Genomic DNA, 115,343 nt, shown 5'->3' with positions numbered 1-115,343 from the left:
TAATTAAATATATTTTTAATTATTATTAAAATTTAAAGGTATGTTTAAAAATGAAAAATCAAATAGAAATTATAGCTTATTATGAACCCAAATTACAAGATATAGGAATTATTTATAAAGGCTTAAAAACAAAGCTTAATTCCGCATTTGCAAATAGTTCGGAAATTAGTAATCCTAAAGAATTCTTCTGTTTATCTTTATTAATATGTTTTTATAAAACTGCACGTAAATATTTAAATCATTCTGATTTTAAAATAAAAATTTTGTGTCATAGTTGTATTGATGAAAAAGGATTTTATTTTGATATTAATTTAGTTTGCGGTATTAAAGATTTGTCAATCACTGAAACACAAGATATTATGAACTTTATTCATCAAAAATGTCCTATTTCGAGAATGTTAAATAATTATCAATATTTTCAAATTAAACCCACATTATATAAAGATTTTTAATAAAACTGAATTATTGTATTTATTATATTTTTATTAATTAAAATATTTTATAAAACAGATATTGTTTTTTAATTTTTTAGAAAGAACAAAATATGAATTTTGCTAAATCCCAATTACAAACTATAAAAGTGGCTAGTCCGATACAAGCTGTACTGAATACTTTAAATAAAGCTAAAGAAATTTATTTTTCTCAAGGAATAGATTTACATGTTATTAAAACAGATTGGACGGAAGAAAGTATTGATAAATTATCTGACGGCTCTATAGATGGATTAATTTATACTAATGTACATGTTTTTAAAGCTTATAATGAATTTTTAAAAAAACAAAATAAAGAATTATTTTCTTATATACAACCTTTTTATCATTCTAAATATGGTTTATATATAAATCGTAAAAATCAAAAACAATTAACTAATTTGGAAACAGTTAAAAAATATCAAAATTTAAAAGTATTATTGGCCGTGTCTTTTGCTTTTATTCAGCCGTGTGATATGTCTCGTTCACTTTTATTATTAAAAAATTTAGGATTAATCAACATTCCAGAACATATTATTAAAACTAAAAAATTAGCTATTAGTTTGGAAGATATTAGTAATCCATATAATTTACAATTTATTAAAACTTCGCAAATACCTTATCAATTCGAACAACCAGACAAATTCGATTTAATGGCTAATTGGCCAGCTTTTATGAAATATAATAAAGATTTTATTCGAATTGGTTCAAATATTTCTGATAATCAAGAGCCTCAAGATGAATTAGTAGAGTCATATGCTATAGCTTTAATTTCGCGCCAAAGCAATGAAAATAGTAAAGAAATTAAATTATTACAACAAATATTACAAAATCCAGAAGTTAAAAAATTTCATGCTAATCAAACAACTAATGGAGAAATTGATTATGTGATGATCTCTGATCCAGAAAAACTTAAAGACCGAATTGTACAAAATTGGTTATAAAGAAAATATAAAAATAGAAGAAGGTCCATTAAAAAAATGTTTAATTGTCAATCATGCAATTGCGAAACAAAATTAAAAAAAATTATCAAAATAGCTACTAATTTTCCATCTACTTTAGAAACTTTACAAAAAAATAAACATTTAATTAATCAAATTGGTTTTGAATTACAAATTTTCGATGAAAAACAATTAAAAGAAAAATATCAAGTCAATTGTAATGATGCTTTAAAAGAGGGGATTATTGATTTTAATATTGCTAATAATTTCCATACTATGAAAGCTTATAATAATTATTTTATTCCTGAACCTTTAGAACGTTTAGAAATGATTGAACCATTTTTTCATCCTAAATATGGTTTATATTCACACAAAAACAGTCCTTTAAAAATTAAAAATTTAGAAGATGTAAAAAAAATAAAAAATGCTCGAGTTCTTTTTGCTCCTTTTAATGATTTATTTACAGCGCCATGTGATTTATCGCGTTCACTATTGTTGTTAAGAAAATTAAATTTAATTAAAATTGATGAACAAATTATTCAAAAAAAAGGATATAATTTGTCTTTAGAAGATATTGAAAATATTTCAAATTTACAATTTATTAAAACAGATAATATTTTTAAAGTAGCTCAATTATTTGATGATTATAACAAATATGATTTAGCTATTAATTGTCCGGGATTAATGAGACAAAATAATAATTTTTTACGTTTAGGTTCTATTGGTTTAGGAATTAACGAAAACGAAGAACCTACAGATATTGTTTTTTCATCATATGCTATTATTTTGGCTGCTAAAAAAAATTACCAAAATAATCAAAATATTCAAGCAATGCAATGGTTTTTAAGAAATAAAGAAGTTCAACAAACTTTATTACAAACAGGTCATCCTAATTATGACTATATTATAGTTGGAAATCCAGAACAACTTAAATATGATATATTAAATAAATTTGATAAATAAAAAGATAGATTTCGATATGGTTAATCAATTTCGTGATTATTTTCCTATTTTTAAAAAAAATCCTAATTTAATTTATTTTGATTCGGCAGCAACTACTTTAAAGCCGAAAATGGTTATTGAAGAATTACAAAATTTTTATAATAACAACGGCATGAATATCCGTTCTTCTTCTACTTTAGCTATGCAGAGTAATTTTTTAATTGAACAAACTCGAAAAGATATATCGATATTTTTAAATTCTCATCCTGAAGAAATTATTTTCACTAAAGGCGCTACTGAATCTTTAAATATGGTTGCTCAAATGCTAAAGCATTTGGTTAATCCTGGTGATGAAATTATTACTTCCGAATTAGAACATCATTCCTGTTTATTACCTTGGATGCAAATAGCTAAAGAAAAGAAAGCTAAATTAATTTTTATTCCTTTAGATCAAAATTATAAAATTCAAGTAGATAATTTTTGTAAAGTTTTATCAGATAAAACAAAATTTGTAGTTTTAGGTCATATATCTAATACTTTTGGCGATGAAATACCTATTAAAGAAATTACTAAAATTGCTCATAAAAAAAATATTTTGGTCATTTTAGACGCAGCGCAATCAATAATACATTTATCGTTGGATGTCAAAGATTTAGGTATAGATTTTTTAGCTTTTTCAGCTCATAAAATGTATGGTCCTTTTGGTATTGGTATTTTATTTGGAAAACAAAAATTATTAGAAAAATTATCTTCGCCTAATATTGGCGGAGGTAATGTTTGCGAAGTTAATCATCATAATTTTATTTTCAACGAATTACCAAACAAATTTGAACCAGGAACATTAAATATTGGTGCTATTTTAGCTTTTCGAAAAACTTTGAATTTTATTAGAAAAATTGGGATACCTCGGATTCAAAAACATACTAATGATATTATTAATAAAATCAAAAGTTTTTTAAAATTAATGCCTCAAATTATAATTTTTAATCCTACGTCAACTAATATGATTTTATTTAATTTTAAAAAAATTCATGCTCATGATATAGAAAATTTTTTGAATCAAAATAATATCTTTGTGCGTACTGGTAAACATTGTGCTAATTTAATTATTCAAAAAATAAATCAAATTAGTACTATTAGAATTTCAGCTGGTATTTATAATAATGATCAAGATATCAATCGTTTAGTATCTATTTTAAATCAAATCAAAGATTTAAATAGCATTTTATAATGAAAAAAATATGAAAATAAATTCGAAATAAATTAATTTTCATATTTTTTATAAAAAGATAAATTTTTTCAAAAATCACGAAAATTAATATAATAAATAAAGGAAGAGGTAAACGCTAATTTATTTAAAAGATGAAGAGAAAAAAATTATGTTATATCATTTGAATAATCCTTACAATCAAGGTTTGTCTGATAATTCTAACTATTTATATTTTCGTTACCATAATAATTATTGTGGTGATGCGATCGAATTACAACTTTATATTATTGATTCTTATTTGCAAAATATTCGCCATAATACCCAAGCTTGTTCAATTTGTTGTATTTCAGCAAGTATTATGTCCATGACGGTTCAAAAACAAAACATTCAACAAGTATTAGTGAAAATTAAAAATTTTTTAGCTATGTTAAATCAGCGAAAATTTGATATTAATCAATTGAATAAAGAATTACAAATTTTTAAATTTTTTTGTGATAACCCAAGTAAAATCTCTTGTATCAGTTTACCTTGGAAAGCTCTTGAAAAAGCCATAGAATCTTGGAAAAACAAAAAATGTTTATAAAGTTAGTAATTTATCCGGTAATTAAGTAATTAATTTAAATTTCATTTAATTATAAATGATCAATTCAAATTCATAAAACTTTTATTTAAGATAAGAATTTAATAAAAAATAGAATAATTTATATCTATTAGAAATGTTAATTTAAAATTTTTAAAATTTTAATTATTTAAATTTAAAAATAAAAATAAAAATAAAACAAAAAATTAATTTATAATTTTAATAATATTAAAATTAAGATATAATATCTAAAAAATAATACGCATACAAATAATAATAAATTGAAAAAATAAAATCAAAAATCAATCTTTTTGATTAAAATAATTTAATTTACCAAAAATTTAATCAAAAATTAATTATTATGATTATCAGATAAATGATAAGGAATTTTAACAATTCCTGAAATAACTATATTAGATAATAAGAAAGGATGATCATTATTATAATCATAATTAATTTCGATACCATTAGGGGTTATTTCTTTTTTTAATCGAGCTGTGTTATCTAAATAAATGTATTCGAAAATATGTTTATTAGGCCATGTTTCTTTTATTAAACAGCCATTAAATTCATCAAATTCTTGAATATAACCGTGAGGAAAAATTATTTTAATAATATGATTAAGTGGATTATTATTTAAATATATAATTTCTGTATCTCGGGTAACTCCTTGGTTATCAGTAATTTTGGTAATTTGATAATTTTTAGTATCATCCATTTCAACTATAGAATTATCTGGTAACTTAATTTTGGTAATTGAATTATTTTCTAATTTTAAATTTGGTTCCGAAGAAGATGCTGTTATGATTATGTTATCTGTTGTTGTCATTTGGATCGGTAATAAATTATTATCATATTTTATAATAGTACCATTAGGTAAAATTTCTTTTTTCAATTTGTAAAAATAATTTTGATTTATTTTTTGCAATTGATATTCTCTAACTGATTTATCATTTAAAATATCTTGATGAATAAAGCATAAATAAAAACCGTAATATTCTCTTTGTTCACCGATTGGAAAAATAATTTTTTGTATTGTTCGGGTTTTGGGATTGTATTCACGAATATATTCATTAGAAATTTCTTGAATAATATCTTGGTTATAATTATAGTTTCTAGTTATACCATTTAAAAAAGTTTCCTGTATTTTATGATATTTATAAATTTTTTTTGTTTCGTCAGGAAAATTTTCTTGTAATAAGTATTTATCGAATTGATAATCTTTATTTGGTAAATTTATTTTTTTTTTCTTATTATTATAATCATAATAACTAATGATACCATCAGAATTAATTTTACAAAATAAACGTTTTTGTTGATCATATTCTTGAATAGTTCCATCTAGACAAATAATTTTTTTCACATTATCTAAATTATTTAAATCAATATCAATATCTTGAGTTTCATTAACACTATCAATATCATGATTATGATCTTTTTGAATATTTTTATTAGTTTTTTGCTTTAACAATTTACCTGTAATATAATCATATTTTTTAATATTACCTTGTTTATCAATAATTTTAATAATTTTAATAACGTGATCTCCATCGTTAATTGGTATTTTATGGGACATTTTAAAATCTAAATTATCTTTTAATATTGTTAATTTGTTGAAATTATTTTTTTTATTCAAATGAATATAATCGTATACATGAATAAAAACAAATATTAATAACAATATTAATAATAATAAATAAATAAATTTATTGTTTACTAATTTTGGCAGAATTAAAAAACCTTTCTTTTTGGTTAGATATTATTTTATAATGATTAAAAATATAAATTAAATTGATCATACATTGGAAATTATCTTTGGATAATTATAAATGTTATTACAAAAATTTTCAATTTTTCAATAATAATAATTTTATAATTTAAAATAAAAATTAATTTATCACTAATAATATTGTATTCAATATAATATTATTTGAAATATTTATTACCAATCTTTTTTTAATAAGGATAGATTATTTGCGTTTCTTTGACAGCTATCAAATGTTACAAACAGCCCCCGTCCAAACGGTACGAGCAAGTTTCCTAGCACACCATTAATTTTGCCTTGCGGTTCATTAGTTGGTTATTTATTTATTCTTATTGTTCTTATTTTTCTGATATCATGTATTTGTTGGTTGGTTATACTCCGATGATAAACTTTACACAATACTCTTTTTCTTTTATTTATCAATCTTTTGGCGATTCGCGTTGCGAATTGTCCCGATATGATGAATTTGCAGCGGGAACGTTCCGCTTTCAAACAGTCGGCGAGATTCTTACGAACATGGAATATGTATTTATTGATGAATTCTTCTCCCTTTACTAATGTTTCGTCGTGTTTTAGCTTTCCTTCTTTTAACAAATCATATTCATACCCATATTCTTTGGCTATTTTTATGATTCAGTATCAGTATTATTTTCCCTTTTTGAGAAATTCTGAGTGGTTTTCTTATTTAGATCGCTGTTGGTAAGATTTACTTTATTCAGAATTAATAATTTCGATGAGATGGAATGATTTGGAATTTATTTGTACTCATCTTCAGTTTTAATCCTGTTCCAAATATTGAATAATTGGTGAGTTTTATTTATTAGACTATATCAGTTTTTTATTTAATTCCAATAATGAAATAAAATTATTCGCATAAAAAATATCTTCTTCAAAGACTCGATATTATGATTAAGTCATCTACAGATATCTACTATCTTGATAGGATTTCATTTATTCCATATTAAATTTTCATTTAGAATTTCATTCATAAATCGAATGAGTTATTTTATTATTATCGATGTATTGTAAATAAAGATTTGTTAGGAGTTAAAAATAGTTATTACCCTTTGAGGACAAGTAGATAATGGTTTATAATTGATACCATGATATCTACCGTATAGTTTTGAAGATTTTTTCATTTTTGAAGTATTTCTTTCAAGATACCCCGATTAATGATTTCCAAATAACCTTTAATATTGATATTTTTTTAATTTTACTTCCTACCATAACCTATACTTTTAAGAACTACTTTCATTCGTTTTTGTTTCCTTTAAGAAAATATTCTTTATCGCTTGTGTTATTAATGAAAGAACAAAATATTTATGATTATTTGCCATAAATATAATAATATACGTAAATTAAATAATTTATAATTATAATAACATTGATATTATAACAAATCTCTAATTTAAAACGAATAATTCTAACTTATTTTATCTTTTATAAAAATAATTATTAAATTTAAAATATTTTTATTTATTTTATTAAAGATTCTATTTCTTCAATTTCTTTAGGAATTTTAGCAGATAAATTAATATTTCCTTTTCGTTTGACAACAATATTGTCTTCAATTCTAATCCCTAAATTTAAATGCTTAATATATAAACCTGGTTCAATAGCTATAATGCTATTTTCTCTGATAGGTTCTTCTGCATCTATATCTATTAGATCATGTATATCTAATCCTAAATGATGACTAATACTATGATAAAAATAATTTTCAATTTTTTCTTCAAATCCAAGTTTTTTCATACCTATAGATAGCATTTGCTTTCCATAATAATTTAAATCTTTCATACTATGTCCAGGTTTAACCCAATCAATTAATTCTTTATTAACGTTTAATACTAAATTATAAATTTGATACTGTATAGGTGTAAATTTATTTCTAATAGGAAAACAACGAGTAATATCCGAAGAATAATCATTAATTTTTACCCCTGCATCTATCAAACATAAATCGTTATTATTTAAATAAGAATGATTTTTATGATAATGCAAAATTAAAGCATTCTTTCCTGAAGCGACAATGGTTTCGAAAGCGTTTTGAGCTTTATTCATGCCTAAATAATAATGAAAATTAGCTGCTATTTCAAATTCATATTGACATTTATTTAAATTTTGAAACAAATACATTAAAGATCGATAATGTAGATCGATAGCATTTTTAATAGAGTTAATTTCTTCGTTATTTTTCTGTTGACGTAATTTTAATAAAATCTGAGAACTATTGGCTATTTCAATATTTGGCCAATAATTTAAACATTTATATAATTGTTGATAATTCCAAGAATATTTTAATTCTTTATAATGATTCGGAATATCAAAATAAATTTTGGGAGATAATAATTTTAATTCAGAAATTTTTTTATTAATCCAAAAATTAAAATCTTTTATTTCCAAAATATTAGTAAATGGAATTTCCGAAATATCGGTAATTTGTTCTTGATTTAATTGTTCATTGTTCCATAATTTATTCCTAGGATCAATATCAGGAATAAATAAAAAATTTTGTTTATTTAATAGTGTTTTTATAAAAACTAAAATAATATAAGGTTGTTTAATACCAGTTAAATAATAAAAATTTTTATTAACTTCGAAAGGAAATAATTGATCTCCGCTTTTATATTGGGGATTGCCAGAATAAAATAAAGCTATAGAATTATTAGTTATACAATCAAAAAAATTTTTGCGATTTTTAAAAAACATATATATAATACCTCTAAAAAAATATTTATTTAAAAAACAATTTTTATAAAATAAATAAAATCATCTTGATTTATCAGTTTATTCACTTATAATATTAAACTTTGAATTAATTTATTTATTTTAAGTAGTGATGAAATTTACTTGTGAATTATAAATTATAATATTATTATATTTAATATAATTTGATCTTTTTTAATTAAATTAAAAATATTTTAAAAAAACTTTTTTATTTTGGGATTAAAATTCTAAAATCAAAAAGCGAAAGGTAAAAATAATTAAAAAATGTTTAACATTCAATTGAATTTAAAAATTATTTTATATACATTTTTATTTATACTTCATTTAATTATAATTTGGTTTATTTATTGTTGTTTTACAAATCGTAATCAAAAAACATTGAATTATTATGATTATACTTATACAAAGATAAATAATAATCAATATCTTGAAAATCGTCAACTAGTTGCGAAAATAGCTTATTTAGGATTGGAACAATTTTTTTTAGGTTTAAAAGATAATACTTTTAAAGATACTTATCAGACATTTTTAAAAAGTGAAAAACCGCCATTAGATATGGAAATAATTATAGAAAAAATTTTAAATCAAAAATTAAATACTGCTTATCCTTTTTTGATACAAAGTACTATTGATTTTTTATCTAAAAAAATAAATAAAAGAATATCATTAATTATCGAGATAAAGAATTCTGATCAAACAACTTTTTCATACGATTTCAATTCTTTATTCGAAATAATAGATAGTTCTATTCTGAAATTGGAAATGAAAAATTTTAATAATGTACATTTTTATATTAAAGAATATAACGATACACCTGGAGATGGTTATTGTTTTTTCCATGCCCTTAAATATTTATTAGATGAAAATATACCTAATTGGTTAGATCTAATTGGCGAAGATTTAAAAAAAAGCCCTAGTAAAGTTAATATTAAAAATTACAAATAAAAAAATCCAAATTAATTAAAATTAATAATCTATTAAAGATAATAAACAATATGGTTTATTAAAAGAAATGGTGACAATATGAACAAAAAAAAAACAATTACAATATATTTATTGTAATATTATTGATTTGGTTCTTACTAATTTTAAGTTATTTTATCATATTTTTTTTTCCGATGACGCAAACATCTTTGAAAACGCCGCTTTTAAATATTTCTGATAATTTATCTAAAGAAAATCCTTCAATTTCTTTTAATTTAATTAATGCTATAAAAGATAAAACCTTTTATTATCATTTGTTTGGTAAATTTTCTTATTTATCGGGAACTTCTAAAGCCGCAATGGAAAAACAATTAAGAGACAATTTTTATTTTGAGCCGCAATCTAATGTTGAATATAATAAAAATACTGGAGTCATTAAAATTTTTAATATTAATAAAATATTAAATCATAATATTCTAATAGGAGAAACTTTTTTTTTATTAAATATAGGGTTTTGGAAAATGAGAGAGGTATGGACCTGTACTCTTCAAATTTATTTTATTGCATATAAAGATAATTATAGTAATAATTATCATTATAGAATAAAAGTTAAAAAAAGATGATATTGTTGTTAATAATTTTTTATTTTTATTATTAATAATTAAATTATTTATGATATACAATTAGATTAGTAAATTATAAGATATTTTATTAATTTTGAATCATTATATTTTAATATTAAAATTTTTGATTTTTTATAAAACTTTTTGTTCATTATAGAATTCATTATTCAATAGGAGAAATAATCTGAAAATGTATAATTCCAAAAAAATTTATAATCAAAATTCCAAAAATAATAATTTATTATTGATAAAAATTTTATTTATCATTATAATTTTTTTTATTTTTATTTTTAAAATATTAAATTTTTCTAATTTTCGATTATTAGGATATAATAATGTCAGACTTTTGAATAATTTTAAACAAGCTATTGAACCTCAAATGGCTAAAGCAAATATTATTATTACACATGATATGGGAGAAAGTTCTCAAGAATATGAAAGATTAACTAATTTTTTAAATACTAATAATTTTAATACTTTAAATTATGATTTAATAAATCATGGTCAAAATATACAAAATCCGGATAAAGCAGGAGATATCGAAGATTCTCAAATCTTTATAAATTATTTGCATAATATTGTAATGTTTTTAAAAAGGCAAAATAATTTGAAAATATTTTTATTAGGTCATTCACTAGGCAGCACAATTAATAATTGTTATGTTTATAAATTTCAAGATATAGATGGAGTTATTAATATTGCTACATCTTCAAAAATTTTGAATAAAACTCGAGAAATTTTAGAATCTAATAACATTAATTCAAATACTAAAATTATTATAATGAATAATTATGCTGAGTCCCAAAGATTAACTTTACAACAAGCAGAAATTACTAATAAAATTAATACTGTTACTACTCGTTTCATTTATCATACTATGTTTTTAATGATTACACAATTTCAAGAATATTTAATTAATTATGAATTTAATTATCCAAAACCTATTTTTTTATTGCATGGTCAACAAGATAAAATTATTCCTTTTGAACATAGTCAAGAATTATTTGAATTAATAAAAAGTCCTAATAAACATTTCAAATTATATTATCAAGGTAATCATAATTTATTAAATAATACATTTTATACTTTTGTCTATAAAGATATTTTGGAATGGTTAAGTTATCAAATATCTATATAATTTGAAAAAAAATATAATAAAAATATTAAATTTTCTTAGAATTATGCAATATTTTAGACTTATTATATCTTTCTAAGGCAAATATTATAAAAACGGTTATTCTTAAAATCTTTTAAAATTACTTTTAAATAATATTATCTGAAAAAAAGAGAATTCATAATTTATGACAATTTTTAATAATTAGCCATAAAAAATGAATTCTCTTAAATAATTATAAAAGTATTTTAGAAAGTTAATTTGAGATTATTTTTATATATATTTATTTAATTTTTCATTTTGCGTTTCATTAAAATTATTTTGTGTATTTTTATCTGGATCGAGTTGTCGCCAAGTTTTTCTAATTTCTTCAAGAGAATTATCATAATTCTCTTCGTTTTGTTGTTCACTTTCAATATTGATTTCGTTTCTGATTGTGAATAAAATAATAACAATTATTGTTAATAAAATAATGCGATTAATTAATTTAATAAACATTTAAATTTGCTCCTGAAAAAAATAATATTTTTTAAAAAAAACATTTATTCTAGTATACTAAAAATATCTTAAAAAAATTTAATATAAATTTGAAATTTATTTTTATATATGGAAATAATTATTTTTTCCAAAAATTAATTATAAAATATAATTTTTTTTATATTTTAATTTTGTTATAAAAAATATTTTATATGTGACTAAGATTATATATATCGCTCTTTAAAAGGTATTAGAGAAATAATTTTCAAAAATTTATTATATTTTTGTCAAAGCAAAAAAAGGAGAATTAAAAATATTTTATGATAATATCTAACTTTATCAAAACTATTATGGAACAAGATTTAAAACAAAATAAAATATCCGAAATTATTACTCGTTTTCCGCCAGAACCAAACGGTTTTTTACATTTAGGTCATGCTCGGGCAATTATCATTAATTTTGAATTAGCTAAATATTTTCAAGGAAAAACTTATTTAAGATATGATGATACTAACCCTATACGTGAAAAAGCTGTTTATATTGAAAATATAGAAAAAGACGTAAATTGGTTAGGGTATAAACCAGATAAAATTTTTTTTACTTCGGATTATTTTGAAATAATCTATCAAAAAGCTATTTTATTAATCAAAAAAAATAAAGCTTTTGTAGATGATTTAAATGCAGAAGAATTAAAACAAACAAGAGAACTTCAACAATGTTCTCCTTTTCGTGAACGTACTATTTCAGAGAATTTAGAATTATTTCATCAAATGGCTCAAGGTAAATTTAAAATAGGCCAAAAAGTGTTAAGAGCGAAAATTGATATGTCTAATCCTAATTTTAATTTACGTGATCCAGTTTTATATAGAATTTTAAATGCTAAAACTTTAAAACAAAAACACCATTATATTTATCCAACTTATGATTTTGCTCATCCCTTAGCTGATGCTATAGAAAAAATTACTCATTCTTTATGTTCTTTAGAATTTGAAGATCATCGTCCACTTTATGATTGGATCATCAAAGAAACTGAAATGATTAATATTCCAAAACAAATTGAATTTGGTAGATTAAATATTGTTGGCACATGTTTAAGCAAAAGAATTCTTAAATCTTTAGTAGATTATAATTTAGTAAGAGGTTGGGATGATCCGCGCATGCCTACTTTAATAGGATTGCGCAATCGCGGATTCACACCTTCGGCGATTAAGAATTTTATTTTAGAAGCAGGTCTTTCTAAAATAAATAGTAATATTGACAAAAGTATGTTAGATGCTTGTTTAAGAAGTGATTTACAATTAAAAACTAAAACTATTATTGCTATTATAAAACCTTTAAAAATAACGATTACTAATTATCCCGAAAATAAAATAGAATCTCGCGAAATTTCTTATTATAAAAATAGTGAAAAAACCAAAAGAAAAGTTTTTTTTTCACGTCAAATATATATAGAACGTAGCGATTTTCAAATAAATAAACCTAATCAAGATTTTAAAAGATTATTTTTATACGGAGAAGTTAGATTATTATATTTTTATTTTATTAAAGCATATAAAATAATAACGAATAATTTCGGAGAAATTACAGAAATTTTAGCTACCTACGATCCGATGACCAAAAGTGGTAGCGGTTTTAACCAACGAAAACCTAACGGCACTATTCATTTTTTAACTATAGAACAATCTTCAGAAGCAACTTTTAATTTCTATTATGATTTATTATTAAAAGATAATAATCAAGAGAATCATCAAAAGTCTAAAGAAATAAAATATTTATTTAATTTTAACTCTTGGGAACAATATAAAGGTTTTATAGAAAGCAATTTAGATTGTAAAAATAATTTAGAAAAATTCCAATTCATTAGACATGGTTTTTTTAATTTAGAATATCGAAAAAACCAAATAAGAAACTTTAATGAAATCGTAGCTTTAAAAAATAATAAAAAATATTAGATTTAATCGGAAATAATTAAACAAATACTATTATTTAAAAAAAAATCTCAGAATATTATGTGAACTTGATTAAAGTTTTTTTATATTCTGAGATATTATTTATTTGATAAGAATATTTCAATTAAGCAATAACACCAAATAATTATCTAGTTGGACTGAAAATTGAAATGTTCCACGCTAATATACCTGGCGCTTGGGTGACAAATTTATAAAACATTCCCCAATCATAACTCAATATTAATTCAGCTGCAGCTTCGAAGATGTATCGCGAACAAATAGATAAAAGTTGATTATTTAAAATTGCTTCTTTTAAATTAGGATTTGTTACTGAATAAGATTGATTTGCTTTTATTTTTGATTCTATAATATTTTTAAATGCTTGACTCATATCATTAAGTTCCTTAATATCTGAAGGATCTTCATAAAAACATTCGTTTACACCTGATAATTGGTCTAAAGCAGTAAAACAAGTTTGTTTTTCTAAATCTGGATCCGGTTCTCCGTTTAAATTAGACTTATTATTGTCCAAAATGTGTCGTAATAATTCTAATTTTTGTTGATCGCTAAGATTTAGAGTATCTTTATGAAATGAAGCTAACGATTTAGAAACTGATTCATCATTTTGCGAATGAGCTAATAAAACATTATTGTTACTAATAATAATATAATTTAATAAAAATAATAATGATAATATAATGCTAACTGGGAAAAATCTTAGTTTTTGAATTTTATTATTTTTCAAAATATTTTTATCCCCCTATAATATTTTTATTATTTAAATAAATCTATAGTAACAACATAGGTGATTACCAATATTATAACATATTTTATTTGTAATAATTTTAAAAATTATAAATTAAATTTTAACTTTTGTTGAAACTGATTTATTTTAATATTTACTAATTTAAATTTAATTATTTTTAATTTATTTTTATTTAATTATTTTTTAATTAAATTTAAATGGATAATTATTTTCATTATAGAAAAAGGTTTTATTACTTCTTTAACTTTAAAAAATGTAAATAATTAATTTAAATATTTAATATTATTAGTGCTTATTCCTTTTATCATTTGGTTAGAATTATTTTTAACATTTAAAAAATTTTTAGGAACATTAGTAGATATATATTTTTTTAAATTTCGAGGACTTTCGTTTGGGAACGAGGATTTAATTTTTTTAGATTTTGTAACTTTAACGTCAGACCTTACTGATAATATTAAGACTAAAATGGTAACAATTAAGACCAATATAATTATAATTTTATTTAAAAATGATATTTTAACGTATTCTTTTTTCATTTTATAATTTTCTCTATTAACTTCAATTAATTCTAATAAATAAATTTCATTTTAATGATAAGATTTGTATTTCTATCGCTTATTACAATTAATTCCCATAAGAACCTGTGCAAATCAGTTTTCTGACGCACATTTTTACACAATTCTAATAAATTACTAACTATTTTCACCTTGTAAATGTTGTTAATCTTCTCTTCTCTTGGTAAGGCGATTTAATAACTGCTTTGAGGATGCTCCAAGTTATTCTAAAATAAGAATCTCATAATTGATCTATATCAAAGTAACCTTTTAAGTCAATTTTGACAAGGTAATCAATTCCTTGAAATCTTTGTTTGACACGTTTGATAGCGTCATGACCAGATTTTTTGGTTCTAAATCCCATGCTCCATTCTGAAAAAATATTTTCAAAATAGGGAGTTAAGAGTTGTTCCAGGCATTTTTGTATTAGCCGATCTTTGATGGTCGGTAAGCCCAAGTGTTTGGTTTGCCCGTTATCCTTAGGAATAAGAATTATTTTAACCGGTTTTGGGTTGTAATCATTGTTTACGTATTCTTGATGGTATCTTTTTAGTTTTTCTAAAATTAATACCATTAATGTTTTCATTGTCAATTCCAGGAGTACCCGCGCACTTTGTTAGCGGCAATTTTATTAAAGGCTGTTAACGTGTTATAGAAATTATTCATTCCTTGTTGCAGCTCTCTTTTTAAAGAGTAACCTTTTGCTGAACGATGTTGAATTCTATTCAATGTTCGTGAAAGTTTAGTTTATATTGGAACAATTGTTGATATCATTTATCAACCTCTTTCTCGATGCCATTTTGAATAAATAGTAAATTACTTTCTTCTTTCGTCCTATAAGAGTGATTAACTCTCTTCTGGATAAGCCGATTAACTAAATTATTCCAAATTTAGGTTTACTCTTACAACTACTAAAAAGATTCTTTATCCTTGACCATCCGGACTTTCATTTCCAGATTAGTAAACTTAATTACTTAGTTTTAGGATTCTCCAAGTTACAATAAATTTCGACCTTAATTCCTTAGGGGAAGTATCCTCTTTAGGAGGCTGATTCCAGGTTTTTCTGATAAACTACTCAATACTCGTACCTCATATTAGTAGGATCTGGACTGTTCGTTTCAGCAACTTTCGAAACAGGTTTAGATATTACATCAATTTTCCTTCTTAGGCCATTTCAGGCTTCTCCATGGAATTATTTGGTGGCGTTATCTTCTTGACTAATTTGCTTTCGTCGCAACCCGCTTTTATGGTCTGCTGTAATCCGATATTATTTCGTTTGTCGAACCGACCATCTCCTTTCAGGGTTTATTGGCCCTGGTTATTGGTTAGATAGCACGAAATTTAGGAGTCTTTGGCGCCCCTCTTGTAAATATCATTTTTCATTGACATTTTAAAAAAAATTTTTTATATTTTGATTAAAAGCAATTATTATAATTCATTTCCAAAAGTTTTTAATGTGTAATTAATTTTTATTTATTTTTTTGAAAAATAATTTTTACATTAACCAAAAATATATTATATCAAAATTAATAATTTTAATTTTATTATTTTATTACATTTATAATCAAAATTAGCTTTTTTTTGAATAAAATAAACAAAAATCTAAAAAAATTAAACCTCAATTTAAACTAAATTAAAAAAATAAAATATTATTTTTTATTCAAAAATGATATATTTTATGGATTTTTGTGATTATTATAAAAAATCGATAAAAGTAACAAAAAAGTTTAAAATTAATTCATTTCTAGTAAAGACTATATATTAAACAAAAAGAAAATATTTCCGATGTTAATTTAAAAATAAATCTAGTTATTACCAAAAGTAGTTCTTTATCAATGTCCTGATTTATCGAAAATGATGTTACCTTGACTCAAAATTTAGTAAAAAACTTTAACCATGACGCAAATTTTAACACTTTTAAAAATTAAATTAATTAAATAGCATCAATTACACAATAAAAATAAAAATTTTATTTTTTAATTATTAAATCAAAAAAACGCCCTAAAAAAAGCATAATTATTATTTTTTTTAGGTTTTAAAAAATATTCATTATATTCATAACAAAAATACATAATCTTCACAAATTCTTTTTTTTAAATTTTTCAAATATTCTGCTACTATTTTTTCTTTGTCTTTAAAATTAAATCTATTTATGTGACTAAATGATTCAATATAACGACTTTGGTTATGAATTTTTTTACTATTTTCGTCGTTAATTTTATAATTTTTTTTTAGAATGATTGATGTGAAATTCTAAATGATAACAAGCAATGTTAAGCAAAATATCATAACCAGTATCAGAATTTGGTATTATAATAATCAAAAAATTATCATTAAATTTTGTTTTTGATTTTTTTTACCATTTTTTAAATTAATCCATTTATGAATGTTTTCTAAAGTTTCTTTAAATTTATTTTTTTAAAATCCATTTACTAACAAAACAATGGAAGCATAAAGAAAACGATGATTCATTCTATGTGATACTTGTTTATAAACAAATTCTAAATCTTCTTGATTATAATAATGTTTAGTTTCAATAATATAATCATAATCAACAAATACATCGACTTTACCATTACCTTTTATGGATTCTATTAGTTTTTTTACCTATGTTTTTAAAATTATCTACAATATAATAATTAATAAAATCTTCAGAAAATTTAATTTCGTAAAAAAACTTTTAAAAAATGACCATTACTTTTAAAATTTTTCATAATTTTATCTAATAATTGAATTATTTCGAAATATTTTTCTCTTTTTATCGACATAAATTTTTTAGATTAATCTTGTTTATTTTTAAAGAAATTGGATAAAATAGATGGTTTAATAATACATTATGTGTATAATTTATGAGGATCATAAGTTGTTTTCCATGGGAATTCGTTATGAGTCTTTTTTACTAAGTTGATCGGCATTTAGCTTACCAAAATCATCAAAAACTTGTTCTAAAATCTCTTGTTTTAAATTTTCAGCATAAACAAAAGAAATAATAGGACAATACGGCCACGCTTCGTTAGCATCTTGAAATATCTTGAAATAAAACCTTGTTGTATTTATCTAAATAATAATCTTGTGCATAATAAAGTAATTTTTGAATTTTGGTTTTATTTATTTTTTTATCTTTATTTATAAAAAAAACTGGGCAACGTTAAAAAAGTTGATTTTATTTTCTGAATTTACCATAATTAACTCTTTTTAAAACTACTTTAAATATTAGAAGTATAACATTTTTATTTTAAAATTACAATCTTTTTGTTTATATAATATTTCTTCTATATCTTCGGTAATATTTTTTGTTTTTTATTTTATTTTATGGATAAAATGATTTATTATATTTTTTCAGTTAAATTTTTATTATTGATTCTTTAAGATATTAATAATTATAAAGAGAATAGTAAAAATTTTATAAAATTATTAAAATTCCTTAAATAAGAAAATAAATAGAATAATATTAAAATTAATGGTATTCTAAAAAATAATATTGACCGTCTCTTTTTTATTATCTTTTTAAAATAAATATGAAGTTTTAAAATAAAATATTCTTTTAAATTATATTTAAATAAGATTTGTGAGTTTATAAAATCTATTTGTTTATCGCAACTTTCAAATATATACTCATATATTTTATCTAATATATCGATAAAATCAAATATATTAAATATTTTTTTTATTTTGTTGTTAATATTTACGTTATTATTATTTTTTCTTCTTTTTTTAAATTGTCAATAATATTATCAATCATTACAATAATGAAACCATTATTAAAATTGATTTGATTTTTATAGTTTTATATCTGAAAAAAAAGATTTATAAAATCAATTAATTGTTTTTTATTAAAGTGTACTACTCTTAAATAAACTTTTTGATAAAAATAAAAAAATTTTTTATTATTGCGATTAATCAAATTATTATTTACTTTTGATGTTTTTTGAAAATAAATTATTTTAGTTTTTAATTTATCTAATGTATTAATTTTCGATTTTATCCTGAATTTTAAAATTTTTAAAAATAAAAAAATTTACATACTTTATATATATTATTTCTTTATTTATATATATTATTTTTTTAATAATTTTATATACAAAAGAAAATAATAAAAATATAACTCTAAAAGTAATAATAATTAAAAATATACTTAACGTTAGTAAAAAAAGTGTGTGTACAATTAAACGAAATTTTAAAAAATAATATTAAATATTATACATAAAAACTCTTTTCTATATATACAAATTATATTTTTAAAATTGTAACACAAAAGATAAAAAAATCATAAAAAATCAAAAAAACTTTTTAAAAAGGTACAAAAAATGTTTCATTTTTTAATTTTTTGTTCAAAAAACAAAAAAGATTTAATATTATTTAAAAAAGAAGGAGGCAGTTAAATAATGTTTAAATTAAAAAAACAGTTCTTAGTCAATAAAGAAACAACAAATAAAACCAATATTTAACCAATATTTATGATATTGGAAAATATCTTTTATAAAATTGCCCTCAAAAATACGGTTCTGGAATTACCCAATTACAAAAATTATTATATTATGCCCAAGTTGAATTATTAATCGATTATCATCGACCTTTATTTGAAGAAGAAATCCAATCTTGGAATTTAGAACCTGTTATCCATACTGTTTAATTATTCAAAAAGAGAAATTGTCATAAAAGTACCATTTTTGTTGTGTAGGGATATATTTATATTCGGGATGTAGTTAGTATCAAAAAATAAAATAATTTGCCAAAAAGTTATCAGTCATTTAATAAAATATTTTTTTAAACAGAGATCTTTAAAGGTCTCTTTTTTATTTAATAAATTAACTTTTTAATTAGTTAATACGAATAGATCCTGTGCGTTTTAACAATGAAAATACCAATCCCATTATTTAGATATAATTAATCTATCACTATACACTTCATTAGTTCTTTTTTGTCTAATTTAATAATAATGCTTGTTTAAACAAGACGAAAAGATAATAATAATGTATAAATCATAATATTTTTCTTGAGTTAAAAGTTGTGTTAAATAATTTAATTGAACCAAAATATTTTAATATCTTTATTAAATTAAAAATATAAAAAATAAATACTATACTAAAAATGATATAATGTGTAATATAAGATAGTTTCTTTACAAACAGTTATGGAGGGTTATTTTTTGTTTATTGGTCGACAAAAAGAATTAAAAATTTTAAAAGAAAAAATAAATTCTAATCATTTTGAATTTGGTTTAATTTATGGACGCAGAAGAATAGGAAAAACTAGATTATTAAAAGAAATTAATAAACATTTTTCTTCTATATATTTTGTAGCCGACGAAACAGGTTTAGATATTAATTTGCAAAGATTAAGTCAAGAGATTTCCTTTTATTTTCAAGAACCTATTACTTTTAGTAATTACGAAAATCTTTTTATATATTTAGCTAAAAAAAGTCAAAATCAAAAAATTATTCTTATGATTGATGAATTTTCTTATTTATTAAAAAATAATACAGATATTTTATCTATTTTACAAAATATTATTGATAAATATTTACAAAACTCTAATATCAAATTAATTTTATCAGGTAGTCATATAGGAATTTTAGAAGATATATTTGCGTATCATAAACCTCTTTATGGTAGAAAAACTTTTCAAATTAAATTAAAAACTTTTGATTATGCAGAAGCTAATTTGTTTTATCCTCAAGCTAGTTTAGAAGATAAAATTATTTTTTATAGTATTTTTGGTGGATTACCTTTTTATCTTCAAAAAATAGATGATACCAAAAGTGTTAAAGATAATGTTATTAATTTAATTTTAGAAGATGGAGCTATTTTTGAAGATGAAATAAATTTTTTTTTAACTCAGGAAGTTCGTAATATTAAAAATTACAGTAGAATTTTAAATTCAATATCATTAGGAAACACTCAATTAAGTAATATTACTTCTAAAAGCGGCATTCAACACACTGGTACTACTTCGAAATACCTTGATATTTTACAAAATTTAGATATAGTAGGTAAAGAAATTTGTTTTGGTAAAAAAAACCAAAAAAAAACTCTTTATTTTATTAAAGATCAGTTTTTTCATTTTTCCTTTTATTTTTTAGAAAAAAATAAATCTCAAAAAATTATAATGAATAAAAATAATTTTTACGAAACTGTAATTCAAAAAGATTTAGATAAATATGTTTCTTTGGAATTTGAGAAAATTTGTCAATCATTTTTAATAAAAAAAAATAAAATGAACATCGAAGAAATAGGTCGTTATTGGGGAAACGAAAAAGAAATAAATAATCCCAAAAATAATGTTAATTTAGAAATAGATATTATTCTTAAAACCAATAAAAATGTATCTATTTTCGAATGTAAATGGTCTAATCAAAAAATAAATATGCCACAATTCAAACAATTAAATATCAAAAAAGAATATATAAAAAAAATATTTTCTTATCCAAATATTATTTTGGGTTTTTTTTCTAAAAAAGGATATCAACAAGAAATCATTCAAAACCAAAAAGATATTTTTTTATATAATTTAGAGGATTTATATTCTCTTTAAAATTATTCACTGATATTACTGTGTTTCAAAATACACCACCAAAGAATTTATTGTTCGTCAATTCTAAATACCAATAACTTAATTAAGTAATAAATATAATTACTTTATTTATTAATCAAAGATATTAAATGATATTTAACCAAAAAGTTAGATTTATTTTATTTTTTTAAAAATTTGAACTGTTCCGTTTTTTTAGACAACTTTTGATTTAAAAATTATGCTTGAAGACTAAAAAATAAGTTCATAATTTCCTATCTTTTCAAACCAAAGAAATATTTTATGAAATTAAAAAAAGTGTCTAAACTTTTTTTGATAATTCTTTTGTTTCAAAAGATATTTTTTTTATATTTTATCATCCTCACTATATAGTTAACTAAAAAAAGAGAAAAACCTGATAACAAAATGAAAAGAAAATGATATTTGCTATCAATTTAACTTTTTTCTTTAAAAAAAGCGCACTAAAGTAACCTTTTTCAGGTTAGCTTAGGCCGTTCAAAAATTAGCTGCGATTTTGCGCATATTGGATTGGCGTGGCATAGTTTAATTTCCTTAAAATCCACTGCGTATTCCAAAATTGGGGAAATTGATTAATTATTTTTTTCATGCTATTAGGAGATTTTTCTAATAAAAAAGGCTGTTGCTGTTGTAAAATCGTTTTCATTTGACCAAAAAAGTTTTCAATTACAGCATTATCGCGGGGGTTAGCTTTTCACGACATACTGATTAAAAACCCTTTTTTTCTTAAAGTTTGTTGGACTTTTTTGGTTTGATAAACTGTTCCTTGATCGGAATGCATGATATAAGGGGCTTTTAATTGGGGGAGTTTTTTAATTGTCTTTAAAACTAAATCTTGATTTTGTTGATTGGAAACATTTGAAGCGATTATTTGATTATTAAAAGCATCAATAATAAAAGAAAAATAAAGAAATCCTTGCTTTGTTTTAAAATAAGTAATATCTGTAAAAAGTTTTTGGAGCGGTTTAGTAGTCATAAAATCTTGATTGATTAAATTAGGAATAATTTGAAGATTATTTTTTAAATTACAATAAGTAAAATTTTTTTTCATTCTTAACCGACACCGAATGTCATTTTTTTTCATAATGGTAGAAACTTTTTTCTTACTAATTTTCTCGTTAAAAGTTTTTTGGTATAAATCGGTGATTTTGCGATGCCCATAAAAATATTGATAGTTTAAACATAAAGCTTTAATTCGTTTTTGTTGTAACAAATATTGTTCTTCTTTTTCCTTTAGTTTATTTTGGACTTTTAACCAATAATAATAAGTACTTCGGTTAATTTGGATGGTTTGTAAAATGGTGGTTAAATTGAGAGTTTGTTGGAATTGGTTAACCAAATAAAAAACCATCTTTTTATCAATTTTTTTAATTTTTTCCATCATTTTTTGTAATAATTCGATTTTTTGTTTTAATTTTTGCATCTTAAGACCAATTATCTTTACCAATTATTTTTAAATATATCCTCTATTATAACTCGGAAAGATTTTTTAAGTGCTTCAGTTTATTCATCTTTTGTTAATACAAAATAGCAATCCTTGGCGAGGTTATTAACTTAAAAATTAAAATTAAATCGATGATTTCAATAAATTAAAAACACAATTACCTTATATACATATCTCTAACAATCCTTGGCAAGGCTATTAAATTAAAAACAAAATTGTTGTTTCCAAAAGCAATTTTATGATATCGATAACAATAATGATTAAGAATGATGATGCGATAATATCAAATATCGAGTATCATTATCATTATCGATATAAAATATCAAGTATCATTCATTTGAGAAGCTAATGTTGAACTAGGTTATTTAAAGAGAGAAATTGTCATAAAAGTGTCAGTAAAGTTTCAGTGAAGTGTCAGTAAAGTGTCATTGAAGTGTCATAAAAATGTCATTTTTTGTTTTTAGGAAGGTATTTATATTTAGGATGTAACTTTTTCACTCGATAACCTTGTGGAGCTTTAGTCAAAAAAGATTGGATAAATTTTAAATCTTCTTGACGATAATAAATAATATTTAAACCTTTCTTTTTGTTGATTGTGATATTGGTAAAGATAATTTTCTATCTTTTGGACCTTATGGACAAAATGATCAGGATTTTAGAAACTTTGGCGCCACAGCGTGATTAAGTCGGGATCGTAATCGTTTAAAATTGCTTTGGCTGGTTTTAAATAAAAATAAAGAACCCCACTCCCTAAAAAAGTTTCATAATAAGTTTTAAATAATTCGGGTAAATGGGGAATGATTTGGGGTAAAAGTTTTTGTTTACAACCGATCCGATTAATTTTCATCTGGACGCCATAAATAACCTAAAAAGCAAAGATCGGCAAAGATGCTAATGGTCGCGTTAAATTTTAATCCTAATTCCAAATCAAAAAATAAGATCATCATATTACTCATAATGAAAAATAAATAAGAAATGGTTAATAAAATCGGATAACTTATTTTCACTTTTGGCTCGTTGATTAGTTATTTTTTTGGTTCCTTATTAATTGGTTATGGTTAAAAAGGTAAATGATCTTGTGATTTATTGTCTAAAGGTTTATGATCTAAAAAGATGACATTTTGAAGAATCACTTTCGTCGTGGTTCTTGTTTGGCCTTGGTGATTTTGATATTTTTGGATCGATAAACTCCCTTCAATATATACTTTAGAACCTTTATGTAAATATTGACTCATGTTTTCCGCTAATTTCCGAAAAGCGACACAAGGGATAAATTGGGCTTGTTCTTTGTGATTAACAGCTAATTGAAAATCAATTTTGGAGATTTGTTCGTGATGGCTATTAATATATTGTTTTTCTAAATCATGGCTCAAACGGCCGATTAATTGAACTTTGTTTAACATCATTTATGGCTCTTTCGATATATTTTTTTTAATTTTTTAATAGCGATGTTTTTAATATTTTCGATTTGTCTTAAAGTTAAATTGAGTTGTTCAGCGATTTCGGTATTGGTATAACAGCTTTGGTAATTTTCATGGATATTACCTAAAGGAATCCCAAAACTTAAATGAATAATTTGGAATTCGGTGGCACTCAATTTCTTTTTCATTTTTTTTAAAAAAAGTTCGTGATGCACTTGTTTTAACCAGTGTTGATGGGGATTAAGGTTATTTATGGAAGATGGCAAATAAACTTTTTCTTGTAAAGACAAATTATTTGATTTATGTTTTTTTTGAGGAATTGCAGGCGAATGACTTTTTCTAATTAGTTCGCTGATTTCAAATTTAATAACAGGAGTAGCATAGGTAATAAATTCAAAACCTAAATCTATGTAATTATCGAGGGCTTTCATTAAGCCTAAAATCCCTTCTTGTTCTAAATCGGCGCGGGTTAAACAACGCGGATAATATTTAAATTGATAAACTGGTTTTTTAACTAAAGGTAGACGAAGTTCAATTAATTGATCTCGTATTGCTAAATTCTTTTTATTTTTTAAAAATTCTTTAAATAATTCTTGTCTTAACATGCAATTCCTTTCTAAAAATATTTTTAGAAAAGACAGGAAATTATTTTTTTTAGTCTTAGAAATAAAAAAAAGACTAACTTAATAGTTAGTCTTCAAGAGTTTTTAAAAAATAAAAAGTGTCTAAAGTTTGGGAACACCTCACAACTACTTACGAACTTTATCAATTTTATCGTGAAGAAACCAAAATCCCTAATCCGCCTCAACCATTAACCCAACAAATAAAAAATCCTCTAACCCTTAACTTACCAACTAATATGAAAGACGGAGAAACAACGATAACTAATCATGATGAAGCGAAAGAAGCGATAAATCCAGCAGAAAAAACTCAAGAACAAACAAATCCAGAAGAAAGTGAAACTGGTAACTTGAACAATCTCTGATCAGGGTTCAGTTGATAAACCAACAACTGAACCTACCTTTCTTCCCCAAGAACAACTCCAACAAACACCACTCCTTGGCGAGGAATTCAAAGAAACTAAAAAAACAACTGAAACGCAATAATTAACTCCTGAAGAAACGATAAAAGCCAAAAACTTATTAGAAATTCAACTCCAACAAGAAAAAATTAATAGTTTAACTTTGGAAACTCAAAAAGCCAATTTAGAACACGATTTAACCCAAAAACAAGCCGAATTAGAAAACAACCAAAAACTATCGGAACAAGAAAAAGAAACTCTCCGACAAGAAATTAATCATCAAACTAACCAAATTCGTGCGAAAGAAAACGAAATCGCTTTAGAAAACGCCTCTGGTAAATAAACGATGTATTTACTTGAAGAAAACGCCGAACTCCGTCACGAAATTAATAAACTTAAAGAACAAATTAAAGACGACAAAAAATCCCATGAAGCCACTAAAGTAGAATTAAAAGGAAAAAATGATAGATTAATTGAAAAAACAAAAAATTTTAAAGAACTTGATGAAAAAATCAAAGTTCCAGAAAAAACCTATAGTAACACCATTCAACCTTTAAAAAAACTGTTTTCAAGAAGATATAAGACAAAGAGCTAAAAGTGTAAAAGAAAAAGTCGATAAAGTAACTTCTTGGTTTTCAAAATTGTTTTAATGAAAATTAAAAAAGAAAATATGTTAGAATGTTGGCATGTTATAAATTATCCAAAAGGAAATGATCATGTTTATTATTATTAAAAAATCATTAAATGGTTTTTTGATCATATTAGGATTATTATCATGTTTATTGATCGGTTTTTTGGTTTTAACCGAAATGAACATTATCAAATTACCCGAAACCAAAACAGAAATCCCTAGTATTAAAGAAACTAAATTTGAAAATGTAGAAGAATGGTATGATGATGATAAAAAATGTCTTATGATTAAAGCTAAATATACTTTTGATGGCTTTAATGGTATCGGTTATTATCAACAACAACTCGCTAACAAAGCAAATATCGGAGCTTTCGAATTCATGAAAATTCAAGATCGCCTCAAAACCCAAAAAGAACCTACTAACCTTGCTAACTACATTAAAGAAGGTTACCCTTTCGACCGCTGGAATAACCGCGGACTTGATTATAAAAGAACCTCAATTAATGGTTTTGAATTTTCTAGTTTCGATACAGCAGATGACAGTTATTTAGATATTTATATCGAAATCGAAAAACAATTCCATAAAGATTCATACGGTAACTGTTTAATTATTAAATATAATGGTCCGAAATACTTAATAGAAACCGACAAAGACTATTATCTTGGTGACGCTCATGTTTCTAATGCCGATTTTAATTTAACCGATTTCCATCTCCACTTCAATCCTGTTCGTAAAAATTTATCCCTTTATCAAGATAAACATAATCATGATAAAGCCCGAGAAGCCGCATATAATAAAAGAACCAGCGATGACTAGTGATAAAAAAAGAATAAAAATAAAAGGAGTTTTAATTAATGATTAAATTACAAAATCAATTTAAAATAATAGGTTTTTACTTATTTGTTTTATTAGGATTGTTATTAATAACTAATAATCATAAAATTATGGGAATGGGTAATAATAATTCATCAAATGAACTTAATGAATTAAACGAAAAATTAAATAAATTATTAGAAGAACAAGAACAAAATATAGCTAAAATTATAAATATTGAATATCATGAAGAAATAATGTTAGAATCTTTTAATAATAAAATTCGTTTAAATCATGAAGCTATTAATGAAGTTAAAGGACGTATTCATACTTTAACCGAAAGAAACATAATTGATGAACAAATGAATAATTTTATTGATAAACGTAACGATACAATTATTCGAATATTAAATTCTAACGGTAATGTTCAAATTCAAACTATTTTAGAACTTATACATCTAAATAGACAAGTTGGTTGTTTAAATAGAAGAGAACAAAGATTAAATAATTTTTTAAAAATTTATCAAAAAGATAACCAAAATAATGCATCTACTAGTTATTAATAATTAATAAAATTATCTAAAGAATAATTTAATAATAAACATTTACTATTTGAATTAAAAGATCCTTTTCAGGGTCTTTTTTTATTTAACAACACACAAACCCTCTGAAAGGAAATAAACCTATGTTCATTAATAAAATCTTACCAATTTTACCAAATAATCTCCTTTTATTTATCATTACCTTATTGTTTATATTCAGCTAGATAGTTTAGATAGGTTAAAACACCGAGATTATTAGCTAAACAAAAGTATTGGATAATTCCTCTAATAATTGTTTTATAGGTCCGAATTATTTCTAATTCGTCTCTATCCGCTAATGTTTTGTCGTGTTTCACCTTCCCTTTCTTTAACCAATTGTATTCGCGTCCATATTCCTTGGCTTTCGCTTGGGGAATTTGGATTTGAACTTTACCGTTTAAGGAATTCTTTGTGGTTTTCCTTATACGAGTTCTATTGGTTGGATTTACCTTTATCATGTAGAATAAAAATCTTATGCCTTTGTTAGCTTTCACAATTTTTGATTTGTCCTTACTAATGGTAAGTTTTAAATCTTGTTCTAGCCATTGCGTTACCAGATTCTTTATTCCTTCGGCTTTATCATACTCGCCTTTAACGCCAATGATAAAATCATCAGCGTAACGGATGTACTCAACTCTTGTCTTCGGGTTTAGGTTGATATACTTATCAACCACCAGTTTGTGGTGTTGGTTTTTACGCCATGCTTTCCCATATTCTGGGTTTCCTTTCTTAATTGGTTTTCCTTCTTTAATCAGTTCCTCCGTTTTCAGGTCCATGTAATGTAAATATACATTCGCCAACAAAGGGGAAATAATTCCTCCTTGAGGAGAACCTGATAAGGATTCGTATTTGATTCCATCTTTCATGAAGCCAGCCCTTAGCCATTTGTTAATGGTTGAGAGAGTTTTACTCTTTTTAATGAACCGATTTAAGGTTCTCATGAGAATTTCATGATTGATGGTATCAAAGTAACCTTTTAAGTCAATTTTGACAATGTAGTCAATCCCTTTAAATCTTTGTTTAACCCGCTTGATAGCGTCATGACAAGATTTTTTGGTTCTAAATCCAAAGTTCCATTCCGAAAAGATATTTTCAAAATAGGGAGCTAAGAGTTGTTCCAAGCATTTTTGTATCAACCGATCTTTGATGGTTGGTAATCCCAAGGGTCTAGTTCCTTTGTTATCACTAGGAATGAGAATTCTTTTAACTGGTTTCAGGTTATAACCATTATTAACGTACTCCTGATGGTATTTTTCTAGTCTCTCTAGATTAATTCCATTAATGGTTTCATTGTCAATACCTAGCGTGCCCGCTCCTTTGTTAGCAGCGATTCCGTTGAATGCTGTTAACGTGTTATAGAAATTATTCATTCCTTGTTGCAGCTCTTTTTTTAAATAGTAACCATTTGATGAACGATATTGAATTTTATCCAGTGTTCGCGAAAGTTTAGTTTCTAGTGAAACAGTTGTTGACATAGTATATCAACTCCTTCCTCGATGCCATTGAATAAATAGTAAATTACTTTCTTCTTTAGCCCTATAAGAGTCGTTAACTCTCTTCTTGGTAAGCCGATTAACTAAATTATTCCAAATTTAGGTTTATCCTTGCGATTAATAAAAAGATTCACAAATTAGTTTATTATATCTTTTTATGTATATTTCAATAGTTTTGCGTTTTTTTCTAATAATTTTTATTTATATTTAATTTTGATCAATTTTACTATGAATATTTTTTTGATTTTTTACGAAATATTTTGGTTAATTTCAGATTTTTTTCTTTTATTTGAATGTATTTTTGTTCTAATTTGAAAATTTCTTTTTGCATTCTCTAAATTTGAATTAGGTTTTTTTCTTAAATTATATTAAAATTTAAGTAATAAAAACGAAAGGGAATTTCATTAATATGTTTAAATTACAAAATAAATTAAAAATAATAATTATTTATTTGTTTATTTTTTTTGGATTATTTTTGATAAATAATAATCAAGTTATGGCTACAGAAAATAACAATTCATTAGATTTAATGACATCGGAACATTTGAGTATCATAAACGACAATATTTGGCATTTTTCGGTAAGAAAACAAAAATTATTTATATTGTCATCATCTTGTAAAGAACCGAAAACCAAATCTATATTAAATAAAAGATATTTTTGTTGCATAAATCTTATTAAAAATCTAGAAGAACAAAGAAATTTAATTATAAATAGAGGTTATTATAATAATCCAATTTTAATTCAATTAATAAATCAATTAATAAATGATTTTAATCAACAATTACTTCAATTAAATAGAAATTGCTAAAATAATAAATAATAAAAAAATTCAATTAAATAAATAAATTTATAAAATATTTTTAATAAATTTCTATTTATATCTTGTTGAAACTAATTTCTTTTTTAAAAAAATTCTTATCAAAGTTTAAAAAAACCCCCTTTAAGAGGTTTTTTATTTAATACACATTAATACTTAATATTTAGTATTATCGTATTATCATTTTTGATCATTATTAATTATCAATATCATAAAATTATTTTGTAATAACAATTTATTTTAATTTATGTTAATTATTAAATTAAATTTAATTTTTAAATTAATAGCCTTTCCGATGATTGCCATATGTGGTTTATTAAAAAATGAATAAACTGAAACACTTAAAAAATTTTTCCGGATTATAATGGTTAATATATTTAAAAATAATTGCTAAAAATAATTGGTCTTAAGATACAAAAATTAAAACAAAAATCAAATTATTACAAAAAAATAACGGAAAAACTTAAAAAAATTGATAAAAAAAATAGTTTTTCATTTAGTGAACCAATTTTAACAAAATCTTAATTTAATCACCATTTCAAAAACAATCGGAATTAACCAAAGTAATTATTATTGATTAAAATTCAAAAATAACCTCGAATAAAAAACAATACCTGTTACAATAAAAAAAATTAAATCTTCATGTTTCTATTATCAATATTTTTTTAGATATCATAAAATCAACAATTTATACCCGAAAACTTTTAACAAAAAGATTACTAAGAAAAAAGTTTATACCATTATGAAAAAAAATGATATTCGTTATCGGTTAAAAATTAAAAAAATTTTAATTACTATAATTTAAAAAATAATCTCCTAATTATTCTTAATTTCATCAATCAAGAATTTATGACTACCAAACCTTTTCAAAAAAACTCTTTACAGATATTGCTTATTTTAAAACTAATCAAGGTTTTCTTCTTATATTATCGATGCTTTTAACAACTAAATTATCACTTTTCATTTTTACCATAAATAAAATAAAGATTTAGTTTTAAAGACAATTAAAAAACTCTCTCCAATTAAAGCACCTTGTATCATGCAAACAGATCATGGAGCAGTTTATCAAACCCACAAAGTTCAACAAACTTTAAATAAAAAAGGTTTTTTTAATCAGTATGTCTCGAAAAACTAATCCCCGTGATAATGCCGTTATTGAAAACTTTTTAAACAAAATAAAAATGATCCTATAATAGTAACATTCTTTTTTTATGATAAAAATCTCCTGATAGAATAACAAAAATAATCAATCCATTTCCCCAATTTTGGAATATGCAATGGATTTAAAGCAATTAAACTATGCTACCCCAACTCAATATGTTTAAAATCTAAAATAAATTTTTAATTGTATTAACATAAAATAAGCTAAACTGAAGAAAAAAATATTTTTTGAAACAAAAGAATTATAAAAAAGTTTAGAGACTTTTTTTAAATAAAAAAAAATATTTCTTTGGTTTGAAAAGATATTAAATTATCAACTTATTTTTAGTCTTAAAGCACAATTTTTAAATCAAAAATTGTCTAAAAAAGGAAAATTTAATTTTTATTGATAATTTATCTATTTGTGATTTTAAAACTTTCAATTTTTTTGATTAATAATTGAATGAATAATATTTGAGAAGAATTTGTTGTTTTTGAATTCTGAATAAATTTGACCATCATAAACTCAATTATATTCCTGTTTATGCTTCGATATTAAAAATAACAAATATAAATAAAAATTAAATATTATATTTAGTTTTATTTTTTATTGAATTTAATTTTATATTTTTAAAAAAATTTCTAATTGAATAATATATCAATGGGTTTATTGATTTTTTTATTAATATTTAAAAATTTTCAACCAATAAGATTGGTTTTGTTTAAAGAATATTCTATTTTTTTAAAATTTAATCATTATCAATTTTTTTATATTTTAATTTAATTAAATTGATAACAACTTTAATCGGTTTATAATAATAAAAATAAATTTATAACCTTTATTTTAATAATATAAAATTTTATAAAATTTTAAATTACAATACATCTATATTATGTAATTTAAAATTAAAAATAATAAATGATAATTATGTGATATTAATTATTGTAATTTATTTTTTAATTTTAAAAATTATATTTTTATTTATTATTTTTTTATAAAGTTAATTTTACCTTAATTTGGATCAAAAATAAGTAAATGATTAATGCGTTGATGAGTTATTTTTATATGAAATTGACAAATATAATTATTTAACTAAATTTAGTTATTAATATCTAAATTTTTGATTTTTTATATAAAATTATTAATTTTAATATCTTATGAAAAACATATTATAACGGAATTATTTAAAATTTTAAAATTAATTTTTTTATTTTTTGGATTTGATAATTTATATTAAAAAATTTTAATTTTTTTCAACAATAATGGTATTTTATTTGATAAAATTTTATCGGAAATAAATTGTTTTTTCAAAAAAGGAGGTTAAAAATGAATTTTAATATTAAAAAAAACAAATTATTGAATATTTTTGTAATTTTTTGGATATTTTTATTTTGTGTATTGCACATGAATATGAAAAATAATCAAGTTTTTGCTATAAAATTTATACATCCGAACAGTATTTCGAAAATAGAAACAATAAGAAAAATAATCGTTTTGAAGTGGGCGCCAAAGATGCCTAAATTTCGCGCTATCTAACCAATAGCCAGGGCTGATAAACCCTGAAAGGAGATGGTCGGTCTAGCAAACGAAAGAATGTCAGATTACAGCAGACCATAAAAGCGAGTTGCGACGAAAGCAAATTAGTCAAGAAGATTCCGCCACCAAATAATTCCATGGAGAAGCCTGCAATGGCCTAAGAAGGAAAATTGAAGTAATTGACAAACCTGTTTCGAAAGTTGCTTAAACGGACAGTCCAGAGTCTACTAATACATAACTTCGGTATTGAGTAGTTTATCAGATAAAGAAAACCTGGAATCAACCTCCTATAGAGGATACTTCCCCTAAAGAATTAAGGTAGAAATTTAGAGTAACTTGGAGAATCCTAAAACTAAGTAATTAAGTTTACTAATCTGGAAATAAAAGTCCGGATGGTCAAGGATAAAGAATCTTTTTAGTAGTCGTAAGGGTAAACCTAAATTTGGAATAATTTAGTTAATCGGCTTACCGAGAAAAGAGTTAACTGCTCTTATAGGGCGAAAGAAGAAAGTAATTTACTATTTATTCAGTGGCATCAAGAAAGGGGTTGATATTATGTCAACAACAGTTTCACCAGAAACTAAACTTTCGCGAACACGGGATAAAATTCAATATTGTTCTATAAAAAATGTCTGAAACAACTCTAATTGACCTCTTAAAAGCGGAACGTTGTGAAAATTGCGACAAAACAACCCCACTGCAAATTCATCACATTGGGATGATTCGTAACGCGCATCGCCACAGGGTCAGGAATAAAAGAACAAAAGTATTGTGTCAAGATTGTCATCAGAAGATAACTAATCAACAAATAAACGATATTAGAAAACAAGAACAATAAGAATTAAATAGCTAATCAACCGTGAGGGAAAATTAGTTCTCGAGAGAGAGTGAATTAGGGAAAGCCGGATGCTTGGAAACTTGCTTGTCCGGTTTGGACGGGGGCTGATTGTAAATAAAACAGCAAAGATAAATCGCTGCATAAAACGCAATTAATCTATCCGTATTAAACGATGAGATTCAAAAACATGAATCAATAACCCTACAAAATATAAAAAATTTCCAAATAACTCAACAAAAAACTTTATTGAATTCAGAAAATTCAAAAATAAAAAAATATGATTTTCTAAATCATTTATTATCTATAAAAATAGAATAAAATAATATTATAAATAAAAATTTTTTATAAAAAAATATTTATTTCATCAAATTTAAAAATTTTTGAATCTTTTTTCTTAGTAATAATTATATTTTCGTAATATTTTTTTAAATTAAAAAATTTTTTGATAAATTAAAATCAAAAATAAAAGTTATGTTTATTTATCAATAATTTAATGTTTATTGTGTTTATTAAATATAAATTTTCCAAGTATAAAAAATATTAATTATATTGATTATATTATATTTGAAATTAAAATTTACTAATTAAGGCAAATAAATAATTAATTAAATATGAAAAAATAAATTTTATATAGTTTAAAATATTAATTAAAATTTATAAATTAATTAAAATTTTTCGAAAAAAAACAGATTGTTATAATTATCTTAATATTGTTGATAATGGCAATTATCATTAGTTTTTATAAAGAATGGATAATATTGGTAAAGAAACAATATTATCCATTTTTGCAGAAATAACATCTTAAATATTATGGAGAACCAAAAACAAAAATCTTATACTGCCTATTCTAACATTTTCTATTTAAGATGCCTTACTATAAATTTTCAATTAATCAAGAAAGATTTGATAAAATTAAAAATTTTTTTTGATCAAATACTAAGGTAATTATCCTAAAAAAAGAAATTTCAAAAACTTCAAAATTATTTCAAGATAAAAATAATTTAAAAAAAATTAGAAATTAAAAAATGATGAAATAAATATCAAAAAAAGAATAACTAAAACAAAAAATTCCAGTTATGCTCGTGCTTAAAAACGTTTCAAAATATGCTAAATTTTATCAACCGATTATCTAACAAATCATGATTAAATTAATTTTCATCATTATTTTCTTTAAACATTTCTTTCTGAAAGTTATATAATAAGGGTATATTCAAATTTCTAAATTTGATAATAATATTTATTATTATCAGAAAGGTTATGAAATTCGTGAATCAAAAAAAAGATATAAAAAAACATAATTCCATTATTAAATATAAAAAAAATTATGATGAATATCGATCTCAATTAATTTCTCTTTTACTTAAAACAGCAGTTTTAAAACCACAAAAAAGTTTATTAGACAAAGATAAAAAAGAATATCCAAATTCAATTCTTTCGGAACTAAATTCTCTTTATGAAATCGCCTCAGCTGAGGAATAAATAAAAGGAGTTATAAGTTAAAATGATGAAAATAAAAAATAAATTACATCTTTTACCATTTTTTTTAATTAGTTATTTAGGATTATTCTTCTTAATTAATATTAATCCAGTTACGGCAATGAATAATAACGATGATATATCTGAAAATAATTCAATTGTTGATAATCATATAGATGAATATAATGATTTTAAAAACTTATTATTAACCCAAGGTAGAATATCTAAACAATTGATTAATGCTCTTTTTAATCATAGTTCGATAACAGAAATTAATTTTTTATTGAATCAAATACAACAAGTACACCAACAAATAATAACTTATCAACAAAGACAACTAAATAATCAAGAACAAATGTTAAGAAATTTTGATAATATTATGACAAGAGTTCGATTAGAAAGAGAATATTTATTGTTAACACAAGAGATGATTTCGGCCATTAATAATACACCACTTTATGCTTCAGAAGAACAAATAAATATCTTAAGAAATATTCAAACAAGAATAGATCAAACTCAAAGACAAATAAATATTATTAGAAATCAAATACAAAATAACCAAAATCAACCAAACAATCCTAGAAGAAATTAAAAAATTAAAAATTAAAAATTAAATTTTTTTCATCACAAACCAAGACCCTTTTAAGGGTCTTTTTTTATTTAACAACAACACAACTTGGAAAGGAAAATAAAAACCTATGAAAAACCTATGTTTATTAATAAAATCTTACAAGTTTTACCGAATAATCTCCTCTTTTTTATCATCACCTTATTGTTATTATTTCCTACAATCACCATTTATTATGGCATTAAGTTCTATCTTTTAACCGTTAAAGTAAAGTTGCATTGAACCCCATATTTTGCGACAACTTTTAATAATATTAATAATCATCTCGATCGCTATTTAACCCAAAAATATCTTAGCTTTTCTCGTGAACCAAACTTTTTTGAACTGCGCTATTTGTAGAAAGTCAAATTTCCAATAAAAGTTTTACTCAAGACAAAAACCAAAATTATTTTACCTCCTCGCTTATTAGTTAACCAAAAAAATCAAAAAATCGTCTCTAAAATAAATTATTTTTTTCCTTTTAACTAATTTATTTGCCATAAGAATAGCTATCTCAAATAAAGGAAAAAGTTGTGCATGTTAATTCAAAAAAATTGAATTATTGCAAACAGTCATTCTTTATCAACACCCCAATTTATCAAAAATAATATTCCCTTTAGTCAAAGTTTACCGCCAAACTTTAACGATTACCAAGATTTTGAACCTTTTAAAAATCAAAAGGCATCTTTATTATTGGTAAAAAAGTCAAAAAATGCCCCCAAATAATCGGTTCATCAAATAGTAACGACTACACACTAAAAATAAATGTTTTCAAAAACATCTTACTGATCAACCTTGAACCAAAATTTATACTGATTTAATTTTTTTTAAGACTAAACAAGGATGCTTATGAGTTTAGATGGTTATCATCAACAAAAATTAACTGATTTACATCCTAATTTAAAATCAATTCCAACGACATCTAAAGAACTCCCTGAATGAAAATGTTATTTTATTGTGTTTTTTTAGATGAAAATATTAAAAACATAAACATTATGTTTTGCTTTTTTAATAATTTTAAATTGTTTTAAGCATTTTTTTAATTTCGTTTTGTTTTAGTTTATTAAATAAAAAAACTCCTGAGTAGGGGATTTTTTTTGATTTGTGATTAAAATTTAATTATTTTAAATTATTCTAGGATTATTTAGTTAATTTGGGTTATTGTTAATATTTCTACGAATATTTTGAAATTGAAGATTTATTCCATTTGATCGATTAATTAAAATTGTTATTTCTTCTTCTGAATTATTATTTACAATAGCATTATAAATTTCTTGTATTAAACTTGCTTCTTCTAATAATAAATCATGTAAGTTTTTATATACTCTTATAATTCTTGTTAATGTTTCTATTTTTTGTATATTATCATTGGCTCTTGCCATTACTTTATTATTATTTAGAAAAAATGAATCCTAAAAAAACTAACTAAAAATAATAGCCAATTATTTTTTTAATAACATTATATATTCCTCCTTTTTATTATTTATCAACTCAGGTAATTTCTTAAAGAAAACGGAGTCTCTTTAAGAAATCATTTTTATATTATTTTTTAAGTAATTTTCGTTAGTTAACATAGGAAATTACTTTCTAAATAAAAAAAGACCTTTTTAAGTTTTTTTCTTTTTAATTTTTTTTATTTTTCAATTAACAGTTCCATCAGGTTTAATGGTTTTAATTTTGCCATTATGGTAAGTAATAAAAATAACGATTACCATTTTAGCATTTTTTCTTAATAACTATTGAAATTTGGTAGCTTCTAGATATTTCATAATTTTTTTGATATTTGATAGAATGGGATCAATTCCGTTTAAGATTAACTTCCGAATGTCATGAGAATAATGAGTTAGATAATGTTGATATCCTTGCCTAATAGTTTGAAAAAAGTTAACGTTTTTTGTTCGATGAAATAACTTTGGTGATGAGGTTGGTTTTGTTTTCTTTTTAAACCGCTAATAGGATCGATATCAAGATAAATTAATAAATCAGGTTTTTTTAAGATAGTTTTATGATTAATCTGAAAAATCTTTTTTAACGGTAAAAGTTGTTTCTTTTCCTGGGAAAAAGGAAATAATTAGTAAGTATAAGTTGAAGGTAACCAGCGGTCAAAGATGATTAATCGATTGTTTTTTAATTGCGGAACTATTAATTCCACTTAGATTTGAATCATATTTGCTAGACTTAAATAAAAAAAGGGTGCGATAATTTACTGAATTAAAATTTAAAAATAAATCTCGTATTTCCTTGTCGTTTGTGCTACTGTCTAACCCCTTGATAAACTTTCGGAATAGGAAATAATTGGCAATCAAGTGCCTGAATCAGCGTCGTTTTGCCGCTGTCATCTTAAGACTTCGAAAACAATTAATTTCATCATGGTTTCTCTTTTAAAATTAATTGCCGGTAACAAAAAAGACATTCTTAATGAAGATCTAAAAAGCTTAATTATTTGATTTTAATTTTGATTTTTTACTTAATTTTTTTAATTGTTTTAAATAAGTCGTGTTTTCTAATTCTTCTACGCAGTTTTTCAAAAATTCTAAATAATTTTGACTATCTTCAATCATTTTCGATATAAATGCATTATCTGGATAAACGTCCACAACATAATATTTTTCTTCATTAAAATAAACTAAAAAGTAAGCTAATTTTGCTTTTGAACAAAAAAGTTGGCATTGAACTTGAGCCCAGTAGTTTTTCGGAATATTTTCCGGCTGGGGATCTTTTAAAAAACTATCCCAAGTATTTGAGACTTTTTGATCTTTATCCATAAAAGGGCATTTAATTTCTAAAACTGCTTTTTTTTCCTCATTATAACCATCTAAAGCGGCGAAAAGTTTAAATTCCTCATTGTAAAAACTGACTTTTTCAAAAGTTAAATCGTTTTTATCGTTAAAAAATTTGCGCGCGATCGGTTCCATTTTTTGCCCATGCAGAGTATATTGATTAGCCGTAAAATTCGTGCCAAAGAGTTTATCAACTACTAACTGTTTCATGGAACGATAAGAATCGTGTCCTGTAATGGAAGCAACTTCGGAAGCACTAACATGATAATCAGATTTTTCAGGAGAAGAAGCTTTTTTCTTTTTTTTGGTTTCTTGAGTGTTTTCTTCTAATGTTTTTTTAGAAGCAGAAGCTCTTTTCTTTTTTTTGGTTTCTTGAGTTTTTTCTGTTAATATGTCTACTTTTATTATAAACTCATTTCCGTTTTCTTCTGAATGATTTTTGAGAATTTTATCTTTTTCTTTTGATGAAATTATATTTTGGTCATGATTTTTCTTAGTTACAGCCATTACTTGATGAAAATTATTAATAATCAAAAAAATTCCTAAAAATATAAACAAAGATATATTTAAAAATAATTTGTGATTTTTTATTTTAAACATGTATATTTAATCTCCTTTGATTTTGATAATAAAAATAAAATATATTTTAAATTATTTAATTTCTTCTAGGATTGTTTTGTTTATTTTGATTTTTTTGTATTTGATTTTTAATTATATTATATTTGTCTTTGATTTCGATTTATTCTTCTTTAGATATTTCTTAAAATAGATAAAGTTTTTCTTTTTGGGTTGAATTGGAGATAGAAATTAATTTATTCAAAGTTGATATCAGAAACATGTGCGCATCCAAGATAGTATTCTTTGTTTTCTTATAATAAATATTTTTTCAGACTGTTATATTCCAAGATTAAACAGTTAACGCTTAAGCCTTCATGGAATTGTTTATCTTTTTAATTTTACATATTAATATAAATAACTGTCAATTTTTTTATCTAACAGAGAAAATTTAAAGACCATTAATTCTGTGTTTCTTCTAACGATTGAAAGAATAATGGTCTTTATATATGTTTGACGAGGTTAGAAAGTTCTTTTTGAGTTTCGAAGTATTCTTTGACTTTTATTAATTCAAAAGATTGGATGTTATCTTTGTTAGTGAGTTGTAGTTGATAATAGCCGATGCCATTAATTTCATCGAATTTTCGATTATCATCATACCATTATGCAACATTTTGAAAATATGTTTCTTTAAAAATAAGAATTTCTTCTTTTGGCTATTATGATAATTTAAAGATGTTAATTTCGGTTAAAATAAAAAAAACCATTAACAAATATAATAATAAACCTAATACGATCAAAAAAACTATTTAATTATTTTTTGTGTGATCTTCAACATTATTAATTACTTTCGGGAATTTATCACATATTCACATTCTAACATAAACTGAAGATGGATTAACTCAAAAATATATTAGATTTTCTCGTGAACCAAACTTTTTTGAACTGCGCCATTTGTAGAAAGTTAAATTTCCAATAAAAGTTTTACTCAAGACAAAAACCAAAATTATTTTACCTCCTCGCTTATTAACGAACCAAAAAAAGTTAACCAAAAAAATCAAAAAATCGTCTCTAAAATAAATTATTTTTTTACTTTTAACTAATTTATTTGCCATAAGAATAACTATCTTAAATAAAGTAATTAATTACTAAAAGAGTGGAGTTATTATATCAAAAGTATCATTATGATTGTGGTTATCACAAAATTACGGTTTTATATCGAGAATTTTATTTAATTTTTTTATCCGATACTTAGAAAGTTTTTTATTAACTTAAAAATTAAAGTTAATTTAATAATTTAAATGAAATTAAAAATTTAAATTGTTATTAAAAAGAAATTTTATTATATCAATAATTAATAATGATCATCTGATCATATCAAATATTCCTCCTTCGATAAGCTAATGTTGATCTAGATTATTTAAAAAGACAAATTTGTTATAAAATTGTTAGTAAATTGTTAGTTTTCTTTTTTATGAAATATTTATAAATCAGATGTAACTTTTTTCACTCGATAACCTTTTTTAGCTTTAGTCAAAACAGATTTGATAAATTTTAAGTCTTATTGACGATAAATAATAAATAATATTTAAACCTTTCTTATAGTTAGTTTTGATAGGCTTATTTATATTTATCTCGCTTATTAGTGTTTATAGGATTATAATTGTAAAGTGGTTAATTGATTAACAGCAATTTTGCCAATTAATGATTTGAACCCATTTGTCCTTTTATTTTGATAATTGATTTGGAAAAGCAGATAATTATTTTGAAGGGGGGCAAAATCCGTAAGTAATAGATTAGATAAATAATTTTATATTATAGAAAGTTTTTGAAAAAATGAAAACAAAATGGTTACATAATTTAAATAAACAACAATTAAAAGCTGTTTTATCTCAAGAAAAAGCTATTTATCTTCATTCAGGAGCAGGAACCGGAAAAACAACTACTTTAACAAATAGGATAATTTATTTATTAAATGAATTAAATATAAATCCAGCAAACATTTTAGCAATTACTTTTACAAATAATGCTGTTAAAGAAATGAAAGAAAGATTACAAGAAAAATTTACTCAAGATATTTTTAGTCATTTAACAATTTCTACTTTTCATTCTTTAGGTTTTAAAATTTTAAAAAAATATATTAATGAGCTAAATTTAGATTTTAATAATTTTTTTCATATTATCGATGAAAAAGAAGGAATTAAAATTATTAAAAATTCAATCAAAGAATTAGGATTAGATAAAAATAAATATAAATCAATTCAACTAAAAAAAATTTATTCTCGTTTTAAAAATGAGAAAATAAAAAAACAAATTTTAAATGAATTAGATGAAGTTATACAAAATGACAAATTGTTTACTGATTATAAAAAATCTAATCTAAATAATTATTCGTGTGAGGAAAAAAAAATTTTTTATTTATATGAACTTTTTTTAAAAAAAAGTAATTTTTTAGATTTTGATGATTTGATAATTTATACTTATCAATTATTAAAAAACAATTCTTCAGTTTCTTCTTTTTATAAAAAAAAATTTACTCATATTTTGATAGATGAATTTCAAGATATTGATTTGATTCAATATCAAATAATAAAAATAATAGGGAAAAATAATTTTATTTTTGCTGTTGGTGATCCAAATCAAAATATATATAGTTTCAGAGGTGCTGATATTTTATGTAATGAATTATTTTTACGAGATTTCAAATCTCAAATTATGTGTTTAGATTATAATTATCGTTCTACAAAAAATATTTTAGATAAAGCCAATCTTTTAATTAGTTATAATTATGATCAAAAAGGTAGTCATTTTCAAAATATTTTGAAAAATGATTTTTCTTATGGAAGAGAAGTTATTTATAATAAATTTAAAACTGAATATGAAGAATCTGAATTTATTTCTAATCAAATTAAAGAATTAGTATTTCAACAAAATTACAATTATTCAGACATAGCTATTTTATATAGAGTAAATAAACTATACAAAAGCATTCAGGATTCTTTTATTATAAAAAATATCCCTTATTTTATAAAAAATGATTTTTCTTTATATCAAAAAAAAGAAATTAAAGATTTTATATCTTATTTAAGATTACTTATTTTTCCTGGAAGTGATATTGATTTAAAAAGAGTAATTAACACTCCTCCTAGACAAATAGGGAAACAAACAATTAAAAAATTAGAAATAATTGCTAATGAAAAAAAGGTTTCTTTGTTTGAAGCTATGAATCATTTATCTGAAAAAGATAAAATAAAAAATAAAATTAATAATTTTCAAAATATATTTCAAAATCTTAAAAATTTGATTTCTAACGAAAAAAAATGTAGTTTAGATAATATTATTTTTTTAATTGATAAAGAAATTAAATATTCAGAAATATTATCCAAAAATAACAAAAAAATTGTTAATAATGATTCTAAAACACAAAATGATATTTTAGATAAATTAGATAATTTACAAAAAATTTTTATTTCAGAAAATAAAGAACAAAAAGAAGGAAATTTCTGGGAAAAAATAAATATTTTACTAAATAAAATAACTTTATTAGAAGATAATAACCATCAAAATAATAAAAATAAAGTTCTTATGTCTACTATTCATAAAGTAAAAGGGTTAGAATTTAAAGTTGTTTTTATTATAGGATTCGAAAGGGAATTTTTTATTCAAGATAAAAATACAAATTATATTAACAAAGAAGAAAGAAGAATCGCTTATGTAGCTATAACAAGAGCTAAAGAAATACTATATATTACAAGTTCTAATGTTAGAGTTTTAAATGGAAATAAAATATTTTTAAAACCTGTTGTTTTTTTAAGAGAAATGAAATTATTTTAATTAAATCATAATCTATTTATAAAAGTAGGAAAGAAAATAAAACATAATACCTTCGGAAAAGATCTTGTTGTTGCGGTGGAAAAAATTATTTTATCTATATCTTTTAGACAAAAATATGGCATTAAAAAAATGCTATTAATCATTTTTCTTTATTGGGCGCCAAAGAGGTCTAAATTTCGAGCTATTTAACCAATAGCCAGGGAAGATAAACCCTGAAAGGAGATGGTCGGTCCGGCAGACGAAAGGATGCCAGATTACAGCAGACCATAAAAGCGGACCATAAAAGCGGATTGCGAAGAAAGCAAATTAGTCAAGAGGATGCCGCCACCAAATAATTCCATGGATAAGCATGCAATGTCCTAAGAAGGAAAATTGATGTAATAAAAAAACCTGTTCCGGAAGTTGCTTAAACGGACAGTCCATAATCTACTAATACATAGATAAAGTATTGAGTAGTTTATCAAATAAAAGAAAACCTGGAATCAGTCTCCCAAAAAGGATACTTCCCCTAAAGAATTAAGGTCGAAATTTAGCGTAACTTGGAGAATCCTAAAACGAAGTAATTAAATTTACTAATCCGGAAATAAAAGCCCGGATGGTCAAGGATAAAGCATCTTCTGAGTAGTCGTAAGGGTGAACCTAAATTTGGAATAATTTAGTTGACTTACCGGGAAGAGAGTTAATGACTCTTATAGGGCGAAAGAAGAAAGTAATTTACTATTTATTCAATGGTATCAAGAAAGGAGTTGATATATTATGTCAACAACAGTTTCACCTGAAACTAAACTTTCGCGAACATTGAATAAAATTCAATATTGTTCATCAAATGGCCACTCCCTAAAAAGAGAGCTCCAACAAGGAATGAATAACCTTTACAACACGTTAACCGCATTCAATAGAATAGCAGCTAATAAAGGAGCGGGTACCCCCGGAATTAACAATGAAACCATTGATGGGATTAATCTAGAGAAACTAGAAAGATAACATCAGAAATATGTCAATAATGGTTACAACCCGAAACCAGTTAAAAGAATTCTTATTCCTAGTGATAAGAAAACTAGACCCTTGGGTTTACCTACCATCAAAGATCGGTTGATCCAAAAATGCCTGGAACAACTCTTAGCTCCTTATTTTGAAAACATCTTCTCAGAATGGAACTTTGGATTTAGAACCAAAAAATCTTGTCATGATGCTATTAAACCTGTCAAACAAAGATTTCAAAAAATTGATTACCTTTTCAAAATCGACCTAAAAGGCTACTTTGATACCATCAATCATGAGATTCTTATGCGAACTTTAAATCGGTTCATCAAAAAGAATAAAGTCCTCTCGACTATTAACAAATGGTTGAAAGCTGGATTCATGAAGGACGGAATCAAATATGAATCCTTATCTGGTTCTCCGCAAGGAGGAATTATTTCCCCTTTGTTGGCGAATGTGTATCTAAACTACATCGACCTGAAAATGGAGGAACTGATTAAAGAAGGGAGACCGATTAGGAAGAACAACCCAGAATATTGGAAAGCAAGGTTTAAAAACCAACATCACAGTCTGGGGATTGATAGTTCTATCAACATAAATCCAAAACCAAGAGTTGAGTACATCCGTTATGCTGATGATTTTATCATTGGTATTAAAGGCGAGTATGATAAATCTGAAAGGATTAAGAATCAAGTAACGCAATGGCTGGAACAAGATTTAAAGCTTACCATTAGCAAGAACAAATCCAAAATTGTCAAAGCCAGTAAAGGGACAAGATTCTTATCCTATATGATAAAAGTAAGACCAACCAATAAAACTCGGGTAAGGAAAACCCCAAAGAATTCCTTAAACGGCCAAGTTCAAATCCAAATTTCCAATCGAAAAGCTGAAGAATACGGATATGAATATAATTGGTTAAAAAAGGGGAAGGTGAAACGCGACGAAACATTAACAGAGAGAGACGAATTAGAAATAATCCGAACCTATCAAACAATTGTTAGAGAAATTATCCAATACTTCTGTTTAGCTAATAATCTAGGTTTTTTAACCCATCTAAACTATCTAGCAGAACATAGCTGTTTGAAGACACTGGCAAGGAAACGGAAAACGTCGATGGCCAGAGTTCGAAAAAAATATAAGAGAGGTTCAACTTGGGGTATTTCTTATCTTAATAAAGGAAAAAACCCAATACTAACCATGGGTCGTTTACTCTTGGGATAAAATTAAAAAAATGCGTAACTATAAAGGAAATCCTGATATTACCATTAATAGATTCATATTCCAAGGTCGTACGAGTTTAACTGACCGTTTGAAAGCGGAATATTATGAAAACTGTGACAAAACAACCCCAATCCAAATTCATCATATTGGGACGGTTCGTAACGCGCATCGCCACAGGGTCATGAATAAAAGAACTAAAGTATTGTGTCAAGATTGTCATCGAAGGGTAACCAATCAACAAATACATGATATTAGAGAAACAAGAACAAGAAGAATAAATAGCTAATCAGTCGTAAGACGAAATTAGTTCTCGCAAGAGAGTAAATTAGGGAAAGCCGGATGCTTGGAAACTTGCTTGTCCGGTTTGGACGGGGACTGATTGTAAATAAAACAGCAAAGATAAATCGCTGGATAAAACGCAATTAATCTATCCGTATTAAAGAATAGTTAAATAATATTTTTTAATTTGATATGGGTGCGATTAAACTTTTCCGTTTTTTTTAGATAATTTTTGATTTAAAAATGATAAAAAAATGGAACAGTTCATAAATTCCAAGCTTGGATTCCTTCTTTAAATGAAGATTTATGATGTTGGATTAATGATTCCACTTGAGCATAATATAATAATTTTTGTAATCGAGTAATTCCGGAACCGTATTTTTGAGGGCAATTTTCTAAAAGATATTTTCGATATCATAAATATTGGTTTTATTTGTTGTTTATTTATTGACTAAGAACTATTTCATTAATTTAAATATTATTTAATTACCTCCTCTTTTTTTAAATAATATTAAATCTTTTTTATTTTTGGAACAAAAAAATTAAAAAATGAAACATTTTTTGCCTTTTAAAAAGTTTTTTTGATTTTTAATTATTTTTTTTATCTTTTGTGTTACAATTTGAAAAATATAATTTGTATATATATAAATATATAGAAAGGAGTTTTTTATCTATAATATTCAATATTATTGGTTAAAATTGTATTAATTATACACACACTTTTTGCACTAACGTTAGTCATATGTTTAATTATTATTACTTTTATAGTTATATTTTTATTATTTTTTTTGTATATAAAATTATTAAAAAAAATAATATATACAAAGTATATAAATTTTTTATTTTTAAAATTTTTAAAATTCAGGATAAAATCGAAAATTAATACATTAGATAGATTAAAAACTAAAATAATTTATTTTCAAAAAATATCAAAATTAAATAATAATTATATTAATTACTATATTAATTACAATAATAAAAAAAAATTTTTGATATCTATCAAAAAGTTTATTTAAAAGCAGTATACTTGAATAAAAAAATTGATTTTATAAATATTTTTTCAAATAGAAAATTGCATCAATCAAATCAATTTTAATAGTATATTAGTAATGGTTTCATTATTGTAGTAATTGATAATATTATTGACAATTTAAAAAAGAAGAAAAAATAATAATAACGTAAATATTAAAAACAAAATAAAAAAAAATATCTAATATATTTGATTTTATCGATATATTAGATTCAATATATGAATATATATTTGAAAGTCTTGATAAACAAATAGATTTTATAAACTCAAAAATCTTATCTAAATATAATTTAAAAGAATATTTTATTTTAAAAATTTATATTTATTTTAAAAAGATAATAAAAAAAAGATGGTCAATATTATTTTTAGAATACCATTAATTTTAATATTATTTTATTTATTTTCGTCTTTAAGGAATTATAATAATTTTATCTTAAAGAATTGATAATAAAAATTTAACTGAAAAAAATATAATAAATTATTTTATCCGCAAAATAAAATAAAAAAAAATATAAACGAAGATATAGAAGAAATATTATATAAACAAAAAGATTGTAATTTTAAAATAAAAATGTTATACTTCTAGTATTTAAAGTAGTTCCAAAAAGAAGTTAATTATGGTAAATTCAGAAAATAAAATCAACGTTTTTTATGTTTCCTGGTTTTTTGTAAATAAAGATAAAAACATGAATAAAAAATAAAATTCAAAAATTACTTTATTATGCACAAGGTTATTATTTAGCCAAATATAAAAAGGTTTTATTTCAAAATGCCATCAAAAACGTGGACTTATGTTCCTGTTATTCCTTCTGTTTATGCCGAAATTTTAAAACAAGAATTTCAAAAACAATATTATTTTAATTTTAGTTCTCAAATGAATCATTTTCCTATTTCTGAAGAACCAAAAGCGACTTTAGAACAAGTTTTTGATGATTTTGGTAAGCTAAGTGCTGATTAACTTAGCAAAAAGATTCATAACGAATTTCCATGGAAAACAACTTATTATCTTCATAAATGATATACGCAATGTAAAGATAATTTTGATTCTAAATGTAATAAAATAATAAAATTAAAATTATTAAGTTTGATATAATATATTTTTAGTTAATATAAAAATTATTTTTCAAAAAATAAATAAAAATTAATTACATATTAAGAACTTTTGGAAATAAATTATAATAATTGCTTTTAATCAAAATATACAAGATTTTTTTGTAAAATGTCGATATTAAATAATATTTAAAAGAGTTTAATCGATAATTTAAAATATTTCTTTTTTTTAAAAAATTTGGAAAAATATATAAATAAATTAAAATAATTAATAATTCTTTTTGTATATTATAAAAATAATTGAATTTTTTATTAAGTTATATAGCTATTATTGTTTTTATACTCTTTTAAATCATCTCTTTAATTTAACTAAAATGACAAATAATTAAATTTAATTTAACAATAAAAAAAATAATATCGAATATAAATATAAAAATAAATTTTTAAAATTTTAAAAATAAAATTAATAAAAATAATTCGAATTAATATTTAAAATACAATTAAATTTGAGTTTCAAAGATTAATCGCGATAATATTAAGCACTTTATATAATATTGGAATATTTTTTGAAGTTTAAAATTATTAATTTTCGATAGTTATCTTTATATTATTTATATTTACTTAATTAATATAATATCGAATAATAAATAGATTTAGCTTTTTATAATGCAATCTTATCTTTTTTTATTTTTTTATTTAAATTTAAATATTTTTTATTTACTTTGTTAATTATAATTTTTTTGTCTAAAATGGTTAATTTGTTGTTGTATTTGATATTAAAGAATCCGCTAAAAATTTATTTTTAATTAAAGTTTGTTGTTTTTTTTATTTAAATTCATTTGTTATTTGATTGATTTTTTGGTTAATTTCTTTTCATTTTTTATCATTATGCGAAAATTACTCATTCAAATTATAATTCTTTATTCAGAATTCATTTAATTTATCATCGATTTTATAAATTTTATTTTGAAATTACAAATAAATTTTTTATTTAAAATTTAATAAATTTTGATTTTTAAAAATTTGATAATTTTCTTTTATCTCTTATATTTTTGTTTGTTAACACTTGTTTCAGATTTTTGTCGTATTTTTTTTAATTGATTTTTTGAATTATTGTATATTAAAACATTTTTGTTAAACATTAAAATTAATCATAATATTAAAATAAAAAATAAGAAATAATAATATTTTTTGAAATTTTTTATTTTCGCAATATTAATTTTTTTTAATTCTTTTGATTTAAATTAAATTTTTTGGTCTAATAATATAAAAACAATTTTTAATTCAATTTTTATGATTAATCCCTAAAAGTTGATTGATAATAAAAAAATTTTATTAATTTTTTTAATTTTTAAATTTAAAACAATATATTTTGGTTTTAATTAAAATTTTTTTAATTTCTTTTTTATTAAAATCAAAATAAATATAACCAAAAAAAGATTGATAATACTATAAAATAATTGTCAAAAATTATATAGTAATTGATTTATGAAGATAAATCATAAAATTTATTATAAATTGATTTTTTTTGGTTAACTTTCTTTATTTAATTCATAAAATATTATCAATTAAATGTATTATTAATTAATTTATTTAATTTAATGATTTTCACAATTATTAACTATTTTTTTCATATATTTTTTTGATAAAAAATATTAAAATTTTTCAAATTGTAAATTTTTTTTCATTATAAAAATATTTTCAATATTATTTAATTTTTTTTGAAATATATAAAATTAAATTTTAACATTTTGTTGCGATACTAAAAATTTATATTCATTAATTAATTTTAATTTAAAATTATTATTTGATTTTTATTTATTAATTCAATATGATCTTTATCTTTGTTTTTATAAAAAATATTAATTTAAATAAACAAATAAATTTGTTTTTTCAATAGATATATAACTGATATTTTAAATAAATTTTTGAAGATAAATTTTTTATCAAAAATATTATAAATATTATTTGCAAATATTATATAATTTATCGTTTTAAAATGAAGATCAAATAATCGCAATTAATATCAAAATTTTTTAAATCAATAATTATTTTATTATAGGTTAGGTGTTATAAAATGAAAAAAATAAAAAAAATAAAACATTATTTATATTTGATTAATTTTATTTATATAATAATTATCGCAATAATGTTAATAATCATTTATATTTTTTTAAACATAAAAATTCAAGTAACAATAACAAAAATAGAAAATGAATTTAAATCTTTAAACAATAAATTAAATAAAATTCAAGATAATCAATTTATTAAAAATGATAATGAAAAAACACAAATTCAAGATTTAATAACTTATGAAGATAATAATAAAATAGAAATAAAATATGTTATTAATGAAACGAATGATAACGATAAAACAAAATCATTATTATTGCCGTTATCAGATAATGAAAATAATTAAAAATAATGATATATAATTCAACAGCATTAAAATTGTAGGAGGGAGTTGATTTAAAGAGAATGATGAAAAATTTATTATTATACATATAAATTTATTTAAAAAATTATTAAATTTAAGGATTTAATGGATTTTATTTTCGTATTTAGTATAATATAAAATAAATTATAATAAAATTTATTATTATATTTTTGAGATATATATTTAAAAATTCCTTAATAATAAAAAAAATAGCTATTTATTTAAGATTGAAAAATAGCGGAAATGGAATTTTAAAATTAATGTTGTTAAAGAATAATAATATGCCCGAACAACAATTAATTCATGAATTAAAAAAATATGATAAACATCCGAGAACATCCGAATATATTACAAAATCGATATGTAGTTTGATTACTTTTAAATATTTATCATATCGATACGAGAAAAATCATTTATGTGAAAATTTTCAAGATAAGAATATTAATAGTAATTTTATTTTATCTGCAAATTTATTTTGGTCTTCTTTGATTAACCAATTAATAAATAAACAATTAACCGAATCGGAATTAATTGAAAATTTACATGAAGCTTTTTATAGTATCGATATTTCTAATAACACTAAATATCAATATTTATTTAAAGAAATAAATTTATATAAAAATAATATGATTTTATTAGATTCTGATTTTCTTTCGAATATAATGTTAATAATTCATCAAGTATCGATTAATAATTTAAATACATTATTTCAAAAAGTTATTTTAGAATATAAAAAACAAAGTCACAAGATGGCTTTAAATTTAGATTTTTTTAACCATTTAATACCTGAACTGATTAAATCAAAGTTACTAATAAATGCCAATATTTACGATATGACTTGTGATAACGATTTTGGATTAATATTAAATAAAATTGTTGATATATTAGAAATTCATCATAAACGATCTTTTAAAGGAAATATATACGGTGGTTGTATTATTTCAGACGATAATAATACTTTATTTACTCGTTATCATCCTATAGGTTTTGGTTTAGCTCGTATGAATTTATTATTAAAAAATCAAGAGTTACTTTGTGTTGATATTGAAAATAAAAAATTTTGTTTCCCAGAGTTAGATTTAATTATTTGCGACGGCAATATATTAATAAAATATTATGAAAATCATCATCAAGAATTGTTACATAACAAAAAAAGAAGAGAAATTTTTCAGAAAAATATTTATCCCATGATGTTGAATTCATTATCATCTATAGGAAAAATTATTATATTTGGTAATGAAAATATTTTAAACTCTTTAAATAAAGATTTCGAATATCATCAAAATATAATTAGGCTAAAATCCGGCAAACATTTAGATTTAATAATTAAATTATTAGAAAATGGTTTTTTAAATCGCTTTTTTAGTTCTTTATTGGGATCAAATGATTTTGAATATGATTATTTGCTTTTATTAAAAAAAAATAAAAATTTTTATGAAAAAGATATTTTTGGTATTAATTTAAATTTAACTAATCACACATTATCAAAGAATAATTATCTTAAAGATTCACCTTATTCTTCTTTAATTAAACAAATTATCTATAATTATTCTTTGCGCAAACCTAATGTTAATAATTCTAATTTTAAATATTCGTTTAATGAAATTTTAGAAAAATTTTATTATACATATCTTTTTAAAAATAATAATTTTATTGCATTTAATGATTTGATTTTATTTAATTCTACCAAATTTTCCGATAACTTTAAATATTGTTACAACCGTTCAAAAAGATGGTTAAAAATTATTATGGAATTATATTTTGTATATGCTTTTACAAAGATTATTTTGAAATTATTAAATAAATCTAATATTATAATTTCATTTATTAAAAGTTATTGGACTAATTTGATTTTAGGTGGTCCATTAATTATTTATTTATTTTCATCATTAACTACAATGTCTAAAAAAATGAAAAATTATTTAATCAAAATAATGGCAATTTCAAATTGGCAAATTTTATTATTCATAAATATGATTTTTTATCTTATATTAAATTGGGAATCTTATATTAAATAAAAATTAACTGAGAAATTAATATTTTCTTGGTTAATTTTATTATTTAACAATAAAAATTTTCTTTTTTTATTTTTTATAGAAATTAATTATTATCGAAGTGAGCTGTTCCCAAACTTTATTTTTCTTTAATATTTTATTAAGATTTAATTATTTGTAAAACTATAAAAAATCTACGAATTTGAAAAAATGATTTTTTTTGAAAAAAAATGGTTTGAGCTGCTTTACGTTTATAATTTTGATATTGCCAAGCATTATAAAAATGAATTTTTTCTAATTCATTTAACAATATTTGAGCTCCATTTTTTCCTACATCAATTTGTAATGGGTTAGTTGAATGATCCCAAATTTTACAATGCAACAAAAAATGTTCTAATAAATTACAATAAACTAAATTACATCCCATTTGATAACTAAAAGGAGCTTGTTGAGCAAATTCAGGATTAGATAACCCTTTCATTTCATTTTCTTTAATATGATGTATTTGTAAACCTTCTGAAGATCTCTTAATATATTCATTTATTTGAGTACATTTTCGATTCAAGAAATAATTTCCAGGTACTTCTCCATATTTATCTAATAAAATTTCAATTATTTGATTATATGTTAAAAGCATCATATAAGGAATACTAAATTCTATTTGATTGTTTTTATTTTTTTGGCAGTGTACTTGAATTAAAATATTTTCAATATCTTCCAAATGTTTTAAAATTATTTTTATTTTTTCAATAGAACATGATTTAAACTTGTTAGATAATACAAAATTATCGATTTTTTGTAATTCATAATAAATAGAAGGATAGCGAACTCGAATACTTTCATATATTTTGTTCATCAATGTATTGATATAATTTATTTTTTGTCTAATGTATTGAGAAAATTGTTGTAATTTTCTTTTGAAAAAAAACAAACGAAATATTAAGATTGAAATCGATATTATTGTAAAAATTATAACTAATAAAATAATTTTCATATTCTTTTTAATTAAAATATATTTTTTATCTTTTGATGTATTTTTTTAATATTGAAAGTAATCAATTTAGCCGGAATTAAAAATTTTTTTATAATGTAAATAATATATTTTTTATTCCTTTTTCTTAAAATTTATTTCATTAATAATTATTAAATTTTATATTTATGAAAAAATAAAATTTTATATAATTGAAATTAGCCAAAAAGATATATAATTGAAATTAGCCAAAAAGATATATATATGATCATCTTTATATGATCATCGTTATTGTTATTATAATTTGGACCAGCTCAAATGCAATTGTAACAAAAATTAACATCATAATCACGGAAAAAAAATAAAAATGTTTAAATCAAGTTACATAACATAATATAATTTTAATTCAAAGTTTAATAACCAAATTTTTAGAATATATCAAATTATTTTAAAAAAAAGTTTTTACTATTAAAAATAGTAGCAAAATCTATAATAAAATAATAGCTCTTAAACAAAAAAATAATAATCTATAGGATACGTTATCACCTATAAATTAATCCTATTTAAAACAATGATTCTTAAAATTAAATACATAATTATAATTTTTTTGAGAAAATATTTTAAAATAAAAATAGAAATAGAAAATTTTGTTATTTTTGCAATTAAATTATCATTCAAAATGACTAAAAATAAATTTAATATATCCGGATTCAAACAAAGTTAATAATCAAAAAAACTTGCCTTTTTATTGTTTTTCAGTTATTATAAAATTAATATTAAATTCAAAAAATTATTAAATATTTTATTTTTTAAATAAATTAATTGGCATCTATATATGATGCCTTTTTTAGTCAAAAAAAATCTTGAAAAAATAAATAGAATAAATAATTTAAAATTATTGCGTTTTTAGAAAATATTTAAATATGGTAATTAAATGAAATATGTCTTTAAAAATAACAAAAAATAAAATTAATTTTCTTTTGCTAACCAAAATTAATAATTTGCCGCAAAAATCTGGTTGTTATTTATTTAAAAATTGTTATAATAATATTATTTATATCGGGAAAGCGAAGAATTTATTTTCAAGAATTAAAAGTTATTTTTACTTAACAAATCATAATCCAAAAACTAATAATTTAATTCAAGAAATATGTGATGTAGAATATATTATTACTCATAACGAATTAGAAGCTTTTATATTAGAAGCTAATTTAATTAAAAAACATATACCAAAATACAATTTTAAATTATTAGATGATAAAAATTATGCTTATATTGAAATTACTAACGAAAAACATCCTCGTTTAAAAATTTCTTATTATAAAAAAGTTCCTGCTAAAACTAAATTATTTGGTCCTTATCCTTATAACAATAGTATGAAAGAAACAGTACGTTTATTGCATAAAATTTACCCCTTAAGACGTTGTCAACCTATTCCCCGAAAACCTTGTCATTATTATCAAATTAATGAATGTTTAGGGCCTTGTTGCCCTAATAATAAATCTATTGATTATTCTATGAATATTAAAGGAATTCATGATTTTTTGCAAGGAAAAAATAAAAATATTCTTAACAAAATTAAAAATGAAATTAAAACAGCTATTAAAATATTAAATTTTGAAAAAGCACAAGAATATCAAAAAATTTTAGAACATTTAAAAAATATCACTATTAAACAATTTATTGAATTAAAACCTAATCTAAGTTGCGATATCATTGGTTTTTGTTTTAATAAAAATGAAATTTCTTTGTATATTTTCAAAATGTATCAAGGAAAAATTCAAGAACATTATCAGATAGTTTCCGAATATATCGATGATCCCATTGATAATATGATTACTTATTTACATTTATATTATCAAAACCATTTATTACCTAAAAAAATTCTTTTAAACCCTTCTTTGATTGAGCAAAAGCCAGAAATAAAAAAAATAATTAATACTAAATTTTCAGTCAAATTCAATACCGAAGAAAAACAAATACAAGAATTAGCTCAAAAAAACGCAGAAGAAAATTTAAATAAATATAATTTATTATATAGCGCCAAATTAGAAGCTACCACAATAGCTTTAAGCGAATTATCTAAATTTTATCAAAATAATATTAATCATATTGAAGTGGTTGATATTTCCCATTCTTTTGGTAAATATTTTGTCAGTGGCATTATTGTGTTTAAAAATTATCAATTGCAAAAAAAATCTTATTGCGCTTTTCGCATTAAACAAACTTATCCGAACGAATATAATTCTTTAGCAGAAGCTATTGAACGTCGATATCAAAAATTAATTAATCTTAATTTGCCTTTTCCAGATTTAATTTTAGTTGATGGCGGAATAGGGCAATTTAATATCAGTCAAAAAATTTTAAAAAATTTAATAAAGGAATTTAATTTAGGTGCTTTAAAAAAAAACAATAAACATCAATTAGAAAGTTTAATTTTACCTAATAAAGAGATTTTGTTAAATCAGAAAAGTTTTTTATTCCGTTTTTTATTTTTTTTAAGCGAAGAGGTTCATAATTTTACTATTAATTTTCATAGAAAAATTAATAATCAAGAAAATATTGGCAATCTTATTAATTGAAAATTAAAAAAAATTAAATTTTATATATTAAAAAGGATATTTATGGCTAATCAAAATTTTAATTATTTACAGGATAAAATTATAATTAAAGGCGCTCGAGAAAATAATTTAAAAAATATTGATGTTGAAATTCCCAAATTTAAATTAGTAGTTTTTACTGGTATTTCAGGTTCCGGAAAAACTTCTTTAGTACAAAATATTTTATATCAAGAAGGCAAAAGAATTTATTTAGAATCTTTAAATTTTTATGATCGTAAATTTTTTCAATTTACAAAAAAACCCGATATTAATTATATTTCGGGTTTAGCTCCGGTAATTAACATTGAACAAAAAAAAATTGTGAATAATTCTAAAGATACTGTCGGTACTATTACAGAAATTTATCATTATTTACAGTTAATTTATGCGCATATAGGTGTTTATTACGATATACAAAATAATCAACCTTATCAAAAATATAATATAGAAGAAATAATGAATAAATTATTAAATTTTTTTAACAACCAAAAAATTATAATTTTATCTCCATTGGATGATAGTCAAAAAAAGATATTTCATTCAAAAATCTTAAAGTTCATGAAAGAAGGTTTTAATCGTTTTTTAATCAATAACAATTTTTTTACTTTTAATAACATTCAAGAAATTAATAAATTAGAAATAAAAGAAATAAATAATATTTTTGTAATTATTGATCATTTAACTATAAACAATCAAATAACCTCCCGTTTAATTTCTTCTTTAGAATTAGCTCTAAAATTTAATAAACAGAAAATATTAATTATGCTACCAAATCAAGAAATAATATCTTTTGATTTAAATTATAATGATGGCAAAAACTCTTTAACTCAATTAGAAAATAAAATGAATTTATTTTCTTTTTATAAAAAAAAAGGAATTTGTAATCATTGTAAAGGTTTAGGAAGTATAATGGTTTTTGATGAAAAATTAATTTTAGATCTAAATAAATCTATTCTGAATGGAGCTATATTACCTTTCGAACAACCAAATAATCCTACAAAAAATCTTCAAGAAAAACTAAAAGATTTTTTAGATAAATATAAAATCGATGTTTATTTGCCTTTAAACCAAATTAATAAAGTTATTATTAATCTTTTATTATATGGTCCTGATAATTCGCCTAATGAAAGTGTAAAATTTCCTATTGGAATTATTCCTATTCTGGAATATTATCAAAAAAATTTTGCTAATTATGATAATATTCAAAATTGGTTAAACCAATTTAAATCTTTAACTGTATGTCCTCGTTGTTCTGGAGCTAGATTAAATAAATATGCTTTAGCTTATAAAATTAATCATAAAAATATTTATGAATTGACCAATTTAACTATTAATGAATTATTAAATTTTATAGAAAATATAAAATTAAATTCAATAGCAAAAATCAATATCCAAGATGCTTTAACGGCTATTAAAAAACGTTTAAATTTATTAAAAAAATTAGGTTTAGAATACTTAAATTTAAACCGAAACATTAGTTCTTTATCTGGAGGAGAAGTACAAAGGATTAAATTAATTAATCAGCTAGCTTCTCGATTGACAGGAGTTATTTATATTATTGATGAACCATCTGTCGGTTTACATCCATATAATAATATTCAACTAATTAAAATTTTACGTAAATTAGTAAATCTAGGTAATACTGTGTTAATTATAGAACATGATCAAGAAATAATCTTATCTGCAGATTATATTATTGATTTAGGTCCTGAAGCTAGCAATAAAGGAGGTACTATTGTAAGTTATGGCAAAATAAATAATATTTTAGAAAATAAACATAGTTTAACAGGTAAATATTTAAAAAAAATTTATTCTTTTGAAAGCGTCATCAAACCAAAAATATCTTCTACAAATGTTCTTCAAATACGAAACGCTTATGTTAATAATTTAAAAAATCTTAATATTGATATTCCTTTAAATATATTTATTGTGATTACTGGTTTTTCTGGTTCAGGAAAATCAACTTTACTTAATGAAGTTATATATAAAGGTTTGAAAAAAAATAAAAATTTGAAACAAATCGAACCTGGTGAATTTAATCAAGTGATTTTTTCAGATAAAAATAATTTCAAAGATATTATTTATATAGAATCACCAAATTTTAATAAAATTATTAAATATCATTTAATTAATTATTTAGGAATTTCAGAAATCGTTAGCAATTTATTTTCTCAATCTCCGGAAGCAAAAGCTAAAGGTTATAATAAACGTCGTTTTATTCTAAATTCTGTTTCTGCTTTTTGTCATGCTTGTCAAGGAGAAGGTGTTAAAAAATTTTTTATGGGTTTTTTGCCTAATATTATAATTACTTGCGATCAATGTCAAGGTAAAAGATTTAATTCTGAAACCTTAACTATTAAATACAAAAATCAAACTATTGCTGATATTTATGACATGAATGTATCTGAAGCATATACTTTTTTTTATAATCATCAAAAAATTAAAATTGCTTTAGAATTATTAATTAGTGTAGGATTAAATTATTTAAAATTAGGTAGCAAATTAGATCATTTATCAGATGGCGAAAAACAAAGATTAATTTTGATTAAAAAAATATATAAAAATTATTTTTCAAAAAATATTTATATATTGGATGAACCTACCAAAGGATTACATTTTTTTGAAATTGAAAAGTTAATTTCTTTAATACGTACATTAATTAATCAAAAAAATACAGTAATTATGATTGAACATAATCTCAATATTATTAAAAATGCTGATTACATAATCGACTTAGGACCTCAAGGAGGTAAAAATGGCGGTCATATTGTAGCTAAAGGGCATATAGAAGAAATTATCAATAATCCGAATAGCTATACTGGTCAATATTTAAAACAAATAAGGAATAAATCTCAAAATGAAATTTAAATTAAAAAGTTTATATCAACCAAGTGGCGATCAACCTCAAGCTATTAAAGAATTATTGAATAATTTTTCTAAAGGAGAAAAAGAACAAATAATTTTAGGAGCTACAGGTACTGGTAAAACTTTCACCATTGCTAATATTATTAATCAACTTAATGTAAAAACTTTAATAATTGCTCATAATAAAACTTTAGCAGGACAAATTTTTCAGGAATTAAAAGAAATGTTTCCTGAAAATAAAGTAGAATATTTCATTTCTTATTATGATTATTATCAACCAGAATCATATATTGTATCTCGTGATATTTATATTGAAAAAGAAAAAATTATTAACGAAGAAATAGTAGAATTACGTCATAATACTATTAACGCTTTAATTGATCACAATGATGTTATTGTAGTATCATCTGTATCTTGTATTTTTGGAATTGGGGATATCGAAGATTATAAAAATTCTATTTTGTATTTAAACCAAAATCAAAATTATCCTATGAACGAACTATTTAAAAAATTAATAGAATTGCAATATTGTAGAAACGATTTACAATTAAAAAATGGTAATTTTCGTGTTCACGGTAACATTTTGGATCTGATAAATTCTAATTTAAAAAAAGAAGCAATTCGTTTAATTTTCGAAGATAATCGAATAAAAAATATTCAAATTTTCAATACGATAGATGGTACCATTGTGAAAGAATTAACTAAAGTTATTATTTTTCCTGCTTCTATTTACGCAACTAATCCTCAAAAATTAAAAGAAAGTATTAAAAGGATTAAAAAAGAATTAACTCAACAAATTAAATATTTTAAATCTCAAAATCAATTTTTAGAAGCTCAAAAAATTGAAACAAAAACTCAATATGATTTGGAAATGTTAACAGAATTAGGTTATTGCAAAGGTATCGAAAATTATTCAAGACATATATCTTTAAAAAAAAAGGGAGAACCGCCAACTACCTTGATTGATTATTTTGGTTCAAATTTTTTAATTATTATTGATGAATCTCATATTACCATTCCACAAATCAAAGGTATGTTTTTTGGAGATTATTCACGTAAACAAAAATTAATTAAATATGGTTTTCGTTTACCAAGCGCTTTAGATAATAGGCCTTTAAAATTTAAAGAATTTGAAAAAAAAATAGATAAAATCATTTATTTATCGGCAACACCTGGAAAATATGAATTAAACAAGAATATTCCTATAGTGGAACAAATAATTAGACCAACTTTTATTTTAGAACCTCAAATTGAAATTAGATCAACTCAAAACCAAATGCATAATTTATTTGAAGAAATAAAAAAACGCCAAATTAAAAATGAAAAAGTTTTGGTAACCACTATCAGCATTACTTTTAGTGAAGATTTAAGTTTTTATTTAAAAAAAATGGGTATTAAAGTGACTTTTTTACATAGTAAAATCCCAGCTTTGCAGCGTTTACAAATTTTACAAAAATTACGCATGGGAATTTATGATTGTTTAATTGGAGTTAATTTATTAAGAGAAGGTTTGGATTTGCCAGAAGTTTCTTTAATGATTATTTTAGATGCTGACAAAGCCGGATTTTTACGAAATGAAAGTAGTTTAATTCAAATAATTGGTAGAGCTGCTCGTAATATCCAAGGTAAAGTAATTATGTATGCAGATAACATTACAAACGCTATGAAAATAGCTATTGCCGAAACCAATAGACGCCGAATTATTCAACAAGAATATAATCAAAAATATCATGTTAATCCTAAAATTATTAATAAGAAACTAAATCTTAATAATTTAAATCAAAATAATCAAAAAGATTTTATGAAAGACATCAATCTTGATCCTAAAAATGTTACCAAAAAAGAATTAACTAAATTAAAAAAATTAATGAAAGAAGCTGTTAAAAAATTAGATTTTGATAAAGCAATTTTTTATAGAGATTTAATTATATCTATTACTGGAAAATAATTTAATTCTGAATAATTTTAGTTACTTAATAATTTATATTAATGTCAAATCAATTCATAAAAAGAGTATAATTCTGCTTTAAGTTTATGTTTTTGAGCTTCTAGTATTCTTTTTGAATGTTCAATAAAATTAAATTTAATTCTTTCAAATTTTTGAAAACGTTCTTGATTAAATTTATATTGTTCTTGCAAAACATTAATTTTTTGTTGATATAATAATTTTTTTTCATTTATATTATTGGCATTTTTAAAAAAATTTTTGTTTAATTCTTCAATTTGTGATTTAATTAATGTTTGGTTTTTAATTAAATGATTAATTTTCATGTCTAAATCATGAATCTTGTTTTCTCTTTTTATATTCACTTCTAAAGTGAAATTCCATTTATTTTTAATTTTTTCAATTATTTTTTTTTCTTCATTATTAATTTTATTTATAATGGAACATTTATTATAACAATTACTGGAAAAAATATACATTTGTATAGTTTCAAAATCTTTTAAATTAATTTTAAATTTACTAAAATTTGATGAATTTGATGAAATGTTGTTTGTTTCTGTTTTATTGTGGGATTTTTCGATCGTATCGTTTTTTAAAATTTGATATAAATGATAATGATTATTTATATTATTTTGCCTAATTAAAAATTTTGTTACCAAAAAAATAAAAAGAAAAAATAAAAAAAATAACCTAAAAATTGAAATATTTTTATTAAAATTTAATGTCATTTATTTTTGTTTCCGTTCTGCAATAAATTAATAAATATTTTATTAAATTTGATTATGGTTTTTTCTATTAAATATTCAAATGTTATACATAATATCAAATTTATTTTTTTGTAATTAATAATTATATTTAATAATTTGAATATATCGCCAAATTTAATTATATTAATTCAAAACCTAAAATAATTATTGGTGTATATTCGTAATATCTAAAACAATAATTACAAATTTCAAGTAAAATCAGTTTTAAATTTTAGCTTAAGCGATAATAATTGATCTATTCTGAGGTTATTATTGATTTTTTCTGTCATTAATTTTTGAATTATTCCTTTTTTTCTAAATTTAAAAAATATTACATTAAGATTATATTCTCTCATATGGGAAAGTAAGAAAATAAGAAGAAAAAAACCGATCAAATTCAAATATAAATATAATATTGATTTCAAATTTATTAGTTAATTAGAATAGATTATTAGTATGTCTATGGATTTATGGATTTTATCTGTTCGTTATCTATTGTAAAATTTGCCTCTTTAAAACGAGAAAACAAGTTTATTGATGAATTTAATAACTTTTCTTTTAGTTTCCTCTGAACTATTTGATTACAGTAATGTACAAGAAAGAAGTTATGTTCTTGCATCTTCTGTTTCTTAGTTTATTATTGACTCTTCGGGAATCGTTCTTAGTTTTCTAGTGTTTATCAATGGCTGGTGATGGGTTAGTTTGCTTAAAATTTGGGATTTTGGGTAACCGCTTAAATCATATAGTGTTTCATGATAAATATTTTTAGATTTGGCCAATTCAATTGTTTTTATTTTTGTCTGTTTAATTTGATCTTTTTTTGCTTGTATTATTTTTTTCATGTCATCATTTTTTTGTTTCAATTCTTGAAGCTGTTGTTCTTCTATCATTAAAGAAGATTTTTTAAAAGAATAAATTTTATTTTCTATTAATATTTGTTTTTTCCAATCTAATTCTTTTGCGATTCGGACTATTTTGTTATGAAAACTTTTTTCTAAATTTTTATAATGGCGTAACTCTTTATGTAAAATCAAATAATCTTTTTGATATAAATTCAACTCTTTATCAATTTTTTTAATTTTATTTTGATATTTTATATAAATTTTTTCTATAAAACGTAATAAATGAGAATATTTATTTAAAATTTGCAAGTTTTCTTCTTTTGTAGATTCAGATTTTGGTTGTCCTTGAAGTATTTTGGGAATATGGGTGAAATTATTATTTTGAAGATTATTAAGAGTGAAAAATTTATTTTTTTTAACAATTAAAAGATAATAAAATATTGAAATAAAAAGAAGTAATAAAAATATTATTAATAATTTTTTGTTTATTATTTTATTCATTTTTAGATTATTTAATTTCTAATTAAAATTGATTTCTATTACAAATTTTAACATAAAAAATAAAATGATTATAATTTATATTAGATTTATTAAAAATTTTACATAAAAAATTAAAAATAAAAACCTGTTTTTATAAATAATAATTTATATCATTAATATAACGAATATAATTTAATTAATAAATATTTTGTTTGTTTTACTTTTAATTTAGTTAAGTTATATTAATAATGAATATATTATTTGATAACAATTAGTTAATATTTAATCAAAAAAGATTTTAAAATTGATGAATCAATATAATGTATTCCCCCCATACAGTTAAAAAAAATTATTTTTTCAAACTAAAATAAAATTCTTAAAAACCAAATTTAATTTTTTAAAAAAAATAAATACAATAACAAAAATTAATATTAAAATAGATAATTCAAATATCTTTATACATTTTCTTCTCAATCGAGAAATATACAAATAATAAAAGGAGAGATAGACAATGATTTTAGTAAAAAATAAATTACATTTCTTAAAATTATTTTTAGTTATTATTTTAGGTTTATTATTAATGGCAAATAATAATCAAGTTATGGCGATAAAAAAACAAGAATTTATCTCTGATAACAAAAATATGAATATAAAATTATTAGAATTATCAATACAACAAAAACAATTAGAAGAAGAAATATATTATTTTAGAAATAATAAAAATCCTAATTTAAATTTGGCGGATGCAAAAGAAATTTTAAAATTAGAAGAGAAAAAATTTAAATTAAAAGAAAAAAAATCTGAAATTTACAAAAATATTTCACAAAAAACAAAAAAAGTAACTTTCAATTTAAAACCATTTATAAAAATTATAGAAACAAAATAATTAAAATTAAAACCCATAAAAAATTCCTCCCATTTTAAGAGGAATTTTTTTATTTATCCAAACGTATTTTTTTAAAAATAAAAATTATAAAATTTTATATATGTTCGCAACGATATAAAAATCTATTTATTAAAAAAATCTTTTTATTTTTTTACCTAATTCATCATTAATTTACTTTTGTTATTCTGATTATAATTGTTTATTAATGAAAATTTATATTTTTTTATAGATTAACTATTTAAAGTAATCTTTTAAATTATTATTTTATCAATATTGTTAATTTTTTTGATATAGAATTTTTTTGTAAACTGATATAAAAGCAAAAATAGAGATATTTATAATTATCCGCGAATAACGAAAATATTTTCGTTATTCTAAAGATAAATAAATTTAATATTCAAAATTTTCTTTTTAATTTTCTTAAATTTTAAACCAAAACAAATTTATATATAATTAAATTTTAACAAAGAAAAAAAATAAACTAATTTAGTAATTTTTTAAAAAAATTATCGATATAAATATTTTTTATGTTTAGATTAAATCTTTTTTATTTTTAAATTAATGTTTTATATTTAGTTATATTAAATATTATTTACTTTTAATAATCAAAAAATATTAAAAAACGGTTAATTAATTTTATAAATATTAAAAATAATTATTTTTTTGAATTTAATTGGTTTACATAATTAATATTATAGGAAGTAACCTTTATAATAAAAAATATGGTTTTTACATAATATTTGATATTTTTATAAATAATACTTTTTTTAAAAATTTTATCTATTTTTTTCTAAAAAATTTATTTTTTTGATTTATTTATTCTAAATATAATTAAAAAAAACTTATTTTTGTTTTTTTTAAAATCATTTAATTAATTTAAATAAGTTTTATTTTATTTTATTACGTAATAAGTTTCTTAAATATTAGTTATATTAAATAATATTTAATATAAATAAATATAGTTATATAAATTTAAATTTTTTTAATCATAAATCTATTTGAATAGATGTTCTAAAATTTATTTTCTTATTATTTACTTAAATAATTTTCGGAAATTATTAAATATATATAATTAAAAAAAATATTTATAAAGTAATATTCTGATTAAAGAAATTTCAATATTAAAAAATAATAATTTTATTTTTTTTGATAAATAATGATTAATAAATATTAAAAATTATTATTCAGATATATTTGTTTTTATTATTTTTGAAATATTTCTTTTTTATAAAAATGATAAATTTAAATAAAAAGTTTTAAAATCATTTTATATAAAAAATTATATAAAGATCTCAAAGAAAATTATCGTTAAATGTATAATTGTATATTGTATGATAACTTATGAAAAAGAAAGCGAATTTTCTTTTAGTAACAATTTTAAATTTTGTTTCAAAGTTTTCAATAAAGTTATCGATTTAATCTCTACTAGATTCAGAATTAATAAATTAATTAAAATTATTAGTAGTTATTAGAAATATAATCAAGAAATGGGAAAAGTTACTTTATTTTTACACGAAATTCACTGTTTATAATATGTTTAACAAAGTAATTAACGAAAATAAAATCATTGACGAACGAATTAACAAAGAAAATTTGAGCTTATAATATAAGATAAGGACATTAACCACAGCAATTTTTATGATTTTAAATAAATCAATTTTCCCGGATATTTAATTTATAAAATTATATAATGATGACATTTTAAATTAAATATTTTTTATTTAAATTTTATGAAATTTTTTATAAAATAACCTATAATAAAAATATTAAACTTATTAATAAACTTATTAAAGAAGTGTGTATTATTAATATTCTTTATATTAATAATGATAATAATGAATCAACAAATATTAAAATTATAAAAAAGGAAGGTTTATATATATTTAATAACTTCAAAAAAAATTATCTAGTAAAGCTTTTGTTTTTTTTAATTTTATTAATTATATTTTCAAATGCCACTTATTTTATTAAGTTTATCTATGTTTAATAATTCAAAAAAATTATCTAGTGTAAAGCTTTTGTTTTTTTTAATTTTATTAATTATATTTTCAAGTGCCACTTATTTTATTAAATTAAATAATTATTCTTTTAGTAATCATTCTTTGGATTATAACTATACACATTACTCAGAGCAAAATTTAATAAATTTGATAAGTTGCGCTTTTTATAATTTCACTTTTCAAAATAATTTTTTATTTCTTTTATTTTGTATTGGAGCTTTAAATTCTAAATTTCGAAATAATAAAAATTATTCTTTATTGGCTTTTTGTATTTTAATTGATATATTATTAACAGGTATTGTTTGAAATTTAATCGCCGATCTTTTTATAGATTATGAAAATTCTAAATATGAATTTAAAATAATCTCCGAATTATTACGATAATTTTTATCTACCTTTGCTGACGAATTATTAAAAAAGAAATATTAAAAAAGAAATTATAGGAATTAAATAATTTAAATATATTAAAGGGAATTTTATATAATGTTGCAATTAAAAATAAATTTATTATTTTTTAAATTCGTTTTATTTATTATTTTAGGATGTTTTTTGATTATTAGTAATAATTCCATTATGGCAATTAATTATGAAAATGAATCAATTTCATACAAAATGAATACAATTAAATTTATAGAAAAACAAATAATAAATTTTGTTGAAAATTCAAAACAAAAATATCCAAATTTAATTAATAACGATATCAAAAATATAACAAAATGGATTATTTTAAATGGTGATAAAGAAGATAAAAATCAAATTCTCCTAATATTATTACAAATTCAACAAATACAATCAAAAGATTAAATTAAAAATTACAAAATTATTTGACTAAAAATAGAAAAAACACGAATTCCTTATCGAAATAATTAAAAATTAGTAAAACCTTTCGAAAAACTTAATATAGATCAAAGAATAAAAATAATATATTTTTTTTAATTAAAAAAGGAGAAATTAAAAATAATGAATTCATATATTAAAACAGTATTACTTTTTTTCAAGGTTTGTGCCGCTGTTTGTTGTGGGTGTAATACAATAGATTTGCACAAAGAAGAAGTTAATGAATACTGGCATCCTATACAATATGAACAAAAATTAAATTATCATAAAAATAAATTAAAAAATATATGTTTAAATATTTTAAATAATAAAGATAATGAACATTATGAAATCGTATTTGAATATAATAAAATAAAAATTGATATACAAAAAATAATAAAAGATATAGATGATTTGAATATTGAAAATATAATACAGTTACAGAAAGACATTATTGATTATTACCGAAATAATCATAATATATATTTTTTTATTTATTAAAATATATTCCTAAATATCTTAATGAAAACAAAAATATTAAACAAAAATATTTTTTTAGTATTTCTTATATTAATAAAGAAAAAAACTAACATGAACCATGGATTGTTTACTCTTAAGATAAAATTAGGAAAATGCGTAATTACAAGGAAAATCCCGATATAATCATTAATAAATTTATATTCCAAGGTCGCATTAATCTTAACCGACGCCTAAAAACGGGATGTTGCGAAAATTGTGACAAACAACTCAACTTCAAATAAATTGATACAATAGATAATAATAAAAATAATTCATCAAATAATAATATTCGAGATATTAATTTAATAAAAAAATTTTTTTAATACCCTTTCAATTCATAAACCAGAAAGATCCAAAAAAATAATTATAAATAATTAAAGGAGAATTAATTGATGTTTAAATTATCATTTAAAATAATAAATATTTGTTTATTTGTTTTTGTAGGATTATTTTTAATTAATAATAAAAAATTATATGCTTTGCCTGGGATAGATTTAAATGTAAGAAAAAATCAAATCCAAGCGGAAATAAATAGCTTGATAATAGAATTAGAAAATGTTTTTAACGATAGAAATATAGATTCCTCAACACGTTTAATTAGTATGGTTACAATTAGAGAAAAAATAGACAATGAATTAAATAATCTCAGTGAAATAAATCGACAAATTAGTAGGCGTTATATATATAATCTACAAAGAAACAATAATCAAAATCGATAAAATAATACTAGAATAATTTAAAATAATTAAAATTTAATCATAAACTAAAGATCTCTCTCTTCCTCGGAGAGATCTTTTTATTTCATAATTCGATATGGATCTAAAAACTATATTAATTAAAAAATATTAAAAAATATTTTAATATTTATCAATTAATTTTATCTTGTTTTTTTTAACAAGGAATAATGATTATTTTTTTTATTGTTATTAAACCGCTAAAGATATTACTAATTAAATTCTTTTTTCATTTTACGTAATAATTAAAAAAATATTTGGAAAAAATTTTACTTTTAACAAATAAACCTCAAAAAAATAAAAATAAATTCCATAACACGAACAAATTATTTGACAAAAATGAATTTAAATTTTCTTGATATTAATATTAGTGGAATTTTCAAAAAATATACATTCCGATATTAACAATTTTATAATCAATATTTTTTTAAATTAAAAAACCCAATAAAATTAAAATATTAATAATAATAATTTACAAAAATAATATAAAATTTATAAAAAAATTATCATAAATATCTAAGTTTTTTCAAATTAGATAAATTAGATTTAATAATTAGTGAATTAAAATATTATTTAATAAATATATAAATAATAAAATATTAAATAAATACATTTATAAAAAAATAATATTAAATATATTTTTTAAAGTTGAAAAAAAATTTTTAAATTATAATATACAGAATATTTAACAAAATTATAAACCTTATCAATTAAAAAAACTTTAATTTTTAAACTAAAATAATGTTACATTAACAAAATTTAGAAATTAAAAACAGTTAAAAATAACAAATGCTAAGCTTAAAAACAAAACTTAGATTAGTTTTCGATCTAATCCTAAAATTGAAATATTTTAAAAAACAGATTTAGAAAAAGAATAATAACTTTTAAATATCGAACAAATTTTTAATATCTTTGAATATTATTAAGTACTAAATATTATTGAAAAATTTCTTTTCCAATTTTGTGATTAAGCTAGACTTAGATATATAATAAAAAATAAATTTATTATTAATTCAATTATTCTATCCTGATTATATTATTTGTTAATGATATTTCAACAAAATATTATTATATAATTGTTGATGGTTATAAAAGATATTCATAATTAAAATATTTATAAAAACTATAAAATTTTTAATTCATTTGAAAAAAAATAATTAAATAATAAAATAAACGGTATATTTCAATATTCATAACAAAAAATTATTTATTAAACTGAAAATTTATTAAACTGAAAATTATATATAAAATCTTAATAAACTAAAAATTAATATTATTTATTTATAAATATTCTCATTCAATAATAATCAAAAAGAATTGATTACTTTGTTTTTTAATTATGAAAATTTTATTTCGAAATAAAAATAATTAGGCTTAAGGATAAAGTCAATTTTTAGTAGTCGGAGGGGTAAAAAATTAATAAGATTATTAAACGTTCTTAAAAATTATCGAATACATTCTTAACGTTTGACCGGATTGCCACCAATATAAAAGCAGAAACTACCCCAGAGTAAACAGAAGATGAACTAAATTGAAACAAATTAAAAGTATCACCGAAAATAAGTTCATAACCAAGACAATCCCGAACTGGTTAAAAGAGTGCATTTTTCCAAATGAAAAGATAAAACCAGACTTTTAATCCAAGATAGAACAATCGAAAAAGTCCTGGAACAATTGCATGAATTATCTTCTTAAGATCGATATTTAAGGTTACCTTGGTGCCATCAACTAAGAGGTCCTCCATAAAAAATTATATTTATATCTATATTAATAAATCCGAAAAAAGTGCTCAAAACTATCCCGAAATGGTTGCAAGCGAACATTATGGAATACGCGATCAAATTATACTTTTTAAGATTGGTCATCGTAAGCGAACAAGACAAAAAATATATAATATCGAAAATCTTAAAAAACACAAAAGGTAAAAAATAAACATTTAATTAGTAGCTACATAAAGTGGGATAAATTAGGGAAAACGGTGTACTGTGAAACTTACTCGCACCATTTGAACGGGGACTGTTTATAATATTTGATAACTGTCAAAAAAACGCAAATAATCTATCCTTATATATTTAATAATTAATAAATCTAAAAGGAAACTTGAATATGTTTTTGGTTAATAATTTATGGAATCAATTAAAATTTTTGGGAATTTTTTTAGCTGGATTTAGTGCTGGAGGTGTTACTTTTTCTCTGATATATTTATTTTTTATTGTTAAAAATTTTAATAAAGATTTTAAAATTTCTTTTAATAAAGAAGAAGATTTAGCAGAAAATGAAAAAGTCAATAAATTAATTAAAAAACATCAATTAATGTTTTTAGACAAAACTCAAGAAAATCCCCAAAAATATATAGAAATATTGTTTCAAGAAATAAAAAAATTAACTTTAGAAATAGCAACTATTTTTTATCCAAAATCGACTTCTCCTTGTTTAGAATTAAATCTTGGAGAAACTTTATTATTAATAGAATATTTACATAAAAGAATTGATATTTTATTTCAAAATAAAATTTTGTGTATTTTTAAACGTATGACTTTGAGACAAATTATGGTTTTAAAATTCAAATTAATAAATAAAAAATATTTAAAAAAAATTCAAAAAACTAATAAAGTAATGAATTTTTTGAGCACTTCAGTTAATCTAATTAATCCTTTTTATTGGGCTAGAAAATTATTTTTACAACGTCTTTATCATGTTTTATTAGATAAAATCGGTTTAGCTATTATTTTGATATCCGGCGAAGAAATATATAAGGTTTATAGTAAAAAAATTTTTGTTCCTGATCAAGATTTAAAATTGTATCTACACAATTTAAAACAAGAATTAGATAAAAATGATAAAAATAATAAATAATAAAATTTAATAATTTTAATAATTATTATTTTATGAAAAAAATAAGAAGAGTAAGATAATGAGTAAATTTTATATTCAATGGTTTCCTGGTCATATGAAAAAAACCTTTAAAGAAATAAATCAATGTTTAAAAATGATTGATTTAATGTTAGTAATTTTAGATGCCAGAATACCTTATTCAAGTATTAATTGGGAATTATTGAAAACATTTAATAACAAGCCATTTTTATTATTATTAAATAAAATATCTTTAGCTGATATGTCTAAAATAAATATTTTTAAAAATTTTTTCGAAAAACATAAAATACCAGTATTATGGATTGATGCTAAATCAAAAATTAATATCCACCAAATTAAATCCTATATATATAAGATTTTAAAAATAAAAAATCCCCTTCGGAAAAATAAAATTTTAAGATTAATGATTACCGGTATTCCTAATGTGGGTAAATCAACATTAATTAATTGTTTAGCTAATAAAAAGGTTGTTAAAATTGCTAATATACCAGGTGTCACAAAACAAATGCAATGGATCAAAATAGATCCAAACATGAAATTATTAGATACTCCTGGAATTTTATATCATAAATTTAGCGATCCTTATGTTGGATATAATTTGGCTATTTGCGGTTGCATTAAATCCACTTTATATCCAAAATTGCCTATTGTAGAATATTTATTAACTTATCTGAAAAAACATTATTATCAAAATTTAAAAAAATGCTTCAAGTTGGATGAACAAGAATTAGAATCACCTAATTTATGGTATAAAATAGCGCAAAAAAATCTTTATTTAACAAAAAATAATATTCTTGATGAAAATAAAGTTTTAGAAATGATTTTACATAAAGTTTCTAATGGTTTTATAGGTCCTGTTAATTTTGATTTAAATTTCTTTAATGTGATATAATTACTTTAAAAGTTTGGACTAATAAATAAAATAAAGAATTTATAATAGAAAAATTCGTTTTATTAATTTTTAATAATTTCTGTAAGGAGCATTTTAATTATGAAGTCAAAAGTAATTATTGTAGAATCGCCTGCCAAAGCTAAAACTATTAGTAGTTTTTTTGATCATAAAATTTTAGTTTTATCTTCAAAAGGACATATACGCAATTTATCTTTAAAAGGTAAAGATAATTTAGGAATTGATATTAATAATAATTTTAAACCTGATTATTGTATTATTAAAGGTAAAGAATCTATAGTTCGAGAATTGATTTCTAAAACTAAAGATAAAAAGGTCTTTATAGCTACTGATTTCGATAGAGAAGGCGAAGCTATTGCGTGGCATTTATCTCAAGTTTTAAAATTAAATCCTTTACATAAAAATAGAATTTTTTTTAGTGAAATTAATAAAAATATTGTTATTAAAGCTTTTAACAATCCTGTCATAATTAATAAACGTTTAGTAGAATCACAAGAAACTCGTTTAATATTGGATAAAATTATCGGTTTTAAATTGTCATCTTTAGTACATCGTATTCGTTCTAAATCAGCAGGACGTGTTCAATCAGTAGCTTTAAAACTGGTTGCTGAACGCGAAAAAGAACATAACGAATTCATTCCTGAAGAGTATTTTTTAATTAAAGCTTTTTTTGGAGATTTTACCGCTAATTTAATGGTTGACCCCAAAAAACATAAAATTAAATCGGAAGAATCGGATCGAATTATAAATCAGCTCAAAGATAAACAATTTTATTTACAAGATGTAATTAAAACTAAAACCTTAAGCAAACCACCTAAACCATTTATTACAGCCACCTTACAACAAGAATCATTTAAATATTTAGGAATGAATTCACGAAAAACTATGATAATTGCTCAAAAACTTTACGAAGGTGTGAAAATAAACCAAGAAATAATCGGATTGATTACTTATATGAGAACTGATTCTTATTGTATGTCTCAAGAGTTTATAAGAGAAGCTAAAAAATTTATTTCTGAAAAATTTGGCTCTTCTTATGTTAATAATATTTTAAATAATTTTTCCAAAAATAACGTAGAAGCTCATGAAGCTATTCGTATTACTGATATTAAACGAACTCCTCAAGAAATTAAAAATTATTTAACTAAAGATGAATTATCTTTATATAATTTAATTTATCAAAAAACTATATCTAGTTTAATGACTGCAGCAATTATTAACAAAACACAATTTATTTTCGAAATAGAAAAATATTTGTTTCAAACAGAAGGTTATCAAATAATATTTGATGGTTATTTCAAAACGACAACTTATTCTAATTTTAAAGAAATATTATTACCTGATTGGGAAAAGCACAAATATTATTTGCCTCAAAAAGTGATAGCTAAATCTCAAATGACTTCACCACCACCTCGTTATAACGAAGCCTCCTTAATTAAAAATTTAGAAAATTTAAAAATCGGTAGACCTTCAACTTATTCTCATATTATTGAAACTTTAAAAAATAGATATTATGTTGAAATTAAGGAGAAAAAAATGATTTGTACTCAAAGAGGGTTAATTACAAATGAAGTTTTAATGAAATTTTTTAATTCTTTTATTAATGTTAAATATACAGCCAACATGGAAGCACAATTAGATCAAATTGCTAACGGTAAAATGGATAAAGTTACCATCTTAAAAAAATTTTACGATGATTTTATTAAATTATTTATATATGCTAATGATAATATTAATACCATACCCAATATTACTACAAAACAAAAATGTTCTGTTTGTGGAGATTTCATGGTGGAACGTTTTGGTAAATATGGTACTTTTTTAGGTTGTAATTCTTATCCTAAATGTAAAAATTCAGATATTGATCAAAAAAAGAAAAAAACTATAACTATAACAAATCAAAATTGTTCTAATTGTGGTTCTTTTATGGTAGAAAGAAATAGCAAATATGGTAAATTTTTAGGTTGTAGTTCTTATCCAAAATGTAAAAAGATTATTTCTTATAAGAAAAATAATAAAAAAGAAAATGATGAAAAAGATTAATAATAATTTATATACAAATTAAATTACATACACTTTATAATATATTTATTAATAATTTTATTTTTATATATCATTAAGGAAAATAAATAACTTATGTTTAATTTTTTTAAAAAAATTTTTAAAGAAAAAACTCAAAAGAAAAAAAAATTTTTTTTCAATTTAGAAAATGTACAAGAAGATCAAATATCTGAATGGGTCCAAAAAATTAAATTACAAAATGAATTAACTGAAAATTTATTGGATGAATTAAAAATTTTATTAATTAAATCGGATTTAGGTATAGAATCTACTCAAAATTTGATTAGTCAAATGCATAAAAATATTTCATCTGAAAATTTATCTCAACCAAAATATTTTTTAAATTTTTTAAGAGATCAAATTTTATTATTTTATAAACAAAATACAACAAAAAATATAAAAAATGATATTTCAATAAAAAAATCAAAAATTTATCTTTTTGTGGGAGTGAATGGTTCAGGCAAAACTACTACTATAGGTAAATTAGCTACTAAATTAACGGCACAAAATAAAAAAGTTTTATTAATAGCGGCAGATACTTTCCGTACTGGAGCTATAGAACAATTACAAAGTTGGAGTAATACTTCTAAAAGTAATTTTTTTTCCAAAGCTAATAGTCAACCAGCAAGTGTAATTTTTGAAGGTTTAAAGTATAGTGAAAATCAAAATTACGATATTATTTTGTGCGATACTTCTGGAAGATTACAAAATAAAGATAATTTAATGCAAGAATTAGCTAAAATAGATAGAGTTATTAAGAAATATAATCCTCAAGCTCCGCATGAAATTTTTTTAATTTTAGATGCTATGACAGGGCAAGAAGCTTTAAAACAAGTAGAATCTTTTAGCAAAATTCTTCCAGTCACTGGCATTATTCTTACTAAATTTGATCATTTTTCTAAAGGAGGTTTAATTTTAGCGATTAAACATTTATATCAGTTAGAAACAAAATATATAGGCGTTGGAGAAGCACCAAATGATTTGTTAGAATTTGATATTCATAATTACGTTAATTGTTTATTTGAAAATTAATAAAAATTAAATCATACATAATCATTTTTAAAATAAAAAAATATTTATTAACCAAACGTTAATCTAATAAAAAAGGAGTTATTCATGAATTTTTTAAGTAAAAGTATTCAAAAAATAATTAATAAAATTGGTAATAAAAAATATATTCAACAAAATGATCTTGATAATATCATGCAAGAAATTAATCCTGCTTTATTAAAAGCAGATGTTGATTATGAAGTAGTAAATAAATTTAATGAATTAATTAAACAACAAACCTTAAATATGCAACTTTTAAAAGGTTTAACCCCTCAACAACAAGTTATTAAAATAATTCAAAACACTTTAACTAATATTTTAGGAAATAAATCTTTACCTTTAAATTTCCAAGATAATAAATTAAATATTTTTTTATTAATAGGAATGAAAGGTAGCGGAAAAACAACTGTTGCAGGTAAATTAGCTTTTTTCATAAATAAACAAAAAATAGATAAAATTTTATTAATTGCAGCAGATTATCATAGACCTGGTGGTATTCAACAATTACAACAAATTGGTCAAAATATAAATATTGATGTCTATAATGATAATAATACAAATAATTCTTTAGAAGTTATTTTAAACGGTATTAATTATGCTAAAAAGCATCATTTTCAAGTTGTTATCATCGACACTACCGGATTTTCTCCTGAAGATACAGCTAGTATAGATAATTTATCTTTAATTAAAAAAAATATTAAACCCGATGAAACATTGATGGTTGTAGATGCTTTAGGGGGTCAACAAATATCAGGAAAAATTAAAAAAATTAATGAAAAATTATCATTTACAGGGGTAATTATGACCAAAATGGATGCTAAAACTTCAGGTGGTTTAATTTTATCTATTAGATATATTACTAAGTTAGCTATTCGCTTTATTTCTAGCTCAGAACAACATAATGATGATAATTTTGAACTTTTTTATCCTGATCGTATATCTTCTAGAATTTTAGGTATGGGTGATTTATCTACTTTAATAGAAAATATAGAAGCTAAAATAGATCCCAAACAAAATGCCGAATTAATAGATAAACTATTCCAAGATAATTATAATTATTATGATTTACAAAAACATTTAAATTTAATTAAAAAAATGGGATCATTTCAAAAAATTTTAAATTTTATTCCTGGAATAAGTAATAAAATATCAAATTTAAATATTTTAGATAATAATATAATAATTAAATTCGAAGCTATTATTAAAAGTATGACACATAAAGAAAGATTGAATCCAGAGTTAATCGCTAATAATAATCGTCGTCGTCATCGTATTATTAAAGGTTCCGGTACAACTAATCAAGAAATTAATTTATTGATTGATTTTATCGAAAAACAAAAAACTTTAACTCAACAAATAGATAATAAAAATTTTAAAAAAGATTCGACAACAGATTATCAAGATTTAATAAATAAATTTTTAGATTCAAAATAAAAAATAAATATTTGTTTAATTCATGAGGGACAATAAAATTTATGAAACATTTAATTTTAGTAGATGGACATGCACTTATTTTTCGTGCTTACTATGCTACCGCTTATAAACGAAAAGGGCGCAAAAGATGCTCATAATTCTGCTATTTAACGCATAGCCTAGAGTGATAATTTCTCTAGAGGTCACGTAAACACCACAAGGTGGGCTTGATCAACTAGTTCGAAAGAATAGTTGATAACAGCAAAAGCACGCAAGCGAGATGAGACGAAATATCTAGTCAACAAGTCGACGCCAGACCAGAAGTCAAGGAAAAGGTGCAAGTCCCTAAGCGGTTAAATAGAGTGGTTTAATTAAAACATTTTGGTAAGATATTGCTACCAGAATTAGAGAAGATACATAATATGCTTTTTGGTATTATGTAAATTATCAATTAGGTTAAAAATAAATTGACCCCTTCCTACACTTTTCCATCTAAATTAATCAAACTTCTACAGATATTCCTAACTTGAATGATGGTAAACTGCCCCTAACACTTCCCGTAGAATTATGTAGTAACTTTGATCTCCCTAAAAGCACCTTCTTAGGGTTAAAACTAGCAGTGCTAGGCTCAAGGGAAAAGCGAAACTTAGAGTAGTCGTCAGTTTAATTCTGGAATTGGAATATTCGAGAAGAACCTGATCAAGGCGAAGGGTAATAACCTTTACATGGCGAAAGAGTTTCAATATCTTAGATTATAAGATATTAGGCGCCGGATGCTTGGAAACCTGCTTGTCCGGTTCTGTGGGAGGCTAATTGCGAATATGAAGCAAGTTATTATTATTTCTTCTTTCTAAACCGCGTTAATCTATCTCGATGATACAAATAATATTGAAAATAACAATAATTTAAATAAATTTAATGCTTTAATGATTTTTATCAATATGTTTGAAAAAATTTTAGAAAAAACTCAAAATCATATTTTAGTTGCTTTCGATACACAAGGAAAAACTAAAAAAAAAGAAATTTATTTAGATTATAAAAAAGGTCGCCCTCTTATACCTCAATTATTAATAGATCAAATTGTATTGATACAGGAATATTTAAAAATTTCTGGAGTGAAATATCATTATCAAACAGGTTATGAAGCAGATGATATTATCGGAACTATTGCTCAACAAGCTAGTTCTCAAAAAATAACTACAGATATTTATTCTAGTGATCATGATTTTTTGCAATTAATTAATGATTATGTCACTATTCGTTTAATAAAAAAAGGTTTAACAAATGTCAGTAATTTTGACACGAAACTATTGCAAAAAGAATATCAGTTAAAACCTGAACAAATAGTTGATTTTAAAAGTATGATTGGAGATAATTCTGATAATATTATAGGAATTCCAGGCGTCGGTCCTAAAACTGCTCTTAAATTATTGCATAAATTTAATAATTTAGATAATTTGTTAATTAATTTAAAACAAATTCCTGATAATTTAAGAAACAAAATAGAACCATTTAAGGATAGAATTAATTTAAATCGTTTATTGATAACTATTGATAAAACAGTTCCTTTATCTTTTGATTACACACAAACTTATAAAGAAAATATTAATTTAAATTTATTATTAAATTTTTGTAAAAAATATAATTTAAATCGTTTATATAATAAAAAAATAAAAACAAATTATAATTTTTAAAAATTATAATTTGTTTTTTTAATTAAGATAAATAATATTTGATTAATTAATATATTGAAATTATTTTTTAATTTTTATAAAATTACAAACTTTCATATTGATATTTAAATTTAATGATTTTATCTTTAAAATAACAAATCTTTAAATTTTTTTGTTTTTTATCATTATATTTATATTCATAAAAAATTTTATTGTGGAATTTTATATGTTTTTCTGGTTTGAAAAAACTAAATATATTTTTGTTAGGCTTTATAAGTTCTTTATATATTTTATAAACTTTGTCATTTTGTTTATTATATTTATAAATAAAAACATTTTTATAACAATCACCATTATGACTGAAATAAAATTTAATTTTTTTTCTTAATATATTTTTATTATCGTATTCATAAATAATTTTAATTTTATTATCTTTATCCGTAATTTTAACTAATTGATTATTTTCATTATAAAAATATTTATTATCTATTTCTTGTTGATCATGAGATTCAGGAATAAAAGGTTCATCATAATGTTTTATAATACGGATAGATTAATTGCGTTTTATGCAGCGATTTATATTTGCTGTTTTATTTACAATCAGCCCCCGTCCAAACCGGACAAGCAAGTTTCCAAGCATCCGGCTTTCCATAATTTACTCTCTTGCGAGAACTAATTTCCCCTCGCGGTTAATTAGCTATTTATTCTTATCGTCCTTATTCTTTTTAATATCATGTATTTGTTGATTGGTTATCTTGCGATGACAATCTTTACACAATACCTTGGTACTTTTATTCATGATACTTTGGTAGTTCGCATTGCGAACCGTCCCAATGTGATGAATTTGAAGTTGGGTTGTTTTGTCGCAGTTCTCACAACGTTCCGCTTTTAGGCGGTCAGTTAGATGTGTACGACTCTGGAATAAAAATCTATTGATGGTAATATCCGGATTTCCCTTATAGTTGCGCATTTTTTTGATTTTATCCCAAGAGTAGACAGCCCACGGTTCATATTGGATTTTCCCTTTATTAAGATAAGGAATAGCCCAAGTTGAACCTCTATTGAGTTTCTTTCGAACTCTGGCCATTGATTTTTTCCATTTTCTTGCCAATGTTTTCAAACAGCTATATTCAGCTAGATAGTTTAGATGGGTTAAAACACCGAGATTGTTAGCTAAACAAAAGTATTGGTTAATTCCTCTAACAATTGTTTGATAGGTTCTAATTATTTCTAATTCATCTCTCTCTGCTAATGTTTCATCGTGTTTTACCTTTCCCTCTTTTAACCAATTATATTTATGTCCGTATTCTTTGGCTTTCTCCTTCGGAATTTGGATTTGTACTTGGTCGTTTAAAGAATTCCTGGTGGATTTCCTTGTAAGAGTTTTATTGGTGGGATTTACCTTTATCATGTAGGATAAAAACCTTGTCCTTTTATTGGCTTTCACAATTTTTGATTTGTTCTTACTAATGGTAAGTTTCAAGTCTTTTTCTAGCCATTGGACCACTTGGTTCTTAATTTCTTCGACTTTGTCATACTCACCTTTGACGCCAATGATAAAATCATCAGCGTAACGGATGTATTCAACTCTAGGTTTTGGATTTAGGTTAAGAGAACTATCAATCCCCCAGTTGATGGTACTGGTTTTTTAGCCATGCTTTCCTATATTCTGGGTTACCTTTCTTAATTGGCTTTCCTTCTTTAATCAGTTCCTCCATTAAAGCTCCATTCTGAGAAAATTCCTTCGAAGTAGGGAGTTAGGAGTTGTTCCAGACATTTTTGTATTAGTCGATCTTTGATAGTGGGTAGCCCCCAGAGGTCTAGTTCTTTTGTTATCACTAGGGATGAGAATTCTTTTAACTGGTTTCGGGTTATAACCATTATTGACATATTCCTGATGTTATCTTTCTAGTTTCTCTAGATTAATCCCATAAATGGTTTCATTGTCAATTCCGGGTGTGCCCGCCACTTTGTTAGCAGCAATTTTATTAAATGCTGCTAGCGTATTATAAAAATTATTCATCCCCTGCTGTAATTCTCTTTTTAGAGAGTAACCGTTTGATGAACGATGTTGAATTTTATTCCATGTTCGCGAAAGTTTAGTTTCGGGTGAAACCGTTGTTGACATAATATCAACCTCTTTCTTGATACCATTGAATAAATAGTAAATTACTATCTTCTTTCGCCCTATAAGAGTGATTAACTCTCTTCTTGGTAAGCCGATTAACTAAATTATTCCAAATTTAGGTTTACTCTTACGACTACTAAAAAGATTCTTTATCCTTGACCATCCGAACTTTTATTTCCGGATTAGTAAATTTAATTACCTAGTTTTAGGATTCTCCAAGTTACACTAAATTTCGACCTTAATTCTTTAGGGGAAGTATCCTCTTTTGGAGGCTGATTCCAGGTTTCTTTATTTGATAAGCTATCCAATACATATCGCAAATATTGATAGATTCTGGACTGTCCGTTTAAGCAACTTCCGTGACAGGTTATTAGATTACATCAGTTTTCCTTCTTAGGCCATCGCAGGCTTCTCCATGGAATTATTCGGTGGCGGAGTCTTATTGATTAATTTGCTTTCGTCGCAACCCGCTTTTATGGTCTGCTATAATCCGACATATTTTCATTTTCCGGACCGACCATCTCCTTTCAAGGTTTATCGACCCTGGCTATTGGTTAGATAGCGCGAAATTTAGGCCTCTTTGGCGCCCCGATATTCTAATTGATTTTTTTTATTATAATGATAGGTATAAAATATATTTTCGTTAAAACATTTTTTTCTCACTAATTGTCCTTCTTTATTGTAAAAAGAAAATGAGTATATTGTAACATCTTCATTTTTTTCATTATAAATAGATTTAATAACTTTGGAAAATATAATATTTTTATTATTTTCTTTTGCATCAAAAATATCATAAAAATTTTTATTCGTTGATAAATATGTTTGCATTGTAGAAGTTGACTCAAAACTATTTTCAGATATTTGATCTTCGGAATTATTATCAGATTTATTTATTATTTTAAAATCAGATTTATTTAACTTAATCGTATTATATGAATTATAAATAATGATTAAAATAATGATAATTATAAAGAAAAAATAAATATTTTTAATTTTTTTCATTAATTAGAATAATCGGGATAGAATAGTTGAGTTTAATAACAAATTAATTTCGTCATATATTCCAAGCTAGCCCCCCACAGAACCGGACAAGCAGGTTTCCAAGCATCCGGCGCCTAATATCTTATAATCTAAGATATTGAAACTCTTTCGCCATGTAAAGGTTATTACCCTTCGCCTTGATCAGGTTCTTCTCGAATATTCCAATTCCAGAATTAAACTGACGACTACTCTAAGTTTCGCTTTTCCCTTGAGCCTAGCACTGCTAGTTTTAACCCTAAGAAGGTTCTTTTAGGGAGATCAAAGTTACTCATAAATTCTACGTGCAGTTTTAGGTACAGTTTACGTTCTTTATTTAAAAAAATTATTTATTTTTTTAGGAACGAGTTTTGTTCTCTAAGCTATCCATTGAAGGATTTACTAGGAATAATCTTAATTCGCGAAAGATTTACTAAATTAAGCGCCTTAGAGCTCTTGGCTTATAACAACTTGCCATTGAGGTTTATTTATTAACAACATTTTTTAACTGTTTAGGGATTCACACCTTTTCCATAACTGCTGACCTTGCGAATGCTTTCGAATTAGTTGTTTTTTATACGGATAGATTATTTGCGTTTCTTTGATAGTTATCAAATGTTACAAACAGCCCCCGTCCAAACGGTGCAAGCAAGTTTCCAAGCACACCGCTTTCCATAATTTATCCCTTTTTAGGGTTTAACTTCGTGTCACCACTGGTTAAATGTTTATTCTTGACCTTTTGTTCTTTTGAACTAGTTTCGGATTGTCTTGGTTATGAACGTATTTTTGGTGATCATTTTTTAATTTATTTAAGTCAATATGACTTATTTTTCTCCCATTAACTCCAGGTGTTCCTGCCACTTTGTGGACAGCAATGAGGTTAAATATGAGGTAGGTATTCATTAAATTATTAATTACGCACTTGAGTATCTTATTTTAAATGAGGGGTAAATATCGGTCATGAATTTTATTCATAGTCCATGGAAGCTTAACTCCAAATCATTCCTAGTTCCCGCGGTCTCATAAACAATAAATTACTTTCTTCTTTCGCCCTATAAGAGTGATTAACTCTCTTCTTGGTAAGCCGATTAACTAAATTATTCCAAATTTAGGTTTACTCTTACGACTACTAAAAAGATTCTTTATCCTTGACCATCCGAACTTTTATTTCCAGATTAGTAAATTTAATTACTTCGTTTTAGGATTCTCCAAGTTACTCTAAATTTCGACCTTAATTCTTTAGGGGAAGTATCCTCTTTAGGAGGCTGATTCCAGGTTTTCTTTAGCTGATAAACTACTCAATATTGTAAGATGTATTAGTAGATTCTGGATTGTCCGTTTAAGCAACTTCCGAAACAGATCTTATGATTACCTCAATTTTCCTTCTTAGGCCATTTCAGGCTTCTCCGTAGAATTATTCGGTGGCGGAGTCGTCTTGACTAATTTGCTTTCGTCGCAACCCGCTTTTATGGTCTGCTGTAATTCGGCATTCTTTCGTTTGCCAAACCGACCATCTCCTTTCAGAGTTTATCAGCTCTGGCTATTGGTTAGATAGCACGAAATTTAGGCCTCTTTGGCGCCCCTTACATCGCTTTCATGCTTTTGCTTTTACTTATTACTCTTTCGAGATAATTTGCCAAGCCCATTTTTCAATTTTTATGTGGTCTCATATTATTATTCCGAATAAGATAGTACGTTAATCTATGGAATTTATGGTCTCTTTGCGCCCTCTTTCTAAATATATTTTTTTTAATATACTATACATAATAAAAATTTGTATAGTCATTATAAGTATACACAATTTTATAATTTTCAAATTTTATTTATGATTTGAAGAAAAATAAAATATTTTCTTGTAATATTAAGAAACGCAAATTATTAAACAAAAAATAATTTTTAATTCAAAAATGAATCAAAATTTTTAAAAAAATTATATATAATAATTAAAAAAATTAATTAACCATTCACGAACATTGAATAATTAAATCGATAAACTAGAGTTTTTATTGTAACAATTAGATATTAAATATTTTTTAGAATATTTCAGTATTTCTTATGAATTTTAAATAATTTTTTTATTTCTTCAAATTTTTTAAATACAATTTTTTTAATTTTAGAAAATTTAATATTTTAAGACATAAATAAATTCTTATTGATTTTATTTGTTTTTAAAATAATAAAACTGATTATTTATTATATACTTTTAAAGAATAATAAATATTATTATTTGTTCTATAATCTATTATATTTATTAATTTCATTTAATAAATAAAATATTTTTTTCATTAAAATTGGAAAAATAATCATGAAATAAATTATAAATTAAATTTTTTTTAAATTTCAAAAAAATTACTTTAAATGTTTTTGATAAAAAATATTTTTTAATTTATTATTTTTTTATAAAAAAATGAATAAATTTAAAATAGAAAATATATAAATTTTATTTGACAAATTAATTTTAATTTTAAAAATAAATAAAATTTTGATTAATTCAAGAATATAATATGTTTGTTCGGATAATTTTATTAAAGAATTTTTTTGATAACTTTAAATATTCATTATATATTTGCAATTATTATTGATTATTTCAGCAATTATATTTAATACTATAATTTTTTTCAGAAAGAAAAAAGTTTTGGATAAATTTTATCTTACAAAAAAACAATTGATAAAATTTTGATATTTATAGATTAAGCACGGGCGCCAAAGAGGCCTAAATTTCGTGCTATCTAACCAATAGCCAGAGCCGATAAACTCTGAAAGGAGATGGTCGGTTTGGCAAACGAAAGAATGTCAAATTATTATTTCCAATTTAGTTTAGATTATTTTTTCATTACAATATTTTAATCTTGGTTATTTGAGCATTTATTTTTGTAATATTTTACAAAATTAATGAGATTTTTGATTTTTTTCAAAAATATCATTATAAATTGTAATGAATATTTATATATATTTCTTAGATTTTTTATAAAAAATCTAAATAAATTCCCATTATATCTAATAATATTAAAATTATCATTAATTATGTCCATCGTGATATATCCTCGTTATATAATTTAGAAAAGAAATATTAAATAAAAAATGTTTTTTTTACATCAAATAAAAAAAATCAATGTATAATACTTAGTTATTATAATTATAAAAAAGTAAAAATATAAATTATTTTTATTATTTTGTTTAGAAAGAAAAAAATTAATCAATTATTATGACAAATGTAAGTAAAAAATATTTATTCATTTTGAGTATTATTTTATTATTTATTACAATAGTTTTTATATACATTAACAAAAATAATGAGCATAAAAGTGATATTTTTTTAGAAGTATCTAATTCAAATTTATCAGAAGAAATGAATTCCAAATTATTAGAACAAACGAAAGAATCGGATATTCAACCGAAAGATAACAATTTTTATATTGACCAAAAAATTAATAATGAAAATAATAATGATATTTCTTTCCAAAAAAAATTAAATTCCAATTTTATAAAAGAAAGAAAAATCGATTCCAAAACACAATCATCAATACAAAAATTTAATTCTCAAGAAGAAAAAAAATATAAAACTAATATTAATTCGGATCAATGGGAACAAATTCAAAAATATTTTTTAGACCTTGAATATGATGATGTTTCTAAAATATCTTTTTTACCTTCTGAAGATCTAATTTTTATACAAAAGGAAAAAACAAAATTTAATATTGAAGAAAAAATAAAACAAAAACAAGAATCATTAAAAAAATGGCAAAAATGGTTTAACGAAAGCCAAAGAAAAATAAATAATTTACAAAAAAAACTAAATTTTCTTCCTGATCTAAAAATACTCGAAGATGAATTGCAAAAATTAATTAAATTAGAAAATCAGCAATTATATCCAAATAATAATAAACCGAATATAAATCCGCAAATAAAAAAATATGATTTCGATACAGAACATCAAAACTTACAATCAAAAATAATACAAATAACAGAACAAAAAGAAAATATTTATAAAGAGATTGAAAAAGAAAAAGAAAATCAAAAAAGATTTTCTAAAATGATTGATGAAATAAAAGAAAATCATTGCAAAGAAATTCAATATAATATTCAATATATTAAAAATAATTTTTGCATCCAACAATTGTAATCATTATTCATAATCAATTATTTATTTTAAAATTAATCTATAGGATGTTAAAGCGATAATAAAATTAACTTCAAAAGGTTAATTTTATGCTAGCTAATTTTCCTTTTTGATTAAATATAATCTTTATTTAAGAAATTAATAATTTTAAAATAAATTTAATTAAAAATTTTATCAAAATTAATTATAAAAATAAAATCATTAGATAGATATTTAATTTCTGAATTAAATAATTGATTTTTTAATAATTTATAATTTAAAAATACGGATAGATTGATTGCGTTTTATGCAGCGATTTATCTTTGCTTAGCAAGAGTTATAATTTTACCTTCTCCTAAAGTTTCATTAGAGTATAAATAAGGAATCCAAATAATTTTTTGCGTTTGATCTGCTATTAATAACAATTTTTGTCTTTGTGTAATAGGAATTTTATGATTAATTAAAAAATTTTTTAATTTTTGCTTTCCAAATTTAAATTGCAATACATCTCCTGATCGCCTTGTTCTTATAATTAAAGGAAAAATAATTTGCCCATTGTTATAAAAAATCTCTTTTTGAATCATATTTGAAGGATATATTTTGTGATCGTGATGAAAATACAAAATAGTTTTTAATGTATTAATATTATTTTCAGTTCTAACTACAGAAGTCAATTGCCATTTATAATATTTTTTAGATATTTGCCATTGGTCGTTTAATTTCATTTCAAAATAAGGTTTATTTTTATTATTTAATAATTTAACAATATTATTAATTAAAACAAAATTTTTATTTATTTTTTTTCTCTCTAACAAAACTAAAATAATATTTTTTTGAATAACTATATTTAATTTACAAAAAACTTCTAAACAATAATATATAGGGATAGATTATTTACGTTTTAATAATCAGATTTATATTTTGATTATCTATTACAAATAGCCCCCCTCTAAACCGGACAAGCAAGTTTCCAAGCATCCGGCTTGCCATAATTTATTTTCTTCCGAAAACTAATTTTGTGTTACCACTAATTAGTTGTTTATTCTGATTATTTAATATCGTGATTTTGTTGTTCAATTATTTGGCGATAATCTTTCTTACATAATAATTATTTAACAGATCATGATTTATTTTAGCTATTGATTTATTCATGGTAATATTGTTCAATTTCGGGATTATTATGTTAACAACTTTTGTTCCAATAATTTTGTTATCTAAAATTGAGTAAATGATCGATAAGTATTAATTATATTATTCATCCAAAATTTAAGTACTTTTTAGATAATAAACAATCTTGAATGATATCCGATATTTGTTAAAGCTTAATTTATTTTCAACTCTAACTTTCAAATAAACAATAAATTACTGACTTCTTTCGCTCTATAAAGGTAGTTAACCTTTTTCCTGGGAGGTCGATTGACTTAATAATTCCGTATTAAGTTTTACTTCTCCAACTACTAAAAAGTCGCTTTATCCTTGGGACTGATAGCTTTTACTCTATCCTGAATTAATTTAATAACTATCCTTTAGGATTCTCCAAGTTACTCTAAATATCGACCTTAGTTCCTTAGGTGAAGTAACCGTTTTTTAACAACGGTGAGATTCCAGGTTTTTTTGATTGATAAACTATCCAATACTCAACAATTATATTGATAGCCTCTGGACTGCTCGATTGCAGTAGTTTGCGAGACAGGTTATTATTTTACATCTTCTTATTCTTCTTAGGCCTTTTCGGACTTATCCTTAAAACTATTCGGTAGCGGCATCTTTTTTGATTAACTACTTCATCGCAACCCGCTTTTAAGAACTGCTGTAATTCTTTATTCTTTCGTTTAAAGAACCGTTCTTATCCTTTCCAGTATTTATCGTTCTGGTGATTGGTTAATTCACTTGATATTTAGGCCTCTTTGGCGCCCTGTTGATGATAATGATATTTCAAAAATAAATTTGTTTGTTCTTTGACTAATTGATAAATTTCTGTTAATTGAATATGAAATTTATAAATATTTTTTAAAAAATTATGTTCCTTTTGTAAATAAGGAATAACAAATTTGCGAATTCTATTTCTAGCATAATAATCATTTTGGTTAGTTTCATCTTCTAAAAAAGAAATTTTTCTATGATTAGCATAATTAATAATTTTTTCTTTTGAAAGATATAAAAATGGTTTTAAAAACACAAATTTTTCCATCAAATAAATAGGTTGCATTCCGCTATATCCTAATAAAGAACTCCCTCGCGATAATTTTAATAAAATAGTTTCTGCTAAAATACGGATAGATTATTTGCGTTTTTTTGATAACTATCAAATATTACAAACAGCCCCCGTCCAAACGGTGCGAGCAAGTTTCCCAGCACACCGCTTTCCCTAATTTATCCCTTTTTTCTGGGTTTAACTTCGTGTCGCCACTTGTTAAATGTTTATTCTTGACCTTTGGCTTTGTCTTTTCTAATACTGTTGGTTGTTCTGTTTAAGATCATTCTTACTAACATCATTTTTTATCTATCACACTTCTCCAGTTAGGGTTCCAACGTAGTAGATTTCTAAGGATTGATTTTCTATCAGAAAAACTTCAAATTTTTTTATTGTTAACCTGTCGGTTAATCTTGTTTGTCCTGAAAAGATATTAGGATTAATGATTATTCGGGTTATTTCGCCTTGATAATTTTTCATCCCTTTAATTATTCTCTTCCAAGGGAAACTCTCTCATAACTCAATTTTTATCTTTTTGGTTGGTAAATTATATTTTATTCTTCGTCTTGGTTAATGGTTGAGTTTCTAAAGATGAAGATTTTTCATTTTTCTGAACTAGTTTCTTTAAACAACTGTATTCGTGTTTTGGAACTTTTCAGATTGTTCTATTTTGGATTAAAACTTTGGTTTTATCTTTCCCTTTCAGCAAATGTATCATTTAAACGGTTTCGGATTATCTTAGTTATAAACATATTTTTGGTGATAATTCTTTAATTTATTTAAATCCATATCACTTATTATTTTCCCATTTAGTTCGGTTTTCTGTTCCTTTGTTGGCAGCAATGCGGTTAAATGAGAGGTGTATGTATCAACTAGGTTATTCATTCCCCATTTAATTTCTTGTTTTATATGTCAGTTGTTTTACAGATGGGCCATGAATCTTATTCATTGTCCTTTGAAGCTGCGATTTTAATGAATCGAAAAAAACCTTCATAAGTTCAACTATCCCTTTTCCAGTCCCCCCAATTGAATAAACAATAAATTACTTTCTTCTTTCGCCCTATAAGAGTGATTAACTCTCTTCTTGGTAAGCCGATTAACTAAATTATTCCAAATTTAGGTTTACCCTTACGACTACTAAAAAGATTCTTTATCCTTGACCATCCGGACTTTTATTTCCGGATTAGTAAATTTAATTACTTAGTTTTAGGATTCTCCAAGTTACACTAAATTTCGACCTTAATTTTTTAGGGGAAGTGTCCTCTTTTGGGAGGCTGATTCCAGGTTTTCTTTTCTGATAAACTACTCAATACAAATGATTTATATTAGTAGACTCTGGACTGTTCGCTTCAGCAACTTCCGAAACAGGACTCATTATTACATCGATTTTCCTTCTTAGGCCATTCCAGGCTTCTCCATAAAATTATTCGGTGGCGAGATCATCTTGACTAATTTGCTTTCGTCGCAACCCGCTTTTATGGTCTGCTGTAATTCGACATTCTTTCGTTTGTCGAACCGACCATCTCCTTTCAGGATTTATCGGCCCTGGCTATTGGTTAGATAGCACGAAATTTAGGCCTCTTTGGCGCCCTCATTTAAATGATGAGCTGTCATAATATAACGAGTTTTATATTGGACAGCTATTTTTTGCAAATATAATTTTCGAGTTAAACTAGCTTGATTTTGAAAATTTTTATTTTCCAAACTTAATTCAAAATAATAAAAAGGTATTTTACGTAATTGACAATATTCATTTACTAAAACTTTATCCTGATAAGAACTTTCTCTTTTTAAATGATTAAAATGAACTACAATTATTTGAAATTTTCTAGAATATAAATAATCTAATAAAGTCATAGAATCAACACCACCGCTGATCGAAAGAATATATTTATATTCTTTTTTTAATGACATTGCTAATGATAATAAAAACATAAACTTCAATTATCTTCCTTAGATAAAAATGATAAATTTAAAATATTTAATTGCTTTTGAGTGACAGTAGCAGGAGTTTGCAACATCAAATCTTGTGCTGTTTGAGTTTTAGGAAAGGCAATAACATCTTTAATATTATCTGTATCAGTCAATAACATAACAATTCGATCTAAACCTAAAGCAACGCCACCATGAGGAGGTGTACCGTATTGCAAAGCTTCTAAAAAAAAACCGAATTGTTTATGCATTTCTACTTCAGAAAAACCTAATGTATGAAATATTTTTTTTTGGTAATCATATTGATAATTTCTTAAAGATCCACCACCAATCTCATAACCATTCCAAACCAAATCATATGCACATGCTTTTGCCTCATGAGGATTTTGGTCCAAAATTAAATAATCTTCTGCTTTAGTAAAAGGATGATGCATAGCTTTATATTTATTTTCTATATCATCAAAAATTAATAAAGGAAAATCTATGATCCACAATAAAGATAATTTTTGAGCATCAATCAAATTTAAATCTTTCGCTAATTTATTTCTTAAAAAACCTAAAGCTTCATAAGAGTTATAAGATTTTCCCATAGTTGAATCGAATACAAAAAAACAATATTCATTATTTTTTAAAAAATTTAATTCTTTATTTAAATAATTAACAAAATTACCTTGAATTTTATCATCAATTTTAATTAAATAATACAAATCTAATTGATATTGATTTTTAATCCAATGACAATATTGTAAAATTGTTTTTTTATTTAATAAGGATTTTTCTAATAAAATGAATCTAATACCTAAAATATGAAATTTATGGATAATTTCTGTTGATATTACAGATAAATTGAAAAAATTTGTCAAATTTTCTATACATAAATCAAATCTCAAATCAGGTTTATCGGAACCATATTTTTTCATAGCTTGATCATAAGTTAATTTAATAAAAGGTTTCTCAATTTCATAATGTTTAAAATTTTTAATCAAACATATCATAATTTTTTCTACTAAATTCATAATTTCTTCTTGAGACCAAAAAGAAATTTCTATATCAACTTGGGTGAATTCTGGCTGACGATCCGATCGCAAATCTTCATCACGAAAACAACGTGCTATTTGAAAATATTTTTCAAATCCAGAAATCATATATAATTGTTTAAATAATTGGGGAGATTGAGGTAAAGCATAAAAAGATTCAGGATACAAACGCGAAGGCACTAAATAATCCGAAGCTCCTTCAGGTGTAGATTTCGCTAATATAGGAGTTTCTAATTCGAAAAAACCCTGAGATATCAAAGTTTGACGTATATTTTGAGTAATATAATGTCTTTGTAACAAATATTGTTTTTGTTTTTCTTTTCTTAAATCCAAGTAACGATATTTTAATCTGTGACTTTCATTACTAATATTTTTATCTTCCACTACTAACGGTAATGGTTTCGCTTCTGATAAAACATATAATTGACTTATTACAATTTCGATATCACCAGTTTTTAAATTAGGATTTTTATTAATTCTTTCTACTACTAGACCTTTAACTTCGATAACAGTTTCTATCGGTATTTTAGATATTTCTAAATATTGCGGATGATTTTTTTCTATAACTAATTGTATTAATCCTGAAAAATCTCTTAATATTAAAAATATTTTGTTTCTCAAATTACGTTTACGAGCAATCCAACCTTTTAAAAAAACCCGTTCACCTTGATTTTTTAAATTAATTTCATTATTATTATAGCTATATTTACTCATTACGATTGTAAAGTTAACTCCTTTTTTAAAAAAGTAATAATATTATTTAAATTTACATTATAAATTATTTGGGTAGTAGTATTTTTAACTGTTACATAACTTTCTTTTAATTCTTTAGTGCCCATAAAAATAAGATAATTAGGTTTTAATTTTAAAGCTTTTTTAATACATTTAGTTAAATTAATTCCATTATTATTATAAATAATTTCAGCATGAATATTATTTTGACGTAATTTTTGAATTAATCTAAAAGATTCATAATTAACTGAATAATCTATTGACAAAACACATACATCTAATAGTTTAAAATTAATATTTTTCCAAAAATTATTATACTGCAAAGCCAACATGAATCGTTCTATGCCGATAGCAAATCCTATAGCTTTAATCTTTTTTTTATTTTCGAAATGGTAAATTAAATCATTATAATTACCGCCACCACCTAAAATTAATTCAAAAGATTTTTCATTAGATATCGGTAATACAATTTCAAAAACTATATCTGTATAATAATCTAATCCTCTAACTAAAGTTGGATCCACATAAAAATTAATATTTTCTTTTTTTAATAATGATAAAAATATTTCAAATTTATTTTTAAGAGATGAATCTAAAAAATTTAAAATTAATGGGGCTTTTTTTAAAAAAATTTTATTTTGGCAAATTTTACAATCAAAAATTCTTAAAATATTAAATTGCTTACGTTTTAAACATAAAGAGCATAAATCTGATGAAAAATTTTGCAAATAATCAGAAAAAATTTTAATAAAATTTTGACGTGTTTGCGTATTACCTAAATGATTAATTTTAATTTTTGCCTGAGTTAAATTAAAAAAATTTAAAATTTCATTAACTAAACAAAAAATTTCTAATTCGGATAAATCATGATAATTACCTAACATTTCGATACCTATTTGATGAAATTGACGATATCGTCCGAATTGAGGTCTTTCATATCTAAAAAAAGGACCACAATAATAAAATTTATAAATATCATCGAAATTATAAAACTTATTCTCTAAATAACTACGAACGATACCAGCAGTTCCTTCGGGTCTTAAAACAATTTTGCGACCTTTTTTATCTAAAAATTGATAAGTTTCTTTGTTAACCATTTCAGAATAAGGTGTAGCATGATAAAAAATATCACGATACTCTAAAATAGGGGTACGTATTTCTTGAAAATGATATTTCTCCATAATTTTTTTTAAATTATTTTCTACAAATTTTAAATTTAACATCTCTTCTTGAAAAAAATCTTTAGTACCTTTAATTTTTTTAATATTCATAACTAATTTTAATATTCCTTTTGAACAATCAGTATATACAAAAAAATTAAATTAAATTATTATAAGTTATTTTTTTATATTTTAAAACCAAAATAATAATAAATTGAATTATTCATTTTTCTTTAAACATACTGACGTTTTTTATTTTTATAATAAACCTCTTTAATCATTCCTGCTCCTAAACAAATATCTTCATAATAAAAAGCACATATTTGACCAGGAACTACTGCTTTAATTTCTTTAAAAAAAATTCTTAATTGTTGTTTATTAATCCAATAAAGTTTTACTTCTTGTTCGGGTTGTCGATAACGAAATTTTGATTTTAAAATCATAATATTCGGATATTTAAAAGATTTATAATTTCGCCAAACAACATTAATAATTAATGCGGAATCACTATATAAATATATACTTTCAGAATTTTGATCCACATAAAGAGTATTAGTAACTAAATCCTTGCCAACCACAAACCAAGGAGATGAATTATAAGATGTATTACCTAGATTTAAACCTTTACGTTGGCCAATGGTATAATAAAAAACTCCTAAATGTTTTTGAGATAAAATATTACCCTTCATATCTTTAATTAAACCTTTATTAATAGGTAAATAATTTTGTAAAAAAGCCGAAAAATTTCTCTCTCCGATAAAACAAATACCTGTCGAATCTTTTTTATTAGCTGTCGCTAAATTTTCTTGATAAGCTATTTTTCTTACCTGCATTTTAGTCAATGCACCTAGAGGAAATAAAATTTTAGTTAATTGATGTTTTTGTAATTGAGATAAAAAATAACTTTGATCTTTATTTTGGTCTTTAGCTTTTTTTAAAATTTGATCGTTCTTGATAATATGTAGGCGTGCATAATGACCCATAGCAATAAAATCTGGCTTAAAAAGGCGATTAACATAATTAGAAAAAATAGAAAATTTAATATAATTATTACATAAAACATCAGGATTTGGAGTTAAATTTTGATTAAAAAGATCTAAAACATAAGAAAAAACTTTATCCCAATATTCTTTAGAAAAATCCACAAAATGACACTTAATATTTAATTGTTCGGCAATTTTTTGAGCATCTTGAAAATCTTGTATTTGAGGGCAAATAGTTTTTTTAAGAAAAGGATTTCCTTGAATATCATAATTTAAACTACTATCCCAATTACGCATAAAAACACCTTCAACTTCATATCCTTGTTTTTGTAAAAGAAAAGCAGATACACTACTATCGACGCCACCAGATAAACCAATAATAACTTTTTTCTTCATGATACTATTTTTTATGTTTTCTCGGAAATAAAGTTAAAAATTTGAAATTAAATTTAGATATTAAATTAGTTTCTGCTCGTTCTAATAAACTATTTTCAAAAATTTTGGGACCCGAAGATATATAATTTCTTTGATTTTGGCTTTGGTAAAAAATTTTTAAAGTGCGATAAGTAAAATCTAAACTATCTTCTATATTAATATCAAATGTTTTGGCCAATAAAAAAGAAATTTTTTCTAAAGTTAAACTATATTTTAAATAATAAAATAAAATAAAATCTTTTTTAATAATATTATCGTTATTAGATTGTAAGATAGCTTTTTTTTGATAAAAAGATTTTAGATCAGGGAATTGCGAAAATATTTCTTGATTTAAATGAAATAAAACTAATTCTGCTATTAAAGTGTCTGATAATCCGATATTAAGATTAAAATTCATATCAAAATTATATAAATTTTTTGTGAATCTTCCTAAACTAATATCAGATAAATTATGATTTTCTAAAAAAATATTAATTTCTTTCAAATCGATAAAATTCCAATTATGATTAACTATATTCATATTTTTCTTATCATCCGATAAATCATCATAATGCAATAATAAAGATGAATATTTTTGATAATTATTAATTCCTATTTTTTGCAAAAAATCTTTTATCAAATCAATAAACAAAACATCGGAATCATTTATAAAAATATTTAAATCATTAAATTTTTTCTTATTTAATTTAAAACTTTGAATTACTACTAATAAATTAATTAAATCATTTAAATTAGAACTTATAGATAAAAAAATTTTGCTATTAGGATGCAAAGATAATTTATTACATAAAAATAAACATTGCAAATGATTGGATAAAAGTAACTGTTCATTTAATTCAGATTCACTCAAAAAAGGTTTGATACTCCATTTTTTGTCAAAAATAAAATCTTTATCTTCATTTAAATCAAAATAAGATTTTGCAATTATTATTTTTTTAGATTCTAAAATTTGATCTGCATAAGTAGTATCTATTAAACGTTGATGTTTAATAAAATCTATACAAATATCTACAATTAAACTTGTGTCTGAATTAAAAATATCTTTTTCTCCTATTAAATTTCCTAAAAGAGCAGCTATTTTATGATTGGAAAATACAACATCATTAGACATTTCGCTTTTCATACCATTACTAACATAAAAATACCCCCCAATGTGTTTACGAGAATGATTAATAACTGCCATACGACGTAATCTTGCTTTGCCTAAATGTTCTGTAGAAGCAGATAAATTAAAAATGAAATGTGCTCCTTTTTTTATTAATAAATCACTAGGAGAATTAATAGTCCATAAATCTTGACAAATTTCTACTCCAAAACAAATATTAAAAATTTGATTAACAAATAAAATATTTCCAAAAGGAATTTTTTGACCTAACAAAGTAATTTCTTGCATTTCTGTTATCACATGACCAGAAGTAAACCATCTTTTTTCTCGAAATTCCTCATAATTAGGAATAGTATATTTCGGAATAATTCCCAAAATTTTTTGTTGTTGTATAACGATGGCTACATTAAAAATCATATCTTGCCAAACTAATGGCATTCCTAAAATATAAACGCCTTTGAAAGAGTTTTTTTGAATAATATAGTTTAAAGATTTTAAAATATTATTATTAAAATCATTTTCAAAAAAAAAATCACCAGCTGTATAGCTGCTTAAACATAATTCTGGGAAAACCACAAAACTAGCTTTACTTTTAGCTAACACCTTTAAAATAATATCATTATTTTCATCAAATTTTCCAAAAGTTAAATCGGGGTTTGTTAATTCAATTTTTAAAAATCCATTCTTGTACATTACGTTATTTTCAGTAATCAACCTTTCTAATAAAATAATTCATATTATTCATTTATTCTAATATTAATAATTTAAATTATTATTATTTTCAACCAAATTAAATTTAACTTTTTTATCCATAATCCAACCAATAATATAAATAGATAATAGTGATAATACAATTCTTATCATAATTTCCGAAAACATGTTAAAAAGATTTATTTGATCAAAACTTTCTAAAATAGAAGATAACAATATTAAAATACCATCAGTAATAAATAAAGAAATTTTAAAATTCATTCCGCAAACATCTTTTAAAAATTGTTGAAAAACATCCATACCTCCGGTAGTGAATCCTAATTTTCTAATGTTAGCTTGAGTAAAACCTATTAATAATCCGCCTAATATAGAGGCAACAAATAATCTCCAATATTCATTATTCCATACCAACAAACGAGTCAAAAAAATTGTCGATTCACCTAATATATAAGGAAGACAAGAAATTGCTATCATTAAAATAAAAGCTAAAATAGCACTTTTTAATATAAATTTTTTACCAAATATTTTATATCCCATAATTATGGCCAAAATATTATAAAAAAACATAAAATAAATCATTATTTTATCAGAGATAAAATAAGAATTATTTGTAAATAAATTACATAAACGAGCACTTGTTAAAGCTAATCCATCAGTTCCGCCTATATTTAATTTACTACCCAAAGTAAATACAAACATAGTTATTGCTAAAATAATATCATTTAAAATAAGTATTAACCATGTATTAATATTATTGTGATAAAATTTTGGTTCTTTATTCATATTTTTATCCTTTTTCAGAAAAAGATTTTTAATTAAAATTAATTAATTATCACTCCTTAAAAAAGCATTAATAAAATCATCTAATTCACCATTCATAATATCGATTATTTGAGAACTTTCATAATTAGTGCGATGATCTTTAACTTTTTGATAGGGATGGAAAATATAACTTCTAATTTGCGATCCCCAACCAATTTCTTTTTGATCTGATTTCAAATTATCTTCTTTTTCTTTTTGCTTTTGCAAAGCTAATTGAAACAATTTAGTTTTCAAAATTTGTAAAGCTTTTTCTTTATTACGAATTTGACTTCTTTCATTTTGGCAATTCACTACAATACCAGTAGGTAAATGTGTAATACGAACTGCAGAATCAGTAGTATTTACATGTTGACCTCCAGCTCCACTACTACGAAAAACATCTATTCTTAAATCTTGTTCTTGAATATCAACAGTAATTTCTTCGTTAATTTCTGGCAGAATTTCACAAGAAGCAAAAGATGTATGTCTTTTAAAATTAGCATCAAAAGGTGATTTACGAACTAAACGATGTATACCTCTCTCAGATTTAAAATATCCATAAGCATAAATACCTTTAATTAAACAACTAACAGATTTAATACCAGCTTCTTCGCCTGTCTGCAAATTTAAAATTTCCAATTGAAATTGTTTTTTTTGAGCATATTTTTTGTACATCCTAAAAAGAATTTCGCACCAATCTTGAGATTCTAAACCACCAGCACCAGAATGTAACATTAAAATAGCATTATTTTCGTCATAAGTTTTGTTTAATAAAACTTCAATTTCTAGACTTTTAATATCTTGTTGTAATTTTTTCAATTCTAAAATTAACCAAGTGAAATTTTGTTGATCATTTATTTCGTCGCTTGATGATAATAAAGTTAAAGCTTGATGTTGTTTTTGTAAATTAGTAAAATGATTAATTTTATTTTGTAACTGACTAAATTTCCGAGTAACATGAGCAGCTTCTTGAGGATTATCCCAAAAACTCGGCTTTGACATCAATAATTTACAAGATTTTACTTTTTCTAGCAAAGTCGGGACATCTATTTTTTGTTCTAGATTGAATAAAGTAGATTTTAAATTATTTAAAATTTGATGAAATTCATATTTTTCCATTATAAAAAATTATCCCCTCCGGAAATTATATTTTTTTAATTAATCCCAAGGTTTTTTAATATATTTTTTATTTTTTATTTTATGTTTATCATTTGATTGCGACGATTCGATAAAATTTAAATCGTGTAATAAATCTTCGAAAAAATTTGATTTTAAAACAATTTTGGTAATATCTTGAGAAATATTTACAATCATACGATTAAAAAATTTTTGACCTTCTTGTTGATAAACAATTAAAGTATTTTGTTGTCCATAACTTAAAAAATTAATACTTCTTCTTAATAAATCCATATCATTCATATGACGTTGAAATTTAATATCAATATTTTTTAATATAATTAATCTAATAATATTTAAATACTGTTGTATATCAGATTTAGCAAATTGTTGTTTTTGTATGTCCAAAAGATGATGAGCTTTCTTCAAAATAATAGATTCTATTTTCGAATAAGATAAATCTTGTTTATTATTTATTTGGAAATCTACTTCTTTTAAAATATTTATAGGAAAAAGTTTAATTTCAAAATAATTAATTAATTCTTTTATAATACTTTTTTGATCTAATTTTTTATATTTGTTTTGTTGCATTAAATTAATAAAATTTTTAACTTCATTTTTCAAAGTTTTAATAATAATATTCCACAAAACTTCTTCAATTTTTTTAGAAGCTAAAATTTCTTTACGTTGTTTGTAAATAATATCTCTTTGCAACTGTAAAACAGAATCGAATTTTAAAACAAATTTGCGATATTCAAAATTAGAAGATTCTATTTTTTTTTGTATATTGGTAAATAAATTAGTTAAAAAACGAGAAGATACTGAATTATTTTTTTGTTGATTACTATATTGCAACAAATTAACTAATTTACTAACTTTATTAGAACCAAAACGTTTTATTAAATCATCTTCTGCAGAAACAAAAAATTTAGTATAACCAGGATCTCCTTGTCTACCTGAACGTCCGCGTAATTGATTATCAATTCTTCGCACTTCATGTCTTTCTGTTCCTAAAACAGCTAAACCACCTAATTCCGCAACACCTTCTGCTAAACGAATATCTGTTCCTCTCCCAGCCATGTTCGTTGCTATAGTAACAGCACCTTTATAACCCGCTTTAGCTATTATTTCAGATTCTTTTAAATGATTTTTAGCATTTAAAACTTCATGAGATATTTTATTTTTTTTTAAATATTTGGAAATTTGCTCTGATACTTCGACACTTACAGTGCCTATTAAAATTGGTTGTTTTTTTGAATGTCTTATTTTAATTTCTTCTATTAAAGCTGTCCATTTTTCTTTTAAAGTTAAAAAAACCACATCAGGAGCATCTTCGCGAATCATTTTTTTATTAGTAGGTATTTGAATAACTTTCATATTATATATACTAATAAATTCTTTTTCTTCGGTTTTAGCTGTTCCAGTCATACCGGATATCAATTTATAATTTCGAAATAAATTTTGATATGTAATCATAGCAGATGTTTCAGTTTCCGCTTTAATAAGACAATTTTCTTTTGCTTCTAAAGCTTGATGTAAACCATCACTAAATTGTCGACCAATCAAAGCGCGACCTGTAAATGGATCAATAATGACAATGTTATCATTTTGTACTAAATAATCTTTGTCTTTTTCCATAATAAAACAAGCTTTTAAAGCGTTTTTTATGAAATGTAATAAAAAAGAATTTTTACTGCTATATAAATTATTAATTTTAAAAAATAATTCTGCTTTACGAATACCTTCTTCAGTCAATTCAATAGTTTTTGATTCTAAATCGATTAAATAATGTTCAGATTTTAATGATTTAGCGAAACGATCAGCATCTCTATAAAATTTAATACCAGGTTGTGTATTATTAGAAATAATTAAAGGAGTTCTAGCTTCGTCAATTAAAATAGAATCAACTTCATCAATAATTACATAACCATATTCACGAGTCATTAAAACATTATTAATATCGCTTTCCATATTATCCTTTAAATAATCAAATCCGATTTCACTATTAGTAGAATATAAAATATCACAATTATAAGCTATTTTTTTTTCTTGAATAGTTTTATTTTTAAGATTTAAACCTACACTTAAACCCAAAAAACGAAAAATATCTCCTATAACGCCTTCCGCTTCACGGCGTGCTAGATATTCATTAACAGTTACAATATGAACGCTCTCGCCTCCTAAAGCATTTAAATATGCCGGCATAACAGCTGTTAAAGTTTTGCCTTCTCCAGTCTTCATTTCTGCAATATTGCCCTTATGTAAAACGATAGCTCCCAATAATTGAACATAATAGGGTGTTATTTTGGCTACTCTAGTAGAAGCTTCACGTGCCAAAGCAAAAGCTTCAACCAAGATACTATCCAAAGACATGCCATCTTTTAATTTTTGTTTCAATTTTAGAGTTTCTTTAGGAAAATCTTCATCTTTTAATTGAGACATAAGATTACTTAATCGATCAATTTTATCAGCAACTTTTTTAACTTTCTTCAAATATCTTTTAGAAGGATTGCGCAATTGTTTAAAAAAGCCTAATATTGTTTTTACACATTTTAATATCATTAGATTATAATCCTTTTTTAAATATTATAGATTTAATTAATAATTTATTCCTAAATATTTATTTAGAAATAAAATTTTTATAATAATTCATTTGTATATAATGTAAATTTTAAATTTACAATTTTAATTACAATTATAAATGATAATTATAAGTTTTATCCTATTAATTATATCAAAACTGCTAAAAAAAATATATTTTTGATTAATTTTTATTAGTCATTTAATATCATTACAAAAAATATATTTTAAAAATACTGAATAGTTGATTTATTTCCGATTTATTAAATTTTTGGAAAATTATTAATCTTATAAAATAATGAAATCATTTTAAAATATTAATAAAAATTTATTTTAAATAAAAAAAATTCCAAGTTAAAAAGATGTTATATAAAAAAATAATAAAAATAAAAGAGTGCTTTTTTATTCTAAAACAAAAAAGCACTCTCGAAATGAATTACAAAAAATTTAAATGATTATATTAATAAAAAAATTTGATTATTTATTTTGATTAATTAAAATATCTTTAATTTCTTTTAAAATTTTAACTTGTTCATGTTCGATAGAAATTTTATTTTCATTTTGATTTTTTTTACTAAAATATTTAGAAAAATATAAAACAATTAAATACAAAATAAATGAAACAGATAAAAAATCAAAAACATTTTGTAAAAAAATGCCATAATTCAAATAAATATTATTTTTTAATTGCCAATTTAAAGTTTGAAGAGAAGAACCTGTATCACTAAAAAGATAATTAATAGGAGGCATAATTATGTCAGTAGCTAAAGAACTAACTACTTTAGTAAATAATTGTCCTAATATAAAAGCAACTGCTAATTGAACAATGTTACCCTTATTAATAAAATCCTGAAATCCTTTTTTAAACTCTTTAACTTTGTGTAAATTAATATTTTCAGATGGCATCCATACACCTCTTTTTTAATAATTTTTTTTAAATTTGAAAAAATTAATAATATTTGTAGTATTTATTATATATTTTTGTTTTTAGAAATGTTTAAAATTTGTGAATTAAATAAATATATTTTATGAAAACATTAATAAATAAAAAACAAACTAAAAGATTTTTAATTTTAACTATAAATTATGAAAACATTAATAAATAAAAAACAAACTAAAAGATTTTTAATTTTAACTATAAATTAGAAAATTTATATATAGTGAAATATCCGGATATATTTTAAACTAAAAAAATTAATATGTCAAATAATACCAATAAACATAAACTATAAATAATTTAGAAAACAATAATAAATAATTTATAAAAATATAATTTAGCAAAAAAATGAAAATAAAATATAAAATATTTATTAGAGAATAAAAAATATATTTTATTATTGATAATATTTAATAATAAATTTTTTATTTGAATTTATAAAATTAATAAATAAGGAGAGAAAATCATGGAAAATCTTGAAATACAATTTACAAGTATCACATTATTTTTTATATGTGTATTTATACTATTAACAATTTTATTATTCTACTTTTTTTATAAATGGGGTTATTTTTGCGGACTTAATAATAAAAGCATTATTTTTCCTTTAATTTTATCTTTTTTAACTGGATTAGGTGGAATTATTTTTGTATTTATAGGTTATCAAGCGGGTATTATCAAAAAAAATCAAAATAAAAAATAAAAATATAAATAAAATATAATAGATAAAAAAAATAAAAATGTTTTTTTATATAACTATATCAAAAAAAATAAATTATAAACAGTTAATGACAATTTAACGAAATATTAATAATTATGAAAATCAACTTCTTTAGTTGATTTTTTTAAATAAATAAAAATTATCTAAATTTTCCAAAATATTTTTAACTAAAATTATTTTTTATTTTAATTTAATAATTATAAAAATAAATATACATGTATTAATAATAGAACAAATACGGATAGATTATTTGTGTTTTGAACTTAGGAATGATTAAAATATTCTCTGTATTTTTAAATAATTTTTGATTTAAAAATTGTGTTTTAAGACTAAAAAATAAGTTTATAATTTCTTAGCTTTTCGAATTAAATAAATATTTTTTTTATTTAAAAAAGTTTTTAAACATTTTTTATAATTCTTTGTTTTAAAAGATATTTTTTTATATTTTATCTTCTCACTATTATATTTAAGTAAAAAAATTGAAAAAATCGTCAAAAAAATAATTTTGGTTAAAAATTAAACATTTTTCTTTATAAAATTTTTTAAAAAATGGAACAGTTCGCTTTTTTGGAATTTACTAAAGGCATACTAAAACTTAAATGAATACTTTTAAATTTTAAATTCGGTTTTGCTTAATGTCTTTTTCATTTTTTAAAAAAATTTTCATGATGTACTTGTTTTAACCAGTATTGATGTGGAGTTAATATGGGCGATCTTAAGGGATAATCATAATTATCTAAAGTAATCGCTTTAGTCGTTTTCCGAATTGTTTTAGAAATTGCTTTCTGAATATGGGGTTTCGCATAAAAATCTTCATAATTATCCAAGGATTTCATTAACCTTAAAATCTCTTCTTGTTCTAAATCGGCTCGAGTTAAACAACGCGGATAATATTTGAATTGATAAACTAGTTTTTTAACTAAAGGTAAATGTAATATTATTAATTTTTCGCGTAACTTAAAATCACTTTTATCTTTTAAAAAAAGTAAAAATAATGTTTTTCGATTCATGAGTCCCCTTTCTAAAAATATTTTTAGAAAAGCTGAAAATTAACTTTTTATTCTTTTGAAAAAATAAAAAGACCAAATGATAAATTGATCTTGATGATTATTAATTAATTATTTAGTTGTCATAATTTTGGGGTGCAGTGCGAAAAACCGGTTTCATGAAAGATGGGATCAAATACGAATCTTTATTTGGCTCTCCTCAATGAGGAATTATTTTCTCGTTATTAGCGAATGTATATCTACATTATATCGACCTGAAAATGAACGAACTAATTAAATAGAAAAAACTAATTAGGAAGAATAACCCAGAATATAAGAAAAAAGGGCTTAACAACCAACATGATAAATTGGGGATTGATAGGTCACAACCTAAATCCTAAACCAATAATTGAGTAAATCTGTTATGCTGATGACTTTATCATCGGCGTCAAAGTTGAGTATGACAAAGCCGAGAAGATTAAGAACCAAGTGGTCCAATGGCTAGAGCAAGATCTAAAACTCACTATAAACAAGAATACATCGAAAATTGTAAAAGCTTGTAAAGGAACAAAGTTCTTATCATACATGGTAAAGGTAAACCCCACCAATAAAATTTGTACAAGGAAATTCACAAAGAATTCCTTAAATGACAAGGTTCAAATCCAAATTCCTCACGCGAAAGCCAAAGAATACGGACATGAATACCATTGGTTAAAAGAGGAAAAAGGTGAAACACGACGAAGCATTAGTTAACAGAGACGAGTTAGAAATAATCCGAACTTATCAAATAATTGTCCGAGGAATTATTTAAACTTTTGCTTAGTTAATAATCTAGATGTGTTGACCTATTTAAATTATCTAGCTGAATATAGCTGTTTGAAGATACTGACAAGGAAACGGAAAACGTCAATTGTCAGAGTTCGGAAGAAATGCAAGATAGGTTCGACTTGGGTTTATTTCTTATCTTAATAAAGAAAAAACCCATTACGAACCGTGGGATGTTTATTCTTGGGACAGAATTAAAAAAATGTGTAACTATAAGGGAAATCCGGATATTACCATTAATAGATTTATATTCCAAGGTCGTACGAATTTAACTAATCGTCTAAAAGCGGAACGTTGTGAGAACTGCGACAAAACAACCCCACTGCAAATCATCACATTGGGATGATTCGTAACGCGCATTTCCACAGGGTCGGGAATAAAAGAACTGAAGTATTGTGTCAAGATTGTCATCAGAAGATAACCAACCAACAAATATATGATATCAGAAAAATAAGAAAATAAGAATAAAAAAATAAGAATAAATAAATAGATAATGAGCCACAAGTCAAAATTTGTGAACTGTTCTGCTTACCTTTATATAACCATTTAATCAGATAATAGTTAATTTGTTACAAGCCTTTTTTAAGAATCGCTTTTTAATTATTTATTATTGCTTTTCAAGAACCATTTTTATCTTTTTGTGATATTTGTAAAATTTTTAGAAATCTTTTGCACCAAATTTAAAACTAATATAAATTAAATTTTATTTATTGATATTATTAAAAAAATATATAAAACCATAATTTTTTTTGATGAATTATTAATATTATGTTTAGTCATTAAAAACAAAATTAAACTTTCTTTGATTTAAAATTTTTATATTTTTTAAGACAACTTTTATTTGAGATTTAAAAAAATTATTTATTTATTAATAATTAGTAAAATCTTAAGTGCTTAGTACGAATACTGTATTTTTTCAATATTATTCAAACATTTTGTTATAAAGTAAACTAAAAATTCCCGAATAAGTGTTTTGTTTTTGTTCAAGTGATTTTTTCATAACTTGATATTTAATTTTTTCTTCTTTAATTTTTTCTATTTCTGTTTTCAATAAATTTAATTGTTTTTTTAATTCTTCGATTTTTTGATTTTTATTACTATTTTCTTGATTTTTAATATCCAATTGTATTTGAATATTTTGAATTTCTTTTCTTAAATGAGTTATTTCGGTTTCAGTTGCTTTTTGAGTATTTAACAACTCTTGTGTTTTGGATTTAAGATTATTTTCTAGGAATTTTTTTTCTACTTGCAGTTGCAATATTTCCAATTGTTTAACTAAAAATTTAGATTGAAAATTTTTTTGTTCTTCTTTCAATAAATTTATTTTATTATCCATTTCTACTATTATATTTTTTTGAAATTCAATTTCTAATCGATTAAATATTATTTGTTTTATATTTTGCATATCTTTCTTGACTTCATTTTTAATACCTAATTCTTTTAACCAAAAAATATACATATTAGAAGCTCCGTTACTCATATTTTTCAAATCTTCTAGAGAAAAAACAAAATCTTTTTTTTCTCTAATTCCTTTGTCGAATACAATACACATTAATTTATAATTAGTAGAATTTAACTTTATTAAAGGCGGGTTTTGGATTATCCAACTAAGATCATATCTAATATTTTCTCCATTATAGCACGGATATTCTAAAACCAAAGAGCTAAAACATTCATAACAATTAAAACGTATTAAATAATTTGATATATCTTCTTCTTTTTCTAAATAAATATTAGAAATTTTCATATTTTCATTTTTTTGCGTCATAATTTTATTATTTGGAATAGCTATTAAAGAATTAATATTTATGTTTACAATCAATAACAAAAATACAACTAATAAACCCATATTAATTGTTTTAATTATTTTTTTTAATTTAACCATTTTTAAGGCTCCTTTTTTTATTTCTTTAACTTGATGATTAGATAATGAAGAAATTAAAATTAGGATAAAATAATTGTTTTTTAAAAAAAAGTGGATTTATTTTAATTTTTTATTTCTCTTTTTTAAGTAAAAATGTAAATTTTTATAAATCTTAAATGATTTGAATTATTTTAAATCATGAAAAAAATATTTATAACTATATTTATATTAAAATTTATTAATAATAATATTAATTAAAAATTTTCTTAAATTTAATTAACTTTTAAAATTCTCATTTTTATTTATTTTTGCACAATTTAAATACTTTCTGAATCGTTAAGAGTTTAAAAAAATTAATCTCATTCATTTATTAAATAATTTTATTAAAATATTTAAATATATAAACAATCTTAAAATTATTATTATTTTCTGTTTTTCGTTTTTTTGAAATAAAATTCTGATTTAACTTGTCTCCATCTGATTTAAATCTTAAAAATAAATTTTTTTTAATATATATATTTTGAAAATTCAAATAATCTATTGATTTATTCAAATGGTTTTTTATGTAATATTAATATAAATTTGGAAATGTATTTTAAAAAAATTAAAAATATTTTTTTATTTTGAGAATTTTAAGTAAAAAAAGTTTAATAATAAAAAAAATCAAAAAATAAGATGCAATATATTGGAATTAAAAATATTATAAACAATTATTATTAATATTAGAAAATTTGGTTTTTATTTTTATGTTTCTTATGACATTAATTCTAATACAATATCTTGAATTCGCAAATCTTTTGTGTTATCATCCATAACCTTTATTAACAAATTATATAATTCGCATAAAATATAATTTTTATTGTCGTTATCTGATAATTTTTGCATTTCTTGTTCTAAAATTATCATTTGATATTTATTGGTTTCGATGAAATATTTTATTTTCAATATAATTTGATGCATAGTTAAATTTTTTTGTTTGGTTAACATTGGATTAATTGTTTCCGAATTATTTATCTTTGTAATTATAATAGGATTATGATTTATAAAGAAATCGATTAATTGCAGGTAAGAATCTTGTAATTCATAGAGCATATCTTTTTTAAGATTTTCATCAGGTAATTTTTGTATTACTTTATTGATTGCTATTATTATTTTTTTATGCGCTTCAAGTATATCTTGGAATTTTAATATTTTTTCATCAATATTCTCTTGTTCTTTAGTTAAAGAAGGATTGCTTGTTCCAAAATTATTTGAATACATAGCTATAACTTTATTGTTATTAATAGTAAAAAATAATATTAAAAAACTAAATAAAAATAGTTTTTGTTTTAATTTAATCATCAAATATGAAAACCTCTTCTATATTTTAGTTCTATTATTGAAATAAGGTAATTTTTAAAAATAATTTAATTTTTAATATATTTTTTTGAAATTTACTTTTTAGAAAAAATTATATTTATTTGTTATTTATATTACTTTTATTTTTTTATACAATTAAGAATTTTTTTAAATAAGCAAAATTTTATATCCATAATTTTTCAAAGATAATTACAAGAAAATAAAAAAATAATAAAACTATTATAAAAAAAATATAAATAAAGTAATTTCATTTTTTATTAAAAAATTATTGATTTTTTTATTTTTGCACAATAAATTGTAATTATATGTGATTATAATTTCTGCGAATTTAATTCAAAAATATAATTTTTTGATAATTTTGATTAATGCTGATTTTTAGAATATTAAGAAATATCTTTTAAAAAAGGGTAAAAATATAGTTTAAACATTCTTTCTCTAATTTCAAAATTTTTATTTCATCAAATTATTCAAATTTAAAAATCTTATTTTGTAAAAATATAGTATCAAAAGCTTGGGATTATGTTTAAGGAATATTATTATTTAGATAATCTGTCCAAAATTTGATTCATATTAATTTAAGATATTTGATATTTTTTTAAAAAAGAATTAAAATTTATTTAATGAAAACCTTTTTTATTAATCACAAAAGGTATAATAATAAATATTTTTATTTTATGAAAATTATTTTTATAATTTAATTTATAGTTTCAATTGGATAAAATTTTCATATATTTGCGTGAATATTAAAGAAATCCGATTTTTTATTGTATATTATCATTTCTTATAATCCATCCGGCGGTTTAACTATTCCACATTTTTAAATAATTTTTGATTTAAAAATTGTGCTTTAAGACTGAAAAATAATTTGATAATTTCTTAGCTTTTCAATAAATATTTGTTTCATTTAAAAAAGTGTTTAAACATTTTTTATAATTCTTTATTTCGAAAGATATTGTTTTATATTTTATCTTCTCGCTATATATTTAAACAAAAAAGTGAAAAAATCTTTAAAAAAAATTAAAAAAAATTTTTATTAAAAATTAAAAATTTATTAAAAAATTATTTAGACATAAGACAAAATAATACCAAAAATATTTCTAAAATAAAAAAATAAAAAATAATTTAACAATATAAAGATTTTTTATCTCCCCCCCTTTACTAATGAATTATTAAAATGACAAGTTATTAAAATTGAAGATTTTCAAAAAAACTAAAAGAATTAATTAATCAAAAAACCTTCTCAAAAACTAGAATAATTTAAAACAATTGAAAAAATCAAATTATAATTATAAAAGTTTATTTACACTATTTAATAATTCCAAAAAAAATAATTTCAAAAAATAAAAAATTCCCAAAATCAAAGAAGATTGAATATAAATTTTTAAAATAAAAAATCATAAATTATTTTTAAATATATTTTTATTTAGATTTTTAGGGATTTTTTTGATTATTAATAATTTTCATCAAGTAACAGCTGCATCTAAAAAAATTAAAAAGATATAATTTCATCAGAAGAAAAATCTAAAAAAGATGAAAAGGAACATTATAAAGAAGTATATAATGCTCTTGAACACTGTTCAACAAAAGATAGAAATTGCAATTATTATGATGTAGGCGCCAAAGATGCTTAAATTTCCTGCTATCTAACCAATATTCAGGGTCGATAAACCCTGAAAGGAAATGGTTCGTCTAGCAAACGAAAGAATATCAGATTATAGCAGACCATAAAAGCGGGTTGCGACGAAAGCAAATTAGTCAAGATGATTTCTCCGCCAAATAATCCGATTGAGAAGCCTGTGATGGCCTAAGAAGAAAAATGATGTCATACCGAAACCTGTTCGGAAGTTGCTTATACGGACAGTCCAGAGTCTACTAATTGCACTATGTATTGAGTAGTTTATCAGAAGAGGAAACCTGGAATCAGCCTCCTAAAGAGGATACTTCCCCTAAAGAATTAAGGTTGAAATTTAGCGTAACTTGGAGAATCCTAAAACGAAGTAATGAATTTTTAATTTTTATTATCTAGTATTGAAAAATATCAAAATAATTTTAGAAAAAGATTAAAAGATAATGAAAAACGATTATATAATACTTTAAGCCAACAACCAAATAATTCAAATAATAATCGCCGAAATTAAATTAATTAAATTGGTGCAATTATAAATTATAAAGAATCTTAAAAAAAAGAGTCTTTTTTATTATCTTGAACTATTGTTCTTTCTTTTAATAAACTTTAAAACGAATATTTAAAAATTAATTATATTTTCTTATATGAATAAAAAAAATATTCAAATTTAATTTGAACATTAATAATTTTAAAAAAATAATAAAATTCACAATAATCTTGTTATTAACATTCTAAATTAAATTATATAATTAAAAATTACTATTTCAAAGGTATATTTTATAATTTATTACTTGATATTAAAATAAATTATAAATTTCAAATCTGAATATTAAACTTTTTTATAAAGAAATCGAATATTACAATAAAATTAAAATAAAAAGTATTTCAAAATTTTTTAAAAAATAAAAAGAATTTAGAAATTCATAAACCATTAATCGTAATTTATTCATTTTAGGTAAAAAACTAATTTATCACTGTCAATATTATCCCTGTGTTTTAACTAAAAAAGATTTAGGTTATGAATTTATCATTTACATCATGACAAATATCAAATCGGAATTCAGAGAACTTATTAGGAATAACCATTATCCTTCAATTTCGCAAAAAAATTATAAACAAGATAATCTTTCTTGTCAAAAAGATTTTTATTAATAAATTATTTATTTGTGGTACTTTTAGGTTTTAATACGTGATCTCAAAAAAAGTTTTACATGATCTTAGAACGAGTAGATGTAATTACTCGCAAATTATCGAAATAGAATATTTAATAGTTTATTGAAGAATCAAAGTTAATATTTAGAGTAAATCGGGGGATATTAAAAGCTAGTTATTAAATGAACTAATAATTAAATAAAAAAGCCATTATATACAAAGATAAAACAACTTTTTGTTATTCAGATGAGTAAAAAACTTAATTCGGAATAATTAAATTATTTTCCTAAGATTAAGGTTATATATTTTTATAATTTAATAATTTATTATTTATTAAAATAATTATCAAGGAAGGAATTATACATAAATCCAAATATAATTCTAGTTATTGATATTCTAATAATCTTATTTTTATATAATAAGTTTTTGAAAATATTAATATTTTATATTTTTCTTTAAAGAAAAATAGATTTTGAATTTATTTTAAAAAGTAATGTTGCAATAAAAACTTTATTTTGAGTTTTTTTAAAAAAATAAATAAAATTTAAAAAAATATTTGATAAATTGGCCATACTATTTTTTGTAAATTATAACTTAAATATTATCTTAAATATTAATTAAAGAAAAATTTATACATAATTTTTTTATATCTTATTTTATTTATTTAAATAAATAGAACTACTTTAATTTTATTTTTTTAATATTGACGCAAATATTAATATTTGGTAGAATTAGTTACATGTTATTAAATTCAAAATTAATTTAATATTTATAAATTCGATATACTATTAAATTTTAATTTAAATCGGTTTTTTTAATAAATTATTAATAAATAAATTATAAATTATTTCTTGAAAGTTTTATTGTTTTATTCCTTATTTTCAATGATTTTTTATTTAAAAAATTTAATTATTTTTAATTATTTTTAAATATTTTTAAAGTATTTGTTAATTATTTAAAATTATAATTTAGAGATAAATATTTTTAACAAAATTTTAATTCGGTAAATTCATTTCAAACTTAATAATTATATTAAAGATATTTTGTGTTAATGCAATAAAAAATTATTCTTACCATAAATAAATATAAATTAAATATATTTATGATTTTTTATTTAATTTTTTTAATAATTTTGAAGGTATTGTAATTAAAAAAAATTAATAAAAATTAAGATAAATTTAACGGAAAAGGTTTGCTTATTGTGTTTGAAAAATCCATGCAAAATAAAATTATTAAATTATTAATTACATTTTTTCTATTTTTTTTATTATTCAATATTTTTTTAATAATATTTTTTAATATGAATAATAATATCAACAAATCCAAATTATTTTCTAATAAACAAATAAATAAATCTGCAAATTTAAAAATAAATAATATCAGTTTGTCGAGCGAAGAACAAAAATTAATTTTTATAGATAGTAATATTATTTCTCCTGACGAAATTATTGCAATTTTAAAAGAAAGAATAATTAATGAATTTTTAGAACGAAATAAAATAGCGAAAGCTTTTGAATTAGCAAACAAAGACTTAGATATTAACTTTACAATATCAAATAATCCATCAATCCAAGATGAAGAGAAATTTATAAAAGAATTAATCAAGATTGATCCTAAAATAACATTAAAAGATGATGTAATTGAAGAACTTAATCATATATTATTAAAAGAATATAGAAAAAAAAATCAATTATTTGCCGCATATGAATTTTTTGTAAATTATAAATTAATTCACAATAAAATTAGAAATTCTCATATATATCAAATTAATGAATTATATAAAAATCCGCAAATCCAAAATATAAAATATCCTTTTTATGCGATAGTATTAAAATTTATTTTAGAAGATAAAGAAAAAGAAATTGTTAATTCAAAAGAACAACTTAAAAACATGCAAGCTCATTTCAATTATTATAATGTAATAGAAAAGCGAATAACAAATGAAAAAGCATTTGAAAATAATTTAATAGAAATAGATTCGCAATCGACATATCAACAAAATTTGTTAATTTTAAAAGAAAAGATAAAAAATCAATTTAAAGAAAAAAATAAATTAGCAAAATTATATGATCAAATCAGAACAGAAATAGAATTATCTTCTTTAAAACCCGAAGAAAAACTCTATATTCAAAACGAAGAAGATTATATAAACAACTCCTTGTTTACATCTGTAAATATGCCGACTTCGGAAGAAAAAATTTTAGAACATTTCCAGAAAATATTATTATTAGAATATCAAAATAAAAAAAATATTTTAAATTTATATAATTCTTACTTACAAAATATAATAGATATAATGTTGGATACAAAATCGAATAATTTTATAACATGGTCGCCAACTAAAATAGGTATAATAAATAAAATAATAAATAATCCGTTATTTACTATATTTTTAAGACTTAAAATAGAAGATGCTCAAAACGAAATTATGAATTTAAAAAAACAAATGAAAGATATACCTGCGACTTTAAATAATTTAGAGAATACAAAAAATGAATTACAAAATTATGTTCAAAATCAGTTAAAAAATTATTTTATTACTTATGATCGAGAAATTAATGATTTAAAAGATAAAATACAAATATTAACTGAATCTAATGAAAAACAAGATAAAAGTATTCTGGATTTTGATAAAAGATTACAAACATTAACTGAAAATGATCGAAAACATGATTCAGATATTTCTTCTTTTGTTTCCGGATTACAAATATTAACTGAATCTAATGAAAAACAAGATAAAAGTATTCTGGATTTTAATAAAAGATTACAAACATTAACTGAAAATGATCGAAAACATGATTCAGATATTTCTTCTTTTGTTTCCGGATTACAAATATTAACTGAATCTAATGAAAAACAAGATAAAAGTATTCTGGATTTTAATAAAAGATTACAAACATTAACTGAAAATGATCGAAAACATGATGCAAATGATGAAAGACACGACGAAAATAATCGAAAACATGATTCAGATATTTCTTCTTTTGTTTCCGGATTACAAATATTAACTGAATCTAATGAAAAACAAGATAAAAGTATTCTGGATTTTAATAAAAGATTACAAACATTAACTGAAAATGATCGAAAACATGATTCAGATATTTCTTCTTTTGTTTCCGGATTACAAATATTAACTGAATCTAATGAAAAACAAGATAAAAGTATTCTGGATTTTAATAAAAGATTACAAACATTAACTGAAAATGATCGAAAACATGATGCAAATGATGAAAGACACGACGAAAATGATCGAAAACATGATTCAGATATTTCTTCTTTTGTTTCCGGATTACAAATATTAACTGAATCTAATGAAAAACAAGATAAAAGTATTCTGGATTTCGATAAAAGATTACAAACATTAACTGAAAATGATCGAAAACATGATTCAGATATTTCTTCTTTTGTTTCCGGATTACAAATATTAACTGAATCTAATGAAAAACAAGATAAAAGTATTCTGGATTTTAATAAAAGATTACAAACATTAACTGAAAATGATCGAAAACATGATGCAAATGATGAAAGACACGACGAAAATGATCGAAAACATGATTCAGATATTTCTTCTTTTGTTTCCGGATTACAAATATTAACTGAATCTAATGAAAAACAAGATAAAAGTATTCTGGATTTCGATAAAAGATTACAAACATTAACTGAAATTAATCAAAGACAAGATAAAAGTTTTATTAATGTTAATCAAAGTTTAAAAACCTTAACTAAAAATTATCAAAAAGAAGATGAAACTGATCAAAAACAAAATGAAAATATTAAGAAATTTCAAAACAAAGTTGCAAACTTAAAACCGATTTACTCAACATTAAATGAAGATAAATATCAAATACAAGAAAAATCAGCAACAAAAACAATTAATCTAAATTATAAAAATCCATCAATAAAAGAAAAAAACAAAAATAATCAGATTTTTCCAAAAGATAATATTTTATCAGAAAAAAATATAGAATTTTTACCATATCAATACAAAAATAAAATATTAAAAAAACAACAATCAAGTTTATTCCAAAAATTTATAAAATTAGTTAACAAATATTCGGTAAATATTTATTCTTCCGTTAATATCCAAACATGGACATTTTTATTTAAAAAATATAGTCAACTTTATTTATTAATGATTTTGTGTATAATGAATATTTCATTTTACTTATTATTAAGAAATAACTTGAAATAATAATTTCAACATAATTACAAAATTATAAACCTCCCCGATATTTATTTTATTAAAAAATTATTTTTTAATTCAATTTCTAATTACAAATAGTTATTATTATTAAATTTTAAATTATTATTTGAATTGATTTTTTCATAAATTTTTTTTGATTATTAAATTACAATATGCTGATAATTCAAAAGTTAATATCGTAATTCTCGAATTTAGATCTATCTGAGTTCAAATTACAATTCTAGAATAGAGTATAATTTTTTATGTTTATAATTTTCTTGTCAACACCAAAAAAACCTTTAATGAAACCAAGAAGATTAAAAGACCAAGTACCAAATTAATGAAAAAACTTTAAATTTTTTAAGTTCGAAATAATTTAAGAAACAAGGAACAATCAGAATAACAAATAGATTTTAACGAATATAAATTAATGTTTATTGAAACAGAATAAATAAATTCATAAGATGATATTGTTTTTTTTAAAAAGATTTAAAACATATTAGTGATGGAGTTTGAATATATATGTTTTTTAAAATTAACTAAAAATTTTTTATATTTCCATAATATCAAATACGTATAACTTATAATTTTTCCTGGATTAAAATCGAAATTAAAACAAAAAACAAATTTAACAAATAAATAATTTAAATTTTGTAATACGGTTCTTATGAAAAGATAAAAAAATAAATTTAAGTTAAAATAATCAATTTAAATAAATAAAGATTTTTTAAATAGTAAAAAATGATGAAAATATTTTCGAATAAACTAATTAAATAACTAAATAGCCGTAAATTATTAATTCCTTGGCTTTTTAAATATCTTAAAATTAATAAATCGTTATTTTTTCTTCCTTAAAACGTGTTGTTTTTGTTCGTTAATAGAATGTTTTTTAAAATATTGATTTAAAAGAGAATGATTTTGCATATAAACATGAAAAGGCAACTCAACTTGAGTTGCCTGAAAAAAAGTGTTTAAAATCTCTATTGTCAACATGGTGACACATCATCCTCTTTATCGTCTTCATTAACAAATGCACTAATAAAAAGCCATGTAGTAGTTACGTAATAAATAATATTTAAACAAAAAACAAAAATGTTTAGTATAAAAGAATAACGCGTAGCAAAATAAAATGATTCAGAAAGTTGAAAGGCTGTTAAAAGAATATAATTTAAAAAGAAAATAATATAAATTAAGAATTTCATTTGATAATTCCTTTCTGTATTTTTTTGCGATATCGAAAAACATATTTAGTTTTCCATTTAATTTGTCCGTCTTTGGTGATGGTTTTGATTTTACCATTGCTGTAGTAAAAATATTGATTGCCATTTTGGCAAGTTTTTTTTTATGATAATAGCCATTGTTAAATTGCTCCTAATATTTTGATAATTTTTTGTAAATTAGATTGTACTGTCTCTTTTCCATTTAAGATTAATTTAAGCCTGTTAGGATAACGGGTGAAATAATCCCCATAACCTGTGCGTACTTTTTGAAAATAGGCAACAGGTTGCCGTTCGATGATGTCACTCTGGTGTCCTTTTGATTTTTGTTTTCGTTCTTTACTTAATCGAGGTTCAAGATCTAAAAAAATTGTTAAGGCTGGTTGGATTAAAATTAGTGTTTGTGTTATTTCAAAAATGGTTTTTAAAGAATGATGTTTGGGATCTTTGGTTAAAAATGGATATAATTGGTAAGCATATGTCGAACCCGCCCAACGATCTAAAATTACTAATTCGTTTCTGGCTAAAGCGGGATTAATTAATTCGGTTTGGGTTTGGGTCATATTGGCGATACTCAAATAAAAACGGGTTAAAAAATGAACTTGGTGACCATGGAGAAAAAAATGACGGATAGAAGGACCAATCGTGCTACTTCCTAATCCTTGGTAAATGTGATGTTTTATGTGGTTATGGTTTAATTTTTGCTGAAGGGCTGTGATTAAAGTGGTTTTACCATTACCATCTAAGCCTTCAAAAACGTATTAATTTCATTTGGCATCTCCTTTTTTATATTTTTTAACAGTTAAGGTTAAAAGGTTTTTGGGGTTAAATAAAAAAAGACCCTTCGAAAAGGATCTTAAAATAAATTACTTTTTTATTTTTTGAATTTACTTAAGGTTTTTAAATAAGTACTTTGGGCGAGTTCTGTTCGAGCATTGGTTAATAAATTTAAATAAACCTCGCTCGCTTGATACATTTTTTTAATAAAAGCTTGATTTAAAGTTACTTTGACCACATGAAAAAAAGTAGCTGTGAAATAAACTAGAAAATATCCATATTGGACCTAGGAACAGAACAGTTGACATTGGACTTGAGCCCAGTAATAGAGCTGAATTGTTTTTTCACAGGGATTCGCTAAAAACAAAGTCCAAGTACTGGAAATATGGTCATTTTCATCTCTATAAGGACATTTGATTTTTAATAAGGTATTGGTTGGTTCGTTATAACCATCTAAACTGGCGGAAAAACGTTGATATTGGTCATCAATAAAGATAACAGGATTAAATGTTAAATATAAGTTGTTTTTCGATAAATTGACGAGCTAATGGTTCTATCTGATTACCATATTCAACATATTTATTAGTTTGAAAGGTAGTACCAAATAGTTTATCATGAACTAATTGTTCCAGAGTTCAGAAAGGATCTAATCCTGTAATACTGCCGATTTCGGTAGCAATAAATCAGCCAAAGTATAATTTTTTT

Annotated in this window: 79 protein-coding genes and 5 pseudogenes (1 of these 84 only partly in view); 50 read left to right on the top strand and 34 right to left on the bottom strand. The window is 22.3% G+C overall.

From position 1 onward, the window contains the following. The 6 genes from H7686_RS01485 to H7686_RS01460 all read left to right on the top strand — a co-directional run. Positions 1 to 7, top strand: partial view of a super-infection exclusion protein B gene (locus tag H7686_RS01485; protein WP_193621961.1) — the end only. Its footprint begins 341 nt before the window's first position; 7 of the gene's 348 nt are visible here — the last part of the coding sequence; the start codon falls outside the window, past its left edge; the stop codon is at positions 5 to 7. A 43-nt stretch (positions 8 to 50) separates the two neighbouring features. Then, a complete protein-coding gene (locus H7686_RS01480; RefSeq protein WP_193621960.1) occupies positions 51 to 452 on the top strand; it encodes an OsmC family protein in 402 nt (133 codons plus the stop codon). Between the two features lie 92 nt (positions 453 to 544). Continuing rightward, the gene (locus H7686_RS01475; protein WP_193621959.1) at positions 545 to 1,414 is read left to right on the top strand and encodes a MetQ/NlpA family ABC transporter substrate-binding protein; all 870 of its coding nucleotides are present in this window, start codon (positions 545 to 547) and stop codon (positions 1,412 to 1,414) included. Positions 1,415 to 1,450: 36 nt separating this feature from the next. Further along, positions 1,451 to 2,374 (top strand): MetQ/NlpA family ABC transporter substrate-binding protein, encoded by a 924-nt coding sequence (locus tag H7686_RS01470; protein ID WP_193621958.1) that lies wholly within the window; start codon positions 1,451 to 1,453, stop codon positions 2,372 to 2,374. A 16-nt stretch (positions 2,375 to 2,390) separates the two neighbouring features. Beyond that, entirely contained in the window at positions 2,391 to 3,584 is a 1,194-nt protein-coding gene (locus H7686_RS01465) for an aminotransferase class V-fold PLP-dependent enzyme (protein WP_193621957.1), read from the top strand. A gap of 148 nt (positions 3,585 to 3,732) precedes the next feature. Next, positions 3,733 to 4,146 carry an iron-sulfur cluster assembly scaffold protein gene (locus tag H7686_RS01460; protein ID WP_193621956.1) on the top strand — a complete coding sequence of 138 codons (414 nt, stop codon included), beginning with the start codon at positions 3,733 to 3,735 and terminating at the stop codon, positions 4,144 to 4,146. A gap of 349 nt (positions 4,147 to 4,495) precedes the next feature. On the opposite strand, the gene H7686_RS01455 is transcribed toward H7686_RS01460, so the two are convergent. Together H7686_RS01455 and H7686_RS01450 are read right to left on the bottom strand one after the other, a co-directional pair. Beyond that, a complete protein-coding gene (locus H7686_RS01455; RefSeq protein ID WP_193621955.1) occupies positions 4,496 to 5,779 on the bottom strand; it encodes a hypothetical protein in 1,284 nt (427 codons plus the stop codon). A gap of 1,605 nt (positions 5,780 to 7,384) precedes the next feature. Beyond that, positions 7,385 to 8,617, bottom strand: a complete 1,233-nt coding sequence (locus tag H7686_RS01450) for an aminopeptidase P family protein (RefSeq protein ID WP_193621954.1) — start codon at positions 8,615 to 8,617, stop codon at positions 7,385 to 7,387. A 282-nt stretch (positions 8,618 to 8,899) separates the two neighbouring features. Here H7686_RS01450 and H7686_RS01445 point away from each other — a divergent pair, with 282 nt between their 5' ends. The 3 genes from H7686_RS01445 to H7686_RS01435 all read left to right on the top strand — a co-directional run bounded on the left by H7686_RS01445 (position 8,900) and on the right by H7686_RS01435 (position 11,320). Further along, complete coding sequence (locus H7686_RS01445; protein ID WP_193621953.1) at positions 8,900 to 9,580, top strand: OTU domain-containing protein; 681 nt, start codon at positions 8,900 to 8,902, stop codon at positions 9,578 to 9,580. 173 nt (positions 9,581 to 9,753) lie between these two features. Beyond that, positions 9,754 to 10,182 (top strand): hypothetical protein, encoded by a 429-nt coding sequence (locus tag H7686_RS01440; RefSeq protein ID WP_193621952.1) that lies wholly within the window; start codon positions 9,754 to 9,756, stop codon positions 10,180 to 10,182. 190 nt (positions 10,183 to 10,372) lie between these two features. Further along, the gene (locus H7686_RS01435; protein WP_193621951.1) at positions 10,373 to 11,320 is read left to right on the top strand and encodes an alpha/beta hydrolase; all 948 of its coding nucleotides are present in this window, start codon (positions 10,373 to 10,375) and stop codon (positions 11,318 to 11,320) included. A gap of 249 nt (positions 11,321 to 11,569) precedes the next feature. On the opposite strand, the gene H7686_RS01430 is transcribed toward H7686_RS01435, so the two are convergent. Further along, entirely contained in the window at positions 11,570 to 11,794 is a 225-nt protein-coding gene (locus tag H7686_RS01430; RefSeq protein WP_193621950.1) for a hypothetical protein, read from the bottom strand. Positions 11,795 to 12,093: 299 nt separating this feature from the next. Here H7686_RS01430 and glnS point away from each other — a divergent pair, with 299 nt between their 5' ends. Beyond that, a complete protein-coding gene (gene glnS, locus H7686_RS01425; protein ID WP_193621949.1) occupies positions 12,094 to 13,725 on the top strand; it encodes a glutamine--tRNA ligase in 1,632 nt (543 codons plus the stop codon). 142 nt (positions 13,726 to 13,867) lie between these two features. Here the strand turns inward: glnS and H7686_RS01420 are convergent, their stop codons facing one another. Next, positions 13,868 to 14,467, bottom strand: coding sequence for a hypothetical protein (locus tag H7686_RS01420; RefSeq protein ID WP_193621948.1), 600 nt, complete (start codon positions 14,465 to 14,467; stop codon positions 13,868 to 13,870). 831 nt (positions 14,468 to 15,298) lie between these two features. Further along, positions 15,299 to 15,771, bottom strand: a pseudogene (locus H7686_RS01415) (reverse transcriptase domain-containing protein); the annotation flags it as partial. A 3,781-nt stretch (positions 15,772 to 19,552) separates the two neighbouring features. Between H7686_RS01415 and H7686_RS01410 the strand changes: the two are divergent. Together H7686_RS01410 and H7686_RS01405 are read left to right on the top strand one after the other, a co-directional pair. Further along, positions 19,553 to 19,675, top strand: a complete 123-nt coding sequence (locus H7686_RS01410; protein ID WP_193621964.1) for a type II toxin-antitoxin system antitoxin SocA domain-containing protein — start codon at positions 19,553 to 19,555, stop codon at positions 19,673 to 19,675. Between the two features lie 516 nt (positions 19,676 to 20,191). Beyond that, positions 20,192 to 21,577 carry an ATP-binding protein gene (locus H7686_RS01405; protein ID WP_193621947.1) on the top strand — a complete coding sequence of 462 codons (1,386 nt, stop codon included), beginning with the start codon at positions 20,192 to 20,194 and terminating at the stop codon, positions 21,575 to 21,577. A gap of 499 nt (positions 21,578 to 22,076) precedes the next feature. On the opposite strand, the pseudogene H7686_RS01400 reads toward H7686_RS01405, so the two are convergent. From H7686_RS01400 to H7686_RS01385, 4 genes and pseudogenes are all read right to left on the bottom strand, one after another. Next, a pseudogene (locus H7686_RS01400) lies at positions 22,077 to 23,015 on the bottom strand (IS3 family transposase). Between the two features lie 676 nt (positions 23,016 to 23,691). Further along, entirely contained in the window at positions 23,692 to 23,883 is a 192-nt protein-coding gene (locus H7686_RS01395; RefSeq protein WP_249175837.1) for a DNA adenine methylase, read from the bottom strand. Positions 23,884 to 24,094: 211 nt separating this feature from the next. Beyond that, on the bottom strand, positions 24,095 to 24,439 hold the full coding sequence (locus H7686_RS01390; RefSeq protein ID WP_193621946.1) for a single-stranded DNA-binding protein: 345 nt from the start codon (positions 24,437 to 24,439) through the stop codon (positions 24,095 to 24,097). Continuing rightward, a complete protein-coding gene (locus H7686_RS01385; RefSeq protein ID WP_193621945.1) occupies positions 24,439 to 25,062 on the bottom strand; it encodes a sigma-70 family RNA polymerase sigma factor in 624 nt (207 codons plus the stop codon). The genes H7686_RS01390 and H7686_RS01385 overlap by 1 nt, the downstream gene beginning before the upstream one ends. Positions 25,063 to 25,178: 116 nt before the next feature. Between H7686_RS01385 and H7686_RS01380 the strand changes: the two genes are divergently transcribed. Beyond that, on the top strand, positions 25,179 to 25,442 hold the full coding sequence (locus H7686_RS01380) for a hypothetical protein (RefSeq protein ID WP_320411923.1): 264 nt from the start codon (positions 25,179 to 25,181) through the stop codon (positions 25,440 to 25,442). Here the strand turns inward: H7686_RS01380 and H7686_RS01375 are convergent, their stop codons facing one another. Beyond that, a complete protein-coding gene (locus H7686_RS01375) occupies positions 25,443 to 25,592 on the bottom strand; it encodes a hypothetical protein (protein ID WP_193621944.1) in 150 nt (49 codons plus the stop codon). 49 nt (positions 25,593 to 25,641) lie between these two features. Between H7686_RS01375 and H7686_RS01370 the strand changes: the two genes are divergently transcribed. From H7686_RS01370 to H7686_RS01355, 4 genes are all read left to right on the top strand, one after another. Beyond that, complete coding sequence (locus H7686_RS01370; RefSeq protein WP_249175836.1) at positions 25,642 to 25,821, top strand: hypothetical protein; 180 nt, start codon at positions 25,642 to 25,644, stop codon at positions 25,819 to 25,821. A 3-nt stretch (positions 25,822 to 25,824) separates the two neighbouring features. After that, positions 25,825 to 26,073 carry a hypothetical protein gene (locus H7686_RS01365; RefSeq protein ID WP_249175835.1) on the top strand — a complete coding sequence of 83 codons (249 nt, stop codon included), beginning with the start codon at positions 25,825 to 25,827 and terminating at the stop codon, positions 26,071 to 26,073. A gap of 121 nt (positions 26,074 to 26,194) precedes the next feature. Further along, complete coding sequence (locus H7686_RS01360) at positions 26,195 to 26,926, top strand: effector (RefSeq protein WP_193621943.1); 732 nt, start codon at positions 26,195 to 26,197, stop codon at positions 26,924 to 26,926. 38 nt (positions 26,927 to 26,964) lie between these two features. Next, positions 26,965 to 27,486, top strand: a complete 522-nt coding sequence (locus H7686_RS01355; protein WP_193621942.1) for an SVM family protein — start codon at positions 26,965 to 26,967, stop codon at positions 27,484 to 27,486. A gap of 191 nt (positions 27,487 to 27,677) precedes the next feature. Here the strand turns inward: H7686_RS01355 and H7686_RS01350 are convergent. Next, positions 27,678 to 28,979 (bottom strand): annotated as a pseudogene (locus H7686_RS01350) (reverse transcriptase domain-containing protein); the annotation flags it as partial. Between the two features lie 427 nt (positions 28,980 to 29,406). Between H7686_RS01350 and H7686_RS01345 the strand changes: the two are divergent. The 5 genes from H7686_RS01345 to H7686_RS01325 all read left to right on the top strand — a co-directional run bounded on the left by H7686_RS01345 (position 29,407) and on the right by H7686_RS01325 (position 35,400). Next, the gene (locus H7686_RS01345) at positions 29,407 to 29,808 is read left to right on the top strand and encodes an SVM family protein (RefSeq protein ID WP_193621940.1); all 402 of its coding nucleotides are present in this window, start codon (positions 29,407 to 29,409) and stop codon (positions 29,806 to 29,808) included. Positions 29,809 to 32,284: 2,476 nt separating this feature from the next. Then, complete coding sequence (locus H7686_RS01340; protein ID WP_193621939.1) at positions 32,285 to 32,494, top strand: hypothetical protein; 210 nt, start codon at positions 32,285 to 32,287, stop codon at positions 32,492 to 32,494. Positions 32,495 to 33,122: 628 nt separating this feature from the next. Further along, positions 33,123 to 33,332 carry a hypothetical protein gene (locus H7686_RS01335; RefSeq protein ID WP_193621938.1) on the top strand — a complete coding sequence of 70 codons (210 nt, stop codon included), beginning with the start codon at positions 33,123 to 33,125 and terminating at the stop codon, positions 33,330 to 33,332. Positions 33,333 to 34,598: 1,266 nt separating this feature from the next. Next, on the top strand, positions 34,599 to 34,811 hold the full coding sequence (locus tag H7686_RS01330) for a hypothetical protein (RefSeq protein WP_304515055.1): 213 nt from the start codon (positions 34,599 to 34,601) through the stop codon (positions 34,809 to 34,811). Between the two features lie 22 nt (positions 34,812 to 34,833). After that, complete coding sequence (locus H7686_RS01325; protein ID WP_193622078.1) at positions 34,834 to 35,400, top strand: SVM family protein; 567 nt, start codon at positions 34,834 to 34,836, stop codon at positions 35,398 to 35,400. A gap of 1,163 nt (positions 35,401 to 36,563) precedes the next feature. Here the strand turns inward: H7686_RS01325 and H7686_RS01320 are convergent. Then, a complete protein-coding gene (locus H7686_RS01320; RefSeq protein WP_193622079.1) occupies positions 36,564 to 36,797 on the bottom strand; it encodes a hypothetical protein in 234 nt (77 codons plus the stop codon). Between the two features lie 1,053 nt (positions 36,798 to 37,850). Next, positions 37,851 to 38,795, bottom strand: coding sequence for a lambda-exonuclease family protein (locus tag H7686_RS01315; protein ID WP_193622080.1), 945 nt, complete (start codon positions 38,793 to 38,795; stop codon positions 37,851 to 37,853). 1,791 nt (positions 38,796 to 40,586) lie between these two features. Here H7686_RS01315 and H7686_RS01310 point away from each other — a divergent pair. The 7 genes from H7686_RS01310 (at position 40,587) to H7686_RS01280 (ending at position 51,600) form a co-directional block, all read left to right on the top strand. Continuing rightward, positions 40,587 to 42,584: an ATP-dependent helicase gene (locus tag H7686_RS01310; protein WP_193622081.1), complete on the top strand. Its 1,998-nt coding sequence runs from the start codon at positions 40,587 to 40,589 to the stop codon at positions 42,582 to 42,584. 756 nt (positions 42,585 to 43,340) lie between these two features. Next, on the top strand, positions 43,341 to 43,568 hold the full coding sequence (locus H7686_RS01305) for a hypothetical protein (RefSeq protein ID WP_249175834.1): 228 nt from the start codon (positions 43,341 to 43,343) through the stop codon (positions 43,566 to 43,568). A gap of 81 nt (positions 43,569 to 43,649) precedes the next feature. Then, positions 43,650 to 44,786: a reverse transcriptase/maturase family protein gene (locus tag H7686_RS01300; RefSeq protein WP_249175833.1), complete on the top strand. Its 1,137-nt coding sequence runs from the start codon at positions 43,650 to 43,652 to the stop codon at positions 44,784 to 44,786. Positions 44,787 to 44,796: 10 nt separating this feature from the next. Continuing rightward, positions 44,797 to 45,072, top strand: coding sequence for a hypothetical protein (locus H7686_RS01295; RefSeq protein WP_249175832.1), 276 nt, complete (start codon positions 44,797 to 44,799; stop codon positions 45,070 to 45,072). A gap of 1,792 nt (positions 45,073 to 46,864) precedes the next feature. Further along, positions 46,865 to 47,053 (top strand): hypothetical protein, encoded by a 189-nt coding sequence (locus tag H7686_RS01290; RefSeq protein WP_193621965.1) that lies wholly within the window; start codon positions 46,865 to 46,867, stop codon positions 47,051 to 47,053. A 2,169-nt stretch (positions 47,054 to 49,222) separates the two neighbouring features. Then, positions 49,223 to 49,564, top strand: a complete 342-nt coding sequence (locus H7686_RS01285; protein WP_193621966.1) for a hypothetical protein — start codon at positions 49,223 to 49,225, stop codon at positions 49,562 to 49,564. 188 nt (positions 49,565 to 49,752) lie between these two features. Then, positions 49,753 to 51,600, top strand: coding sequence for a hypothetical protein (locus H7686_RS01280; RefSeq protein WP_444517563.1), 1,848 nt, complete (start codon positions 49,753 to 49,755; stop codon positions 51,598 to 51,600). 136 nt (positions 51,601 to 51,736) lie between these two features. Here the strand turns inward: H7686_RS01280 and H7686_RS01275 are convergent, their stop codons facing one another. Further along, complete coding sequence (locus H7686_RS01275; protein WP_444517562.1) at positions 51,737 to 52,435, bottom strand: hypothetical protein; 699 nt, start codon at positions 52,433 to 52,435, stop codon at positions 51,737 to 51,739. Between the two features lie 1,052 nt (positions 52,436 to 53,487). On the opposite strand from H7686_RS01275, the gene uvrC reads away from it, so the two are divergent. From uvrC to uvrB, 3 genes are read left to right on the top strand one after another with little or no spacing between them, the layout of a single operon-like run. Beyond that, positions 53,488 to 55,128, top strand: coding sequence for an excinuclease ABC subunit UvrC (gene uvrC, locus H7686_RS01270; protein ID WP_193621969.1), 1,641 nt, complete (start codon positions 53,488 to 53,490; stop codon positions 55,126 to 55,128). 42 nt (positions 55,129 to 55,170) lie between these two features. After that, positions 55,171 to 58,014 (top strand): excinuclease ABC subunit UvrA, encoded by a 2,844-nt coding sequence (uvrA, locus tag H7686_RS01265; protein ID WP_193621970.1) that lies wholly within the window; start codon positions 55,171 to 55,173, stop codon positions 58,012 to 58,014. Further along, positions 58,004 to 59,959, top strand: coding sequence for an excinuclease ABC subunit UvrB (gene uvrB, locus H7686_RS01260; RefSeq protein ID WP_193621971.1), 1,956 nt, complete (start codon positions 58,004 to 58,006; stop codon positions 59,957 to 59,959). The genes uvrA and uvrB overlap by 11 nt, the downstream gene beginning before the upstream one ends. Positions 59,960 to 60,003: 44 nt before the next feature. On the opposite strand, the gene H7686_RS01255 is transcribed toward uvrB, so the two are convergent. Both H7686_RS01255 and H7686_RS01250 read right to left on the bottom strand, forming a co-directional pair. Then, entirely contained in the window at positions 60,004 to 60,684 is a 681-nt protein-coding gene (locus tag H7686_RS01255) for a hypothetical protein (RefSeq protein WP_193621972.1), read from the bottom strand. A gap of 647 nt (positions 60,685 to 61,331) precedes the next feature. Beyond that, on the bottom strand, positions 61,332 to 62,045 hold the full coding sequence (locus tag H7686_RS01250; RefSeq protein WP_193621973.1) for an effector: 714 nt from the start codon (positions 62,043 to 62,045) through the stop codon (positions 61,332 to 61,334). A gap of 490 nt (positions 62,046 to 62,535) precedes the next feature. Here H7686_RS01250 and H7686_RS01245 point away from each other — a divergent pair, with 490 nt between their 5' ends. From H7686_RS01245 to H7686_RS01195, 11 genes are all read left to right on the top strand, one after another. Then, on the top strand, positions 62,536 to 62,910 hold the full coding sequence (locus H7686_RS01245; RefSeq protein WP_249175831.1) for an SVM family protein: 375 nt from the start codon (positions 62,536 to 62,538) through the stop codon (positions 62,908 to 62,910). Between the two features lie 1,952 nt (positions 62,911 to 64,862). Continuing rightward, on the top strand, positions 64,863 to 65,216 hold the full coding sequence (locus H7686_RS01240; protein WP_444517561.1) for a hypothetical protein: 354 nt from the start codon (positions 64,863 to 64,865) through the stop codon (positions 65,214 to 65,216). Positions 65,217 to 65,393: 177 nt separating this feature from the next. Further along, entirely contained in the window at positions 65,394 to 65,714 is a 321-nt protein-coding gene (locus H7686_RS01235; protein WP_193621975.1) for an SVM family protein, read from the top strand. Positions 65,715 to 65,870: 156 nt separating this feature from the next. Beyond that, positions 65,871 to 66,227, top strand: coding sequence for a hypothetical protein (locus tag H7686_RS01230; RefSeq protein WP_193621976.1), 357 nt, complete (start codon positions 65,871 to 65,873; stop codon positions 66,225 to 66,227). 410 nt (positions 66,228 to 66,637) lie between these two features. Continuing rightward, positions 66,638 to 66,964 carry an SVM family protein gene (locus tag H7686_RS01225; protein ID WP_193621977.1) on the top strand — a complete coding sequence of 109 codons (327 nt, stop codon included), beginning with the start codon at positions 66,638 to 66,640 and terminating at the stop codon, positions 66,962 to 66,964. A gap of 2,121 nt (positions 66,965 to 69,085) precedes the next feature. Further along, positions 69,086 to 69,835 (top strand): hypothetical protein, encoded by a 750-nt coding sequence (locus H7686_RS01220; RefSeq protein WP_193621978.1) that lies wholly within the window; start codon positions 69,086 to 69,088, stop codon positions 69,833 to 69,835. A 58-nt stretch (positions 69,836 to 69,893) separates the two neighbouring features. Further along, a complete protein-coding gene (gene ylqF, locus H7686_RS01215) occupies positions 69,894 to 70,745 on the top strand; it encodes a ribosome biogenesis GTPase YlqF (protein WP_193621979.1) in 852 nt (283 codons plus the stop codon). 99 nt (positions 70,746 to 70,844) lie between these two features. After that, positions 70,845 to 72,806, top strand: a complete 1,962-nt coding sequence (gene topA / locus H7686_RS01210) for a type I DNA topoisomerase (protein WP_193621980.1) — start codon at positions 70,845 to 70,847, stop codon at positions 72,804 to 72,806. Between the two features lie 93 nt (positions 72,807 to 72,899). Then, a complete protein-coding gene (gene ftsY, locus H7686_RS01205; RefSeq protein WP_193621981.1) occupies positions 72,900 to 73,856 on the top strand; it encodes a signal recognition particle-docking protein FtsY in 957 nt (318 codons plus the stop codon). Positions 73,857 to 73,940: 84 nt separating this feature from the next. Continuing rightward, positions 73,941 to 75,308 carry a signal recognition particle receptor subunit alpha gene (locus tag H7686_RS01200; protein WP_193621982.1) on the top strand — a complete coding sequence of 456 codons (1,368 nt, stop codon included), beginning with the start codon at positions 73,941 to 73,943 and terminating at the stop codon, positions 75,306 to 75,308. 842 nt (positions 75,309 to 76,150) lie between these two features. Further along, positions 76,151 to 76,981, top strand: a complete 831-nt coding sequence (locus tag H7686_RS01195; RefSeq protein WP_444517564.1) for a 5'-3' exonuclease — start codon at positions 76,151 to 76,153, stop codon at positions 76,979 to 76,981. Positions 76,982 to 77,657: 676 nt separating this feature from the next. Here H7686_RS01195 and H7686_RS01190 read toward each other — a convergent pair. After that, positions 77,658 to 79,088 (bottom strand): annotated as a pseudogene (locus H7686_RS01190) (reverse transcriptase domain-containing protein). A gap of 570 nt (positions 79,089 to 79,658) precedes the next feature. Further along, the gene (locus tag H7686_RS01185) at positions 79,659 to 80,090 is read right to left on the bottom strand and encodes a hypothetical protein (protein WP_193622167.1); all 432 of its coding nucleotides are present in this window, start codon (positions 80,088 to 80,090) and stop codon (positions 79,659 to 79,661) included. A gap of 3,220 nt (positions 80,091 to 83,310) precedes the next feature. On the opposite strand from H7686_RS01185, the gene H7686_RS01180 reads away from it, so the two are divergent. After that, entirely contained in the window at positions 83,311 to 84,228 is a 918-nt protein-coding gene (locus H7686_RS01180) for a hypothetical protein (protein ID WP_444517560.1), read from the top strand. Positions 84,229 to 84,521: 293 nt separating this feature from the next. Here H7686_RS01180 and tilS read toward each other — a convergent pair whose 3' ends face one another. The 11 genes from tilS to mscL form a co-directional block, all read right to left on the bottom strand. Beyond that, a complete protein-coding gene (gene tilS, locus H7686_RS01175) occupies positions 84,522 to 85,019 on the bottom strand; it encodes a tRNA lysidine(34) synthetase TilS (protein WP_444517559.1) in 498 nt (165 codons plus the stop codon). Between the two features lie 1,082 nt (positions 85,020 to 86,101). Next, positions 86,102 to 86,461 carry an ATP-binding protein gene (locus H7686_RS01170; RefSeq protein ID WP_304513384.1) on the bottom strand — a complete coding sequence of 120 codons (360 nt, stop codon included), beginning with the start codon at positions 86,459 to 86,461 and terminating at the stop codon, positions 86,102 to 86,104. A 1,509-nt stretch (positions 86,462 to 87,970) separates the two neighbouring features. Continuing rightward, positions 87,971 to 88,333 carry an ATP-binding protein gene (locus H7686_RS01165; protein ID WP_249175847.1) on the bottom strand — a complete coding sequence of 121 codons (363 nt, stop codon included), beginning with the start codon at positions 88,331 to 88,333 and terminating at the stop codon, positions 87,971 to 87,973. Positions 88,334 to 88,338: 5 nt separating this feature from the next. Next, positions 88,339 to 90,081 carry an aspartate--tRNA ligase gene (gene aspS / locus H7686_RS01160; RefSeq protein ID WP_193621846.1) on the bottom strand — a complete coding sequence of 581 codons (1,743 nt, stop codon included), beginning with the start codon at positions 90,079 to 90,081 and terminating at the stop codon, positions 88,339 to 88,341. Further along, complete coding sequence (gene hisS / locus H7686_RS01155) at positions 90,081 to 91,370, bottom strand: histidine--tRNA ligase (RefSeq protein WP_193621847.1); 1,290 nt, start codon at positions 91,368 to 91,370, stop codon at positions 90,081 to 90,083. The genes aspS and hisS overlap by 1 nt, the downstream gene beginning before the upstream one ends. Positions 91,371 to 91,492: 122 nt before the next feature. Next, entirely contained in the window at positions 91,493 to 92,638 is a 1,146-nt protein-coding gene (gene mnmA, locus H7686_RS01150; RefSeq protein WP_193621848.1) for a tRNA 2-thiouridine(34) synthase MnmA, read from the bottom strand. A gap of 4 nt (positions 92,639 to 92,642) precedes the next feature. Next, complete coding sequence (locus H7686_RS01145; RefSeq protein ID WP_193621849.1) at positions 92,643 to 94,475, bottom strand: nitrilase-related carbon-nitrogen hydrolase; 1,833 nt, start codon at positions 94,473 to 94,475, stop codon at positions 92,643 to 92,645. A gap of 63 nt (positions 94,476 to 94,538) precedes the next feature. Then, complete coding sequence (locus H7686_RS01140) at positions 94,539 to 95,276, bottom strand: YitT family protein (RefSeq protein ID WP_193621850.1); 738 nt, start codon at positions 95,274 to 95,276, stop codon at positions 94,539 to 94,541. A gap of 42 nt (positions 95,277 to 95,318) precedes the next feature. Next, complete coding sequence (prfB, locus tag H7686_RS01135) at positions 95,319 to 96,413, bottom strand: peptide chain release factor 2 (protein WP_193621851.1); 1,095 nt, start codon at positions 96,411 to 96,413, stop codon at positions 95,319 to 95,321. Positions 96,414 to 96,452: 39 nt separating this feature from the next. Next, positions 96,453 to 98,948, bottom strand: coding sequence for a preprotein translocase subunit SecA (gene secA, locus H7686_RS01130; protein WP_212304291.1), 2,496 nt, complete (start codon positions 98,946 to 98,948; stop codon positions 96,453 to 96,455). A gap of 519 nt (positions 98,949 to 99,467) precedes the next feature. After that, a complete protein-coding gene (gene mscL / locus H7686_RS01125; RefSeq protein WP_078123060.1) occupies positions 99,468 to 99,896 on the bottom strand; it encodes a large conductance mechanosensitive channel protein MscL in 429 nt (142 codons plus the stop codon). 497 nt (positions 99,897 to 100,393) lie between these two features. Between mscL and H7686_RS01120 the strand changes: the two genes are divergently transcribed. Then, the gene (locus H7686_RS01120; RefSeq protein WP_193621853.1) at positions 100,394 to 100,630 is read left to right on the top strand and encodes a hypothetical protein; all 237 of its coding nucleotides are present in this window, start codon (positions 100,394 to 100,396) and stop codon (positions 100,628 to 100,630) included. Positions 100,631 to 101,292: 662 nt separating this feature from the next. Here the strand turns inward: H7686_RS01120 and H7686_RS01115 are convergent. Further along, positions 101,293 to 101,658 carry a sigma-70 family RNA polymerase sigma factor gene (locus H7686_RS01115; protein WP_193621854.1) on the bottom strand — a complete coding sequence of 122 codons (366 nt, stop codon included), beginning with the start codon at positions 101,656 to 101,658 and terminating at the stop codon, positions 101,293 to 101,295. Between the two features lie 465 nt (positions 101,659 to 102,123). Here H7686_RS01115 and H7686_RS01110 point away from each other — a divergent pair, with 465 nt between their 5' ends. The 3 genes from H7686_RS01110 (at position 102,124) to H7686_RS01100 (ending at position 102,805) form a co-directional block, all read left to right on the top strand. Continuing rightward, a complete protein-coding gene (locus H7686_RS01110) occupies positions 102,124 to 102,387 on the top strand; it encodes a hypothetical protein (RefSeq protein WP_444517558.1) in 264 nt (87 codons plus the stop codon). An 84-nt stretch (positions 102,388 to 102,471) separates the two neighbouring features. Beyond that, complete coding sequence (locus H7686_RS01105; RefSeq protein WP_444517557.1) at positions 102,472 to 102,603, top strand: hypothetical protein; 132 nt, start codon at positions 102,472 to 102,474, stop codon at positions 102,601 to 102,603. Between the two features lie 58 nt (positions 102,604 to 102,661). Further along, on the top strand, positions 102,662 to 102,805 hold the full coding sequence (locus H7686_RS01100; protein ID WP_249175849.1) for a hypothetical protein: 144 nt from the start codon (positions 102,662 to 102,664) through the stop codon (positions 102,803 to 102,805). Positions 102,806 to 103,381: 576 nt separating this feature from the next. Here the strand turns inward: H7686_RS01100 and H7686_RS01095 are convergent. Both H7686_RS01095 and H7686_RS01090 read right to left on the bottom strand, forming a co-directional pair. Next, positions 103,382 to 104,344: a hypothetical protein gene (locus H7686_RS01095; RefSeq protein ID WP_193621855.1), complete on the bottom strand. Its 963-nt coding sequence runs from the start codon at positions 104,342 to 104,344 to the stop codon at positions 103,382 to 103,384. A gap of 732 nt (positions 104,345 to 105,076) precedes the next feature. After that, positions 105,077 to 105,664 carry a hypothetical protein gene (locus H7686_RS01090; protein WP_193621856.1) on the bottom strand — a complete coding sequence of 196 codons (588 nt, stop codon included), beginning with the start codon at positions 105,662 to 105,664 and terminating at the stop codon, positions 105,077 to 105,079. 1,395 nt (positions 105,665 to 107,059) lie between these two features. Here H7686_RS01090 and H7686_RS01085 point away from each other — a divergent pair. After that, positions 107,060 to 107,185 carry an SVM family protein gene (locus tag H7686_RS01085; protein WP_193621866.1) on the top strand — a complete coding sequence of 42 codons (126 nt, stop codon included), beginning with the start codon at positions 107,060 to 107,062 and terminating at the stop codon, positions 107,183 to 107,185. Positions 107,186 to 109,761: 2,576 nt separating this feature from the next. Next, the gene (locus H7686_RS01080; protein ID WP_444517556.1) at positions 109,762 to 112,653 is read left to right on the top strand and encodes a hypothetical protein; all 2,892 of its coding nucleotides are present in this window, start codon (positions 109,762 to 109,764) and stop codon (positions 112,651 to 112,653) included. A gap of 828 nt (positions 112,654 to 113,481) precedes the next feature. Here H7686_RS01080 and H7686_RS01075 read toward each other — a convergent pair. Together H7686_RS01075 and tmk are read right to left on the bottom strand one after the other, a co-directional pair. Continuing rightward, positions 113,482 to 113,637, bottom strand: coding sequence for a hypothetical protein (locus H7686_RS01075; RefSeq protein ID WP_193621858.1), 156 nt, complete (start codon positions 113,635 to 113,637; stop codon positions 113,482 to 113,484). Positions 113,638 to 114,004: 367 nt separating this feature from the next. Beyond that, positions 114,005 to 114,610, bottom strand: a pseudogene (gene tmk / locus H7686_RS01070) (dTMP kinase); the annotation flags it as partial. Positions 114,611 to 115,343 lie beyond the last annotated feature (733 nt).

It is taken from the genome of Candidatus Phytoplasma asiaticum (genome assembly GCF_015100165.3).
GTDB classification, from domain to species: Bacteria; Bacillota_I; Bacilli_A; order Acholeplasmatales; family Acholeplasmataceae; genus Phytoplasma; species Phytoplasma citri.
The sequence above is the reverse complement of the archived record's forward strand: the minus strand, read 5'-3'. Positions and strand labels throughout refer to the sequence as shown.

Bases quoted from the DNA above. Each gene is read 5' to 3' on its own strand.
- H7686_RS01430 (WP_193621950.1), bottom strand. From the start codon at position 11,794: ATGTTTATTAAATTAATTAATCGCATTATTTTATTAACAATAATTGTT.
- ftsY (WP_193621981.1), top strand. From the start codon at position 72,900: ATGTTTAATTTTTTTAAAAAAATTTTTAAAGAAAAAACTCAAAAGAAA.
- H7686_RS01470 (WP_193621958.1), top strand. From the start codon at position 1,451: ATGTTTAATTGTCAATCATGCAATTGCGAAACAAAATTAAAAAAAATT.
- prfB (WP_193621851.1), bottom strand. From the start codon at position 96,413: ATGGAAAAATATGAATTTCATCAAATTTTAAATAATTTAAAATCTACT.
- H7686_RS01075 (WP_193621858.1), bottom strand. From the start codon at position 113,637: ATGTTGACAATAGAGATTTTAAACACTTTTTTTCAGGCAACTCAAGTT.
- H7686_RS01200 (WP_193621982.1), top strand. From the start codon at position 73,941: ATGAATTTTTTAAGTAAAAGTATTCAAAAAATAATTAATAAAATTGGT.
- uvrC (WP_193621969.1), top strand. From the start codon at position 53,488: ATGTCTTTAAAAATAACAAAAAATAAAATTAATTTTCTTTTGCTAACC.
- H7686_RS01385 (WP_193621945.1), bottom strand. From the start codon at position 25,062: ATGTTAAGACAAGAATTATTTAAAGAATTTTTAAAAAATAAAAAGAAT.
- H7686_RS01480 (WP_193621960.1), top strand. From the start codon at position 51: ATGAAAAATCAAATAGAAATTATAGCTTATTATGAACCCAAATTACAA.
- H7686_RS01440 (WP_193621952.1), top strand. From the start codon at position 9,754: ATGACGCAAACATCTTTGAAAACGCCGCTTTTAAATATTTCTGATAAT.
- H7686_RS01180 (WP_444517560.1), top strand. From the start codon at position 83,311: ATGACAAATGTAAGTAAAAAATATTTATTCATTTTGAGTATTATTTTA.
- H7686_RS01220 (WP_193621978.1), top strand. From the start codon at position 69,086: ATGTTTTTGGTTAATAATTTATGGAATCAATTAAAATTTTTGGGAATT.
- H7686_RS01365 (WP_249175835.1), top strand. From the start codon at position 25,825: ATGTATTTACTTGAAGAAAACGCCGAACTCCGTCACGAAATTAATAAA.
- H7686_RS01285 (WP_193621966.1), top strand. From the start codon at position 49,223: ATGAAAAAAATAAAAAAAATAAAACATTATTTATATTTGATTAATTTT.
- H7686_RS01090 (WP_193621856.1), bottom strand. From the start codon at position 105,664: ATGATTAAATTAAAACAAAAACTATTTTTATTTAGTTTTTTAATATTA.
- H7686_RS01310 (WP_193622081.1), top strand. From the start codon at position 40,587: ATGAAAACAAAATGGTTACATAATTTAAATAAACAACAATTAAAAGCT.
- H7686_RS01250 (WP_193621973.1), bottom strand. From the start codon at position 62,045: ATGAATAAAATAATAAACAAAAAATTATTAATAATATTTTTATTACTT.
- H7686_RS01320 (WP_193622079.1), bottom strand. From the start codon at position 36,797: ATGGCAAGAGCCAATGATAATATACAAAAAATAGAAACATTAACAAGA.
- mscL (WP_078123060.1), bottom strand. From the start codon at position 99,896: ATGCCATCTGAAAATATTAATTTACACAAAGTTAAAGAGTTTAAAAAA.
- H7686_RS01395 (WP_249175837.1), bottom strand. From the start codon at position 23,883: ATGAAAATTAATCGGATCGGTTGTAAACAAAAACTTTTACCCCAAATC.
- H7686_RS01390 (WP_193621946.1), bottom strand. From the start codon at position 24,439: ATGTTAAACAAAGTTCAATTAATCGGCCGTTTGAGCCATGATTTAGAA.
- H7686_RS01435 (WP_193621951.1), top strand. From the start codon at position 10,373: ATGTATAATTCCAAAAAAATTTATAATCAAAATTCCAAAAATAATAAT.
- H7686_RS01445 (WP_193621953.1), top strand. From the start codon at position 8,900: ATGTTTAACATTCAATTGAATTTAAAAATTATTTTATATACATTTTTA.
- H7686_RS01475 (WP_193621959.1), top strand. From the start codon at position 545: ATGAATTTTGCTAAATCCCAATTACAAACTATAAAAGTGGCTAGTCCG.
- H7686_RS01335 (WP_193621938.1), top strand. From the start codon at position 33,123: ATGTCTGAAACAACTCTAATTGACCTCTTAAAAGCGGAACGTTGTGAA.
- H7686_RS01185 (WP_193622167.1), bottom strand. From the start codon at position 80,090: ATGAAAAAAATTAAAAATATTTATTTTTTCTTTATAATTATCATTATT.
- H7686_RS01100 (WP_249175849.1), top strand. From the start codon at position 102,662: ATGTGTAACTATAAGGGAAATCCGGATATTACCATTAATAGATTTATA.
- glnS (WP_193621949.1), top strand. From the start codon at position 12,094: ATGATAATATCTAACTTTATCAAAACTATTATGGAACAAGATTTAAAA.
- ylqF (WP_193621979.1), top strand. From the start codon at position 69,894: ATGAGTAAATTTTATATTCAATGGTTTCCTGGTCATATGAAAAAAACC.
- H7686_RS01255 (WP_193621972.1), bottom strand. From the start codon at position 60,684: ATGACATTAAATTTTAATAAAAATATTTCAATTTTTAGGTTATTTTTT.
- H7686_RS01315 (WP_193622080.1), bottom strand. From the start codon at position 38,795: ATGTTTAAAATAAAAAATCACAAATTATTTTTAAATATATCTTTGTTT.
- H7686_RS01235 (WP_193621975.1), top strand. From the start codon at position 65,394: ATGTTGCAATTAAAAATAAATTTATTATTTTTTAAATTCGTTTTATTT.
- H7686_RS01120 (WP_193621853.1), top strand. From the start codon at position 100,394: ATGGAAAATCTTGAAATACAATTTACAAGTATCACATTATTTTTTATA.
- aspS (WP_193621846.1), bottom strand. From the start codon at position 90,081: ATGAGTAAATATAGCTATAATAATAATGAAATTAATTTAAAAAATCAA.
- H7686_RS01165 (WP_249175847.1), bottom strand. From the start codon at position 88,333: ATGTTTTTATTATCATTAGCAATGTCATTAAAAAAAGAATATAAATAT.
- H7686_RS01325 (WP_193622078.1), top strand. From the start codon at position 34,834: ATGATGAAAATAAAAAATAAATTACATCTTTTACCATTTTTTTTAATT.
- H7686_RS01145 (WP_193621849.1), bottom strand. From the start codon at position 94,475: ATGTACAAGAATGGATTTTTAAAAATTGAATTAACAAACCCCGATTTA.
- topA (WP_193621980.1), top strand. From the start codon at position 70,845: ATGAAGTCAAAAGTAATTATTGTAGAATCGCCTGCCAAAGCTAAAACT.
- H7686_RS01345 (WP_193621940.1), top strand. From the start codon at position 29,407: ATGTTTAAATTACAAAATAAATTAAAAATAATAATTATTTATTTGTTT.
- uvrA (WP_193621970.1), top strand. From the start codon at position 55,171: ATGGCTAATCAAAATTTTAATTATTTACAGGATAAAATTATAATTAAA.
- H7686_RS01290 (WP_193621965.1), top strand. From the start codon at position 46,865: ATGCCATCAAAAACGTGGACTTATGTTCCTGTTATTCCTTCTGTTTAT.
- H7686_RS01340 (WP_193621939.1), top strand. From the start codon at position 32,285: ATGAATTTTAATATTAAAAAAAACAAATTATTGAATATTTTTGTAATT.
- H7686_RS01305 (WP_249175834.1), top strand. From the start codon at position 43,341: ATGTCAACAACAGTTTCACCTGAAACTAAACTTTCGCGAACATTGAAT.
- H7686_RS01245 (WP_249175831.1), top strand. From the start codon at position 62,536: ATGATTTTAGTAAAAAATAAATTACATTTCTTAAAATTATTTTTAGTT.
- H7686_RS01095 (WP_193621855.1), bottom strand. From the start codon at position 104,344: ATGGTTAAATTAAAAAAAATAATTAAAACAATTAATATGGGTTTATTA.
- H7686_RS01240 (WP_444517561.1), top strand. From the start codon at position 64,863: ATGCCACTTATTTTATTAAGTTTATCTATGTTTAATAATTCAAAAAAA.
- H7686_RS01450 (WP_193621954.1), bottom strand. From the start codon at position 8,617: ATGTTTTTTAAAAATCGCAAAAATTTTTTTGATTGTATAACTAATAAT.
- H7686_RS01460 (WP_193621956.1), top strand. From the start codon at position 3,733: ATGTTATATCATTTGAATAATCCTTACAATCAAGGTTTGTCTGATAAT.
- H7686_RS01230 (WP_193621976.1), top strand. From the start codon at position 65,871: ATGAATTCATATATTAAAACAGTATTACTTTTTTTCAAGGTTTGTGCC.
- H7686_RS01355 (WP_193621942.1), top strand. From the start codon at position 26,965: ATGATTAAATTACAAAATCAATTTAAAATAATAGGTTTTTACTTATTT.
- H7686_RS01360 (WP_193621943.1), top strand. From the start codon at position 26,195: ATGTTTATTATTATTAAAAAATCATTAAATGGTTTTTTGATCATATTA.
- H7686_RS01080 (WP_444517556.1), top strand. From the start codon at position 109,762: ATGAATAATAATATCAACAAATCCAAATTATTTTCTAATAAACAAATA.
- H7686_RS01140 (WP_193621850.1), bottom strand. From the start codon at position 95,276: ATGAATAAAGAACCAAAATTTTATCACAATAATATTAATACATGGTTA.
- H7686_RS01115 (WP_193621854.1), bottom strand. From the start codon at position 101,658: ATGAATCGAAAAACATTATTTTTACTTTTTTTAAAAGATAAAAGTGAT.
- H7686_RS01465 (WP_193621957.1), top strand. From the start codon at position 2,391: ATGGTTAATCAATTTCGTGATTATTTTCCTATTTTTAAAAAAAATCCT.
- uvrB (WP_193621971.1), top strand. From the start codon at position 58,004: ATGAAATTTAAATTAAAAAGTTTATATCAACCAAGTGGCGATCAACCT.
- H7686_RS01295 (WP_249175832.1), top strand. From the start codon at position 44,797: ATGCGTAACTATAAAGGAAATCCTGATATTACCATTAATAGATTCATA.
- mnmA (WP_193621848.1), bottom strand. From the start codon at position 92,638: ATGAAGAAAAAAGTTATTATTGGTTTATCTGGTGGCGTCGATAGTAGT.
- H7686_RS01225 (WP_193621977.1), top strand. From the start codon at position 66,638: ATGTTTAAATTATCATTTAAAATAATAAATATTTGTTTATTTGTTTTT.
- hisS (WP_193621847.1), bottom strand. From the start codon at position 91,370: ATGAATATTAAAAAAATTAAAGGTACTAAAGATTTTTTTCAAGAAGAG.